This is a genomic window from Verrucosispora sp. CNZ293 (assembly GCF_002754655.1).
This window is the reverse complement of sequence record NZ_PEFR01000001.1, coordinates 346,030-461,372: the sequence shown is the minus strand read 5'-3', so window position 1 is coordinate 461,372 and position 115,343 is coordinate 346,030. Positions and strand designations below refer to the sequence as shown.

The 115,343-nt window shown below is 70.5% G+C and carries 101 protein-coding genes, 1 tRNA gene and 5 pseudogenes (2 of these 107 only partly in view); 59 read left to right on the top strand and 48 right to left on the bottom strand.

What is annotated here, in order from left to right; translation table 11 throughout:
• A protein-coding gene (locus CLT74_RS02075; protein WP_099845026.1) for a hypothetical protein crosses the window boundary here: on the bottom strand, positions 1-147 show its start. Its footprint begins 321 nt before the window's first position; only the first 147 of its 468 coding nucleotides appear in the window; its start codon is at positions 145-147; its stop codon lies off the left edge, out of view.
• 143 nt (positions 148-290) lie between these two features.
• On the opposite strand from CLT74_RS02075, the gene CLT74_RS02070 reads away from it, so the two are divergent.
• The 3 genes from CLT74_RS02070 (at position 291) to CLT74_RS02060 (ending at position 3,163) form a co-directional block, all read left to right on the top strand.
• Entirely contained in the window at positions 291-566 is a 276-nt protein-coding gene (locus tag CLT74_RS02070) for a hypothetical protein (RefSeq protein ID WP_199172053.1), read from the top strand.
• 142 nt (positions 567-708) lie between these two features.
• Positions 709-1,701: a hypothetical protein gene (locus CLT74_RS02065; RefSeq protein ID WP_143697016.1), complete on the top strand. Its 993-nt coding sequence runs from the start codon at positions 709-711 to the stop codon at positions 1,699-1,701.
• Between the two features lie 286 nt (positions 1,702-1,987).
• Positions 1,988-3,163 carry an IS110 family RNA-guided transposase gene (locus CLT74_RS02060; protein WP_486581908.1) on the top strand — a complete coding sequence of 392 codons (1,176 nt, stop codon included), beginning with the start codon at positions 1,988-1,990 and terminating at the stop codon, positions 3,161-3,163.
• A 225-nt stretch (positions 3,164-3,388) separates the two neighbouring features.
• Here CLT74_RS02060 and CLT74_RS02055 read toward each other — a convergent pair whose 3' ends face one another.
• From CLT74_RS02055 to CLT74_RS02045, 3 genes are all read right to left on the bottom strand, one after another.
• Positions 3,389-3,694: a DUF4259 domain-containing protein gene (locus tag CLT74_RS02055; protein WP_158240171.1), complete on the bottom strand. Its 306-nt coding sequence runs from the start codon at positions 3,692-3,694 to the stop codon at positions 3,389-3,391.
• Between the two features lie 753 nt (positions 3,695-4,447).
• The gene (locus CLT74_RS02050) at positions 4,448-5,113 is read right to left on the bottom strand and encodes a hypothetical protein (protein ID WP_099845023.1); all 666 of its coding nucleotides are present in this window, start codon (positions 5,111-5,113) and stop codon (positions 4,448-4,450) included.
• A 279-nt stretch (positions 5,114-5,392) separates the two neighbouring features.
• Positions 5,393-5,764, bottom strand: a complete 372-nt coding sequence (locus CLT74_RS02045) for a metalloregulator ArsR/SmtB family transcription factor (protein ID WP_099845022.1) — start codon at positions 5,762-5,764, stop codon at positions 5,393-5,395.
• Between the two features lie 122 nt (positions 5,765-5,886).
• Between CLT74_RS02045 and CLT74_RS30615 the strand changes: the two genes are divergently transcribed.
• Positions 5,887-6,027 carry an FAD-dependent oxidoreductase gene (locus CLT74_RS30615; protein WP_199172051.1) on the top strand — a complete coding sequence of 47 codons (141 nt, stop codon included), beginning with the start codon at positions 5,887-5,889 and terminating at the stop codon, positions 6,025-6,027.
• 444 nt (positions 6,028-6,471) lie between these two features.
• Here CLT74_RS30615 and CLT74_RS30085 read toward each other — a convergent pair whose 3' ends face one another.
• The 4 genes from CLT74_RS30085 to CLT74_RS02020 form a co-directional block, all read right to left on the bottom strand.
• Positions 6,472-7,512, bottom strand: coding sequence for a DUF6907 domain-containing protein (locus CLT74_RS30085; RefSeq protein WP_486582686.1), 1,041 nt, complete (start codon positions 7,510-7,512; stop codon positions 6,472-6,474).
• 558 nt (positions 7,513-8,070) lie between these two features.
• Positions 8,071-10,479: an RNaseH domain-containing protein gene (locus CLT74_RS02030; protein ID WP_143697014.1), complete on the bottom strand. Its 2,409-nt coding sequence runs from the start codon at positions 10,477-10,479 to the stop codon at positions 8,071-8,073.
• The gene (locus CLT74_RS02025) at positions 10,479-13,802 is read right to left on the bottom strand and encodes a hypothetical protein (protein ID WP_099845019.1); all 3,324 of its coding nucleotides are present in this window, start codon (positions 13,800-13,802) and stop codon (positions 10,479-10,481) included. The genes CLT74_RS02030 and CLT74_RS02025 overlap by 1 nt, the downstream gene beginning before the upstream one ends.
• Positions 13,799-14,974 carry a restriction endonuclease-related protein gene (locus CLT74_RS02020; protein ID WP_099845018.1) on the bottom strand — a complete coding sequence of 392 codons (1,176 nt, stop codon included), beginning with the start codon at positions 14,972-14,974 and terminating at the stop codon, positions 13,799-13,801. Before CLT74_RS02020 ends, CLT74_RS02025 begins: the two co-directional genes overlap by 4 nt.
• A 219-nt stretch (positions 14,975-15,193) precedes the next feature.
• Between CLT74_RS02020 and CLT74_RS02015 the strand changes: the two genes are divergently transcribed.
• The 5 genes from CLT74_RS02015 (at position 15,194) to CLT74_RS01985 (ending at position 21,270) form a co-directional block, all read left to right on the top strand.
• Positions 15,194-15,982 (top strand): hypothetical protein, encoded by a 789-nt coding sequence (locus tag CLT74_RS02015; protein ID WP_099845017.1) that lies wholly within the window; start codon positions 15,194-15,196, stop codon positions 15,980-15,982.
• Positions 15,969-17,219 (top strand): XRE family transcriptional regulator, encoded by a 1,251-nt coding sequence (locus CLT74_RS02010; protein ID WP_099845016.1) that lies wholly within the window; start codon positions 15,969-15,971, stop codon positions 17,217-17,219. The genes CLT74_RS02015 and CLT74_RS02010 overlap by 14 nt, the downstream gene beginning before the upstream one ends.
• Before the next feature lie 1,457 nt (positions 17,220-18,676).
• The gene (locus CLT74_RS01995; protein WP_099845014.1) at positions 18,677-19,510 is read left to right on the top strand and encodes an IS5 family transposase; all 834 of its coding nucleotides are present in this window, start codon (positions 18,677-18,679) and stop codon (positions 19,508-19,510) included.
• Between the two features lie 163 nt (positions 19,511-19,673).
• Positions 19,674-20,507, top strand: a complete 834-nt coding sequence (locus CLT74_RS01990; protein ID WP_099845014.1) for an IS5 family transposase — start codon at positions 19,674-19,676, stop codon at positions 20,505-20,507.
• Positions 20,508-20,679: 172 nt separating this feature from the next.
• Complete coding sequence (locus tag CLT74_RS01985) at positions 20,680-21,270, top strand: hypothetical protein (RefSeq protein ID WP_143697013.1); 591 nt, start codon at positions 20,680-20,682, stop codon at positions 21,268-21,270.
• Between the two features lie 89 nt (positions 21,271-21,359).
• Here CLT74_RS01985 and CLT74_RS01980 read toward each other — a convergent pair whose 3' ends face one another.
• A complete protein-coding gene (locus tag CLT74_RS01980) occupies positions 21,360-22,142 on the bottom strand; it encodes a transposase family protein (RefSeq protein WP_099845012.1) in 783 nt (260 codons plus the stop codon).
• Between the two features lie 126 nt (positions 22,143-22,268).
• Here CLT74_RS01980 and CLT74_RS01975 point away from each other — a divergent pair, with 126 nt between their 5' ends.
• The 4 genes from CLT74_RS01975 (at position 22,269) to CLT74_RS01965 (ending at position 26,256) form a co-directional block, all read left to right on the top strand.
• The gene (locus CLT74_RS01975) at positions 22,269-22,646 is read left to right on the top strand and encodes an NUDIX hydrolase (RefSeq protein ID WP_486581907.1); all 378 of its coding nucleotides are present in this window, start codon (positions 22,269-22,271) and stop codon (positions 22,644-22,646) included.
• A gap of 366 nt (positions 22,647-23,012) precedes the next feature.
• Positions 23,013-23,279 carry a zinc finger domain-containing protein gene (locus CLT74_RS31030; protein WP_486582685.1) on the top strand — a complete coding sequence of 89 codons (267 nt, stop codon included), beginning with the start codon at positions 23,013-23,015 and terminating at the stop codon, positions 23,277-23,279.
• A 618-nt stretch (positions 23,280-23,897) separates the two neighbouring features.
• Complete coding sequence (locus tag CLT74_RS01970) at positions 23,898-24,929, top strand: S1C family serine protease (protein ID WP_486581906.1); 1,032 nt, start codon at positions 23,898-23,900, stop codon at positions 24,927-24,929.
• Positions 24,930-25,059: 130 nt separating this feature from the next.
• Positions 25,060-26,256, top strand: coding sequence for a DUF2254 domain-containing protein (locus tag CLT74_RS01965; RefSeq protein ID WP_099845010.1), 1,197 nt, complete (start codon positions 25,060-25,062; stop codon positions 26,254-26,256).
• Between the two features lie 21 nt (positions 26,257-26,277).
• Here the strand turns inward: CLT74_RS01965 and CLT74_RS01960 are convergent.
• A pseudogene (locus CLT74_RS01960) lies at positions 26,278-27,838 on the bottom strand (metallophosphoesterase).
• 28 nt (positions 27,839-27,866) lie between these two features.
• On the opposite strand from CLT74_RS01960, the pseudogene CLT74_RS31025 reads away from it, so the two are divergent.
• A pseudogene (locus CLT74_RS31025) lies at positions 27,867-28,439 on the top strand (low temperature requirement protein A); the annotation flags it as partial.
• Between the two features lie 190 nt (positions 28,440-28,629).
• Here CLT74_RS31025 and CLT74_RS01950 read toward each other — a convergent pair.
• Positions 28,630-29,394 carry a GNAT family N-acetyltransferase gene (locus CLT74_RS01950; protein WP_099845009.1) on the bottom strand — a complete coding sequence of 255 codons (765 nt, stop codon included), beginning with the start codon at positions 29,392-29,394 and terminating at the stop codon, positions 28,630-28,632.
• Positions 29,395-29,626: 232 nt separating this feature from the next.
• Positions 29,627-29,857, bottom strand: a complete 231-nt coding sequence (locus tag CLT74_RS01945) for a hypothetical protein (protein ID WP_099845008.1) — start codon at positions 29,855-29,857, stop codon at positions 29,627-29,629.
• Positions 29,858-30,175: 318 nt separating this feature from the next.
• Between CLT74_RS01945 and CLT74_RS01940 the strand changes: the two genes are divergently transcribed.
• On the top strand, positions 30,176-30,955 hold the full coding sequence (locus CLT74_RS01940; protein ID WP_099845007.1) for a formate/nitrite transporter family protein: 780 nt from the start codon (positions 30,176-30,178) through the stop codon (positions 30,953-30,955).
• Between the two features lie 398 nt (positions 30,956-31,353).
• On the opposite strand, the gene CLT74_RS01935 is transcribed toward CLT74_RS01940, so the two are convergent.
• The gene (locus tag CLT74_RS01935; RefSeq protein WP_143697012.1) at positions 31,354-31,764 is read right to left on the bottom strand and encodes a hypothetical protein; all 411 of its coding nucleotides are present in this window, start codon (positions 31,762-31,764) and stop codon (positions 31,354-31,356) included.
• A gap of 562 nt (positions 31,765-32,326) precedes the next feature.
• On the opposite strand from CLT74_RS01935, the gene CLT74_RS01930 reads away from it, so the two are divergent.
• Together CLT74_RS01930 and CLT74_RS01925 are read left to right on the top strand one after the other, a co-directional pair.
• Positions 32,327-32,770, top strand: a complete 444-nt coding sequence (locus tag CLT74_RS01930; RefSeq protein WP_099845005.1) for a PRC-barrel domain-containing protein — start codon at positions 32,327-32,329, stop codon at positions 32,768-32,770.
• 28 nt (positions 32,771-32,798) lie between these two features.
• Positions 32,799-33,299 carry an SPW repeat domain-containing protein gene (locus tag CLT74_RS01925; RefSeq protein ID WP_143697011.1) on the top strand — a complete coding sequence of 167 codons (501 nt, stop codon included), beginning with the start codon at positions 32,799-32,801 and terminating at the stop codon, positions 33,297-33,299.
• Between the two features lie 31 nt (positions 33,300-33,330).
• On the opposite strand, the gene qcrA is transcribed toward CLT74_RS01925, so the two are convergent.
• Positions 33,331-34,419, bottom strand: a complete 1,089-nt coding sequence (qcrA, locus tag CLT74_RS01920) for a cytochrome bc1 complex Rieske iron-sulfur subunit (protein WP_099845003.1) — start codon at positions 34,417-34,419, stop codon at positions 33,331-33,333.
• Positions 34,416-35,246, bottom strand: a complete 831-nt coding sequence (gene qcrC, locus CLT74_RS01915; RefSeq protein WP_099845002.1) for a cytochrome bc1 complex diheme cytochrome c subunit — start codon at positions 35,244-35,246, stop codon at positions 34,416-34,418. Before qcrC ends, qcrA begins: the two co-directional genes overlap by 4 nt.
• Before the next feature lie 377 nt (positions 35,247-35,623).
• Here qcrC and CLT74_RS01910 point away from each other — a divergent pair, with 377 nt between their 5' ends.
• The gene (locus CLT74_RS01910; RefSeq protein WP_099845001.1) at positions 35,624-36,319 is read left to right on the top strand and encodes a hypothetical protein; all 696 of its coding nucleotides are present in this window, start codon (positions 35,624-35,626) and stop codon (positions 36,317-36,319) included.
• 308 nt (positions 36,320-36,627) lie between these two features.
• Here the strand turns inward: CLT74_RS01910 and CLT74_RS01905 are convergent.
• Positions 36,628-36,852, bottom strand: a pseudogene (locus CLT74_RS01905) (aa3-type cytochrome oxidase subunit I); the annotation flags it as partial.
• 53 nt (positions 36,853-36,905) lie between these two features.
• Positions 36,906-37,271: a hypothetical protein gene (locus CLT74_RS01900; protein WP_099845000.1), complete on the bottom strand. Its 366-nt coding sequence runs from the start codon at positions 37,269-37,271 to the stop codon at positions 36,906-36,908.
• Positions 37,272-37,518: 247 nt separating this feature from the next.
• Here CLT74_RS01900 and CLT74_RS01895 point away from each other — a divergent pair, with 247 nt between their 5' ends.
• Both CLT74_RS01895 and CLT74_RS31020 read left to right on the top strand, forming a co-directional pair.
• Complete coding sequence (locus CLT74_RS01895; RefSeq protein ID WP_099844999.1) at positions 37,519-37,815, top strand: hypothetical protein; 297 nt, start codon at positions 37,519-37,521, stop codon at positions 37,813-37,815.
• Positions 37,816-37,822: 7 nt separating this feature from the next.
• A complete protein-coding gene (locus CLT74_RS31020) occupies positions 37,823-38,350 on the top strand; it encodes a hypothetical protein (protein WP_486581905.1) in 528 nt (175 codons plus the stop codon).
• Positions 38,351-38,455: 105 nt separating this feature from the next.
• Here CLT74_RS31020 and CLT74_RS01885 read toward each other — a convergent pair.
• Positions 38,456-38,539, bottom strand: a tRNA-Leu gene (locus CLT74_RS01885).
• 192 nt (positions 38,540-38,731) lie between these two features.
• Here CLT74_RS01885 and CLT74_RS31015 point away from each other — a divergent pair.
• A pseudogene (locus tag CLT74_RS31015) lies at positions 38,732-38,914 on the top strand (hypothetical protein); the annotation flags it as partial.
• An 818-nt stretch (positions 38,915-39,732) separates the two neighbouring features.
• Here CLT74_RS31015 and CLT74_RS30610 read toward each other — a convergent pair.
• Together CLT74_RS30610 and CLT74_RS30605 are read right to left on the bottom strand one after the other, a co-directional pair.
• Positions 39,733-39,918 carry a hypothetical protein gene (locus tag CLT74_RS30610; protein WP_199172446.1) on the bottom strand — a complete coding sequence of 62 codons (186 nt, stop codon included), beginning with the start codon at positions 39,916-39,918 and terminating at the stop codon, positions 39,733-39,735.
• 36 nt (positions 39,919-39,954) lie between these two features.
• Positions 39,955-40,611 carry a hypothetical protein gene (locus CLT74_RS30605; RefSeq protein WP_199172445.1) on the bottom strand — a complete coding sequence of 219 codons (657 nt, stop codon included), beginning with the start codon at positions 40,609-40,611 and terminating at the stop codon, positions 39,955-39,957.
• Between the two features lie 457 nt (positions 40,612-41,068).
• On the opposite strand from CLT74_RS30605, the pseudogene CLT74_RS01875 reads away from it, so the two are divergent.
• From CLT74_RS01875 to CLT74_RS01855, 5 genes and pseudogenes are all read left to right on the top strand, one after another.
• A pseudogene (locus tag CLT74_RS01875) lies at positions 41,069-41,503 on the top strand (fibronectin type III domain-containing protein); the annotation flags it as partial.
• Positions 41,504-41,704: 201 nt separating this feature from the next.
• Complete coding sequence (locus tag CLT74_RS01870; RefSeq protein WP_486582684.1) at positions 41,705-44,314, top strand: fibronectin type III domain-containing protein; 2,610 nt, start codon at positions 41,705-41,707, stop codon at positions 44,312-44,314.
• Positions 44,315-44,339: 25 nt separating this feature from the next.
• Entirely contained in the window at positions 44,340-45,335 is a 996-nt protein-coding gene (locus tag CLT74_RS01865) for an AAA family ATPase (protein WP_099844998.1), read from the top strand.
• A gap of 13 nt (positions 45,336-45,348) precedes the next feature.
• The gene (locus CLT74_RS01860) at positions 45,349-46,494 is read left to right on the top strand and encodes a DUF58 domain-containing protein (RefSeq protein WP_099844997.1); all 1,146 of its coding nucleotides are present in this window, start codon (positions 45,349-45,351) and stop codon (positions 46,492-46,494) included.
• Positions 46,470-48,734: a transglutaminaseTgpA domain-containing protein gene (locus CLT74_RS01855; RefSeq protein WP_099844996.1), complete on the top strand. Its 2,265-nt coding sequence runs from the start codon at positions 46,470-46,472 to the stop codon at positions 48,732-48,734. Before CLT74_RS01860 ends, CLT74_RS01855 begins: the two co-directional genes overlap by 25 nt.
• 34 nt (positions 48,735-48,768) lie before the next feature.
• On the opposite strand, the gene CLT74_RS01850 is transcribed toward CLT74_RS01855, so the two are convergent.
• Both CLT74_RS01850 and CLT74_RS01845 read right to left on the bottom strand, forming a co-directional pair.
• Complete coding sequence (locus tag CLT74_RS01850) at positions 48,769-49,602, bottom strand: SDR family oxidoreductase (RefSeq protein ID WP_099844995.1); 834 nt, start codon at positions 49,600-49,602, stop codon at positions 48,769-48,771.
• Positions 49,599-50,579 (bottom strand): LLM class F420-dependent oxidoreductase, encoded by a 981-nt coding sequence (locus tag CLT74_RS01845; protein WP_099844994.1) that lies wholly within the window; start codon positions 50,577-50,579, stop codon positions 49,599-49,601. The genes CLT74_RS01850 and CLT74_RS01845 overlap by 4 nt, the downstream gene beginning before the upstream one ends.
• Before the next feature lie 104 nt (positions 50,580-50,683).
• Between CLT74_RS01845 and CLT74_RS01840 the strand changes: the two genes are divergently transcribed.
• The gene (locus CLT74_RS01840; protein ID WP_099844993.1) at positions 50,684-51,547 is read left to right on the top strand and encodes a DUF1028 domain-containing protein; all 864 of its coding nucleotides are present in this window, start codon (positions 50,684-50,686) and stop codon (positions 51,545-51,547) included.
• Positions 51,548-51,625: 78 nt separating this feature from the next.
• Here the strand turns inward: CLT74_RS01840 and CLT74_RS01835 are convergent, their stop codons facing one another.
• Together CLT74_RS01835 and CLT74_RS01830 are read right to left on the bottom strand one after the other, a co-directional pair.
• Positions 51,626-52,306: a maleylpyruvate isomerase N-terminal domain-containing protein gene (locus CLT74_RS01835; protein ID WP_099844992.1), complete on the bottom strand. Its 681-nt coding sequence runs from the start codon at positions 52,304-52,306 to the stop codon at positions 51,626-51,628.
• 4 nt (positions 52,307-52,310) lie between these two features.
• The gene (locus tag CLT74_RS01830) at positions 52,311-53,198 is read right to left on the bottom strand and encodes a phosphatase PAP2 family protein (protein ID WP_099844991.1); all 888 of its coding nucleotides are present in this window, start codon (positions 53,196-53,198) and stop codon (positions 52,311-52,313) included.
• Positions 53,199-53,281: 83 nt separating this feature from the next.
• Between CLT74_RS01830 and CLT74_RS01825 the strand changes: the two genes are divergently transcribed.
• Positions 53,282-54,007 (top strand): DUF3159 domain-containing protein, encoded by a 726-nt coding sequence (locus CLT74_RS01825; RefSeq protein ID WP_099844990.1) that lies wholly within the window; start codon positions 53,282-53,284, stop codon positions 54,005-54,007.
• Between the two features lie 278 nt (positions 54,008-54,285).
• Here CLT74_RS01825 and CLT74_RS01820 read toward each other — a convergent pair whose 3' ends face one another.
• The gene (locus CLT74_RS01820; protein WP_099851112.1) at positions 54,286-57,186 is read right to left on the bottom strand and encodes a glycoside hydrolase family 48 protein; all 2,901 of its coding nucleotides are present in this window, start codon (positions 57,184-57,186) and stop codon (positions 54,286-54,288) included.
• A gap of 964 nt (positions 57,187-58,150) precedes the next feature.
• On the opposite strand from CLT74_RS01820, the gene CLT74_RS01815 reads away from it, so the two are divergent.
• Together CLT74_RS01815 and CLT74_RS01810 are read left to right on the top strand one after the other, a co-directional pair.
• A complete protein-coding gene (locus tag CLT74_RS01815) occupies positions 58,151-59,644 on the top strand; it encodes a GH1 family beta-glucosidase (RefSeq protein WP_486581904.1) in 1,494 nt (497 codons plus the stop codon).
• A 58-nt stretch (positions 59,645-59,702) separates the two neighbouring features.
• Positions 59,703-60,938 carry an MFS transporter gene (locus CLT74_RS01810; RefSeq protein WP_099844989.1) on the top strand — a complete coding sequence of 412 codons (1,236 nt, stop codon included), beginning with the start codon at positions 59,703-59,705 and terminating at the stop codon, positions 60,936-60,938.
• Here the strand turns inward: CLT74_RS01810 and CLT74_RS01805 are convergent.
• On the bottom strand, positions 60,935-61,357 hold the full coding sequence (locus CLT74_RS01805) for a MerR family transcriptional regulator (RefSeq protein ID WP_099844988.1): 423 nt from the start codon (positions 61,355-61,357) through the stop codon (positions 60,935-60,937). The genes CLT74_RS01810 and CLT74_RS01805 overlap by 4 nt on opposite strands.
• Before the next feature lie 96 nt (positions 61,358-61,453).
• On the opposite strand from CLT74_RS01805, the gene CLT74_RS01800 reads away from it, so the two are divergent.
• The gene (locus CLT74_RS01800) at positions 61,454-62,077 is read left to right on the top strand and encodes a class I SAM-dependent methyltransferase (RefSeq protein ID WP_199172047.1); all 624 of its coding nucleotides are present in this window, start codon (positions 61,454-61,456) and stop codon (positions 62,075-62,077) included.
• Between the two features lie 36 nt (positions 62,078-62,113).
• Here CLT74_RS01800 and CLT74_RS01795 read toward each other — a convergent pair whose 3' ends face one another.
• The 3 genes from CLT74_RS01795 to CLT74_RS01785 form a co-directional block, all read right to left on the bottom strand.
• Complete coding sequence (locus CLT74_RS01795) at positions 62,114-62,536, bottom strand: roadblock/LC7 domain-containing protein (protein WP_093408063.1); 423 nt, start codon at positions 62,534-62,536, stop codon at positions 62,114-62,116.
• A complete protein-coding gene (locus CLT74_RS01790) occupies positions 62,533-65,046 on the bottom strand; it encodes a nitrate- and nitrite sensing domain-containing protein (RefSeq protein WP_199172046.1) in 2,514 nt (837 codons plus the stop codon). Before CLT74_RS01790 ends, CLT74_RS01795 begins: the two co-directional genes overlap by 4 nt.
• A 124-nt stretch (positions 65,047-65,170) precedes the next feature.
• Positions 65,171-66,553 carry an FGGY family carbohydrate kinase gene (locus CLT74_RS01785; RefSeq protein ID WP_099844987.1) on the bottom strand — a complete coding sequence of 461 codons (1,383 nt, stop codon included), beginning with the start codon at positions 66,551-66,553 and terminating at the stop codon, positions 65,171-65,173.
• A 257-nt stretch (positions 66,554-66,810) separates the two neighbouring features.
• Here CLT74_RS01785 and CLT74_RS01780 point away from each other — a divergent pair, with 257 nt between their 5' ends.
• Positions 66,811-68,721: an anthranilate synthase family protein gene (locus CLT74_RS01780; protein ID WP_099844986.1), complete on the top strand. Its 1,911-nt coding sequence runs from the start codon at positions 66,811-66,813 to the stop codon at positions 68,719-68,721.
• Between the two features lie 94 nt (positions 68,722-68,815).
• Here the strand turns inward: CLT74_RS01780 and wrbA are convergent, their stop codons facing one another.
• Entirely contained in the window at positions 68,816-69,433 is a 618-nt protein-coding gene (gene wrbA / locus CLT74_RS01775) for an NAD(P)H:quinone oxidoreductase (protein WP_099844985.1), read from the bottom strand.
• A gap of 145 nt (positions 69,434-69,578) precedes the next feature.
• Between wrbA and CLT74_RS01770 the strand changes: the two genes are divergently transcribed.
• The 8 genes from CLT74_RS01770 (at position 69,579) to CLT74_RS01735 (ending at position 76,865) form a co-directional block, all read left to right on the top strand.
• Positions 69,579-70,418, top strand: a complete 840-nt coding sequence (locus CLT74_RS01770; protein ID WP_099844984.1) for an ABC transporter ATP-binding protein — start codon at positions 69,579-69,581, stop codon at positions 70,416-70,418.
• Positions 70,415-71,248 carry an ABC transporter permease gene (locus tag CLT74_RS01765; RefSeq protein ID WP_099844983.1) on the top strand — a complete coding sequence of 278 codons (834 nt, stop codon included), beginning with the start codon at positions 70,415-70,417 and terminating at the stop codon, positions 71,246-71,248. Before CLT74_RS01770 ends, CLT74_RS01765 begins: the two co-directional genes overlap by 4 nt.
• On the top strand, positions 71,206-72,429 hold the full coding sequence (locus CLT74_RS01760) for a sensor histidine kinase (protein ID WP_486581901.1): 1,224 nt from the start codon (positions 71,206-71,208) through the stop codon (positions 72,427-72,429). The genes CLT74_RS01765 and CLT74_RS01760 overlap by 43 nt, the downstream gene beginning before the upstream one ends.
• Positions 72,426-73,043 (top strand): response regulator transcription factor, encoded by a 618-nt coding sequence (locus CLT74_RS01755; RefSeq protein WP_099844982.1) that lies wholly within the window; start codon positions 72,426-72,428, stop codon positions 73,041-73,043. Before CLT74_RS01760 ends, CLT74_RS01755 begins: the two co-directional genes overlap by 4 nt.
• 84 nt (positions 73,044-73,127) lie before the next feature.
• Positions 73,128-73,616: a GNAT family N-acetyltransferase gene (locus CLT74_RS01750; protein WP_099844981.1), complete on the top strand. Its 489-nt coding sequence runs from the start codon at positions 73,128-73,130 to the stop codon at positions 73,614-73,616.
• Between the two features lie 43 nt (positions 73,617-73,659).
• Positions 73,660-74,250 (top strand): HAD-IA family hydrolase, encoded by a 591-nt coding sequence (locus CLT74_RS01745; protein ID WP_099844980.1) that lies wholly within the window; start codon positions 73,660-73,662, stop codon positions 74,248-74,250.
• 323 nt (positions 74,251-74,573) lie between these two features.
• Positions 74,574-75,644 carry a winged helix DNA-binding domain-containing protein gene (locus CLT74_RS01740; protein WP_099844979.1) on the top strand — a complete coding sequence of 357 codons (1,071 nt, stop codon included), beginning with the start codon at positions 74,574-74,576 and terminating at the stop codon, positions 75,642-75,644.
• A 168-nt stretch (positions 75,645-75,812) separates the two neighbouring features.
• A complete protein-coding gene (locus tag CLT74_RS01735) occupies positions 75,813-76,865 on the top strand; it encodes a DMT family transporter (protein WP_099844978.1) in 1,053 nt (350 codons plus the stop codon).
• Positions 76,866-77,285: 420 nt separating this feature from the next.
• On the opposite strand, the gene CLT74_RS01730 is transcribed toward CLT74_RS01735, so the two are convergent.
• Positions 77,286-78,521, bottom strand: a complete 1,236-nt coding sequence (locus CLT74_RS01730) for a S1 family serine peptidase (RefSeq protein WP_143697010.1) — start codon at positions 78,519-78,521, stop codon at positions 77,286-77,288.
• Positions 78,522-78,606: 85 nt separating this feature from the next.
• Positions 78,607-78,912 (bottom strand): hypothetical protein, encoded by a 306-nt coding sequence (locus CLT74_RS30345; RefSeq protein WP_158240168.1) that lies wholly within the window; start codon positions 78,910-78,912, stop codon positions 78,607-78,609.
• Positions 78,913-79,060: 148 nt separating this feature from the next.
• Between CLT74_RS30345 and CLT74_RS01720 the strand changes: the two genes are divergently transcribed.
• Complete coding sequence (locus CLT74_RS01720) at positions 79,061-80,053, top strand: oxidoreductase (protein ID WP_099844976.1); 993 nt, start codon at positions 79,061-79,063, stop codon at positions 80,051-80,053.
• On the opposite strand, the gene CLT74_RS01715 is transcribed toward CLT74_RS01720, so the two are convergent.
• A complete protein-coding gene (locus CLT74_RS01715) occupies positions 80,050-81,255 on the bottom strand; it encodes an alpha/beta hydrolase (protein WP_199172044.1) in 1,206 nt (401 codons plus the stop codon). The two genes, CLT74_RS01720 and CLT74_RS01715, sit on opposite strands and share 4 nt — an antisense overlap.
• Before the next feature lie 63 nt (positions 81,256-81,318).
• Here CLT74_RS01715 and CLT74_RS01710 point away from each other — a divergent pair, with 63 nt between their 5' ends.
• Both CLT74_RS01710 and CLT74_RS01705 read left to right on the top strand, forming a co-directional pair.
• Positions 81,319-81,861: a TetR/AcrR family transcriptional regulator gene (locus CLT74_RS01710; protein ID WP_099844975.1), complete on the top strand. Its 543-nt coding sequence runs from the start codon at positions 81,319-81,321 to the stop codon at positions 81,859-81,861.
• Positions 81,862-81,932: 71 nt separating this feature from the next.
• Positions 81,933-82,526, top strand: coding sequence for a dihydrofolate reductase family protein (locus CLT74_RS01705; RefSeq protein WP_099844974.1), 594 nt, complete (start codon positions 81,933-81,935; stop codon positions 82,524-82,526).
• 57 nt (positions 82,527-82,583) lie between these two features.
• Here the strand turns inward: CLT74_RS01705 and CLT74_RS30340 are convergent, their stop codons facing one another.
• The 4 genes from CLT74_RS30340 to CLT74_RS01690 form a co-directional block, all read right to left on the bottom strand.
• A complete protein-coding gene (locus CLT74_RS30340) occupies positions 82,584-82,739 on the bottom strand; it encodes a hypothetical protein (RefSeq protein ID WP_158240167.1) in 156 nt (51 codons plus the stop codon).
• 112 nt (positions 82,740-82,851) lie between these two features.
• The gene (locus CLT74_RS01700) at positions 82,852-83,325 is read right to left on the bottom strand and encodes a GNAT family N-acetyltransferase (protein ID WP_099844973.1); all 474 of its coding nucleotides are present in this window, start codon (positions 83,323-83,325) and stop codon (positions 82,852-82,854) included.
• Between the two features lie 124 nt (positions 83,326-83,449).
• The gene (locus CLT74_RS01695; RefSeq protein ID WP_099844972.1) at positions 83,450-83,641 is read right to left on the bottom strand and encodes a DUF397 domain-containing protein; all 192 of its coding nucleotides are present in this window, start codon (positions 83,639-83,641) and stop codon (positions 83,450-83,452) included.
• A complete protein-coding gene (locus tag CLT74_RS01690; protein ID WP_099844971.1) occupies positions 83,632-84,432 on the bottom strand; it encodes a Scr1 family TA system antitoxin-like transcriptional regulator in 801 nt (266 codons plus the stop codon). The genes CLT74_RS01695 and CLT74_RS01690 overlap by 10 nt, the downstream gene beginning before the upstream one ends.
• Positions 84,433-84,745: 313 nt before the next feature.
• Here CLT74_RS01690 and CLT74_RS01685 point away from each other — a divergent pair, with 313 nt between their 5' ends.
• The 3 genes from CLT74_RS01685 (at position 84,746) to CLT74_RS01675 (ending at position 86,467) form a co-directional block, all read left to right on the top strand.
• Entirely contained in the window at positions 84,746-85,045 is a 300-nt protein-coding gene (locus CLT74_RS01685) for a hypothetical protein (RefSeq protein ID WP_099844970.1), read from the top strand.
• A complete protein-coding gene (locus CLT74_RS01680) occupies positions 85,042-85,296 on the top strand; it encodes a flavin reductase (protein WP_099844969.1) in 255 nt (84 codons plus the stop codon). The genes CLT74_RS01685 and CLT74_RS01680 overlap by 4 nt, the downstream gene beginning before the upstream one ends.
• 112 nt (positions 85,297-85,408) lie before the next feature.
• Positions 85,409-86,467, top strand: a complete 1,059-nt coding sequence (locus CLT74_RS01675) for a hypothetical protein (RefSeq protein WP_143697009.1) — start codon at positions 85,409-85,411, stop codon at positions 86,465-86,467.
• 20 nt (positions 86,468-86,487) lie between these two features.
• Here CLT74_RS01675 and CLT74_RS01670 read toward each other — a convergent pair whose 3' ends face one another.
• Positions 86,488-87,246: an IclR family transcriptional regulator gene (locus tag CLT74_RS01670; RefSeq protein ID WP_099844967.1), complete on the bottom strand. Its 759-nt coding sequence runs from the start codon at positions 87,244-87,246 to the stop codon at positions 86,488-86,490.
• A gap of 161 nt (positions 87,247-87,407) precedes the next feature.
• On the opposite strand from CLT74_RS01670, the gene CLT74_RS01665 reads away from it, so the two are divergent.
• The 6 genes from CLT74_RS01665 to CLT74_RS01640 all read left to right on the top strand — a co-directional run bounded on the left by CLT74_RS01665 (position 87,408) and on the right by CLT74_RS01640 (position 95,220).
• Positions 87,408-88,592 carry a fumarylacetoacetate hydrolase family protein gene (locus tag CLT74_RS01665; protein WP_099844966.1) on the top strand — a complete coding sequence of 395 codons (1,185 nt, stop codon included), beginning with the start codon at positions 87,408-87,410 and terminating at the stop codon, positions 88,590-88,592.
• A complete protein-coding gene (locus tag CLT74_RS01660) occupies positions 88,589-90,112 on the top strand; it encodes an aldehyde dehydrogenase (NADP(+)) (protein ID WP_099844965.1) in 1,524 nt (507 codons plus the stop codon). The genes CLT74_RS01665 and CLT74_RS01660 overlap by 4 nt, the downstream gene beginning before the upstream one ends.
• A 50-nt stretch (positions 90,113-90,162) precedes the next feature.
• A complete protein-coding gene (locus CLT74_RS01655) occupies positions 90,163-91,503 on the top strand; it encodes an extracellular solute-binding protein (protein ID WP_099844964.1) in 1,341 nt (446 codons plus the stop codon).
• A gap of 78 nt (positions 91,504-91,581) precedes the next feature.
• Positions 91,582-92,523: a carbohydrate ABC transporter permease gene (locus CLT74_RS01650; RefSeq protein WP_099844963.1), complete on the top strand. Its 942-nt coding sequence runs from the start codon at positions 91,582-91,584 to the stop codon at positions 92,521-92,523.
• Entirely contained in the window at positions 92,523-93,407 is an 885-nt protein-coding gene (locus tag CLT74_RS01645) for a carbohydrate ABC transporter permease (protein WP_099844962.1), read from the top strand. Before CLT74_RS01650 ends, CLT74_RS01645 begins: the two co-directional genes overlap by 1 nt.
• Positions 93,408-93,492: 85 nt before the next feature.
• Positions 93,493-95,220 (top strand): IlvD/Edd family dehydratase, encoded by a 1,728-nt coding sequence (locus tag CLT74_RS01640; protein ID WP_199172042.1) that lies wholly within the window; start codon positions 93,493-93,495, stop codon positions 95,218-95,220.
• Positions 95,221-95,283: 63 nt separating this feature from the next.
• Here the strand turns inward: CLT74_RS01640 and CLT74_RS01635 are convergent, their stop codons facing one another.
• The 4 genes from CLT74_RS01635 to CLT74_RS01620 are packed head-to-tail and all read right to left on the bottom strand — an operon-like array spanning position 95,284 to position 99,622.
• Entirely contained in the window at positions 95,284-96,492 is a 1,209-nt protein-coding gene (locus tag CLT74_RS01635) for a sn-glycerol-3-phosphate ABC transporter ATP-binding protein UgpC (RefSeq protein ID WP_099844961.1), read from the bottom strand.
• Between the two features lie 10 nt (positions 96,493-96,502).
• Positions 96,503-97,336, bottom strand: coding sequence for a carbohydrate ABC transporter permease (locus CLT74_RS01630; protein WP_099844960.1), 834 nt, complete (start codon positions 97,334-97,336; stop codon positions 96,503-96,505).
• Position 97,337: 1 nt separating this feature from the next.
• Positions 97,338-98,336, bottom strand: a complete 999-nt coding sequence (locus CLT74_RS01625) for a carbohydrate ABC transporter permease (RefSeq protein ID WP_099844959.1) — start codon at positions 98,334-98,336, stop codon at positions 97,338-97,340.
• Positions 98,333-99,622: an ABC transporter substrate-binding protein gene (locus CLT74_RS01620; RefSeq protein WP_099851103.1), complete on the bottom strand. Its 1,290-nt coding sequence runs from the start codon at positions 99,620-99,622 to the stop codon at positions 98,333-98,335. Before CLT74_RS01620 ends, CLT74_RS01625 begins: the two co-directional genes overlap by 4 nt.
• Positions 99,623-100,053: 431 nt before the next feature.
• Between CLT74_RS01620 and CLT74_RS01615 the strand changes: the two genes are divergently transcribed.
• The 3 genes from CLT74_RS01615 to CLT74_RS01605 all read left to right on the top strand — a co-directional run bounded on the left by CLT74_RS01615 (position 100,054) and on the right by CLT74_RS01605 (position 101,689).
• The gene (locus CLT74_RS01615; RefSeq protein WP_099844958.1) at positions 100,054-100,749 is read left to right on the top strand and encodes a VOC family protein; all 696 of its coding nucleotides are present in this window, start codon (positions 100,054-100,056) and stop codon (positions 100,747-100,749) included.
• A gap of 191 nt (positions 100,750-100,940) precedes the next feature.
• Entirely contained in the window at positions 100,941-101,372 is a 432-nt protein-coding gene (locus CLT74_RS01610; protein ID WP_099851101.1) for a RusA family crossover junction endodeoxyribonuclease, read from the top strand.
• Positions 101,373-101,419: 47 nt separating this feature from the next.
• A complete protein-coding gene (locus CLT74_RS01605; RefSeq protein ID WP_099844957.1) occupies positions 101,420-101,689 on the top strand; it encodes a hypothetical protein in 270 nt (89 codons plus the stop codon).
• 126 nt (positions 101,690-101,815) lie between these two features.
• Here CLT74_RS01605 and CLT74_RS01600 read toward each other — a convergent pair whose 3' ends face one another.
• From CLT74_RS01600 to CLT74_RS01575, 6 genes are all read right to left on the bottom strand, one after another.
• Complete coding sequence (locus tag CLT74_RS01600; protein ID WP_158240166.1) at positions 101,816-103,483, bottom strand: IPT/TIG domain-containing protein; 1,668 nt, start codon at positions 103,481-103,483, stop codon at positions 101,816-101,818.
• 286 nt (positions 103,484-103,769) lie between these two features.
• Entirely contained in the window at positions 103,770-104,444 is a 675-nt protein-coding gene (locus tag CLT74_RS01595) for an HAD family hydrolase (protein WP_099851099.1), read from the bottom strand.
• A gap of 101 nt (positions 104,445-104,545) precedes the next feature.
• Positions 104,546-105,523 (bottom strand): acetyltransferase, encoded by a 978-nt coding sequence (locus CLT74_RS01590; protein ID WP_099844955.1) that lies wholly within the window; start codon positions 105,521-105,523, stop codon positions 104,546-104,548.
• A gap of 224 nt (positions 105,524-105,747) precedes the next feature.
• Positions 105,748-106,332: a TetR/AcrR family transcriptional regulator gene (locus tag CLT74_RS01585; protein ID WP_099844954.1), complete on the bottom strand. Its 585-nt coding sequence runs from the start codon at positions 106,330-106,332 to the stop codon at positions 105,748-105,750.
• A 67-nt stretch (positions 106,333-106,399) separates the two neighbouring features.
• A complete protein-coding gene (locus CLT74_RS01580; RefSeq protein ID WP_158240165.1) occupies positions 106,400-106,750 on the bottom strand; it encodes a cupin domain-containing protein in 351 nt (116 codons plus the stop codon).
• A gap of 69 nt (positions 106,751-106,819) precedes the next feature.
• Positions 106,820-109,522: an MGH1-like glycoside hydrolase domain-containing protein gene (locus CLT74_RS01575; protein ID WP_099844952.1), complete on the bottom strand. Its 2,703-nt coding sequence runs from the start codon at positions 109,520-109,522 to the stop codon at positions 106,820-106,822.
• A gap of 41 nt (positions 109,523-109,563) precedes the next feature.
• On the opposite strand from CLT74_RS01575, the gene CLT74_RS01570 reads away from it, so the two are divergent.
• The 4 genes from CLT74_RS01570 to CLT74_RS01555 form a co-directional block, all read left to right on the top strand.
• Positions 109,564-111,498, top strand: a complete 1,935-nt coding sequence (locus tag CLT74_RS01570) for a glycogen debranching enzyme family protein (protein ID WP_099844951.1) — start codon at positions 109,564-109,566, stop codon at positions 111,496-111,498.
• Positions 111,499-111,638: 140 nt separating this feature from the next.
• On the top strand, positions 111,639-112,970 hold the full coding sequence (locus tag CLT74_RS01565; protein ID WP_099844950.1) for a glycosyltransferase family 4 protein: 1,332 nt from the start codon (positions 111,639-111,641) through the stop codon (positions 112,968-112,970).
• Positions 112,971-113,041: 71 nt separating this feature from the next.
• A complete protein-coding gene (locus CLT74_RS01560) occupies positions 113,042-114,907 on the top strand; it encodes a serine/threonine-protein kinase (RefSeq protein ID WP_486581894.1) in 1,866 nt (621 codons plus the stop codon).
• 68 nt (positions 114,908-114,975) lie between these two features.
• Positions 114,976-115,343: the 5' portion of a DUF1707 and DUF2154 domain-containing protein gene (locus CLT74_RS01555; RefSeq protein ID WP_158240164.1), read on the top strand. 211 nt of this gene lie beyond the right edge of the window; 368 of the gene's 579 nt are visible here — the first part of the coding sequence; its start codon is at positions 114,976-114,978; the stop codon falls past the right edge of the window.

The window sequence follows — 115,343 nt, the reverse complement described above, 5'->3', positions numbered from 1 at the left end:
GGCCCACGAGTGCGCCTGCTCATGGACGACGGTCCGCAGCGAGTCGATGGCGTGGTGGCCGTCGACCAGGATCTCGAGCGGGTCGAGCAGCCGAATGTCGATCAACCTGATGAGCTGCCCGACAAGTTCCTCATTACCCGGTCGCACGCCGCCCCCTTCACTTGACACCTATCGTCAAGTACTTGACTAAAGATGTCAAGTAGTGAGTCGTCCTCGTCCTGAGTAGCGGCTGGCCTCGACGGGGTGCACGACGGCTACCTGACGACCGATATCGCAGGGCGTCGCAGGGAGTGTCCGCACCCCGGTTGGAATATTCGAGCTGTGGGCGGCGGGCCGGCGACAATGCGCTCCGGGCTGCTGTCAGCGGTGTCGCTGCGAATCTCGCCGACCAGGACGCCGACGTCAACAACATCGCGGACGCTGCGGTGCGCAACGACGGGCCTGCCTACGCGTTGAACCTCACCGCTCTCCCCGCGACAGCGATCGCCGCTCTGGCTGCCAGAACCAGCCGCACGCCGATGGAGGTGCTGCGGCCGATGCCCGATGGCCGGGACGTGCGCCGTTAACGCGCAGGACCGCGCTCCATCGGCGGCAAATCCGGTTAGCGGGTCGGGTCTCGGCCAGTTTGCAGGTCGCCGTCCTTGCATCGAAGCCTGCCTCCGGACATGATCACAGCATGGTTGAAAGAATGGACATCGCTACCGCCTGATGAGCGGGCAAGCTGCACGGCTGCGCGTCTGGCGCGCCCTACCTGAGCGCTATGCGGACAGGAATGTGGCGGCCTCCACGGTCGATGCCGCCGGACGTGTCATCGCGCTACTGGTCGCTCCAGATGCGACCTGTACCGAGCGGGGAGCAGCGCTCCAGCCGTATGCCGCGACTGCGGTCGTCATCGACGGCAGCGACGTCACCGAGGTGACCATCCCAGAACTCGACCTGCGGTTCCCCAAGATCGACGTCCTCGGTGACGGCTTCGTTCTAGCGGCGGCACGATGCCGGATGCCTACCGGGCCGGCGGCCACGACCGTCGCCGAGCTCGAGGCGCAGATCCCCCACAATGCGCGCATCGTCAACGCCGACGGCTCGATCCGGACCACCTTTCACGCCGGCGACGGCATCGAGCAACTGATGGTCGACCGGGCGGGCAATATCTGGATCAGCTACTTTGACGAGGCTTCCATCTGCGCGCCGCATCCGGTCAGGCAGAACCGCACGCGACCGCCCCACCGCACCAGCATGTCCATGCCCGGCCTCATCCGCTGGACCGCGGCTGGCGACGCAGCCTGGTATGCGACCCAAGATCGGAACGGCCCAGCGAGCTGGGTCGACTGCTACGCGCTCAACGTCGGCATCCACCGCACCTGGGCGTATCCCTACACAGGCTTCCCACTTGTAGAAATCGACCAGGACGGGGTGCGCTGCGTACGTCGAACGCCCGTCCGCTCCGCGAGTGGCATCATCGTTGCCGGCCAGCGTGTGGCGTTCGTAGCCGGCCAGGGACACGGCCCGCAAGCCGCCGGCCGCTACCTGGTCACGTTCTCCCGCATCACCGATGGCCCGGTCGAAGCCACCACGACAGCGCCACTTCTCCTGCCCACCGGCCACCGCCCAACCACCTGGGCACGGCGAACAGTGTGCCGAGACAACCGAATGTGGATGCAGTTCGGCAACGAACGAACCTGGTATGTCCTCGCCATGTGAGCGAGTCGCCATCGACTCGGATGGCTGTACCGGAACCCGAGGCACGCACCCTTCTCGGCTACTTGTTTCATTGACCTGCGACCGTGGCCCGGCCAGGCTTCGGTCGTGGCGTCCGGGTTGTCGCTCTCATTTCGGCTGCCCACGCTGGTCGTGTGGCTCTCTCGTGGCCTGCGCGGCTCGGGCGTCGCTCCAGGGCGGGGAGAGGCTCAAGAGGGGTTTGCTCGGCTCGAAGTAGCGTTGCCCTCCCGGCTCGACAACCCAGGTGGATCGAGCAACGGGAGGACACTTGACTGTCACATCGGGTCGTGTGGTCATCGGGATGGACCCGCACAAGCGCTCGGCGACGATTGAGGTGATGGCCGGCGACGAGACGGTCGTCGGCGGCGGCCGGTTCGACACCGACCGGGACGGCTACACGGCGATGAGGAAGTACGCCGGCCGGTGGCCGCACCGGGTCTGGGCGATCGAGGGCTGCCAGGGCATCGGTCGGCACATCGCCACACGGCTGCTGGCCGATGGCGAGCAGGTCGTCGACGTCCCGCCGAAGTTGTCCGCCCGGGCGCGGGTGTTCGCCACCGGGCAGGGCCGCAAGACCGACGCCACCGACGCCCATTCCATCGCGCTGGTCGGCACCCGCATGGCCGGGCTGCGGCCGGTGGTCAACGATGAGCAGCTGGCCCTGCTGCGGATTCTGGTCGACCGGCGTCGCTCCCTCGGCGCCGACCACACCCGGATGGTCTCCCAGCTGCACCAACTGCTGCTCGAACTCATCCCGGGTGGGGCGAAGAAGAGCCTGTCCGCCGCCCAAGCCAAAGCACTGCTGGCCACGGTCCGGCCCCGCGACGCGGTCGGCAAGGCCCGACGGCGGGTCGCCGCGGAGCTGATCGCCGACCTCGAACGCATCTACCGGCGCGCCAAGGAAGCCGACAAGGAACTGAAGGACCTGGTGGCTTCCACCGGCACCACGTTGATGGACCTGCACGGCATCGGACCCTCCGGCGCCGCCCGGCTGCTGGTCGAGGTCGGCGACATCACCCGGTTCCCGAACCGGGCCCACTTCGCCTCCTGGAACGGCACCGCCCCCATCGACGCCTCCTCCGGCGAGCAGGTACGACACCGGCTCTCCCGCGCCGGCAACCGGCAGATCAACCGAGTGCTGCACATCATGGCCACCGTCCAGCTACGCAACCCCACCGAAGGACGCGCCTACTTCGACCGCAAGAAGACCTCCGGCAAGACATCCATGGAAGCGATGCGCGCGCTGAAACGACGCCTGTCCGACATCATCTACCGCAGCATGACCAACGACGCGGTGGCCACAGCGGCAGGCCCGGGAGGACAACGGGGAACGACAACTGGCTCCAACGTGACCGGCTCTCATCCCCCAGCCGGCTCTTCGGAGAAGTCACTTCCCGGACCCGCCACCACCCAGGATAGAACTCTCCTCCCGGCGGTGTCTTGACACAGAGGGGAGCCACGACCGGGACGGCTTCGGTGCTGCGGTCGGTTACTCAGCGCGCCGCCGGTCGGTGGCAGAAGCGCCGGTCTCGTCGTTCATATCTCGAAGAGCGTCTCTTGCTGCGGCGGGTCGAGGAGATTCCGTAGCGCGATGATGTTCCGGCGCCATTGCTCTCCTTTCGAGACGTCGTTCCATTCGATGGCACGCCAGGAAGACGCTGCGAGGACGTTATCGAGGGCGTCGATGGCCAGCCCCTTCAGCCGAGTTCGGCAACTGCGGCATCGGCGTGGACGGGCCGTAGATGGGACAGGTCGCTTCGCCTCCCGGGCATTGCGCAGCGATGAGGACAGCTGCGGCTACGGCCTTCGGGATATGCCACACGTCGACGTCATCGTCGGCCGTGACCACACGGTCGAGCACCCTGCCGACCATCTCGATGCGTGCGTCCTCCGTCACGGCGTCCAGGTCGCCGGCGAAGTCCGCGGCGTCGTCGTTGTCGAAGGGGCCGACATCCCAGAAGCCCAAAGCCGTCACCCCCAACTGACACTTTCGCGATCTTCGGCCAGCTCGATGCTGGTCGTCAACCCGCACGCTTCTCGGCTACGAGCCATGAGCGTGCGCCGGTGATTGCAAATCAGATGCCCACACCACACCACCGCCACCACTGGCCACTACCCCCACCCCATGGTGCAGCCCCCGACCCGCCAAGCCGTGAACCCAGGTCAACGCCCACCGACCACACCCGCAGCGACAGCAGCCAAGAAGATCCACACCAATGGCCACAGTGGACGGAAACCGACGCCCTGCCGACGCACACCTCCACCTCGATCCAGACCAGGCGACACGCAAACGCACTGGTCGGCACGCACGAGCACAAACCGCCACTCAGACGGCACGCGAACTTTGGAGCACCAACGGAGCACCGAGCTCCCACATGCTGGAAGATCGCGGCACATAGCGGGAAAGAGTCAAGGCCGCAACCAACGTTTCTGCTGGTCACGGCCTTGATCGCGTGGCGCGCCCGAAGGGACTCGAACCCCTAACCTTCTGATCCGTAGCGAACATCCGAGCACCATCGGAGCACCATGCGGGCCGCGATATCCCTCGGATCTGAGCGCCGAGGGTTCTGGCGATGTCGACAATTAGGTAGCACGCACGCTCCCCAATGACCGCCTTCATCTCCCGCTTCACTCGGACCGAGGCGGGACCGCTGGCGCCACCCACAGACCTTGGCGCGGTGATCCGCGCTTCGATGACAGCGGGAGCGGGCGGCCGAGTGCGGCGATGTTAGTCGTCTTCGGGGTCGGCGAACCGTAGTTCGGCCGCCGCCTCCGCCATGGCGGAGTCGTCGAAGTCCGGTAGCGCCCGTTCCGGCAGGTGCAGGTCGGCGTCCGGGTCGATGCCCTCTGAGCTGCCGATCAGGTCCAGTAGGAATTCCTCGGCACCGCGCAGCAGTACGGGGTCCTCCGTCCAGAAGCCGAACTCGAGGCTGCGTCGTGACGACGCCGTGAAGTTCGCTGACCCGATCCAGAGTCGCTTCGGGGTGAAGGCGGTGACGTCGGCCGGCCCGAAGTCGTCTTCGTCGTGTTCCCAGAGGCGGCCGAGTAGCGCCAGCTTGGCGTGGAGGATCGGTGGCATGGACCCGTTGGCGCCCACGCCCTTGCGGAAGCCGATCGTCCGCACGGTCGGGATCATCTCGTCGCCGGGCGGCAGCGACCACCCGGGTCCGATCATCGGGGGCTCACCGTCGACCAGTGAGGTCAGTTGCTCCAGCGGGGGGAAATAGCACACCGGGAGACCGGGCGCGCGGGTGTTGAGGTCGGCCAGGCGGCGAAGCTTGTAGGGCAGATCCGGCGGCTGCACCTTCTTGTCCCGGGCCTGCTTGCTGACCACCACGCAGGCAGCCTGCAGCCTGGCGAGTTCGTCGAGCAGTTCCGGGTCGTCCATCCACATCGCGCAGCCCAGCAACGTCGCCCCAGGCCCATGGTGTTGGTCCCACCGCTGCTGCCGGTGCTCTCGGAAGTCCCGGATCCCTGTACCAGGCCAGCCAGCACGTCCCGACCGAAGAAGGCCTGATTTCCGGCCGGGCCGACGTCGAGCGCACGGTCGTACCACTGCCTGAATTCCGGCTGCGCTTCCTCGTCCCCCATGAAAGCAGGTTAGAACCTTCGCGCCTGCGGCCCGACCGCCGCCGGGTCAGGAGGCGTTGGCGGCGGTCTTCCGTGGCGTCGGTCAGCGGGTCTTCTTCGTCGCTCGCTTGCGAGGCGGGGTCAGCAGGTCGGCGATCGCGGCGATGGCGGACGGCACGAGCCGGTAGTAGGCCCAGACGCCGCGCTTGTCACGCTCGAGCAGGCCGGCCTCGGTGAGGATCCGCAGGTGGTGGCTAACGGTCGGCTGGGAGAGTCCGAGGGGCGCGGTGAGGTCACTGACCGACGCCTCTCCCTGCGGGGCCGACTGGATCAGGCTGAGCAGTCGCAGCCGGGCCGGGTCGGCGAACGCCTTCAGCACTCCCGCGAGCCGTTCGGCAACGGCGCGGTCGATCGGCTCGCCGGCGAGGGGCGAGATGGCGGGCGTCGCACTCTTCACAGTTCCCACGTCGTGCATCGTTGCAGCTGACACCGTCGATCGGCTGGTGAACGAGGGCAGGATCACCGTGAGTTCGTGTAGGCACCCACCGCTTCTGCCGTCTCGGCATGATGATCTATGGATCGAGGGAGGTGTCGTGCGTGCCCGGGTCGGGTGATGTGGTGGTCGTCGGGGGTGGGCAGGCGGGCCTGGCTGCCGGTTACTACCTGCGCAGCGCCGATCTGGATTACGTCATCCTCGACGCCCAGCCGCAGCCGGGTGGCGCGTGGCGGCATGGCTGAGAGTCGTTGCGGTTGTTCTCCCCTGCGGAGTACAGCCCGCTGCCGGGGTGGGGCATGCCGCGGCAGGAGGGTGAGGAGTTCCCGACCGCCGGGCACGTCGTGGACTATCTGCGGGGCCTACGAGCAGCGCTACGACCTTCCGGTGCTCCGGCCGGTCCGGGCTCAGAAGGTGCGGCGAGCCAGGGAGCGCCTGGCGGTGCAGACCGGCGCCGGGGAGTGGCTAGCCCGGTACGTCATTTCGGCCACCGGGACGTGGGAGTGCCCTACGTGCCCGACATCCCGGGGCCGTGCGGAGTTCGCCGGCCGGCAGCTGCACACGGTGCACCACACCTCGGGATCAGGGGCCACTGGTTCTACGTCATCTGCACGGGTTGAGCCGTCCCCTGGATGAGTGGCCCGGACCTCGTTGCGCAGGGTCCGGACCGCTCCACATCCTCGCTGTGGTCAGGCTTTGACTGCGGTGTTGTTGTGGGCAGCGCGGGATGCGGCGATCAGTGACGCGCCGAGGTTCGCCGCTTTCTGAGGGGTGAGCCGGATCGTCGTGCGGTCCCAGAAGCCCGACAGCAGCGATGCGGCCAGGTTCCGGACCGCGTTGTGGTTCATCCCGTCGAGCTTGGTCATGTCGGTGGGGCGCTGTTCCGGGTTGTCGATGGCCAGCGTCACTGATGGCGGCTCGTCGTACCCGTCGGGAGAGTTGAACGCCTGAAGGTCGACCGTCGCCACCTTGATGTCGTTGGCACATTCGTGGTGCTGGCCGTACACGGCGGCCACGTGCCGGTCGTGCAGGCGGACGCCGTCTTCGGTAAGGCACTCCCCACCGCACCACACCGGGCACTGCGGCTCGGCCGGCTTGGCGGGTGGAAGCAGGTAGCCGGCGTGCGACCACATCGCGAAGTCCACCATCGCGTCCAGCACCTGCTCCTCGGTGCAGTTCAACCGCACAGCCTGCTCAGCGACGCTCAGACCCTGCTGGGTAAGTCGCTCGGCGACCACGCCGCGGAACACGCTGATCTTCTGCTCGGCCGTCAGGCCCTCGTCGTGGACCACCAGATCGGCCACGGTCTGGTCGAGGCTCGGCCGGTATGGCCTCGGCGCTGGACCGGCCAATCCGGCCTCGACCAGCTGGTTGTCCGTATCGCGCGCCATGGCCACAACTCGTCCGACCGCCGTCCGCACCTGCTCAGCCTCGTCCAGCGTGAGCCGCAACGCCGCCGTCGCGCCCTCGATCACGAACTTCACCACCGGCTCGACCGCGTCGGCGTGCTGCTCCAAGTCGACCTCCAGCCCCGGCGGCCGGTACGTCCCATCGCTGCACGACTCGCCGGCAGTACTCACTGAGCTGTGTAGCGACAACAGCACAGGCGGCGAGTCGTCTGGCCAGTGGATGCGATCCTCGAGATGGTCGCCGTCCTGGTGCGTCGCGACACACCAGGAAGGACACGCCCGCCTCAGCCAGTACGGCCGGTGCGATCGGCGGGCTTCCATGACCGCCTTCCTAATGGAGGTGGCGAGGTAGCCGGCGTCGGCCAGACTGAGCGGATCCGGAGCGGACACGACCAACTCCGCTGGGGTGTTCTCCTCGGGCTGGTCAAGGTGCTCCAGTGAGAAGATCTCCACCGCCATCCCGCCGACCTCACCCTTATGGGTCTGCATCACCATCCGGGAGTGCCCCCGGGCCCGGTCGCCCGGACTACCCAACTCCTCCTCGGCATGGACCTTGACACACCATGGCGGGCAACCGCCGAGGTGGGCCGTGATGTTCGAGCTCACGATCTGGTTCAACAGAACGACCATATCGATAGGTTCACACGTGGCTATTGTGGGAGGACGGACACCGTGTCCACCAAGCTGGCAGCGCGGTAACCGGAACCGGTGCTCAACGGGGCGTTGTGGTTTGAGAATCGGGCATTGCGATGCGCGGGGTGGGTGGTAAGCCTCCCCGTCCTCCCGATCGGCGGTCGCGCTGTGCCGCGTGTGCCAGAGTCTCGGTCCAGTATGCGTGTAATGACCGGCCGTGTGCGGGCCCCCTCGGCCGTTCACACCTCAGCGTGCAGCCGTCTTGCGCCCGGGATGGTCCTCCAGGATCTGTCGAGCGAGGTGTACGGGCGCGGGTCGGGCTGTCCGCCCGTCCCAGGCCAGCGAATGCCCACACAGCCGCGCGCTGAGCGCCGCGAGGTGTTGGCGTTCGAAGGCGCCGTGTTCGAGGAGAAGGAATTCGGTGCAGGTCATCGCGTGCCAGGGTGTGCGTAGTTCTCTTACTTCCGCGAGGTCAAATCGTGTCTGACGGTGGCCAGCTCTGACGCTGGATTGGAACGCTTTGTCGCTACGCGAGCGGTTGATGAGGTAGTAGGTGTCCTGGTGCGCGCCGGGAAGGTGGTAGAGCCGTTCGGTGGCTGGGACTGCACCGTCGTCGACGTTTACCCGCTTTCCGGTTGCCCTGACAGGTTGTGGCAGCTTGCCGTCTGATGCCGTGTTGACCCTGACCAGTGAGATGTCGGCTGGGTTGATCATTCCGAGGTGGGGCAGCGCATCGAGCTGTCCGTTACCCAGGTTTTTGTTGGTGGTGCCGGACCACAGTGGGTACCGGTTGGAGCCGTCGATGTAGATGATCATCGGGATGTCGTCGTAGCGGGTGCGGAGCTGGTGCAGGGCCCGTTCTGTGTAGGCCCGCGCCAGTGCTGTGCGGGTGGTGGGGTTCGGGTCGTTGAACTGGCTCAGGTCGGTGGCGTGATGTGCGGCGATGGCGGTGGGGAGGTCGTTCCAGCCGTGGGCGTCGGGGTGGTAGCCGAGCATGTGCCAGGGTGTGTCGGTTCCGTCGCTAATGAGGGCGGAGAGGCTGATCATGCGGGTGGCGGGTTGGTTCTGTTCGCGGGTGTAGAGACCGACGACGACGCATGGCTGCGGCTGCAGGGGGCGCGAGAACACCCGGGTGGGTGTGGTGGCGGTGAGTCCCGCTGCCCGGAGGAGGTCTCGTACGGCGGCATTGGCGGGGTGGTCGACGGCGTCAGGCTTGGGCGTTGACGCTGGATCGATGAACTGGCTGACGGTGCCGTGGGCGGCCAGGGCGCGGCGAAGCTGTGGCTTGGGGTCTTCGGCGGGCTTGGCTGCGGCGAGTTCTTTGTTGCTCTCGGCGAGTACGAGGTGCAGGGCGTCCGGGGTCCTGGTGGAGATGATCTGCTCGGCGAGGGTGTTCCGGAGGTGCGTGGGTCCGGGAGCGACCAGCATGTCGGTCTTGGCGCTGTCGAAGGTGATGGTGAGCGCGCCGTCGAGGAAGGTGCTCCCTGCGGTTGTGAGGCTGTTCTCGGGGAGGTTGAGTACTTCGGTGAGCGCCTGGGCGGACCGGTGGCGCTGTAGGTCGTCCTGGTAGACGACGCTGATGTGGATCGGCCGTGCTGCCGCGTTGACGGCCGAGGCGAGTTTCGCGTGCCGGTCGGGGTCGCCGGGGGCGTCGATGTTGCGTATGGGTGTGGTTTCCAGGACGAGCGACTCCGTGTTGAGCCTGGCGGTGGCGTGCTCGAGCACGCAGTCGAGGAATCGGCGGCCCGGTCCGGAGCCGATGGGGTGCCTGTCGGGTCTGGTGGCGTGCCGGGCGCGGATGCGGGGGTGGGTCGCGAGGAGGTCATCTGCGGTGAAGTCGGCGGGCACACCGCGGATGCTGAAGGAGTCGACGAGTTGGGGAAGGAGCCCGGTGATCACGTTTCGGTTGGTGGGCCGGTCGTAGCGGTGTCTGGCGGTGAGCAGCATGCCGGTGTCGTCGGTGGCGATCCAGAGGCTCTTGGCGTTGCCGGGGAAGCCGGTGGTGGCGCTGATGTGGGCGTCGAGGTTGAGCAGGATACCGGGGTAGCCGGGGACGGTGATGGGTTCGAGACTGATGTAATGGATGCCTTGTTCGGCCCTGGGGTGCGTCTCGGGAAGCGGGCGGTTGAAGGCGACGAGGTTGCCGTCGATGTCGGGACGGAGAAGCAGGTCCGTACCGTCGGGCAGCTTGAGCGCACCTCGGAGGAGCTCGATAGTGCGCCAGGTGGCGACGTCGAAGACCCAGTTCGGGATGTCGGCGTGTGTCACCGTGCCCGCCTGGAGGTACTTGGCGATGTGAATCGTGCGTGGCTTGGTACGGCGTAGCAGTGGGCCGAGGAGGTCTTCGAATGGTGCGCCGTGCCTGGCCACGAGGTCTCGTTCGAAGGCGGCGAAGAGCCGGCTGATGATGGCGGTGTCGATCTTCTTGCGCATCAGGAGCAGCGTGCCGGGGCCGTCGGGATCCTTGCAGATGGTGGCGTAGTCGCTGGACACGTAGCGCAAGCCGAGGCTCAGATCCCTGTACGGCAGGTTCTTCGGGTGGCGGGTGTATCGGCGGTTCAGGTCCTGCCAGGTGTCGTTGACCTCGCTGCCGAGGGTGTAGCCGTGGATCTTCTCCGCCATCGCTTCGGTGTAGGGAAAGGCCAGGGTGCGCATCAGGGGTTCCTGTCGTTGATGCCGGCAAACGTGAAGAACGCGTCGATGGTGGTGCCGTAGATGGAGCGGACCTGGTCCAGTTGGTTGTCGTCGCGCCATCGCTGGTGGAGGTTGCGGATGAGGGAGGCGAAGTCGCTGCCCGGTGCGGCGCCTCCTCGGTGGAAGGCGTTGTCGACCAGGTGAAGAGTTGTGTTGGTGCCGCCACGCCTTGCGCGCCCGGCGAGTTGGATCAGGTCGGCCAGGACGTCGGCGAAGATCGCGGTTCGCACGTCGGGGGGCAGGCGCCCGAAGGCGGGGTTGGACCTGTTGATGAGCTCCAGATGTTTAGCGGCGATGCGGTGGCGTTCGTCGAGTTCCTTGCGCGGGTCCTCGCCGGGGTGCCGGTTGCGGCGGGCGTGGGCACCGGTGTGGGCAACCAGTGCGGATGGTTCGTCGATGAGCTTGATGGGCCGGACGCATACCCAGATGGAGTCGAGCGCGGACCGGTGGCCGACGACGATGTTGAGCCCGCGGGCAACCCGTGCGAAAGGTGAGATCAGCACGTCCCTGCCCGTGCCCGGGAAGGTCCGCAGCCGGCTGGCGGGGATGGCGAGTACGTCGTCGGGGATTTGCAGGCCGCGGCGGTCACCGGCGGGGACGGCGACGGCGATGCGGGTGCGGTGGGCTCCCCCGGCGATCAGGCCGCGGCAGAGGGCGAGCATCTGGTCGTAGGAGTTCGTGACGAGCAGGACCCGGGCACGGGCTTGGCGTTCGGCGTCCCGGTGGTCGTGCAGGTCCCGCAGTCTCTGTTCGAGGATTTGGTCCCAGAGGCCGGATCCGATGCCTTCGAGTAGTTGGGCCTTGCGGTTGCGGGCTGCTCCGGAGATGACGATCCCGCGGTTGGTCGTGTGGTCGTTGACGGACGCGTTGCTGACGGTCAGCCTGCCAGTGCCAATGCCGGCGTTGTCGGGGTAGTAGCAGGCGACGTCGGCATGGACGTGGTTGGTGGGGGAACCGGGTAGGTAGGCGGTCGCGGAGAGTCCGACGATGACTCTGGGCGCGCCCGTGAGCGCGGGAGCCGTGGTGATTCCGAGGTCTGCGGTGTAGGCGTGCGGGTCGCCGGAGAGGATCTCTGCGGTGAACTGCCGGTCGGAGCGGCTCTCCGGGTCGCCGGTGACGGCGAATCCGAAGACCGTTCGGCCGATCGGTCCTTCGGGTGTTGCCTGCCAGGAGGGAGCTCGGTCCAGCGCGGCTTCGACGTCGTCGGCGAGCCGCATGCCGCTGTCGCGCATCAGCGGCAGTAGGGCTTCCAGTTCGGCGAGCCCTTGCTGGAGTTCGCCGAGGAACGCCCTACGTAGGAGAAGGTGGGCGGTCTGGATCTGCCACGCCGAAGCGGTGGGGTCTGCCGGATCGTCGTCCTTCCCGGTCTGACGGCCGCAGTCCGTTTCGTCCAGGTCGGCGTCGGCGTCCGGTTCGCCCTCGTCGGTGGTGGGCGTGGTGATCGTTTGGATCGCGCTGACGATGCCTTGGCTTCTTTTGTGGATCAGGTCGGATTCCGGTTCGTCGGCGACGACGAGGCGCAGTTCCTTGCGTAGGTCCGCCCAGCCGGCGGGTAGTGCGTCAGGGTCGGGTTCGTTCTGGGTGAACAGGGATTTGAACCTGTCGAGTTGGTCGTCGCTGGGGCGGTCTTCGAGTTCGTTGAGGCCGAAGAGGCGGCAGGCGAGGAGGTTGTCCCATCGGCGTGGCAGGTGCAGCCTGGCCTGTTTGGGGCCGAGTGGGTCCTGCGGGTCGATGAACCCGTTGACGACGGCGGCCAGGTAGCGCTCGGAGAGGAACTCGACCCGGTGGATGGCCCGCTGGAAGGCGAGTTCGAGTTCGCCCGGCACGTTGTCGGATTCGACCTGTTCCTTGCGCTGGTCGTCGAGCTTCTCCAGGAGCAGCTTCTGTGTGTCACGACGGGCCAGGACGAGGGTGCGGCCGGACTGAGTGACCGCATGTCCCTGGAAGGCGTCGACCTCGTCGACAAGGACGATGTCGGCGCGCCGCAGCAGCAGCTCCTGCGCGCTCATCCGTCCGTGGAGTGTGCCGTTCGTGATGACGGGAAACGGCACCGAGCCCTGCTGGAAGTAGGCGTGGTTGGTGACAATGATTTTGGCTGGGCCGGCGGCTTGCCGCCATGGCGCCCACTTCTCGCAGGCTCCGATCAGAGGGCATCGGTGGCGGCCTTCGACGCCGGGTTCGTGCAGATCCGTGCAGGGTTCCTGGCCGGGCTGCCATGCGGCGCCTTCTTCGTCGCTCAGCATGCAGGAGTAGCCGAGCTCCTGCCAGGTCCACCTGGCACCGGCCGGATCCTCCGGTGCGTCGTTGGTGCGCTGGACGGCCACCTCGATGAGCCGTCTGTGGGACATGAGTGCGACGACGGGGATGTCGAGGTTCAGCGCCGCGAGGTCACTGCGGATGGCCGCGACAAGATCCAGCGTGCTCTCGACGTCAGGGGTGAGCAGGACAACGGTGCGGCGGCCTCCTCTGTGGCTGGCGAGGTGGGTGGCGGCGACGCGCATCCAGACGCTCTTGCCGGAACCAGTGGGAGCGATCATGAGCTGGAGGGGCCCTGCCGCGAGCTTCAGCCGGTCGAGGGGTTGGCCCTGTGGCGTCCGCAGCTTTCGTGAGAATCCGTCCAGGACCTCCGCCAGGCGGAAGGGATCGTCACCGCGCTTCTTGTCGATCAGTTCGGCGGTGGCGTGCATGTCCGCGAGGTCGGCCACCACCTCGGCTGGCGCGGTGGCGTCCAGAACCGGGACGGGCGGGTAGGGCATCGGCGCCCGCGGGATGAGGTAGGTGTTGCGCCGGAACTCGTCGCGGCTGGGGCCGGCGAGGAAGACCGAGGAGCTGTAGCGCCTGTCGGCCAGCGCCTCTGGGGGGACGCGCAGCGGGGATGAGGCATCCTCCAGCTCCTGCAGCGCGGCTGTGATCAGATCATCGACCGGCACACCGTCGATCACCTGCAGGAAGTCTCCGGCCTCCAGGTAGCGGGGCGACCGGTTGTTGCGCAGGTGCTCGTCGAGGCTGACGCGCAGGCCACCTTCTGTGGCCAGGCGGCGAGGGCGCAGATGGATGAGGCGGTCGATCGCATGTCGTTGCGTGGCGGTGAGGCCGTCGCGCCAGAGGCTCCACACCCCGAGCTGGCCGGAGAGGAGGAACCGCGCGTCGCGGGGGTCGACCGCGGGCGCGCCTTCCCAGGTCTCGGTGGGGAAGAGCTGTTCGGCCAGGCCGAGCGCCAGACGCAGCGACGGTCCGATGAGGAACCGGTTGACGGTTCTGTGGAAACGCGAACGGTTGCTCATCCGGCTGCAGCCCTCTTCACCTCGGTGAGGAATCGGTGAGACGTCGTGGCGAACCGGCGCCGTGATCCGGTGGCAAGGCGCAGCCGTTCGTTGAGGACCGCCACATGGCCCGCCCGGTAGTCGGGGACGACGATCAACAGGTCGGATTCGCCGATGCTGCCCCGCCTCAGCAGCTCGTTGGCCAGCCGCGCGGGGTCGGTGTAGTCCTTGACATCGACCCGCCAGGGCCGCCGTCGTCCTGGTGCCCTCACTTCCAGGTCGTACCGGTCGACGTGCGGCCACAGTCTCGCGGTGACGCCCGGCATCATCTCGAGTTCGCGGTGCAGGCGGACCTCCTCACAACCGGGGATGGTCGAGTACCGCCAAGCCGGCCGGACGAGGCACACCTGGCCCTTGACCGGAACCGCTGTGGTGACCTGTGGTCCGCCTAACTGCGCGGCACGCTCGACGTTCCACGCGCCGGCCGCCGGTTTACGGCCCTTCGCCGCCTTCACGGTGATCGAACCGCCGAGAGCCTTCGTGTGCGGCGGGTAGGCACAGGCAAGCCGACCGAGTTGGTACCGCATCGGGTACCGGCACACGGGGCACCCGAACCAGTAGTGCTCCCCCTCGTGCGCCACCCACGCCCACGCGGGGATCTCCTCGACCAGGCCCTCGCGGGGCAGCCCTGCGGCCTTGATCGCGTCGATCACCTCCGACATCTCCCCCGCCGCGTGGTCGATGACGGTCCGTCGTGCCCGCCGGTATCCCTCCTCCGTGCCCGTCGCCAGCATCTGTCCGTAGAGCCAGCCCTGTACCTTCTCCGCGCTCAGGCGCGGCACCGACCAGCCGACGACATCGGAGGCCGTCATCGACGGCGCGAGGTTCTCCATCAGCAGGTCAGCGGCAGCAGCACTCAGCTGTCCGTCCTCCACCAACAAGACCTCGTCGCACGCTTCACTCAGTGGGGCCGGCAGAAGCCCGGACAGCGGGCCGGTCAACAGGTCGGTGAAGGCCACCAGGGGCAGCAGAGGTTCACCGTGCGCCAGGTGCGCCAAGGCGACCCGCCCGTGCAGTTCAGCCACCTGCCGCCAGCGCTCGCCGGGCGGTCCCGGCGACGTCCAGATACTGGCGGCCTGCGTCACCGTGGTCACGACTGTGTCCCGGCCGAACCTGGTCAGATCCGCCGTCATGCGTCCCCTTCCTCCCCGGCCGCTCATCCTGGGCGACCCGCAGCGCAGCAACTGGACACCGTGTGCGGCCTGATCGACGTCCGCACAACAGATCACGTCACACAGAAGGCGGCGTGATCTGCGGGAACACACTCAGCGTCACCAAAGTGGCGTCATCGCGCTCAAAACTAAAGCACAGATGCTATCCTTCTGCACGCAGGTAAAGCAGGAGGAAAAATCGTGTCGAAGAAGATCCGGCCGGCAGCATGGGCGGCGTCCCTGTTCGGCCGCGACGTGGCAGCCACGCTGACGGAGGCCATCCCGTCGGCCATCCAGGCCGCCGTCGGACGGCAGATGGACGGCCACCACGCGGTCCGCCTGACGTCGCGCCACGCCTTCGGCGGAGGCTGGCCGGCGCGGTACGAGGAACTGGTCAACCACCTCGGTGAGGTCCCCGGCGCCCAGACGGTGCGCCCGCTGGGCAAGAGCTACCGCATCGTCGTCATCAACAACGTCGCCGTGCTGCCGGTGGAGTACGCGAAGGACCTCGCGACCGCCTACGACAGCCCTCGCGCCCTGAAGAAGATCAACAAGACGACGCTGGAGCTGGCGCGGCTCTTCGGCCCCAAACCCGATCATGAACAGCCGGCCTTCGAAGGAATGGAGTCCGAGTCGGACGCCCACGTCACCGACCTCCTGCGCGGGCTAGAACCAGACGGTATCGTGATCATCTACTACGCCGCGCACGAGCGGCACGGGCTGCTCAACATCGGATGGGGCCAGATCAGCGTGAGCCAGACCGGCACAGCGAGCTGGGTATCCGCACAACCCCTGCTCGTCCCGTCCGCAGACCCGATCCCCGGACTTCGCCTGGTAACCCAGCCGTCGGTCTCGACCGCGTCGCCGCGATTCGACCAGGCCGAGCTGGCCAGCCCGACGCTGCGCGCCCGTACCGCCGCCGAGCAGGCCACCGTGAGCCCCGTAGCCGAACATAGCGACCACCAACAGCGAAGCGATGCCCAGAACTGACGAGCCCGATGACCTGTTCTCTGCGGGCGGGCTCCCCGTGGAGTCGCCCTCGGGGTCAGCCAGTGCCGTCGCCAGGCAGTTCGACTCGGCACGCCTGACACAAGCCCGTCAGCTCGCCGGGCTTACCAAGAAGGAACTCTCAGACCGGGTCGGGGTCAGCGCCGCGGCCATCGGCCAGTACGAATCAGGGGCGCGGCCACGACCCGAGGTTCTGATCGCCCTCGCCGAACACCTCGGCTACCCCATCGGCTTCTTCCAGGTCGGGCGCCCCTACGCCCGCCTAGACTCCTCAGCAGCACACTTCCGCCACCTCCGTGAGACACGCTCATACCAACGCGCCAAGGCCGTCTCCTTCACCGAGCAGGTCTGGGAACTCATCTACGCCCTCGAACGGCGCGTCTTCCTGCCCCACGTAGACCTTCCCGGCTTCGCCGGCGGCGAGATCCATCCCGGCGCAAGCCTTCCCACCGAGCCAGTCCAAGCCGCCCGAGCTCTTCGTCAGTACTGGAATCTCGGCACCGCGCCCGTTCCCCACCTCGTGCGCACCCTTGAGGTCCACGGCATCGTCCTCGTCCATGCGCCAGCCGACGGCGACTTCCGTACCGTGGACGCCTTCTCGACCTCCCGGCTACCGCGACCGTTCATTGTCATCAGTCGCGACCGATCGCAGGATGTATACCGGCAGCGCTTCACCGTCGCGCACGAACTCGCCCATCTCGTGCTCCACGCCGACGCCCTTCCCGGTGACTCCAGACATGAACGGGACGCCGACGCCTTCGCTGCAGAATTCCTCACTCCGCACGACAGCATTACCCCACTTCTACCCGCGAGAGTGAACTTCGCGGCGTTCGCTGAACTCCAGCGCACATGGGGCACGTCAATCCAAAGCCTCATCTACCGTTGCCGCGAAGTAGGTCTCTACACCGACGCCACTGCGACTCGCGCCTACCAACGCCTCAATCAGTCCAAGCCGGCCCTCGAACCCATCGACGGCTTCCCCGGCGAACAGCCGACCCTCCTCAGAAAGGCCTTCGAGCTAGCCACCGATCATGGGCTGACCATCACCGCGCTAGCACAGGAACTGCGCTGGCCGATGGAACGCATCCGGCAGTTACTCGGTGCCGTCACTGACCGCCCAACGCTCAACCTTCTAGCCGGCGGCAAGGCGACGGAACCCATGAGACCGATGACCGATCGAGTCCGTCACCTGAAGGCCGTCATTACGGACACAATCTAGCGACCTCAACTGGACGACTTCCCTATGCAGGGCCAGCACCTGCGGAAGACGCTGCCGTGAGAAGAGATCCGGGTGCCGTGGTTACGCCACCAGACGTCGAGAAGGTGACCGGCGTGGCTCCGCCCCCGCACCTGTGATCTCTTGGGGAACCCAAGATCGATCCATAGACCCGACACCGAGAGCAGGAACCTGCTCAGCTCGCTGTCCAACAAGATGGTGGTAGTCATCTGTGTCGCCACACCGCAACTGCTGTGGCCCTGGCGGTCGTCGCTCCCACGGCGGCGCGGCAGATCCCACAGGCCCCACGCAGAGACTGACCTGGAACACGGTCGTGGTTCGCCAGCCGGCCGCGTTACACGCCGAGAAGTGGACAGCCGCAGATATCGCAGCCAGTGAAACTATTCCAGGCAGTCCACCATGCGTTGGCTCAGCTACGGACCTAATCTCCTCGCCGCAAGCCTGATCGGCGGCAACCACCATGACATCAGTCGGCAAATACCCCTGGTAAACAAGATCCCCTGGATTAACGGGCATCCGAGGAACGCCGCGGCAACGCCCCAACCGGATTCACGCCGACCGGCTACGACTACGAAGGCTTCCGCCGCGAGCTCCGCGCCAAGGGCACCGCCCCCGGGCTGGCACCACGCGGCACCGGGCAAGGTCAGGACGGGGAAATACGCGGTTCTTGCAATGACTGCCGGATACTCGTCAGCCGTCCGAGAACCGCTGGAGGTGACGTGCTGGGCCGGTTGGCGCGGGTAGCCTGCCGAGGTGAGTACACCATCCGGCGACTACACGGCAACGCTTCCACGCAAGCGCACGGGCGCGGCAGTTCTGTTCACCGACGCTGCCGGGAGGGCGTTGTTGGTCGAGCCCGTGAGCCTTTTCCAACCTGATCTTGCAGGTCAGCACCCCCGCCGGCTGATGGGAGCTAGGTGGCCGCCGGTGCCCGGTCCGCGCGACGGCACCATGCCGGCGGGGGTCGTGTTGCCGACTAGACCGGATCGGCGGTCCTCACGGACGGCCGCGGCGTTACCGGTGTGGGGATCGGATGGGGTTGCGGTGCGATCGACGGCGATCAGGTCGCCGTCCGGGTGTTGGTAGAGACGGAGCATCGTGTCCTCCTTGGACATGACAAAACGGCGGTCACCCGAGTGGGTGACCGCCTACGCGGATCGGGGTTGACGCCCGCGCCCGCCGATACGGCGGCTGCGGGACAGGTGATGAGTGCTGGCTCTGAGGCGTGTCAACGGCGCCGACAGGAGGGTGGGCGCGATGCCGTCGCGGGACGGGTCAGATCAGCCAGGCAAGAGAGAAGTGAACCGCCCCGGATCTTGTAGAGACTCCACAGAACCCGGGGCGGTTCAAAGGAAGAGCCCTCAGAGCGTGTTTGAGAAGGTCTGTTGTGGACGGTGTGGCGGCGTGACATCTGTTGCCGGGGCGGGCAGGGTGGCGCGGTGTCTGCGCGCCGTGGCTACCCCTCCGACCTGACGGACGCCCAGTGGGCGCTGATCGAGCCACTGTTGCCGGAGCCGAACACGGACGGCCGCAGGGAGAAGCACCCGCGGCGGGAGATCGTCAACGCGATCCTGTACGTGGTGCGTTCGGGGTGCCCGTGGCGGTACCTGCCGGCGGATCTTCCGCCGTGGCAGACGGTGTACTGGTACTTCACCCGGTGGGAAGAAGCCGGCGTCACGGACAAGCTCCTGGCCACGCTGCGGATCAAGGCGCGGGTGCAGCAGGGCCGTCAGTCGCAGCCGTCGGCGGGGATCATCGACTCCCAGAGCGTGAAGGGAGCCGACACCGTCGGCCGGGACACCCGAGGCTACGACGCGGGCAAGAAGATCAACGGCCGTAAGCGATTCATCATCACCGACACCCTCGGCCTGCTGGTCACCGTCACCGTGCTCGCCGCGAGCTGGCAGGACCGCGACGGCGCCAAGACCGCCCTGCTCCACGCCTGCATGCTCACCCCGATCCGGCACGTCTACGCCGACCAGGGCTTCACCGGACGGCTGGTCGACTGGACCCGCGACACCCTACGCACGACGCTGGAGATCGTCCGCAAACCCGCCGACCAACGCGGCTTCGCCGTCCACCCCCGCCGCTGGGTCGCCGAACGCACCCTGGCATGGCTCACCGCCTGCCGTCGACTGGCCCGCGACTACGAACGCCACCCGACTGTCTCCGAAGCCCTCATCCGCTGGGCCGCCATCGCCGGCATGACCCGCCGCATCACCCGCGGCCAACCCGCCCGCCGGCAACCCCGCCGCACCTTCAACCGGACCTGATCAACCCATCTCAAACACGCACTCAGGCTACCGGCGGCAGCAGTGCCAGGGCCCGGCTGTCAGTTCCGACCGTCTGGCAGAACCCTTAGAGCGTGTTTGAGAAGGTCTGTTGTGGACGGTGTGGCGGCGTGACATCTGTTGCCGGGGCGGGCAGGGTGGCGCGGTGTCTGCGCGCCGTGGCTACCCCTCCGACCTGACGGACGCCCAGTGGGCGCTGATCGAGCCACTGTTGCCGGAGCCGAACACGGACGGCCGCAGGGAGAAGCACCCGCGGCGGGAGATCGTCAACGCGATCCTGTACGTGGTGCGTTCGGGGTGCCCGTGGCGGTACCTGCCGGCGGATCTTCCGCCGTGGCAGACGGTGTACTGGTACTTCACCCGGTGGGAAGAAGCCGGCGTCACGGACAAGCTCCTGGCCACGCTGCGGATCAAGGCGCGGGTGCAGCAGGGCCGTCAGTCGCAGCCGTCGGCGGGGATCATCGACTCCCAGAGCGTGAAGGGAGCCGACACCGTCGGCCGGGACACCCGAGGCTACGACGCGGGCAAGAAGATCAACGGCCGTAAGCGATTCATCATCACCGACACCCTCGGCCTGCTGGTCACCGTCACCGTGCTCGCCGCGAGCTGGCAGGACCGCGACGGCGCCAAGACCGCCCTGCTCCACGCCTGCATGCTCACCCCGATCCGGCACGTCTACGCCGACCAGGGCTTCACCGGACGGCTGGTCGACTGGACCCGCGACACCCTACGCACGACGCTGGAGATCGTCCGCAAACCCGCCGACCAACGCGGCTTCGCCGTCCACCCCCGCCGCTGGGTCGCCGAACGCACCCTGGCATGGCTCACCGCCTGCCGTCGACTGGCCCGCGACTACGAACGCCACCCGACTGTCTCCGAAGCCCTCATCCGCTGGGCCGCCATCGCCGGCATGACCCGCCGCATCACCCGCGGCCAACCCGCCCGCCGGCAACCCCGCCGCACCTTCAACCGGACCTGATCAACCCATCTCAAACACGCACTTACAGCCCTACTGATGCTGACAGTCTTCACACAAGGGCGATTCGGCGAAGGCGTCGATGGCAGCCGTGACGGCAGGGACTTCAGCGACAGGACTATTCGACAGCACGGACCTGACCCAGATCTGCGGCATCAATCTCTAGGCTTTCGCCATGCCTGAGCAAAGCACGATCGATCTCGACGAGTGCGATGATGCGCAGCCTGGCGGCACCGCCACCCGAGGTGGCTCTCCTGCCCAACCCCAGACTGTTTCCCGTCTCGTCGCTGTCCTCGCAGTTGGGGTCGTGCTGGGTGGTGTCGGCGTCAACGGGCTACGAGACGCTCGCGAACGGCAGCAGCGGGACTCGATCGTGCAGCTCGTAGTCATGCCCGCGACGAATGACGGTGCGCACATGGAATCGGAGGGTCTCGCCCAGATGAACGGGAAGCTTGCGGTGATCAACACTGGCCCTGCGCCGATCACCGTGTTGTCAGCCCAAGCGCAGAGACAAGATGTCGTGGTCCGCAGCAGCGGCGAGTCCTGGCTAGTTCGCTCGGGAGGTACAGTGTCCGTCGATGTGGAGGCGCTCTTCGGCTGTTCGTTGTCCGCGTTCGGGCCTCAGCCGCTGTCGATGCAGTTAACAGTCGAGACAGTTGGTGGGAAGGTCAGGAAGGCCAGCTATCCGATCGTCTTGACCGGAAGCGTCTGGCATCGGGACATCTCTATGCTGTGCTCCGCCGCGAGCGAGTACAGCCCTCCCTGATGCACATACCGCTGGCCGACCCTGCCGTGGGGTGCACGACCAACACGCAGGGCCGGGTTGGCATCATCGTGCTCCCACACTGAGCCCTTTCATCCTGCGTAGCGGTCGACTTCGACGTGGTGCAGGACGAGGATGGCCTGCACGATCGCGGTGGCTCGGCGCGGGCAGCAGCGCACCTTGGCCAGGATCTTCCAGGTCTTGAGCGTGGCGATCGCGCGTTCACCGCGGGCGCGGATCTTCGCTTGCGCCCGGTTGATCGCCTTCTGCCGGCGTGACAGTTCCGGCCGGAAGCGGCGCCGCTTGAACGGGGTACGCACGCTGCCGTGGGCGCCTTGATAGCCCTTATCGGCGAAAGTCATGACGTCGGCGCTGGTCAGCGCGTCGATGATCCTGTGGGTGCGGGCGGCGGTCAGATCATGCGTCGAGCCGGGCAGCGCGGCCGAGGCCCAGACGAGACGCCCGGCCGCGTCCGCGATGACCTGGACGTTCACGCCGTGACGTTTGTGCTTTCCGGAGTAGTACGACTTCTGGTCGGCGACCCGGTCGATCGGGATCAGCGTGCCGTCCAGGATCGCGTAGGCCAGTTGCCGGATGCGCCGCATGGCGGTGTCCAGGTCCTCGGCGGCTGCGCTGAGCAAGGCGATCGCTTCTTGAACATAGCGCCAGGCGGTCGCGACGCCGATCTCGAAGCCGGCGGCGAGGCAGGTGTAGGTGTCGCCGTTGCGCAGGTGGGCCAGGGCCAGTAGTGCTTGGCGGCCCGGGGTCAGTCGCCTCCACCGGGATTTGCGCCGCTGGCGGTGGCCGCGGATGCGGTCGGCGAGGTGGTTGAGGGTCCGGCTGGACAACGGGATGGTGGCAGGGTAGGACAGCATGGCGAGGCTCCCGGTCGGGGCATCGGGTTTTGGTCGATTTGCTGTCCTACCTGGAGCCTCGCCCTCATCGATCAGCACCCCCTGCCGACCCGGGCTGACCTGCCAGATCAGGTTGGAAAAGGCTCCGTGTACAAGGACTACTGGGAGATCGTCGGCGGGTGTGTTGACGCGGACGAGTCCCCTCGGCAGGCGGCGGTCCGCGAGGTGAAGGAGGAACTGGGCAAGTCGGTCGTGCCCGGCCGGCTGCTGGTGACCGACTGGGTGCCGCCGCGGCCGGGCCGCACCGAGGGCGTGATGTTCGTCTACGACGGTGGCGCCCTCGATGAGGTGGGCACGGCCGCCATTCACCTGCCGCCGGACGAGTTGAGCAGTTGGGCCTGGTGCACGGAGGTGCAGATCCGGGAGCGGATGTCGGAACTGCTGACACGCCGGGTCATCGCTGCGCTACGGGCCAAGGCTGAAGGCACGATGTTCGATCTGGAGAACGGCTTCCACACGCACTGACGTGCGTCGGCGGCGCTGCCCTGGTGAAAAGGAGGCGCGCCGCCTGGCTGTTCAGGCCGCCTTGTCGTAGCCGCCGCGTGCTGGCACACGATCACCCCGGCGCCCGAACACCACCACGCCCAGAGCCCACCGACCCTGGCCGGACGCCGGTCGGGCACCCCTCAACCCCCGGGCTGCGACCGTGTTCCGCAGCGCTCCGGCGGACCCAGACCGGCCCAATCCTCGACGTCCGCATCGACGCCAACTGATCGAGACGGCCAGATCAGGACCCGGTAGGGCGTTTGTTTCCGGCGAGGACGGGGAGACGGGCGCGCGAAATATCGGGAGCTCGACACGGAGCAGGCCGCCTGTCTCTTCTGGGACGGCCTGCGGAGCGTAGCCGACGCGGCCGCACTGGCTCGAGACGAGGATCTGTACCGCGCTATTCGCAAGGTGGGCACAGCCGCCCTGTCCCAGAACATCCCGCTACCCGGAACGGGAGAGTTCGTACGCTGCCCCGTCTGCCGAGCCAACCCCGGTCAGCAATGCATCAACATGCCGCGCCACCCGCTGACTGACCACATGCATCCGGAACGGCACGACCGAGGCCAGCGGTTGCGCGAGGAGATCGGGCAACGCCAGCAGCTCGCATGATCTTGTCACCGCGGTCCTGCGGCCTCTGTTCGCCACCCGCCTGCATGACCCGCAGCAGGTAACGGTTGCTTCAACCACTGGCCAAGGCGCCAAGCAGCCGGTTGCCTGAACGCTGCCTAGTATCACTGGGCCCGTGCCGTGGGACGGCATGAGATGAGGCACCACCAGCGGCAACACCGACCCGAGGACCAGATCTGCCGCCAACGACGACAGCGCACACGCTCCAGCCCACCTATCCGGCACGGCACCTCGCCATGGTGCCTCCCGACGAGACCCCTGATCTCGTCGACCTCAATGACGCCTTCTTCGTCGCCACCATCGACTATCAGGAGCCGACCGACCCCGACTGCGGAGAACCATCCCGAACACCAACAGCGGTGGCAGATCCTCGGGGAAGGACCGCCGGTACGTCCCGACTCGCTCCCCACGTCTTGCCCACTGCCCTACCGGCAGACGCGACGGACAACGTGACGAACGGATGGCGGTTGCTACCCATGGCTGTGACGGTCCGGCGCGCAACGGTGATCCGAGGTTTGCCGCAGGGGGGTTCGGGTAGCGGGCCAGCCAGAGCTCAGGACCGCGGCGCCGCCGCACCACCACCCGGGAAGGGACATGACCGTGACGGTCCGATCGCGCTGGACGGCGTTGCTGGGCAGCGCGGCGATGCTGATCGCCACCGCCGGCTGCACCGCCGACGACGGCGGCGCGGCGACGGCGGGACCGACCGCCGTGTCGACAGCCGCGCCGGCACCGACCACCGCCGACCTGCCGCAGATCGTCGCCCACCTGCAACCGTCAGTCGTCACCGTTCGGGTCGGGCAGGGCCTCGGCTCCGGGGTCGTGTTCCGGGACGGCGGGCTGATCCTCACCAACGAGCACGTCGTAGGTGACCAGGAGAACGTGGAGATCGCCCTCGCCGACGGCACGCGCGTGCCGGCCCGGGTGGTCGCCGCCGACGCCGTAACCGACCTCGCCGTGCTCCGCGCCGAGCGCGCCGACCTACCGCCCGCGCCGTTCCACACCGAACTCCCCGCTCCAGGCGAGCCCGTCCTCGCTCTCGGCAGCCCGCTGGGCTTCCTCAACAGCGTCACCGCCGGCATCGTCTCCGGCGTCGGTCGGGAGATCCCCGGTTCGGCGGGCCAGGGCAACGCCCTGGTCGACCTGATCCAGACCGATGCGGCGATCTCGCCGGGCAACTCGGGCGGCGCGCTCGCCGACTACTCGGGCCGGGTGATCGGCATCAACGATGCCTACCTGCCGCCGCAGACCGGCGCGGTGTCCATCGGCTTTGCGATCCCCGCCGCCACCGCCCTGGACATCGCCAACGATCTCCTCGACGACGGCCGGGTCACCCAGCCCTATCTCGGAGTGGCGGTGGCGCGCCTGACCCCACAGATCGCCCAGTCGCTGAACGCCGGCACCGACCGGGGAGTCCTGGTTCGCGACGTCGACAGCAACGGTCCGGCGGCCACGGCCGGTCTGCGCCCGGGCGACATCGTCACGCAGGTGGCCGGTGAGCGCACCGACACGCTGGAGGCGTTCATCGGCGCGTTGCGGTCGGTCGAGCCCGGCCAGCCCGTGTCAGTGACCTACCTGCGCGGCGGCGACACCCGGCAGATCAGGGTCGTACCGACCGCCGCCACCCGCTGAAGCCCGCCGTGCCCCTGCGTCGATCGTCGAACCGGTGCTCACCGGCTACTCGGTGGTCGTGGGCCGCGCTCGCCGCTGCCCTCCGTGCCCTGTCCCTCACATCAGCGCGAGGACACCGGGAGGCGGCGTCATGAGCCGAGGGCGCCCGTTGTCCAACCGGCTCGCGGAGGTGCGGGAGAGCTTCTGGTTGATTCCGTCGGTTTACGCGGTCGGCGCGGTGGTGGCGGCCACCGGCCTGTCGGTGGTGGAGCTGCGGCTGGATCTCCCGATCGAGGGCGTCCTGCCCGGCGGCCCCGCCGGTGCCCGGTCGCTGCTGTCGTCGATCATCACGGCGATGATCTCGTTCACGGCGCTGGTCTTCTCCATCACGGTCGTGGCGCTGCAACTGGCCAGCAGCCAGTACTCCCCACGGGTACTGCGCACGTTCCTCCAGGACCGGGTCATCCAGTCGGCGCTCGGCACATTCGTGGCGACGTTCCTGTTCGCGATGGTGGTGCTCGCCGCGCTGCCGGCCCGCGGCGGTGACCGGCTGCCAGAGCTCTCGCTGGCTGTGGCGGTGTCGCTCGTTCTGGCCAGCACCGGAATGTTCATCTACTACCTGCACCACATCACCACGGTCATGCGGGTGTCCCACATCATCTCCTCCATCGGTGCGCAGACCCGCCGGACCATCGACCGGAACGTGCCGGCGGAGGGCGATGGGACGCAGCCCGTCGTCCTCGGCGAGGTCGTGCAGATCGTGCCGGCTCCGGATCCGGGGATGGTCACCGAGATCGACCTCGGGCCACTCGCCCGGCTGGCCCGCGAACACAACTGCGCCGCCGTGGTCGTGCCGACGCCGGGCGACTTCGTGGTCGCCGGCGCGCCGCTGCTGCACATGCACCGGGTACCCGGCGACACGCCCCGCCCCGTGCCCGCCGGCCACGCCGCCCGCTACGTCACAACCGGTGTGGAACGCACGCCGGGCCAGGACGTCGGCTTCGGCTTCCGACAGCTGACCGACATCGCCCAGCGGGCGCTCTCCCCCGCCCTCAACGACGTCACCACCGCCGTCCGCGCTCTCCAGGAGGCGCACGACCTACTTCGTCATCTCGCGACACGGCCCGCAGCCCCGCAGGTCGTCCGCGACGAAGACGGCATCGTCCGAGCCCGGGTGGACCGGCTGCCCTACGACGCCTACCTGGCAATGATCGTCGACGACGTGCGCGCCACCGCCGGTTCCCAGCCGCGAATCACCCGACTGCTGGACGCCATCGTCGCCGACCTGGACACCGCCGCGCTACCGACTCACCGGCCCGCGATCCGACGACGCCTGCCGGACCGCTGACACGCCGCGACCATTCGTCCGTCACCGGTCTACCGGAGGATCCTCGCCGCCAACGGCGGCCGGCACCAAATCCGTCAAGGGCATCACATGCCTGTCAAGGCTCACCTGCGCCATGCCGGCGCCACCGACGCGGACGTCGTCGTACGCCTCCAGACGCTGTTGGTCGTTCAGATACAGCACGGACATCGTCAGCGGGGTCGGCTCGGGCCCCTCCAGCCCACGCAGGCCGGCACCACCGGTCGAGCCCTGCACCATGAGCTGGGTGACGGGCGCACCAGCCGCCGTCGGCAGCTTGTCGACCCGCCGCTGATGGGTGTGCCCGGACAGGACGAGGGGCACCTGACCGCCCAACGCAGACGCGAACGCCGGATCGTGCACGAGAGCGATGTCCACCACCGGGCCGGCCGCGCGGATGCTCGCCGCCAACTGACCGCCCGGGTCCGCGACGACCGTCTCCTCCCCCCTCGACGTCGGGGCGCTGCTTGTCCGGCGTGAACCGGGGGTCCCCGATGCCCGCGACCGTCACGCCGACGACCGTGACGATCCGGTTGTCCAGCACGACCGTATTCGGTTGACCGGCCACCGCCGCCGCCGTGGCCGGCGAGTCATGGTTGCCGCGGATGTAGACATACGGCACATCCAGCTCGCCGATCATGGACACGTACGAATCCTCCGGCTCGCTGCCCAGTCGGTCAGGTCACCCGTGTCGACGACCAGGTCGATGTCGAACTGCCGCACGACGGTCTGGATGATGGGCCAAGCAGCCGGATTCAGGTGCAGGTCCGACACGTGAAGCACCCGGGTCGTGTCCGGCTGGGCCTCGTAGATCGGCAGCGTCGACACAGTCGTGTAGAGCCGGCCGACATTGCCGACGAGACGCTGCAACTGGCCGGCGTAACGGTCGTAGTCGTCAGCGATGCGCCGCACGTCACCGACGAGCGCGGGAGCGTTGACCAGCAACCCTTCGTACCGGGGTTCATCAAGCGCCTGCGGGCGGACGGTGGACGCCGCGGCGCAGAAGAGTGCCGGCGGTCACGGCCAGCGCCAGCGCACCGGACCAGGCCACCCGGCGGGGGTCCCGGAAGACGAGCACGGACAGCAGCATCGCGCCGAGGGTGGCGGCGGCCAGCGTCCGAAACCCCAACCGCTCGACCGCGTCGCGTACGTCCTGCGGTGCCGACCGGCCAGTCGCCGCGAGATCCTGCGGATGCGCGATCAACGCCTGCGTACGCCGCTCGTCGAGGCCCTCGAGGCGGACGGTGAGGCGGGTCGGTCCGGCGTGACTGTCCCGGAATAGCGACCCCAGCGGCGGTACGGCGACCTGCGTGCCGCCGTCGGCCGCCGGCACGAGCCGGAACTCGACCCGGAAGGGACCGACGTCGGCGTTGCCGCGCGCGCCGACGAGCACGCCCGCGTACGCGCCGGTCAGCGCGACCGCCAGCACCAGGGCGGCCCTGATGACGCGACGTGCGGCCCGACGCCAAAGCCACCCTCGGCCACCTAGCCAGCCTTGAGGCCGGCGCGCCGGGAGGCGGGCGATCCAGCCGAGGGGTGACGTCACGTGTCGATCCGATCGGGTCAGGCCCCGGGAGGGCCGGCTACCTGCAGGAATGCAACCCGTCTACGCCGGGCAGGCTACCCGCCGGTCCCGGGCAGCGACCAGCGCCGAGCAGCGCCGCTCAGAGGCTCTGACCACGAGTGCACACGCCAGCGCCCGGAGAGGTGCCCGCCAGAACCCGCCAGAAGACGACGTTCTTGGCGGAAACCGGTCGGTGAGTGTCCCTCCGCCTGTGCCTCGATCGCGGTGGCTCATGCCGGTAGCGCCGGGCAGCCGGGCACGGCTGGAGCTATTTTATGATCTGGTCTTCGTCTTCGCATTCCTCAACGTGACCGGTCTGGTATCCCGGAACCCGACCGCCACGTCGGTGCTGTTCGGTGCTGTGGTGTTGGCCTTGCTGTGGTGGTGCTGGACGGGATTTGCGGCGCTCGGCAACCTCGTCCACGCCGATCACGGAGTGCTTCCGCTGGTCGGGTTCGGCATCGCGGCGGCGGCGATCGTCTTGGCGATCGCTATCCCCCAGGCGTTCATCGATCAGCCGGACGACCTGCCCGGGCCGGTCGTGTTCGCGGTCTCCTACCTGACCGTCCGGGCGGTCACGCTGTCCGCCTTGGTCTTCGTGTTCAGCGCCACGACCGCAACAGGCGCCGAACTTCAGGGCGGGCCGGGCAGCCCCCCGGCGTCCCACCGCCACCACCGAACAGGGTGCTCGTGGAACGCCCGCTGCCCAGCGGCCCCGACGGCCCCGTCCCCGTGGCCGACATCGAGGCGGCACCGGTGGCGCACCACGTGGTGGACCTGCTCGGTCGGTAAGGTCAGGGCCCCGAGGTGCGGCCCGTGTCAGCAAGGGCCAGGCGGTAGGTGCGCGCACTGTCACCGTCCGGTGTGGACCGCTCGTGCCCGGCTTGCCAACCCAACCGCTCGTAGAATCCGGTCGCGCCCAAGGGACCGGTGGACGTCTGGGCCTCAGCGCACGTCGCGCCGGCGTGGCGCGCCAGCTCGACGAAACGGGCGACCAGCAGCACCCCGATGCCGCTCTTGCGCCAGGCCGGCCGCACTGCCAGCGCAGTCATGACCGCCACGGGTGCCGTCGCCACCGGCCCGGCTCGTTCCGGGACCCGGACGGCCGCCCAGCTGCGCAGCGCCCGACGGGCCCATGGCTGGACCCGCGTTCCCAGGACACGCAGGGCGACCCGAGGCCGCACCACCAGCGCGACGAGCCCGGCGAGGGCGAGCGACGCCATCGTGGGCCGGTCTTTCGCAAGCTCCCTGGTGTAGGCGGCATGGTCAGCGGTGCCCAGTACAAACCCGATGACCTCGTCCTGGGCGGCAGCGGTGTCAACGACGACCATCCCCACGCCGTACGGCGACTTCAGGATGGTGCGATGCCAGCGGCGCACGAAGCGGGCACCTAGCGACGGAAACAGTCCCATCGGAAGCAACTCGACGTGGGCGCGGGACATCGCCGGGAGGTCTTCAAGCCTCGCTGTCCGCAGCGCGAGCCGGCCTGCGGCCTGATCTGCGGCCGCGGGGTCGGGGGTCGGCGGCGCGACGATGCTCCAACGGAGGTCATCGATCATTCCTCGTGGAATGCGCATGACATCAGCCCCAGGTGTCAGGGGCAGGAACTCCTGCCCGGAGGGGACCTAGCCCCTTGACGGATGGCCCCAGCAGACGTTTCATCGCGTCGCTCGGCAGCCTGAGTAGCGAGCTCTAGCTCTGCCGGGTCACCCACGCTCGGTCGTGGCACGTGGTGACCGCTGATGGCAGCCACCACGTGCCGGGGAGGACTGGCTGTCAATGGCCGGGCGGTCAGCTCTGATGACCGGGAGCGTTCTTCCACTGCTCAGGGTCGGTGCCCTTCGGCTGCGGCGCGTCGCCACGACCACCACCATGGGCGGGCCTCTTCGACTGCGGCCGGCCCCGGCCCATCTCCTGGATCATTTCGTCCTTGTTCATCTGGTCGATGTTCTCCACGCCCGCCTTGCGGGCACGCTCGGCCACCTCACCAGTCTTTATCTGAGTCAGGTTCTGCTGACTCATCCTGTCGTCTCGGCCAGCCCTCGGCAGCGTCTACCCGCCGGGTGCGGCCGAACACCGGGAGATCAGCGACAGCCAGCGCCGGACTGGCCTAAGCCGACCAAACCGGCCTCGTCGACGGCATGTCTGGCGGTAGAGGTAGACCGGGAGGGTTACACCGCCAAGCCCACCTCGCGATGTCACGCGAGGGCTCCGTCCGTCGCCCACGTCACCCGGCCGGAAGTCGTTCATCGACCCTCTCCTTCGGTCCTCGCGTCCTCATCGTGCCGGTCATGTCGGCGGGGGCGGATTCGACCACGCCGGTAGGGGTACCCGACTGAAATGCCACGCGCCCCGTCTCCTGAGGAGATCTACGACAGCGCCCGCGCCGAGGGCGAGCGCCGGCTGTCGATGAGTGCGCTGGAGCAGGCGTCCACCGGGTTCATCGCCGGGGTCACCATCGTGTTCGGCATCGTGGCGCTGGGCGTGGCCCGGGAACTGGCCGCACCCGACTTCGCTTCCGGTGTGGGGCAACTGGTCGGCGCGCTGGCCTTCGGCATCGGCCTGGTCTTCGTGGTGGTCGGACGCACCGAGTTGTTCACCGAGAACTTCTTCGACCCGGTCGCCGCCGCGGTAGCCCGTCGACGGCCCGCCGCTCTGTGGCCGCTGGCCCGGCTGTGGCTGCTGGTGCTCGTCCTGAACTTCGTCGGCGGTGCGGTGATGGCCGCCGTGTTCACCGTCCCCGGCACGCTGCCGGGCCGCGCCCACCACACCCTGGCCCTCGTCGCCGAGGAGATCGCCGCCAAGGACGGGCTGGCGACCTTCACCCGGGGCATCGCCGCCGGCACCCTGTTGACCCTGCTGTCCTACCTGCTGCACGCCGTCGGATCGGTGGGCAGTCGGATGCTCCTGGCCTACGTGGTGGGATTCTTCCTCGCCCTAGGCCCGTTCGATCATGTCGTGGTCTCCGGACTGCACCTGCTGTTCGGCATCTGGCTCGGCGCCCCTGTCTCCTACAACGACCTCGGACTCAACATCGTCCTCTCCGGCGCCGGAAACCTCCTCGGCGGCCTACTGCTGATGACCCTGACCCACGCCGTTCAGGTCAAGAGCAACTCCTGAGCCACCGATCCTGACCGCCTTCTGTTCGACCCCGAGCGAGTCAACCGCCGGGAGCCGACGACAAGGGGAGGCAGACGTGGAGTACCAGCAGTCGGACATCGAGGGGGTTACCGCCGTGGCGACTGGCCCAGCTGATCGGACGTTGAGCGCTGGCCGGAACGCGGCTTGAACCGTGACCAACAGGCCGACAACGAACTCAGCGAGGCCGATCCTGGCAGCTGCTCAACGATGTCCGCCAGCTCGCCCGCGCGGCGACCTGCCAGCCGACCCGGCCGGGGCCAGTCGCGCGCCGTGGGCGGTTCATTCCAGCCGTACCGTGCCAGTATCGGCAGTGGTTGATCGCCCGGCTTGTTCCCGGGCGATCAACCATCCAGGTACCGCTATTGGATCGATCAAGGTCAGTGTCGAGACGCCCGATCGGCGTTCCTGGGCCATATCTTGGCGCCGATGGCGCCCCCGGCGGCAGCCGCCACAACTGTCAGGCCCAGAACGAGCAGCGCGACCAGTGCGGCGTCCTGCGCCGTCTCGGTGATGGAGGCCGGCAGTTCCTGTCCGGCCGCGACCCGTCCGGTGCCGAACAGTTGACCGAACGCGCCGAAGCCGATACCGGCGCCCACCGCGGACAACACCAGCAACGCCACCATCGTCAGTGCCCACACCGTCACCCCCAGCAGCAACCCGTCGCGCGGGCCTCGCCAACGTGATGCGGCACCGGCCGTGAGTCCCCCGACGAACAAGGCGACAACGGCGGCCAGCAGGGACCACCACCAGGCGCTCTGATCAGGGGCGGGATCGGGTCCGGCGCTCACCCCGGTCAAGGTCAGGGCGACCAGCAGCACCTCGAGCGTGATCCAACTGGCGAGCGCGACGACGAACCACCCCAGACCGGGCCGCCGGTTATCCGGTCTCCCACGCCATGGCGCATCGGATGTGCGTCGATCTCGACGGCAGCCGGCGGCGCCGCGCCCGGATAACGTCCCGTCTCGGCCATCGGCGACCGTTCCTCTGTTGCCATGTCAGCTTCCGTCCCTTTCCGTGAGGGTGCGGTGTGAGACAACCGCGACCCGTCGACCAGCGAAGCCATCGGGTTCCCCGCACCCGACCAGAGTCACCTGGACCGCCGAACGGGGCTGCGCGCGTCCTTCGTGCCGCTGACAGCGAGCGGAGGTGGCTCAGGGGTCACCAGCTCCGTGAGCGGGAGTCCGGCACGCCGTCGTCGTCCTACCGACGCAACCCGACGGCCTCCAGCCCCGGATCGACGTCGCCGGGTACACCCAACCCTGATCCCGGCAACCCGTCGACACACGGCGGGCTGCTCGTTCAGGTTGCAGTGCAGCGGGTACCTGACAGGTGCAGCGAAGGAGGAGCGGCGTGGTTTCGAGGGACAGGCACCGGCTGCTGGGCCGGCTCGGCGACACCGACGACACGGTCGTGGCCGTGGATCAGGATCTGCGCGGCCGACTGGTTGTCGACAACGACGGCAACGAACTCGGCAGGGTTGACGATCTGGTGGTCGACCCGCGCGACCACACGGTGCGGTTGTTGCGGGTCAAGCACGATGGATTGTGGGGATTCGGCTCGAGCGCCATGTTCGTCCCGGTCGAGGCCATCAGTCGCGCTGACCGGAATCGGATATGGGTGAACCTCGTGGAGCACGATGAGCACACCTCGGTCGACACCGTCGAATCGGACCACGGTTCCGACCGGTTCGGTGAGGGGGGCAACCCGCCGTTCCCGCTGCCCGGCGGTCTCGGACCCGCATATCCCCCGACACCCGAACCGGTTGCCGAACCCGGTGAGGACCCCGACCGGTAGGGCTACCGCGGTACGGCAGGAGCAGCCGATGGACGGTCACCGACGCACGGAGCCGGACGAGGCGCGTCAACTCGAGCCGCCGGTGGGCGCGATCGCCCCGCCGCCGAGCCCCGAGAGCCGACGACCTCTCGTCGGACCGTTGACCCTCAGCGCCGTCCTCAGCGGCTGCGCTGTGCTCGCCGGTACCTGGCTGGTGTTCGCCCCCCATGTGCTTGGGTACGTCTCAGTCAAGCCGGGTGCCGCCTGGAACCAGACGATAACGGGAGGCGTTATCGCCGGTACGTCACTTGTCCGCTACTTCAGACCCCGACGTCGGCCCGCTCTCAGCGTGATCGCGGCCATCGCTGGCTTGTGGCTACTCGCGTCTCCCGTCATCCTTGATCACCTTGAGCGCCCCGTGTCCCCGCCAGCCGTGTACACCGACGTCGTCACGGGACTGTTGGTGGTGCTCGCCTCCGTTGCCAGCGCGATACGAACCCTGCGGGCGGGCAGGCACAGGCCGTCCGCGTCGGCACCAGCAGGGCACTGACCTGCACGGCCAAGGCGGGCATCCGATTTCGTCAGGGGCGTTCCCAGAAGTCGGGGCCGATGGGGTCTTTATAGTCGGCGGAGGCAACGAAGTAGCCCTCGTCGTCGACCTCGATCGGTAGTTGGGGCAGAGGCCGGCTGGCGGGACCGAAAATGGGTTTGGCGTTCTCGGTGATCAGGAATTGTGACTGGTGGCAGGGGCACAACAGCCGGTTGGTCTGCTGCTCGTAGAGGCTGGCCGGACAGCCGGCGTGGGTGCAGATCTTGGAGTAGGCGATGTAGTTGCCCCACATCCAGTCGGTCTTGCCGGCCTCCTCGTTGTTCTCCCGAGCCTTGAGCGCGTCTTCGGCTCGAAGATGGATGAGCAGGGTGACCGAGTCGGCGTACTCATTGCTGACGCCGTGCAGGATCCCGGGGAAGACGGTGACCTGACCGCCGGGCAGCAGATCCGCCGGTCGCACGGCGCGCCCGTCTTCCCGCACGAGACGGATGCGGGTGATCGCGCCCTGCTCGTCGGCGGGGGCGAAGCCGGTCCGGTAGAGCTCCCGGTCGGTGTGTGGGTTGCGGATGAGGCCGCCGATCAGGGGTGCGGCGGCGACCACACCGACCGGGACGAGCCCGGCGAGCAGGGACACGCCGAGCAACGGCCGCCGTTTGACGCCGAGTTCGTCGGCCATGTACTGGATGGTCTGCCCAGTGACCCGCTGCGCGTCGGGGGAGACAGCGCCCTCATGCCGGTCCTGGATCGACACCTCCTTGGGCAGCAGTTTCTTGCCCCACACCAGGACGCCGAACCCGATGGCCAGCAGCGCTACTCCCATGGTTACACCGAGCAGTGGGGTGTAGTACTCCTCGACGTCGGCGACCAGCCGATAGCGCCACGGCCACCAGATGAACACGGCAAGGAACGCCAGCGAGGACAACCCCGCGACGGCGAACAGCGCCGCGACGAGACGCGTCAACCGTCGCTCAGCCTTCGAGCCGGGCACCACCTGCGGTTCGTAGTGGACGATCTCGATATCGTCACGGCGAGCACCTTCACGGACGATGTCGAAGCGCGACAAGGAGGGGTCTTTGACGTCGACCGGTTCCCGGCCCTGCCGGGCGGCGTGCTCGCTCATGACTTGCCCGCGATCCACAGGCTGGCGAAGACCAGCACCACGATGCCGACCAGGAACACCGCCAGGCCCTCGGTGGAGGGGCCGTAGCGGCCCAGGTTGAACCCGCCCGGGTCGGTATCCGACTGAATCACCCGCTGGATGTAGGCGATGACGTCCGCCTTCTCCTGCGGGGTCAGCGTGTTGTCACTGAACACCGGCATGTTCTGCGGGCCGCTGAGCATCGCCGCGTAGATGATCCGGTCGCTGGCCGGGTACAGGCTCGGCGCGTACTTACCCGACGACAGCGCCCCACCACCACCACCGAACGCGTGGCACTGCGAGCAGTTGATCCGGAACAGTTCCCCGCCACGGGCCAGGTCCACGTCCTCGACCAGGCCGTCCACGTCGTCGGGCACCACCGGCCCCACGCCCAACGAGTCGATGTACGCCGCCAGTTGGCGGACCTCCTCGTCGGAGTACTGCGGCGGTTTACGCTGCGCCTGCGCGTCCTGCCGGGCCAGCGGCATCCGACCGGTGCCCACCTGGAACTCCACCGACGCCCCGCCCACGTTGATCAGACTCGGACCTCGCCCCTCCACACCACCGGCGCTGCGTCCGTGACAGGTGATACAGCCGACCTCGAACAACGCCTCACCCTCGGCGGCGGCAGCGCTCATCCCCGGCTCCTCCTGTGCCCGGGCTGCAGGCGCGAAGGACGCGTACACACCGCCGGCCAGCAGCAGCGCCACCACCAGCCGGACGCCTGCCATAAACCGCCGGCGGGCCGGTCCCGGTGGCCACGGGCGGCTCCAGGTCCGGCGAAGACCCGAGCGAGAGGTTTTCCCCATACCGTTTCTGCCTCACAGTGCGAATCCGGGTGAAGTTCCTGGTTGTTCGAGTTTAGGCATCTCTGGGCGTATGCGCTGAGGAACCAACATGGACCCGTGTCCGGCGGACCGATCCCCGCAGTGCCCTCAAGCCCACTACTCGCCGCTGGCCGGGGCCCGGCAGGAGGTTGTCCTCCCGGAGAGAGATCCACTCCGACCGGGCCGGGGATGAAGGGTGCTCGCCGCAACGGGGCAGGGTCTGCAAGCCCCGGGTAGGTGGCATCCCCGGTTCGGCGTCCGGGCGGATCAGACACCACTAGCCTTCGAAGGTGTCGTGGGCGGGTATCGCAACTGTTTCCGGAGTGAGCACGGGGGCGACTGGAACGAGGAGGAGCGACGTGACGCGCTCGATCAGAGACTTCCGGCGGGCCTCGGCCCTGCCAGCCGCCGGTGTGGCGGCGGTGACCGGACTGCTGCTGTCCGGATGTGGCGCGGGCCAGATCGCCGAGACCGCCAACAAGGTGCCGTCGGTCCAAGGCGTCAACGCCGAGACCGCCAACGGCGAGTACGCCATCCGCGGCCTGCTGGTCGCCTTCCCTGGCCTGGACGGCTACGAGGCCGGCGACAACGCGGTGCTGAACGTGGTCGTCTACAACGACTCGGAGAGCCCCGTCACGGTGACCGTCACCAGCCAGGATGCCCGCGACGTGGTCATCACCGACGCCGACCCGGCCGCCGGAATCGCCGTGGCGCCGACCGCGATTCCCTCGGCCATCCCATCGCCTCAGGGCAGCGCGTTGCCGGCCCCGTCCGCGCGCCCTGCTCAGGTGCAGATCCCGCCGCTCGGCCACGTCCAACTCAACACGGAGGCTGAACAGGTGCTGCAGCTCGTCGGGCTGAACGAGTCGCTGCGCCCTGGGCAGAACGCCTTCGTCACCTTCGACTTCGGCAACGGCTACACGATCACGGCTCCAGCGCCAGTCGCCGTGCCGCTGAGCCCGGCCGCTCCCGCCACGCAGATCATCGAACGCGAAGGTGGCTACCAAGGCCAGGTAGACAACGGGCATGGCGGCGAGGGCGGCGCGGCGCACTGAAGGTCCGGACCGGCACAGGTACACGCTCGGCCGGTACGACGGCTCACGGGCACCCCCGGCGCCGGGGAACACCAGGTGCCGCCGGTGCATCGTCGGAACCCGACCAGCGTGGCGGATGCTGGCGGACAGCCGATTCCGCCACCTGTGCCGCGCCGCGCCGGGCGTCGAGGGCGTGCCGCGGTGACTGATGCAGGCGCGATGGGCAGTCCTCATCGGTCCTGAGCGACCTGTGGTTTTCCGCCCCTATGCCGGTTGCACGTCAACGCCGCTGATGCCGGCACCGCCCGCCGGCCGACGCCTGCGGCCAGTCAGTACTCCGGTGTGTCCCCGTGTCCGCGCGGGTGGCGCCAGTCGTCGCGCTCCTGCGGCTGGCGCTGCGCGCCGAGGTGCGTCTCCTCCGGCTCGTCGGTTTCGTCGAAGCTCGGCCTGCGTACCTGCTCCGGCTCCGGCACGTCGACCGGCCGGGCACCGGACTGCGGCGCGGGCTGGTACGCCTCCGCCTCGCGTGCGCCGTGCGCGCCCTCGGAGGGCGGCGGGAGTGTGTCGAAATTCGACACACTCCCTCGGATGATTGACCGAAGGCGACCTACCCCGTGTCCTCCGTCGAGAGCACCTCAAGGCCGAGTTCCTGGTCGAGGCGGGCCATTCGACGACCCCAGGCAGCTGGCATCGGACCGCTCTGCCCGATCGGAAACCACAGAGGTCGTAGCTCCTTGAGCCAGCCGTTGTCGCCCCAGCTCGCCGGCAGGCTCATGGCAGGTTCGTATCCGTTGAGCAGGTTTGCCCGCACGGGGATCGTTTCCTGGAGGATCACCCGTACGTCGTCGTTGCTGAACCGGCCGCCGTGCCTGGAGCCACCCTGGGGCAGCGGGATGCGCCGGTCCGGATCGAGCCACTGCTGGCCGTCCCCGTCGAGATAGCAGCAGAGCAGCCGGTCGGAGTCGGCGCCCAAGCGCGTAGAGGCTTTCCACTCGGGGGTGTCGTTGTGACTGAGCACCGCCAAGTCAACGTGGTGTGCCGCAGCCAGTGCGTACTGATCTGCTGCACATACACCTACGGCACCTGGCGAGCAGGCGAATCGCGCGGGCAGCCCTGCCCGGTCGGCAGGCTCGGCGTCGGCCTCCGCAGCTGATTGAGCGAGCTGACGTACTTACATCAGGGACGGCAAGGTGATCGATCGGTGCCATAGGGTTACCGGCATGGGCACCGACGAGACGCTGGACCACCAGGGCATGGCGATCGAGCTCACCGACGCCTTCGCCGAGCACGACGCCGCCGGCCTGACCGCTCTCACCAAGGCCGGGCGAGCCGAGCAGCTGCGGGCCCGGCAGGCGCTGTACGACTACATCGACAAGATCTGGGAGCAGGCAAAGGCCCGTGGCCTGAACCCGGCGATCCGGCCAGAATGGAACGTCGTCGCCGGGCTGCGTGATCTGGCCAACGCGCTGGTCGAACAGGCGATCCAGGCCCAAGCCGAAGCCGGCGACGAGGACTGACACGGCAATGAGCCCCGGCCACGAACACGACGAGGCGATCCGGAGACTGATCGCCAGCACCGGGCAGGTCGGGCGGGTCTCCGGCAGCGAACCGTGGCGCGCGTTTCTGCTCCGGCTGACAGGCAACCGGTGGCCGCAGCGACGCGGTTGGCCGGTTGTGCCCCGGCTGGCTACGCCGTGGCAGGACACCATCTCGGCGGAGCGACCCGGCTGGCGGATGCGAGCGGCGAACCTACGCGGCCGCACCGACGACGGCCTCGAGCGCGACGAATTCGCCTTCGCCGTCGACTACCAGCTCTGCCGCCGATGCCGGATCGGCTGGGTGGAGCAGCCCTACACCCAGCCCGCTTACCAGCGGCGTGGCCTTGCCGCCGCAGGTATGGCAGCGCTACGCGAGGAGAATCCCGGCTTCACCTGGCACACCCTGGGCGGGCACATCGACGGCTCCCCGGCCTTCTGGGACACCATCGGCACCGGCATCCCCGGGAGCTATCGGCCGCGCACTGTATGCGAGCACGTCACAGCAGGCGGCTAACGGCCCTGTCCACCCCACTGGCGACCCGACGCCAAACTGCCCGTACCAACAGGCTGTAGTATCAGCGCATGCGCACTCAAGATGCGCACCGATGCGGAAAATCTGTGTCCGAGGGGGGACTTGAACCCCCACGCCCTATACGGGCACTAGCACCTCAAGCTAGCGCGTCTGCCATTCCGCCACCCGGACCTACTTGCTCAGCCTACCGTGTCAGCCTCGGTGACTTCATCACCGGTAGGCCGCCCGGTGGGCTGCACGGGGAGTTACTGTACACGCCGCAGATGGATCATGCACATCGGCATCGGGCTCGTCCGGCTGTCGTTGTGAGGGGGCCGCGGCAGGCCGTCGCCGGGTAGCGTCGAGGTGCCCGTACCCGGCAGCATGGGCCTCGTGCCCCATGCCTCCCCCCTGGCCGTCGCTCAACAACGGGCCCTCGCGCTGCGTGGTGCCGGTAACCTCGCCGCTGCCCGTGACCTGCTGATCGATGCGGTCGAGTCCACTCGGCCGCCGTTCAGCAAGGATCATCCGGACGTGCTCAGCACCGCTCACCTGCTGGCCAGGCTGCATCGGGAGGCGGACGATCCGAGCGCGGCCCGGCGGGTGTTGGAGGAGGCGTTCGCCGCCGGGGAGCGTCGTTGGCCACATGCCGATCCGCTGATGCTGGCGTTGGCCTTCGAGCTGGGGTCCGTCGCGGACGAGTTGGGCAATCGCCACGAGGCGCGCCGGAACTACACCCGTGTGGCCGCCGCCGGCCCTGCCGTGCTCGGCGCCGACCATCCGGCGGTACGCGCGGCACGGGAGTACCTCGGCGACGCCGCTCCCGCTCCCCAGCCCGTGGTCCTGGCCGCCCCTCATTCTGGTCCGGCCAGCCAGACTGGCCACGGAGCGCTTGACGAGCCTACGGTGTCCCTCGCTGCGCTCTCCACCCTGTGGAAGCCGCACGACGCGTCGACGGCAGCACCGGCACGTTCCACCTCTTCGTCGGCAGCCGCGCCGGCCGTCGATCATCGCGTTGCCGGCGACCCCGCAGCGGCGCCGGCCCCTCCCCAACTCGGCTCACCACACGGGTCCGTCGTACCGTCGCCACCGGTCGTTCCGCTGGTGCCGTCGACCTCGGTCGAGCCGGGACCCCCCGCCCCACCACAGGTCGCGCCGCCGCCCACCGTGCCGCCGGCGGTGCCGCCGCAGATCCCGCCACCGCCGGTCGTACCACCTTCTTCCGTGGTGCCGCAGATCCCGCGTCAGGTCTCCTCCGCACCCGCACCGCCGCCTGGGCCTCGGCTACCGCCGCCATCGGCCATGGTGCCGCCCGCCGCACCACGGGTTCCGCCGCCGCCCACGGTGCCTCCGCCGCCGGTGGTGCCACAGACGCGGACGGCTACTCATGACTGGTCGGCCCGCCCGGTCGTGCCTCCTGTCGACCAGGCCCGCTCGGCTGCGGTGCCACCCGCGCCGGTGGTGCCGCCGGTTTCGGGTGCCGCCGTGTCCAGGTCGACCGGCGAGGTGCCGGCTCCGTCGTCGTCAGTTCCGTCGTACACGGCTCCGTCGCCCACCGCAGCGTCGCTCACGACACCGGGCCCGCCGTCGACCGGAGCGGCTCCCCGTCAGCGGGTCGAGGACGACGAACGGACAGGCGTGCTGGGGGCCTTGCCGACCGCCGACGGGGCGACGTCGGCGGGCAGCGAGGCTGCCTCCATCGGGCATCCCGAGTGGGCCCGGCCCACGATCCGGGTCCAGCAGATCGGGCCGCTGCTGGAGGAGGAAGCGGCCCGGGCCGGCGGGACGCCCCAACCGCCGGAACCGGCAGATGGCGTGCCCTCGCCGGTGAGCGCGTCACCGGCCTGGTCATCGGCGGTCAGCGGACCGCCGGCCGACGGGCCGCCGGTGAGCGCCCCACCCGCCTCGGCCTGGTCGGTCAGCGCGCCACCGGCGCTGGGGCAGCCCGCCGAGGCACCCTGGAGTCGGGCCCAACCGGTAAGCGCACCACCCGTCAGCGCACCACCGGTCAGCGGACCACCGGTCAGCGGACCGCCCGGCTGGGCGCCGCCGATCAGCGCACCGCCGGTCAGCGCTCCACCCGTCAGCGCTCCACCCGTCAGCGGACCGCCGGGCTGGGTGCCGCCGGTCAGCGCACCGCCGGGTTCCTCCGTGCCGCCGCACAGCACCTCGCCGGTCAGCCCGACGGCCGGCCCGCACGAGTCGACCGCACCACTGCCCCAGCCCGGCCCGACCAGCGGACCAGCGGGCCAGGCAGCGACCACCGCAGTGGCCGGCCACCCACAGCCGACCAGCGGATCATCCGGGTTTGCGCCACCGACCAGCGGAGCACCCGCCAGTGGGCCGACCGACTATCCACCGACCAGCGGAGCACCCGTCGGCTACCCGCCGACCGGCGGAGCGGCCCATCCTGCGCCGTACGGGCCGGTCAGCGGTGCCTCGCACGGCCAGGGCGGCGGACCCAACCCGTACGGGCCGGTGAGCGGGGCCGGAGCCTACGGGCCGGGGGGCGGCGGGCAGCAGGGTGATCCCCGGTTGCCGGGACATGGTGGCCAGCCGCACGGCTCTCCGACCTATCCGCAGCCCGCCGGCCACGGCGCGCCGCCGCCCTATCCGGGGCCTGCCGCGCCGCCGGCCTGGAATCAGTCCGGTACTCAGTTTCCGGGGATCGCCGCGTCGTACCAGGGGCCGCTGGCGATGCCGACCGCGGAGCCGGCGCCGGGTCGGAACCGGGTGGCGATCGTGGTGGCGGTGGTGGCGGTGCTGGTGGCCCTGGCCGCGGTGATCGGGGTGGGGCTGCTGGTCCTGGACCGGCAGTCGGCATCTCCGTCGGAGCCTTCGTCGGCGCCGACGTCGTCGCCGGGTTCGGTCGGCCCGCCGCCGGGGAACCTGACGATGCGCGATGACACCACGACGATCACGTTGACCTGGACGGACCCGTCGGACGGGCTGGTGCCGTTCATGGTGGCCGGTGGGCGGAACGGGCAGTCGCTGGGCATGATGGCCACGGTGGACCCGGGTCGGACCAGCTACACCGTCAACGGGTTGAGCACCCGGGTGAACTACTGCTTCGCGGTGCTGGCCGTCTACGACACCGACCAGTTCGCCACCTCCGACCAGGTGTGCACGTCGCGGCAGGTCGACACGACCGACTGATCGGCGGTGTGACAGGTCCCGGTCGGACGGTCGTGGCGGGACACGCCGACGACACGCCACGCTGGGTGTCCACAGGCGGACGGTGCGGGTTCCCGGGGTCCGCAGCGTGACCATATGATGGCTCCCGGCTCAGGGGAGGGGTCGCCGCGACGGGGGCGCCACCTGCCGAGACGACACGGGAGGCTGCCGGCTGTGGCGAGCATCGACGAGGCCGTTGCGACCCGAACCCTACGATCCCGGTCCCGGGTACGCGGTGGTCTCGTCACCGTGGGTACGGTGCTGGCGCTGCTGGCGGCGATGGGACTGACCGTGCTCGGCCTGGGTTCGGCGGACAACGCGGTGGCCAACTACGACGCGAGTTCGTGGTTGTGGAGCGCGGCGCGCAGTGAGTTGGCGCGGGTCAACGGGGTCACCGCGCGGGTTGACACGCGCATGGAGGTACCGGCGGCGCGGCAGCATCCGATGCAGGTGACGCAGACCGATCGGCTGCTGGTGCTGCGGGATCTGAACACGGGTCAGATCAGCGCGCTGGATCTGGCGACGTTGCAGATCACCGCGACCACGCCCACCACTCCCGGGCTCGGGGTGAGTGTGGCGTTGCACGAGGACGCGGCGTTCGTGGTGGACGCGGTACAGGGTGTGGTGCGGCAGTTGGACCCGCGGTCGCTGGCCCCGGTGGGCGAGCCGGTGCGCTATCCGCCGGGGATCACCGGTGGCGCGTTCGACGGCGAGGGCCGGCTGTGGGTCGCGGTGCCGGCGGAGGGCACCGTCTCGGCGATCACCCCGGTGGTGCTGCCGTCGGAGGCGGCGGAGACGGCTGTGGGTTCGCCTCGGGTGGAGTCGTACGACGTGGCGGAGGCGAGCCACGAGTTGGTGGTCTCCACGTTGGACGACGGGGTGGCGGTGCTGGACCGCACGGCCGGGGCGTTGGTGACAGTCGTGGGCGGTACGACCCGACGCACGGCGTTGGCGTCGACGTTGACCGGGCCGGGCATCCTGCCGGTGCGTACCAGCGGGCCGGTGGTGCCGGTGACGGTGCCCGGGCAGCGGCAGGTGCACGCGATCGGTGACGGCGGCGAGGTGCGCTCGTTCACGGTGCCGGGCGACGGTGACCGGCTCGGTCCGGCGGTGGCCTGGGCGGGCCGGTTCTACTGCGCGGACGAGGCGGTGGGCGCGGTGTACGCGTTCGACGCGACGGGCCAGCTGACCGACACGATCCGGGGCCGGTGGGGTGGCCCGCTGGAGCTGGAGGTGCGGGAGAACTACCTGTTCATCAACGCGCCGGACGCGGCGACCGCGCGGGTGGTCGACGATTCGCACCAGGTGCGGGAGGTCGACAAGTACGCGAACGACGTGCTCGGTGGTGATCCGCCGCCGGAGCCTCCGCCGCCGCCTCCGCCGCCGAAGAAGCCTCAGGTGAGCAAGCCGGGCGCGCCGCGCAACGTGACGGCGGCGGCTGGTGACGCGCAGGCCCGGGTGAGTTGGCGGCCGGCGGCGGCCAACGGTGCCGAGATCGTCAGGTACGTGGTGGAGGGTGCCGGGCAGCGCCTGGAGGTCGGCGCGAACCAGCGGTCGGTGGAGGTCACCGAGCTGACGAACGGTGAGACGTACCGGTTCTCGGTGCACGCGGTGAACGCGAAGGGTGCCGGTCCGACCCGGACCAGCAACCCGGTGACGCCTACCGCTGACGTGCCGGACGCGCCTACCGAGGTGACCGCCGAGGCGCGGGCGGACGGCACGGTGGTGGTGACGTGGCCGGAGGCGAACGGTCAGGGCAACACGATCGCCAGGTACGCGGTGTCGGCGACGTCGGCCGGGACGAACGCCCCGGTGGGTGAGGCGACCGGCACCGAGTTGGTGGTGAAGGCCGGTGAGCTGGAGTACGGCACGCAGTACGCGTTCACCGTGGTCTCGGTCAACGACAAGGGCGCGGCGTCGGAGGCGTCGCCGGTGAGCAACACGGTGGTGCCGTTCACGGTTCCCGGTGAGCCGCTGGAGTTGCGGGCGAGCACGGTGGCCGACCAGCCGGGGACGGTGGCGGTGCAGTGGTCGCCGGCGGTGGCCAACGGCCGGCCGGTGACCGGGTACGTGGTGCAGGTGGGTGACAAGCGCAGCGAGGTCACCGACACCCGGGCGACGGTGGGCGGGCTCGGCGACGGGCAGAACGTGACGGTGCGGGTCCGGGCGGTGAACGAGGCCGGCGAGGGTGCGGAGGCGACGACGACGGCGCGTACGGTGGCCGCACCCCGGGTGACTGTGACCGGGTCGTCGGCGACCGCGACGGCGGCGACCGTGACGTTCACCGTGGACGCCGGTGGCGGTCAGGCCAGTTGTACGCTGTCCCGGTCGGGTCAGCCGGCGAAGAGTGGCCCGTGTTCGAGCATCACGATGAGCGGGTTGGCGCCGGGCACCAGTTACACGTTCACGGTGACGGCGACGAACGCCGCCGGCAGCGGCACCGCCACCAGGGCTCAGCAGACCGACGCCCTGTTCGGCATCGCCACCTGCGAGAACGGTCCCGACGGCGACCAGCGCACCTACTGCGACCGGGACCGCGACGGCCGCAACGGCAACGAGATCTTCTCGGTGCCCCGGCAGGACAACGACCGCCAGGTCGGCTGGGCGAAGCCCGGCACCCGGTTGAAGGCGTATTGCAAGGTGCGGGGCACGGACATCGACTCCTGGATCTACAACGACAACAAGCAGAGCACCTGGTGGGTGCAGGTCGAATACAGCGGACGTAACTACATCCCCTGGGCCTGGCTCAACCTGGAGGGCGGCGACGACATCAACGTCCTGCCCACCTGCTGATCCACCCCAGCCGAGGAGCACCACCGTGAACAGCCAGGAACCGCTCACCCAGCAGGAGGTGCAGGGCTTCGCCGCCCTGGCCGCGCGGCTGGCCGAGAACGTCAACACGGTGGTGCTCGGCAAACCGCAGGTGGTGCGGCTGGCGTTGACCGCGTTGTTCGCCCAGGGGCACGTGCTGCTGGAGGACGTGCCGGGGGTGGGTAAGACGACGCTGGCTCGGGCGATCGCGGCGACGGTGAAGGGGCAGTGGCGGCGGATCCAGTTCACGCCGGACCTGCTGCCCTCCGACGTGTCCGGGGTGACCATCTTCAACCAGGCCACCCGGGGCTTCGAATTCCACCCCGGCCCGGTCTTCGCCAACATCGTCATCGCCGACGAGATCAACCGGGCGTCACCGAAGACGCAGTCGGCGCTGCTGGAGGTGATGGAGGAGCGCACGGTCACCGTGGACGGGGTGCGTCATCCGGTGCCGCAGCCGTTCCTGGTGGTGGCCACCCAGAATCCGGTGGAGATGGACGGCACGTACCGGCTGCCCGAGGCGCAGCTGGACCGGTTCCTGGTGAAGCTGTCGGTGGGGTATCCGGACGAGTCGGTGGAGGTGGAGGTGCTGCGCGGGGCGACGGTCCGCTCCCCCGAGGCGCTCGCGGCGGTGACCGACACCGCCACCGTCGGCGAGATGGTCCGGATGGCCCGGCGGGTGCACATCGCCGAGCCGCTGTACGCGTACGCGGTGCGGCTGGCAGCGGCCACGCGTACCCATCCGCAGGTCCGCGTCGGGGTCAGTCCTCGTGGGGTGATCGCGTTGACCCGGGCGGCGTGCGCGTACGCGTTGATTGACGGCCGGGGCTGGATCATGCCGGAGGATCTGAAGGTTCTCACCGAGCCGGTCTTCGCGCACCGGTTGCTGCTCACGCCGGACGCCCAGGTGCGCGGGGTGACTGCCGCGGACGTGCTGCGGCAGGCGGTCGCCTCGGTGCCGGTGCCGCTGCCGTCGGGCCAGCCGGCCCCGGCGCACCACTGACCGGCGGTCCGGCGTGGGGATCACCGCCCGGGGCATCGGTCTGCTCGTCGCGGCCGTGCTGCTGCTGGCGGCGGGTTTCCGGTTCGGGTACCCGGAACTGACGTTGCTCGGCGCGGCGGCCGGCACCGCCCTGGCGGTGGCCCTGGTCGCCGCGGCCCGGCGTCCCCGGCTGCTGGTGTCCCGGCAGGCCGACCCGGACCGGGTGGCCCGGGGCGAGCCGGCGGCCATGACGTTGACCGTCCGCAACGCGGGCCGGGTGCGGGCGGCGAGCATGCTGGCGACCGACCGCTGCGGTGACCGGGTGGTGCCGGTGCCGGTGCTGCGGCTGCGGGCCGGCGCGGACACCACTGTCAGCTACGCGGTGCCGACGAGCCGGCGCGGGGTGGTGCCGGTCGGGCCGCTGCGGGTGACCCGCCGTGATCCGCTCGGCCTGGTGGTGCTGGCCCGGGCCTACGGCGAGGTCGTGCCGGTGTGGGTGTACCCGCGCGTTCATCCGCTGCGGGCGGTGCCCACCGGCGCGGGGCGCAGCCTCGACGGGCGGGTCGACGCGGTGCCGCACGGTTCGATCACGTTCGACTCGCTGCGGGAGTACGTGGTCGGTGACGAGTTGCGTCGCGTGCACTGGCGCACCAGCGCCCGGGTGGGTGAGCTGATGGTGCGGGAGAACGTGGACACCAGCCTGCCCCGGATCGTGGTGCTGCTGGACAACCGGTCGGTCGCGCATCCTGACCCGGAGTCGTTCGAGTCGGCCTGCGAGGCGGCGGCGTCGGTGGTCACCGCGGCGGTCCGTGAGGACCTGCCGGTGGTGCTGCTCTTCGTCGCCGCCGACGACACGTCCGTGGGGTCGATCGGTACCGGTCCGAGTGGACCGCTGGACCGGTTGGCGGCGGTGACGCTCACCGGCGAGGGCACGCTGGAGGCTGCGGCGGCGCGGCTGCGGCGCGACCGGCTCGGCGACACCCTTGTCGTCCTCACCGGACCGGGGGCGGCCGAGGACCTGGGGCACGTCGGCGCGCTGCGCGGCGCGTACCCGTCGGTGGTGGTCGGGATCTTCGGGGCGGCGGAGCCGACGCCGCCGGGCGCGGCCGGCCTGGTCGTCGTCGACGCGGCCGACGGTGCGGCCTTCGCCGCCGAATGGGACGGGGTACGCCGGTGGTGAGGCTGCTGCGGGCGGCGGCGGTGCCGGTGACGCTCGTCGTGCTGGTCACGCTGGCCGGTGTGGTGCTCGGCCGGGTGTACGCGGGGTCGCTGCTGACCATGCTGGTGGCCGGCGCGGCTGTCGGGTCGGTGCTGGTCAGCGTGGTGACCCGGCGGTTGCCGTCCTGGCTGGTCGCGCCGGTGTCGGTGCTGGCCATGCTCGGGTGGACGGCGGTCTGCCTGCGGCTGGCCGCCGCCGACGCGCAGCTGCCGGGCGGGTTCGTCGAGGTGGCCGGCGACGCCGCCCGCAACGCGATTCCCCGGCTGCTGACCGCGATGATCCCGGTGGAGGCGACGCCGGACACGATCCTGCTGCCGGTGGTGGCCGCCTGGCTGGCCGGGCTGGCCGGCGCGGAGGTGGCGCTGCGGGCCGGGCGGGTGCTGCTGGGCTACCTGCCGCCGGTGCTGCTGCATGTCGGCGCGGTGTACGTTGTCGGACCGAACGCGGAGCCGGCGATCGGCGCGACTGTGGCGTTGGTGGTGGCGGCGGCGCTCGGGTTGGCGGTGTCGTCCCGGACGCCCGACGAGGTTCCGGTCGACGGCCTCGCCCCGACGGCGCGGTCCGGGGTACGGGTCCGGCTGGCGGTGGCCTCGGCCGCCGGTACGGCGGTGGTGGTGGCGCTGGCGGCGCTGCTCGGCCCGGCGGTGGCCGCCCTGGTGGACAGCCGTCCGGTGGATCCACGGCGCTACGTGGAGCCGCCGCAGGTGGAGACGCTTGACGAGAACCCGCTGATCAGGATCTCCGGTTGGGCGTTGAACCCGGAGCAGGAACTGTTCCAGGTGGCGACCGACGGACCCGGCCCGACCGACCCGACGGAGGGTGCGGCGACGGGCAGTGCCGGGGTGCGGATCCGGCTGGCCGTGCTCAGCGACTACGACGGGGTCACCTGGCGGGTGGGGGCGACCTACCGCAACGCCGGCCGCATCCTGCCCCCCACGGAGCCGGCCCCGTACGCCACGGTCGACACCGTGCGGCAGGAGATCACCGTGGGTGACCTCAGTGGACGGCTGCTGCCTGCGGTAGCCACCCCGCGCGAGGTGAGTGGTGCCCGGGTCGCCTACGATCCGGGCACCGGCACGCTGATCCGTCCCGACGGTCTCGCCCCCGGCCTGCGCTACACGGTGACCTCGGCCCGGGAACGCCCCGATGCCAACCTGCTGGCCACCGCGAACACCCCGGCCGGCGACGCGGTGGCCCGGGTGCTGCACGTCCCCGACGGGGCACCCGAGCAGTTGCGACGGCTCGCCACCCAGTTGGCCGAGGAGAACGGCGCACCGTACGCGCGGGCGGCGGCGATCGAGCAGTGGCTGGCCGAGCACTACCGGCTGGTCGCCGACGCACCGAGCGGCCACGCCTACCCGAATCTGGCGTTCTTCCTGTTCGGGCCGCGCAACGGTGGCGGGCAGCGTGGCACGTCCGAGCAGTTCGCGGCGTCGTTCGCGGTGCTGGGCCGGCTCGCCGGGCTGCCGACCCGGGTGGTGGTGGGGTTCGCCGCGCCCGGGTCCGGTCCGGTGCGGGCGGCCGACGCGTACGCCTGGCCGGAGGTGCTCTTCGACGGTCTCGGCTGGGTGGCGTTCGACCCGCTGCCCCGGCCGGACGAGGAACCCCGGCCGGTGGAGGAGGACTTCCGCCCCCAGCCGGAGGACCCGCCACCGTCGGAGCAGCCGGAACCCACCCTGGAGCCGACCGCCTCGCCACCGGCGCCTGCCGCCCCCGGTGGCCCCACGGACAGCGGCGGTCTATCGACGCCGGTGCTTGTCGGTGGCACCGGCGGTGGTCTGCTGCTCGTCGTCGTGGCGCTGCTGATCACCGTCGCCGGGCTGCGCCGGGCGCAGACCCGAGCCCGGTTGCACCGGGGCGACCCCGGGCACCGCATCGCCGGCGCCTGGCGGGAGCTGACCGACGCGCTGCGGCTGGCCGGCCGGCCGGTCGCCGCCGACCTGTCCGCCACCGAGGTCGCCGCTCAGGCCCGACAGGCCCTGGCCGACGTCCGGCCACCGGCAGTGGCGTACGGGGCCGCCGAGGAGCTGGCCCGGCTGGTCAATCAGGTCAGCTTCGCTCCCGGCACGGCCGACGAGGAGCAGGCCGGTGCCGCCGCCGCGGCGGCCACCGTCTACACCGAGGCGGTACGAGCGGCGCGTCCCCGCTGGCGGCGACTGCTCTGGTCGGTGCACCCGGGCCCGCTGCGCTGGCGCCGCTGAGGCTTGCCCGGGCCGCCATCGCCGCGAACGCCACCTACGGTGATGCTGCCGGCTTCGGCGGCGGTGCGTCCTGATCGACGGCACGCAACCGGCGGACGAGTTTGCGCAGGCCGGACTGCCAGCCGTCGGGGTCCTCGGCGCGGCGGCGGGCGTAGTCGGCCACCTCGGGGTGCGGCAGGATCAGGAACCGTTCCTCCGCCATCCCGGCCACCGCCGCCGCGGCCACGTCGTCCGGGCTGAGCACCGCGCCGGAGGCCGCGATGACCCGGGCACCCAGGTGACCGGCGGCCAGTCCGTCGGCAAGCATCGCCGTGTCGACGCCCTGCGGGCACAGCGCGCTGACCCGGATCCCCTGGTCGCGGTAGGTCACCGACAGCCACTCGGCGAACCCCACGGCAGCGTGCTTGGTGGTGGTGTACGCGGCGTCACCGACGGCGGTCAGCACCCCCGCCGCCGAGCAGGTGTGCAGCAGGTAGCCGCTGCCCCGGGCGAGCATCGCCGGCAGCACCGCCCGGGCCGCGTACACGTGGGCGAGCACGTTCACCCGCCAGGACCGTTCCCAGCCGGCGTCGTCGACCTCCACTCCCCCGCCGGTGCTCACCCCGGCGTTGGCGCAGAACACGTCGATCCGGCCGTAGCGGCCTTCGGTGTCGGCGACCAGGGCGCGTACCTGTTCCTCGTCGGTGACGTCGACCGCGACGCCCCGGGCCAGCGGGCCCACGGCGTCGGCGACCGCCTCGACGGCGGCGCCGTCCAGGTCGGCCAGGACCAGCGCGGCGGCTCCCTCTGCGGCGAACCGCCGGGCCAGCGCCGCCCCGATTCCACCGGCCCCGCCGGTGATCACCGCTACCCGGTCGGTGAGGTTCACGCCGACTCCTTCGCGTCGAGCCCGAGCCGGGCGACAAGGGTGGCCAGGGCCGCCGGGTCGGTGGCGGTGACCTCCGGGGTGGGCAGCAATGCCAGCACCGGTACGTCCACCCCGGCGGACACGTAGCGGTTCACCTGTGCCCGGCACTGCTCGGGTGAGCCGTGCAGGATCAGCGCGTCGACCACCTCGTCCGGGATCGCGGCCAGGGCGCCGCGCCGGTCGCCGGCCGCCCACGCCGCCCACATGTCGGCAAGTGCCTCCTGCCGGCCGAGCCACCTGTGGAACTCCGCGTACGCGGGCACGGTCAGGTAGCTGGTGATCATCCGCCGGCCGAGGGTGCGGGCGTACCCGGCGTCCTCGGTGGGGCAGACGAAGATCCGGGCGGCCACCTCGAACTGCGGACGCCGCTGCCCCAGCTCGGCCACCGCCCGGGGCACGTCGGTGGCGGCGAGCCAGTTGAGGATCACTCCGTCGGCCTCGGCGGCGGCCAGCCGCAGCATGCCGGGACGCAACGCCGCCAGCAGCAGCGGCGGCGGCACCATCGGCGCTCGGTCCAGGGTGAACCGGCGGACGGCGAAGGTGTCGAACGCGCCGTCGACGGTCTCCCCGCGCAGTGCCGCCCGCAGGAAGCGCAGCACGTCACGGGTACGCCGGAACGGTTCGGTGAACTCCACGGCGTTCCAGTCGGAGACCACCACCGGCGACGAGGCGCCGATGCCGAGGGCGAACCGGCCGGGCGCGGCGTCGGCGAGCGCGGCGGCGCTCATCGCCAGCAGGCCGGGGCCACGGGTGAACGCCGGTGTGATCGCGGTGCCCAGCCGCAGTCCGGGCTGCCAGGCGGCGGCCAGCGCCAGTGGGGTGAACGCGTCGGCCCCGTTGACCTCCGAGGACCACACGTCGGTGTAGCCGGCTTCGGCCAGGGCCGCGTACACCGCGGCGTGGTCGGCGAGCGGGATCCCGCCCAACGGCACCGTCATTGCCCATCGCGTCGTCATCGGTCGATGGTGCCCGTCCCGGCGTCGTCGGGCAAGGTCGTCGCGGCGGCGGCCGAAGCACCGCCACCAGCGCTAACCTTCCCAACGTGACGTTCTCCCTCGTGGCCCGCTCGGACGACGGTCGGCTGCACGGCATCGTCGTGGCCAGCCGTTTCCTGGCTGCCGGGGCTCTCGTGCCGGGCGCCGCGGCCGAGGTCGGCGCGATCGCCACCCAGGCGCACGTGAACCTGGCCTACCGGCCGCAAGGGCTGGCGCTGCTGCGTACCGGCGTCTCCGCCGCCGGTGTGGTCGCCGGCCTGGTTGCCGCCGATCCGGAACGCGACCACCGGCAGGTCGGTGTGGTGGCGGCCACGGGGCCGGGCGCCACCTGGACCGGTGAGCACTGCCGGGGTTGGGCCGGTGGGCAGGCCGGCGACGGCTGGGCGGCGCAGGGGAACATCCTCACCGGCCCGCAGGTCGTCGACGCGCTGCGCGACACCTGGCTGGCCGGTGCCGACCTGCCGTTCGCGCAGCGGCTGCTCGCGGCGCTGCGGGCCGGCGAGGCCGCCGGCGGCGACCGGCGCGGTCGGCAGAGCGCGGGGCTGCTGGTGGTGCGCCGTGGTGGCGGGTACGGCGGCACCGGCGACGTCATGATCGACCTGCGGGTCGACGACCACCCCGACCCGGTCACCGAACTCGACAGGCTGCTCGGGGTGCACACGTTGCTGTTCAGCCGGCCCGATCCGGCCACCCTGCTGGACCTGACAGGTGCGCTGGCCGCCGAGGTCGCCGGTCTGCTGACCGCGCTCGGGTATCCGGCCGACCCGGCGGAGCCCGAGGACGCGCTTGTCGACTGGGCCGGGTTGGAGAACCTGGAGGAGCGGTTGGCGCCCGGTCGGATCGACCCGGTGGTCCTGGCCCACCTGCGCGCCGCCGTCCCGCACGTGCCGGCACCCCGGACCGCCGCCTGACCACCATCCACCGGCCGCGTTCCGGCTACCGGGCCGGTGGCGGCTCGCGCGGGCGGGTGCGCGGCGGTCGGGCGCCGGTCAGCCGCCGAAGGTGAGCAGCCGGATGCCGGCGGCGTCGAGGGCGTCCTGCTCGGCCCGGCTGCGCGGGCTGCGGCCGGTGGCCTTGCGGATCAGGGTCAGCCGGTCCCAGCCGAGGTGCGCCGGCAGGGCCCGCCCGCCGGTGAGCAGGTCGGCGATCACCCGGGCGGCGGTCGGGGTCAGCCACGGCGGCCGGTCCAGCGCCTCGGCCAGGTCGAGGCCGTGCACGCCGACCTCCACCACCCGGGTACGCAGGAACTCGGTCACGGTCATCAGGTCGCCGTGCCGGGTGCGTACCACCCGGTCGCCGGGGTGGGCGTCGACGGCGGCGAGGGTGGCCCGCCAGGCCCTGTCGAAGTCGGTGCCGGGCTCAGCCGCCAGTTCCTGGCTGCTGTGTCGGGTCGCTTCGGACCGCGCGGACTCGATGCGGTCGGCGTCCACCTCCGGGAGGAACTTCGCCGCACCGAAGTAGCCGGCGGCACCGACCCGGGCCGGGCCGGGCACCGTGGTGGCCAGCATGTCGGCCAGCCGGCCGGCCCCGGTGCGGACGTGGGCCAGCAGGTCGGCCACCGTCCACGGCGCGCAGCGGGTCGGGCGGTCGAGGTCCGACCGGTCGAGGGTACGCAGTACCGCGCCGAGCCGGTCGCACTCGTCGTGGAACGCCGACCGGACCGCGCTCACCCGGTCAGCCCTTGTAGCGGGGAACGAGACGGTGCACGGCGGTGAGCACCAGCGCCATCACCACTGCCATCGAGCCGGCGATGCCGGCGGCGCCGCCCGCGTAGCCGACGAACAGCGGACGACGAGCCAGCTCCACCGCGGGGGTGGACCGCAGATCCGCAAGCCACCACAGAGCCAGCACGCACCCGGTGATCGCGAGCACCCCGGCCGCGCCCAGCAGCAGGGCGGTCAGCCGGTGCGCGTCACCGGGGGCGACCTCCGCCCGTTCCCGCTGGGTGATCAGCAGCAGCAGCCCGGCCAGCGCCGCCCAGACCCCGACCACCAGGAACGCGGCGACCGCGTCGCTGGGCCGGTGCCAGCCCGCCGACAGGGTCGCCACCCCGGCGGTCGCGGCGTAGCCGGCAGCGAGCACGGCGCCGACGGCCCGCACCTTCGACGGCAGCACGAGCACCAGGGCCACCGCCACCGAGCCGGCGACCGTGGTGTGCCCGCTGGGCAGGCTGTTGCCGACGTACGCCCGTTCCAGGTCGATGCCGTAGTCGGGGCGGCTCAGTCCGTACTTGAGCAGTTGGGTGGTGACGTTGGCCCCGGCGATCAGCAGCGTCGCCGCGACGGCCAGGGCTACCCGACCTCGGATGAGCGCGATGAACCCGATCGTCACGGTGACCGCCAGCAGCGACACCACGGACATCGCGTTGAGGATCCGGTCGACAGGTTCCTCGATGTGGTCGCGGCCGATCCGGTTACCGGTGAGGGCCACCGTGTCGATCCACTGGCCGATCTCCGTGTGGAGGGCGAATCGCCAGACGGCGATGAAGGCTGCCGCCTGGATCAGGGCCAGCACGACCAGCCATACCGCAGTACCACCCCTGGGCGTCACGCGCACCCGCACAACTTAGCGGCACGCTACCGGCGTCCGGCCGGTGGCCCGCCCGTGACGTGGAGATAGGTTGGGCCGCAGGTGAAGGAGGGCACGTGACCGGTACGTCAGAGCGGGACGCCACCACGGTCGGGCGACCCGAGTCACTTGCCGATCTGCTCGGCGGGCGTCGGGGGGCCGTGGACGCCACCGTGCCGCCTGTGGCGTTCACGGTGGGCTGGCTGGCCGGTGACCGTTCGGTGCTGGTCGGGGTGGTGGCGGCCCTGGTCGCCGGGGCGGTGGTGGCCGGCTGGCGGCTGCGTCGCGGTGACCGGCCCCGCTCGGTGCTCGTCGGGTTGCTCGCGGTCTGCGTGGCCGCGCTGGTGGTGGTGCGCACCGGGCGGGCCGAGGACTTCTTCCTCGTGCAGGTGCTGGCCAACGCCGCCAGCGCGCTGGCGTGGGCGGCCAGCATCGTGGTGCGCTGGCCGCTGCTCGGGGTGGTCGTCGGCACGGCGCTGGGACAGCGCGGGCGCTGGCGACGTGATCCGGCGCTGCTGCGGGCGTACGGCCGGGCCAGCTGGGTGTGGACGGGGACCTACCTGCTGCGGCTGGCGGTGTTCCTGCCGCTGTACCTCGGTGGTCACGTCCTCGCGCTGACCGCGGCCCGGGTGGCGCTGACCTGGCCGCTGGTCGCGACGGCGCTGGCGCTCAGTTGGGCGGTGCTGCGGCGGTCGTTGCCGGCCGCTCATCCGGGGCTGCGGCACCCGGTCACACCGGAGCCGGAACCGGCCGGGCGGGTGCCGGAGGACAGCGGGCCGCAGGCGCCCGGGCCGACACAATAAGGGAGAGGCCGCCACGGGGGGAGCGGCCTCTCCGGTGATGTACGTTACTCCGTCCCGGGCCGGGTTGTGATCCCGGGGCGGTCACTTTTTTTCGCGATGTGCGCGCCGTGGCCGGCGGGTCGGGGTGGTGGGGTGGGCCGACCGCTCCGCTGCGTCGGCCAGAGGGCCGACCCACCCCGGCCTGACCGTGGGTGTCAGGCCGTCAACCGGACCTGCCTCTACCCCCGAGGCCCGGCCGGTGCCTCCGGGTGGGTCACCGCCCACCCGGAGGAGTCCGTTCAGCCGTTGGGGAACAACTTCCCGTAGTCGGCGTAGGCCATGGCGACGTCCGCCTGGGCCCAGAAGCGGTGGTAACGGAACTCGGGCTCCGGCCCACCGTCGAGGTACGCCTGCACCTTCGGCCACGCCGGGTCGTTCTTGTAGAACGACCGGATGTCGAGGAAGCTCTTCCCCGGCGCGATGGCGTCACCGTTGGGCATCTCGCCGCTCCAGCCCGGCGGGATGTACAGGCCCTGCCCGGTGGAGGCGTCGTAGACGTCGTCGAAGCGCCGGTAGTCGCCACGCTTCTCCACGGTCGAGACACCCTGGGCGTCGCTGTGGGTGTGCAGCGCGTCCAGCAGACCCTTGGCGGTGGTCTTCGCCGCCTCGTTGCCCGACTTCGCCGCGTACGCGATGAGCGTGCGGGCGTAGGCGGCGGCGACGCCGACGTCCTGGCCCTTGACCGTCACCTCGACGTGCAGGTTGGTGTTGGGCTGCGGGTTGGTCGGGTTCCAGTTGGCGGGCTGGCCGGTCCACTTCATGTCCGACGGGATGGACCAGTTCTCACCAAGCGTGGTGTTGGCGATGGCCCACGGCACCCACTTGTCGAGCAGTGCCTTGGCCCGGGCGTTGCCGGAGACCAGGTACAGCTCGGCGATGCGCTGCATCGACCAGGCCTGCATGCCGAACCACTGGTTCGACGGCGGGTCGTTGTAGACCGGGTCCTCGTCGTAGAACATGCCGTAGAAGGTGGCCGTGCCGGCCGGCGGCGTGCCGTAGTGCCCGCCCCAGCTGTTTGTCGCGCCACCGGCGATGCCGCCCTCGGCCGACTGGAGCCAGGTGTAGAGCTCCAGCTGCCGGTTGAGGCTGTTGGTCCAGTCCGCCGCCGCGGTCGGCGAGCGCGGCTTGAGCTCGTCGACGTTTGTCAGCGCCCAGGCCGCGAACGGGTTCTGGTAGCCGAAGTGGCTGTGGCTGGAACCGATCCGCCAGGACCAGTTCTGGCTGGTGTCGGTCGCGCCGCCCCAGGCGTAGTACCAGGACAGCAGGTAGTGGGCGGCCTCGCGGTTGTTGCCCGCCGGGCAGGCGGTGGCCCCGACGCAGTTGCCGACCCGCTTGAAGTACTTGTCGAACAGGGCGTACCGCAGGTAGTCACCCATCTTGGCGGCCTTGGCCACGGTGGCCGACACGTCGGCCGCCTTGTTCTGCTCCTTGGCCCAGGTCAGCGCCCAGTACGCGGCCTGCACGGCGCGGGCGTCGGCGTCCGGAGCGTTCGTGTACTTCCACTGCTTGGCGGGAGCCTGCGACTCCTTGATGAACAGGTCCAGGAAGCCGTACTGGCCGCCGTGGGCGAAGGTGTCGCAGGACGGGTGCGGCACGGTCTCCCATACCGACTCCTGGGTGCCCCGCTGGAAGGTGTTGATGTAGGCGGGGCGGGTGGTGCCGTCGCCGCAGCGGCCGTAGCCGTAGACGTTGTCGACGTCCAGCAGCCAGTGCATGCCGTAGATGGAGCCGGTGTTGTAGGTCGACTGCAGCTCCGAGCGCAGCGGGTCCCGGCCGACCGGCACGTTCGAGTCCAACTGGGACGGGTAACCGCTGGGCAGGTCGTGCTCGGCGGCGTAGGTGGCGTCACCTGCGGCGCCGGCGGTCGGCTGGTCGGCGTTGGACGGGATGATGTACTTCTCCATCACCGTCCACGCGTTGTTGAACGGCGCCCAGTTCTGGGTCACCCGACCGTAGTAGGCCTCCAGCCACAGCCAGAAGCTGAACGCCTCGGAGGTGGTCTCGTGGCCGTGGTCCGGCGCCTCGACGATGAGCGTCTCGATGGAGTGGTACGGCACGCCCTCGGGGCTGAAGTAGCCCGAGTTCTTGATCTTGTTGTACTGGGTGAGGAAGCGCTGCACATACTCGCCGTCGCCGCCCGGCACATCGTTGTCGATCTCGGTGACGGTGACCGTCGCCGGGGTGTGGCCGGTGGCCGAGGCGGTGATGGTGGCGGTGCCGCTCGTGGTGTCTGCGTCCTCCGCCGCCCGGACGGTGACGTCGACGCCGGTGTTCCAGTTCGACGTGGTGAGCGTCGCCGAGGTCGGAGTGACGGTGACGTCGGTGTCGCCGGTGCGCGCCAGGCTCACCGCGACGTTCGCGGTGGGCGCCCGGTTCAACTTGAGGTTGAACGTCGAACTGCCGCCCTCGGGGACGGTCAACGCGGTGGGCGCGGCGACAAGTGCCGGCGAGGTGGTGCCGCCGACGGTGAACGAGCGCTCGGCGATCGCGGACAGACCGCTGTTGTCGTACGCCCTGGCCTGCACCGTGTAGTCACCGGCCGGCAGGCTCTCCAGGGTGTACGCGTACGGCGCGGTGGTGTCGGTGTTGACCAGCAGGCCGTTGCGGTAGAACTCGACCCGGGCGATGGTGCCGTCCGGGTCGCTGGCGGTGGCGGTCAGCGGCACCGTCGCCGGGGCCGTGAACGGACCGGCGGGCACCGACAGGCTGACCGTCGGGGGCTGCTGCGCCGTACCACCGCAGGTGACCCCGTTGACCGAGAACGAGGTCGGCTTCGCGTTGGTGCCGGAGTATGAGCCGTTGAAGCCGATGCTGGTGCTGCCGCCGGCCGCGATGTTGCCGTTCCAGGATTCGTTGACGGCGGTGACCTCGTTGCCGCTCTGGCTCCACCGGGCCGACCAGCCCTGGGTGACCCGCTGGTTGCCGGGGAAGGCGAACCGCAGGGTCCAGCCGTTGATCGCGTCGCCGGTGTTCCTGATGGTGACGTTGGCGGTGAAGCCGTTGCTCCAGTCGTTCGTCGTATAGACCACGTCGCAGGCCGGTGCGGCCTGTGCGGCGGCGGCGGGGACTGTCGCCCCACCGATCGCCAGCGCCGCGGCGGCGAGCCACGCCAGGCGCCGACGTCTAGCCAGGTTTCTCATCTGCGCGGTGTCTCCTCGGACCAGGCCGGTGGCGGTGGCGCCCCGGCGGTGACGCCTCGGGACGACGGGTCCATCGAGGTGCCAGTGGATGGTGGTCGCTGCGGCCCGGGTGGGGCCGGCGCGGCGGGGCGCCATATGGGACGGCAGCTGCTCCCGCTGCTGGCAGGACGCCGTACCGGACGAGCCGGAAGCCCTCGGCGACCCACGCTCACGCGTACCTTGGCTCCGCGCGGTCGATCGACAGTGTGCCATGGAAGCGCTCCCAACGCCAGCAAGGAAACTTCCGGAAACACTGAGTTGTTTCGATCTCGTTTTGGGGCTTTCACAAAGCCGTGACGGGCGTTACAGTCGCAGCAACGTCGATGGGAGCGCTTCCATCGACAGAGTTCCACCCGGAATATCGCCCGGTGTCGTGCCCACGGCTCCGGGGAACAGGCCACAGGCCGACGGCGGGCCAGCCCGGACACCGCCGTCAGCCATCACCCCACCACAGTGGAGGGAGGTGGATCCTCAGCCACTCGCGTGGCCCGGCTCCCGCGCGACACGCACAACTGGGACGCCAATCCGAACGTGCGTGTACCGCAACACGGTGGGGACGGGGGTTGCCCTCCCCCGTCCCCACACTAAACCCCCGTTCACGATGGGAAAAGAGGCCGACGGGTCAGACGCGCACCACCCGCGCGCCCCGCACGGCAGCCGACCCGCCCGCCGACCGCCATCCGCGACGCCCCGCCGACCGCCCGGGCGCGCACCGCCGGTCCGCCCGCGGTACTCGGCGCACCCGGTCCCGCCGCACCGCTGCCCGACCGGCACAGCGCCCTTCCCCACCCCACGTCACCCCGCCACCGAGGTCCGTCCGCCCCACCCCTCGCGACGACTCGGCCCTGCGGGACCGCCTACCCTCTAGCCTTTGTTGGGAGCGCTCCCGGGCTCAGGCGGTCATCCCCATCCACGAGGAGAACCCATGTCGATACTCACCAGGCGGCACCTGCTGCGCCGCGCGGCGCTCTCGGCCACCGCCGCCACCCCGGTCAGCGCCGTCCTCGGCACCGCTGCTGTGGCCACCACGGCCACCGGCCTGGCCGGCTGCCGGCCCGGCGACCCGGTCGAGAACACGGCCACCGCGTCGAACCCGGCCGCCCGACGGTCCTTCCCCCCCGACTTCGGGTGGGGCGCCGCGACCTCCGCCTACCAGATCGAGGGCGCCGCCAAGGAGGACGGCCGCGGCGAATCGATCTGGGACACGTTCAGCCGCACACCGGGGCGTACCCGCAACGGCGACACCGGTGACGTCGCGGCCGACCACTACCACCGTTATGCCGAAGACCTCGATCTGATGCGTGACCTGGGGCTGCGCAGCTACCGGTTCTCCATCTCCTGGCCGCGCATCCAGCCCGACGGAACCGGCGCCGCCAACCAACGCGGCCTCGACTTCTACCGCCGCCTCGTCGACGGCCTGCACGAACGCGGGATCGCCCCGATGGCCACGCTGTTCCACTGGGACCTGCCCCAGGCCCTGCAGGATGCCGGCGGCTGGGAGTCCCGCGACGTCGCCCACCGCTTCGCCGACTACGCCGCCATCGTCTTCGAGGCGCTCGGTGACCGGGTGCCGGTCTGGCTGACCATCAACGAGCCGAAGACCGTCGTGCAGAACGGCTACCTGTTCGGCCACCACGCCCCCGGCCGGCAGGACCCCGACGCGGCGTACCTGGTCGCCCACCATCTCCAGCTCGCCCACGGCCTCGCCGTACGCGCCCTGCGCGCCCGAGGCGGCGCCAGTCGCATCGGTCCCGCCTTCAACCTGCACCCCTGCTACCCGGCCGACGACTCCACCGCCGCCGCCGAGGCCACCCGCCTCTACGACGGCTACGAGAACCGCCTCTACCTCGACTCCGCGTTGACCGGCAGCTATCCCGACGACGTCCTGGCCGACCTCGGCCCCGACAGCCGGATGGTCCGTGGCATCCGCGACGGCGACCTGAAGATCATCTCCAGCCCGGTCGACCTGCTCGCCGTGCAGTACTACACCCCGATCTACGTCACCGCCTCCGGCGGCATGGAACGCCGCTGGCCCACCTCGGAGGCGGAGTGGCAGCAGATCTACCCCGACGGGATGTACGACATCCTCACCCGGGTCACCCGCGACTACGGGCCGATCCCGATCACCGTCACCGAGAACGGCCTGCCCACTCCCGACGAGCTCAGCCCCGACGGCACCGTCGAGGACGACGGCCGCGTCACGTTCCTGCGCGACCACCTGGCCGCCGCCCAGCGAGCCATCGCCGATGGCGTGCCGCTGGAGAGCTTCCACGTCTGGTCCCTGCTCGACAACTTCGAGTGGGCCGAGGGCTACGAGCAGCGCTGGGGGCTGATCTACGTCGACTACCCGACGCAGCGCCGGGTGTTCAAGCGCAGCGCCCACTGGTACCGCCAGGTCATCGCGGACAACGCGGTCTGACCCGCAGCTCGGCGGCGGCCCGGGTCCGGGTCGCCGCCGAGGCACGTACGATCCCCGCATGCGTGATCGCAACCGCCTGGGCCGGCCGTTCTGGACCTTCTGGAGCGCCGCCGCGCTGGCCAACCTCGGTGACGGCATCCGGGTGGCCGCCTTCCCCCTGCTGGCCGCCGCACTCACCGACGACCCGTTGGCGGTCGGTGCCGTCGCCGCCGCCCAGTTCCTGCCGTGGCTCGTCTCCGGGCTGCTCGCCGGCGCCCTGGCCGACCGCCGAGGTGCCCGTACGCTGCTCGCCGCCGCCGACACCGGCCGCGTCGTGGTGCTGGCCGCGCTGGCCACCACTGTCGCCCTGGGCTGGGCCACCATCGCGCTCGTCGTGGCCGCCGCGTTCCTGCTCGGCGTCGGCGAGACCATCCGGGACACCGCCGCCCAGACCGCCGTGCCCCGGCTCGTCCCCGACGCCCAGTTGGAGAAGGCGAACGGACGCCTGGTCGCCGGTGAGATCGTCGGCAACGAGTTCGTCGGCCCACCTGTCGGTGCCCTGCTGTTCGTGATGGGTGCCGCCATCCCGTTCGCCGTCAACGGGGCCACCCTGGCGCTGGCGGTGATGCTCGTTCTCTCCCTGCCACTGACCCTGGCCCACCGGGCCGTCCCGGACACCAGCGACGCACCGCCGTCCGCCGAAGGCGATGGTGCGCTGGCCGGCCTGCGCTGGCTCATCCGCCAGCCGATGCTGCGCACCCTGGTGCTCGTCACCGCCGCGGTGGCCGCTGCCGACACCGCCTGGTTCGCGATCTTCGTGCTCTACGCCCGCGACGCCCTCGGGCTCGGCGCGTTCGGTTTCGGCCTGCTGCTGGCCACCGGCGCGGCCGGTGGACTGGTCGGCTCGTTCGCCGCCGACCGGCTCGTCGCCCGCTTCCATCACCGGACCGTGCTGACCTGGTCGATGGCCGTCACCGCCGGCGTACCGGCCCTGCTGGCCGTCGTCGGGCACCGCGCCGTCGCGGTGATCGTCGTGGTCACCACAAGTGCGGCGTTCGCCGTGCTCAACGTCGCCGCGCTGTCGATCCGCCAACGGCTCGTGCCGGGCGGGCTGCTCGGCCGGGTCGTCGCCGCCGCCCGCCTGGTCACCTACAGCTGCACCGCGCTGGGCGCGCTGGCCGGCGGCGCCCTGGCCGCCCGAGCCGGCATCGAGGCACCGTTCGTGTTCAGCGGCATCGTCGCGGTGGCCGCCACCGTCGCCTGGTGGATCGCCTCCCGTCCGACCAACCCCGGCACCGCCCTCGGCCTTCGCTAGGCCGACGCCGGCCAGGCACCTCCGTCGGGCCGTAACCCGGCCGGCAGGCGGGCCGTCACCTTCTCCCGCAGCCGGGGACAGACGGTGATGTCCTCGGCGTCGCACGCCGCCGCGTGCTCGATGATGGCCAACGACTCCTGAGCCGCTGCGATCCGGGCGCGCAGCAGGTCACCGTGCCGCTCGTACAGAGCCGCCCGGGCCTGCTTGTCGGCCGCCTCGGTGAGCAGGTAGCGAGTCTGCTCCAGGGTCAGCCCCGCCTCCTTGGCCAGCAGGATGAGCGCGATCCGGGTCGCGTCGACCGCGCCGTACACCCGCCGTCCGCCGGGGGCCCTGGCCGGGGTCAGCAACCCCATCTGCTCCCAGTGCCGCAACACGTGCGGAGCCAACCCGTACAGCGCCGCCAGCTCACCGATGGCCATCTGCCGCCTTGACTTCATGTGGACATGAAGATGCACCGTCACCGGTGATGTCAAGCATCCGGAACCCGGCCGGATCGAATATGCGTAGGAGAAGCCATGTCGCTCGCCAAACGGCTGCACGCCGTCGTACACCCCGCCCACGACACCGGCTTCGACGGGCGTCGCAGCGCCTCCTACGACCGGATGTCCCGCTGGGCGCTGCGCGGCCTCTACCGGCGGGTCGCCGCAGAGGTCGCGGCGGTCGCACCGGAATCGGCGACGATCCTGGACGTCGGCACCGGCCCGGGCCGGCTGCTGCACGAACTCGCCGACCGCCGCCCCGACGTCACGCTCACCGGTGTCGACCCGTCCCCGCACATGATCCAGGTCGCCGAACAGGCCGCGACGAGCCGCTCGCTGGGCCACCGCGTTCGGTTCGAGATCGCCGACGTGGCGAACCTGCCCCATCCCGACGGCAGCGTCGATGTGGTCGTCTCGACGCTGAGCCTGCACCACTGGCCGGACCTTCCGGCGGCAGCCACGCAACTGGCCCGGGTCCTCCGGCCCGGCGGCCAGCTCATGATCTACGACTTCCGGTTCGCGCCCCTCGGCGCGGCGCTCGTCGCCCTGCGGTCCCAGGACGTCTTCGCCGCCACGGAGGTCACCAGGACGCCGGTACGCGCCGGCTGGTACCCGGTGACGCCGTTCGCCAGAGTGAGCGCGTCGAGCGCACAGGCGTGACAGGCACCGGCGACCGGCAGTCGCCGCCCCGCCTGTTCAGCGGGGCAGCGCCTGCTGGAGTTCGGCGCGCAGGGCGGGGGTGAGCATCTCGCCCGCCTGCTTGGCCAGCCGGGCCATCTCGTAGCCCACCACGCCGATGTCGGCGTCCGCCGCCGCCAGGGTGGCCAGGATCGAGCCGTCGCGTACCTGCATCACCAGGAAGTAGCCGCGTCCCATCTCGACCACCGTCTGCTTGACCACGTCACCGTCGAACATCTGGGCGGCGCCGGCGGTGATGCTCATCAGCCCCGAGGTCACCGCCGCGAGCTTGTCGGCGTGGTCCCGGGGCAGGTGGTCGGATATCGCCACCAGCAGCCCGTCGGAGGAGACCACCACCGCGTGCGCCACCCCGGGCACCCGCTCCGCGAACGCGCTGACCAGCCAGCTCAGGTCGCGAGCCTCCTGCGACAACGTCGTCACCTACGTCCTCCTTCGCTCCACGCCCCGAGCGGCGGCACGGGTATCTCGGTGGTCTCCTCAGCCTCGGCCCGCCGCACACCGCTGTACAACCTGGACAACATCCCGCCGACGGCGTCCGGGTCCGGATCGTTGCGACTCGCCGGCTGATCCGGGCGGGCCGGCTGGGTCACCGCACTGAGCTGTGCCATCGGCACCCGCACCGGGAGGCCACGCTCGTTCGTCCCGGCGGTCACCGGCACGGCCGGCGGTGCCGGTGCGCCGGCACCGACAGTGGGTACGGCCGTCGAGGGTCCCTCCCGCGACCACCAGCCGCTGCCCCCGGTCGCCGGTGCCGCCGCCGGGGCGAGCACGTCCTCGGCGCGTACCGGCACCGGGTGGGCCTGGCGGGGCACCGTGGTCGGGCGCCGCCCGGCCACCGGCAGATCCGCTGGTCCCGGGTTGGCCGGCGCGACCGGCCGGGGCGTCGCGGCGGGCAGCCCGCGCGGCGACGGCACCGGGTCCAGGCTCGGCGGCGGCGCCGGGGCGAGCAGCGGATGCGGCAGCCGTACCCGGGCCACCAGTCCTCCGGCACCGCCGTGCAACCGCACCTCGATGCCGTGCCGGGCGGCGAGGTGACTGACCACGAACAGACCCATCCGCTCGACCGTCGCCACGTCGGCGGCCGGCGGCGCGGCCAGCACCGCGTTCGCCTCGGCAAGCGCCGTCGGGCTCATTCCGAGACCCTGGTCGGCGATCTCGATCACCGCCCCGGGCCCCTCGACCCGGGCCATCACCTGCACGATGGTGTCCGGTCGGGAGAAGGCTGTCGCATTTTCCAGCAGCTCGGCCAGCAGGTGCACCAGCTCACCCACCGCGTGCCCGACCACGTGCAGGTCCGCCACCGCCTCGTGCCGGATCCGCTGGTACTGCTCGATCTCGGCGCTGGCCGCCAGCAGCACCGCGCTCAACCCGATCGGTCGGTTCCACCGGCGGGTCGACTCGGTACCGGCCAGCACCAGCAGGCTCTCGTCGTTACGGCGCATGCGGGCGGCGAGGTGATCCAGCTTGAACAGGTTCTCCAGCTGCTCGGGGTCGCCCTCCTCGCGCTCCAGGTCGTCGAGCAGCTCCAACTGCCGCTCCACAAGCACCTGGCTCCGCCGGGCGAGATTGACGAACATCGCGTTGACGTTGCGGCGCATGTTCGCCTGCTCGACCGCCACCCCGACGGCGCTGCGGTGCACCGCGACGAACGCCTCGGCCAGTTCACCGATCTCGTCGAGCGAACGCACGACCGCCGGCGAGACCTCGATCGGTGGGACGCCACCGGAGACCGACCGCAGCCGGGCCAGCGCCTCGGGCAGCTCGATCTGCGCGATCCGCAGCGCCTGCGAGCGCAGCAGCCGGATCGACCGGGCCAACGACCGACCGATCAGTACCGAGATCAGCACCGCCACCAGCAGAACCGTGATGATCACGCCGACGACCAGCAGCGTCTCCCGCAGCTGGGTCTCGCTCGCGTCGTCGGCCTGACCCGAGGAGTCCGCCAGCACGTCCGCCTCGAACCCCCGCAACAGCTCGTGCCGGGCCTCGCTGGCGGTCCACCACTGCTCCCCGTCCAGCACCGTCGACCCGGACGTGCCCTGCGACAGCGCCTGCTCCTCCATCCGGGAGGCGGCGACGAAGGCCGGATCAAGGCTCATCTCGTCGTACCGGGCCACCTGTGCGTTCGTCGCGGCGATCCGGAACGCGCCGAGCGCGGTCAGCTGCCGGGCCCGCAGGTCGGGCAGCTGGGCCGCGTCCTCGGAGTCGTAGCTGCCGGCGCGGGCCGCAGAGTACAGCTCCGCCCGGACCCGCGAGGAGAGTTCCTTCGCCCGGGCGAACTGCACGTAGCGCAGGACCGCGTCGGCCAGCTCCGGCCGGTCGGCGCCCGGCGTCGGCTGGGCGAGCAGATTCAGCAACGCGTCGATCGCGCGGTGGTAGTTGCCGATGATGGTGTCGTCGCTGAGCACCACGGTGGTCAGCGTGTTACGGATGTAGCCGACCTGCTGGTACGCCTGGGAGGCCACCACGTAGACGTCCCGCCACGAGGCGTCCGCCTCGGCCAGCGGTTCGGCCGCCGCGCGCAGCTGCGCCGCCGCCTGGTCGGCGGCGTCGCGGTAGGGCTGCAACACGGCCAGCCGCTCCTCGCTGGCCTCCTCGTCGACGGCGCTGCGCAGGGCCGGCAGCTCGCCGGCCGTCCGGTCGCGCTCCAGCTGCAACCGGTGGGTCAACGCGGTGATCTCGCGCCCGATGCCGACCTGGGCGGCGAAGTCACCGAGGGTGTTCGCCCTGGTGACCAGGCTCTGGGTCTGCACCCCCGCCAGGACCAGGAAGGCGACCGACGGGATGACCAGCACCGTGGCCAGCTTCGTCCGCATCCGCCAGTCCTGCAGCCGCAGGGGGGAGCGACGCCTGTGGGGTACGACCCGGACGTCGAACCGACGCCGGCGGTGCTGCGACACCCCGTGCGCCTGCTCCGGTCCTACACCCACCCGCTCCTCCTCCCCCACGCGTCCGCCGCGGTCCGGGGAGCGCCGTCCATCCAACCAGGCCCGAGAGCAGTGTCAACGCCCTGCCCTTATGAATGGTTAAGGAAGGGTACTGCTGGTCGCCAGCCTATGCCGAGGTCGCCGACGCTTGATCATCCGTCCGGCCGATGTCGGCCACCGCCACGGCATCGGCGATCCGGCCGGTGGCCACCAGCGCCGCGCCGGTGGCCCCGATCTCCGGGTGCCGCCCGAAGCCGACCGTCCGGGGCGCCAGCACCGCCGCGAACGCCTGCCGCCACCAGGTCGAGGCGGCTATCGCACCGCCACCGAGGACCACCTCCACCGGCCGACCCACGGTGGACTCCAGCTCCACCAGGTCGTCGACGACCTGCTCGCAGACCCCGTACATCAGCCCGGCCAGCATCTCCACGGCGGTGGTGCTGAAGCCCAGCCCGCGCAGCTCACCCAGCCCGGCCGGTCGCCGGCCCGGTGGACGGTCCCCGCCGAAGCGGACGTTCGCCGGCCGGCCCCCGCCGGGTGGCAGCAGCGCCAGCGCCTCCTCCAACGCCTGGCCGCTGGGCAGCCGCAGCACCCGGTCGGCCCAGGCGAACAGGTTCCCGCCGGAGGAGTACGCCGCCCCGGTCACCACGTGGTCGTGGTCGACCCGGTAGCGCCACAGCCGGTGCGGCAGAACTGTCGTCTCGGCCGGCGTCGACATCCGCTGCAACAACCGCACCGCCGACGACGTGCCCACCGTCACCGCCGCCCGGGTGGGGTCCACGCAGCCGGAGCCGACGTTGGACGCGGCACCGTCGCCCAGCGGCGGCGCCCACCGCGCCCCGGCCAGGGCCGGCCACCGCCGGCCGTACTCGGCGCGCAGCCCACCGCGCCAGTCCCGGGCGACCAGGTCAGGCAGGTCCGAACCGTCGCTGCCGGCCAGTGCGCAGGCCTCCGGATCCCAGGCCAGGGTGTGCAGGTCCAGCAGGCCGGTGCCGGAAGCCTGCGACATCGACATCGGCGCCTCGCGGAGCAACCGACCGAGCACGTACTCCACCAGGCCGGTGAAACGGGCCACCCGGCCACCGGTGTGGGCCCGCAGCCAGGGCAGCCGCACCGACCAGTAGCAACGGTGCCACCAGGTGCCGGTGCGTTGGTGGAAGGCGTCCGGGTCGGCCGGACCGACAGCCGTGGCCGGCGACTCGGGGCGGGTGTCCAACCAGGTCAGGACCGGGCCGAGCGGCTCACCGTCGGCACCCAGCGGCAGCACCGAGTGCCACTGGCCACTGATCGCCACCAGCTCCACCCCGTCCAACCAGCCCTGCCCGTGCAGCTCGTCGAGGCACTCGATCAGGCAGGCCAGGTAGTGGCGGGGGTCGAGGGTGCCGGCACCCTCGTCGTCGACGGCGAGCACCACGCGGCGACGGGCCAACGCCCCCGGCAGCGGTTGGGCGTCGTCCAGCACGAGCCCACGCACCGACGAGGTGCCCAGGTCCAGCGCGAGAATCTTCATCGCGGGTCAACGTACCCGGTGATCGCGACGCCACCACGTTTCCGCGCGCCGGGTCCGCCGATCGGCTTCCGCACCGACCACCCCGACGCGTAGAGTGTTCGCATGCTCGCGCGATTGACCTGCTGGTGGCCCGCCGACCCGGCGGCCCTCCCCCGCGCGTAGCTTCACCCACGCGGCCGCCCGACGAGGCGGCCGCCGGTCATTTCTCCGGCCCCGGGCCGCCCCCCGACGGCGGTCGCCCGGCCCGAGGAGACCCGATGCACCAGCTCACCGACCTGCTCACCACGCTCGCCGCCGGCCTCGACCCCGGCCCGTTCGCCCTGTTACGCCGCGACGACGCCGACCATCTCGACCTGTTCACCGGCACCGTGACGACAGTCGACCGGCTCGCCGACGTCCCGCTGCCCGCCGCGCCGGCCGACCCGGCGACGCTGGCCCTGGTGCCGTACCGCCAGGTCGTCGAACGAGGCTTCGAGTGTGTCGACGACGGCGTGCCCCTGGAATGCCTGCGCATCGACAGCCGCCACCGGCTGCCGCTGGGCGGCGTGCTCGACGCGCTGCCCACCGCCGCGGTCCGCACCACCGGCGCCGCCTTCGACATCAGCGACGACGAGTACGCCGCCATCGTGGCCCGGGTGCTGGCCGACGAGATCGGCCACGGTGAGGGCGCCAACTTCGTCATCCACCGCACCCTGCGCGCCCAGGTACAGGGTGCCCCGCTGGCCGCCGCGCTGGCCGCGCTGCGCTCGCTGCTGACCCGGGAACGCGGCGCGTACTGGACGTTCGTGGTGCACACCGGTACCCGCACCCTGGTCGGCGCCAGCCCGGAGCGGCACGTCAGCGTCGACGACGGTCTGGTGATGATGAACCCGATCAGCGGCACGTTCAGGCACACCGGTGTCGCCGCCGACCGGGCCGCGCTGCTGCGCTTCCTCGCCGACACCAAGGAGACCGAGGAGCTGTACATGGTCCTCGACGAGGAGTTGAAGATGATGGCCACCGTCGCCGAGCACGGTGGGCAGGTGGTCGGGCCGTACCTGAAGGAGATGTCGCACCTGGCGCACACGGAGTACCTGCTGGCCGGGCGGGGCTCGAAGGACGTCCGCGAGGTGCTGCGGGAGACGATGTTCGCGCCGACGGTGACCGGCAGCCCGATGGAGAACGCCTGCCGGGTCATCGCCCGCCACGAACGCACCGGACGCCGCTACTACTCCGGGGTGCTGGCACTGCTCGGGCACGACGAGACGGGCCGGCAGACCCTCGACGCCCCCATCCTGATCCGTACCGCCGAGATCTCCCCCACCGGTGAGCTGCGGGTACCTGTCGGCGCGACCCTGGTCCGCCACTCCACCCCCGCCGCCGAGGTCGCGGAGACCCACGCCAAGGCCGCCGGCGTGCTGGCCGCCCTCGGCCTCGGCCCGCAGGCACCGGCCGGGCCGCACCCGGCCCAGCGGCTGGCCGACGATCCGCAGGTGCGTGCCGCCCTCGCCGCCCGCAACGCCCCGCTGGCCCGGTTCTGGCTCGACCAGCGGCCGCCGGGCACCCTGGCCCTGCCCGCCCTGGCCGGACGACGGGCCCTCATCGTCGACGGGGAGGACACCTTCACCGGGATGCTGGCCCATCAGCTCGGCGCGCTCGGGCTGTCGGTGACCGTCCGGCCGTGGCAGGACGAGCAGCCGGTCCGGGCGTACGACCTGGTGGTGGTCGGCCCCGGCCCGGGTGACCCGACCGGTGACACGGAGAAGATGACGAAGCTGCGGGCCCTGCTCACCGAACTGCTGGACGCCGGGCGCCCGACGCTCGCCGTCTGTCTGGGCCACCAGCTTCTCGCCGGCCTGCTCGGGCTGCCGGTGCACCGGCGGGACGCGCCCTACCAGGGGTTGCAGCGCACCGTCACCCTCTTCGGCACGCCCCGCCGGGTCGGCTTCTACGCCACCTTCACCGCCCGCGCCACCGTCGACCGCCACGACGGCCCGTACGGCCCGGTGGAACTGGCCCGCGACGAGGCCGACGGCTCGGTGCACGCCCTGCGCGGACGCGGCTTCGCCGGGGTGCAGTTCCATCCGGAGTCGGTGCTCAGCCCGGACGGGGTGGCGGTCCTGGCCGAGCTGCTGCCCGACCTGCTGCCCACGCCGGCCGGCGAGTTGTCCCCGGCGGCGCAGGCATAGCCGGGCCGATCCGGGGTAGCGCTGTGAACGGCCGGCGGTCCGGACGGGACTGAGAGCCCCCGCCCGGACCGCCGGTCCTACAGTGGTGGACCGCTCAGCCGGCCAGGCCCTGCTTGAGCGCGGCACCGATGCGCACCGCCCGCTTGGCGGTGAGCGCGGTCGCCCCCAACGCGACATGGTCGGGCGGCACTTCACCGTTGTTGCTGGTGTGCGACGCGCCGTACGGGTTGCCGGCGGTGAACTGGCTCGGATCGGTGTACCCGGGAGCCACCACGACCCCGCCCCAGTGGTAGAAGACGTTGAACAGCGACAGCAGGGTCGACTCCTGCCCACCGTGCTCGGTGGCGGTGGAGGTGAAGGCGGAGTAGACCTTGTCGGCCAGCGCCCCCTGGGCCCACAGCGGGCCGGTGGTGTCGATGAACTGCTTGAGCTGGGCGGCGATCATGCCGTAGCGGGTCGGCGCACCGAAGATCACCACGTCCGCCCAGCTGAGATCGTCCGGCTGCGCCTCGTCCACGTCCTGGGTCTCCAACCGGTGCGCCTGCCATCCCGAGTTGGAGCGGATCGCCTCGTCCGGTGCCAGCTCGCGGACCTTGCGCAGCCGGACCTCCGCACCCGCCTCGCCGGCTGCCTCCGCTGCCGCCAGCGCCATCTGGTAGGTGATGCCGGTCGCGCTGTAGTAGATCACCGCCACCTTGACCTGTGCCGCCATCGCTCGTCCTTCCTCCTCGGGATCAGCTTTCGCGACTACCCGATGGTTGCGCCGACAAACACCGGGGTGTCCACCTGTCGACGGACACCGCAGTTCCGTCCACCGGTCGTCCCGTACCGCGCCTCGGCCGGCAGACCATCAAGACATGACCGAAACCCCCGCCATCCGCGTACGCGGCCTACGCAGGACCTACGGCGACACAGCCGCCGTCGCCGGCCTGGACCTTGACGTCGGTGCCGGTGAGGTGGTGGCCCTGCTCGGCCCCAACGGAGCGGGCAAGACCACCACCATCGAGATCCTGGAGGGTCACCGTCACCGCGACGCCGGTGCGGTGAGCGTGCTGGGCCACGACCCGGCCCACGCCGACCTGGACTGGCGCGCCCGCATCGGCATCGTCACCCAGGACAGCGGCGACCTCGGCGAGCTGACCGTTTGCGAGTCGGTCAGCCACTTCGCCCACTACTACCCCCGCCCCCATGACCCGGAGCAGGTCATCGAACTGGTCGGCCTCACCGCGAAGGCCACCGCCCGGGTACGGACCCTCTCCGGCGGCCAGCGCCGTCGTCTCGATGTCGCCCTCGGCATCGTCGGCCGTCCCCGGCTGCTCTTTCTCGACGAGCCGACCACCGGCTTCGACCCGCAGGCCCGCCGCCGGTTCTGGGACCTGATCCGGCAGTTGGCCGGTGCCGGGGGCTGCACCATCCTGCTGAGCACCCACTACCTGCAGGAAGCCGAGGCGCTGGCCGACCGGGTGGCCGTCATCGCCGGCGGCCGGATCGTCGCCGACGCCACCCCGGCCGCCCTCGTCGGGCGGGCCACCGCACGCACCGTAGTGCGCTGGGCAGACGGCCGGCAGGAGACCGACGACCCGGCCGCGCTCATCGCGACGCTCACCGCCCGGTACGGCGGCGCCGTGCCGGAACTGACAGTCAGTCGCCCGAGCCTGGAAGACGTCTACCTCGACCTGATCGGAGACGGCTCATGACCAGCACCGTCCGCCCCGGCACGCCGCAGCGCCCCTCGGCGGTCCGGCTCGGCCTGCACCGCGCGACGATCGAACTGAAAGGCTTTTTCCGGGAACGTGACGCGGTGACGTTCACCTTCGCCATGCCGGCGGTGATCCTCGCCCTGCTCGGCTCGATCTTCGACGGCGTCTACCCCGGCAGCGACGTGACCTCCGCGCAGTACCTGGCACCGAGCATGATCGCTGCCGGGGTTGCCTCGACGACCTTCATCAACCTCGGCACCGGCATCGCCGCCGACCGTGACGACGGCACCCTGCGCCGGCTGCGTGGCGCGCCGATGCCGCCGTCGGCGTACTTCATCGGCAAGATCCTGATGGCCCTGGTGGTCACCGTCGGCGAGACGGTTCTGCTGCTCGGCATCGCCGTGCTCGCCTTCGACCTGTCCCTGCCCACCGACCCGGTCCGCTGGCTCACCTTCGGCTGGGTCTTCCTGCTCGGGGCAACCGCCTGCGCCCTGACCGGCATCGCCGCGAGCAGCCTCGCCGGCTCGGCCCGCAGCGCCGGCGCCGTGATGAACCTGCCCTACCTGGTGCTCGCCTTCATCTCGGGGGTCTTCTACACACCCGTCGGTCAACTGCCAGAGCCGCTGCTCACGGTCGGCTCACTGTTCCCACTCAAGTGGATGGCGCAGGGCTTCCGATCGGTGTTCCTGCCCGACAGCATCCTCCCCCAGGAGGTCGTACCCTCCTGGGAACACGGCCGGATCGCGCTGGTACTGGCCGCCTGGTGCATCGGAGGAACGGTGCTGTGTCTGACCACCTTCCGCTGGCAGGGTCGACGCTTCCGGTGACCTCGTCGGTGGCCGCCACAGACTCGTGGAGCGGACGCTTCCGGCTCTGGGACAGCTATTTCGCGCTGGCGGGTGCCGGGGTCGCTCTGGTCGTGGCCGCCGACACGTGGTGGTCGCCGGTCGCCCGCGCCGGTTGCCTCGCGCTGTTCCTCGCCCTGGCCGGCTGGTACCTCGGCTTCGGCCGCAGGCTGATGCGCGAGTCCATCGAGGACTGGCGGGGCTACCTCTACCTCGCCGGTGTGGCCCTGCTCTACGTGCCGGCGGTGCTGCTCAACGGCAACGCCTCGTTCCTGTTGTTCCTGCTCTGTCCGCAGATGTTCATGGTGCTGCCGGCCGTGCCGGCGGTGCTCGCGGTGGTGCTGTTCAACTCAGTGCACATCGTCGTCCTGGCCATCCGCCTACCGGACCTGGGCGACCTCGTCGCGCCGCTGCTGGTCGCGGTGATGATCGTGTTCGTCGTCTGCGTCCTGGGGGTCTGGTCGCAACGCACCGTCGACGAGAGCGCCCGACGAGCCGACCTGATCGCCCAACTGGAACGGACCAGGGCCGAGCTGGCCGAACTGTCCCACCAGGCAGGCATCGCCGCCGAACGCCAACGGCTCGCCGCCGACATCCACGACACCGTCGCCCAGGGCCTGTCCAGCGTGGTGATGCTCGTTCAGGCCGCCGAGGCCGACCTGGACGGCGCCCCGGACCGGGCCCGTCAGCACCTGGTGCTGGCCCGGCAGACGGCCCGGGAGAACCTGGTCGACGTGCGGACACTCGTGGCTGCGTTGACGCCCGCGCAGCTCACCGGCGCCCCATTGGAGCAGGCACTGCATCGGCTGGCGGAACGGTTCAGCCAGCAGACCGGCGTACCGGCGACCTGCGTCGTCTCCGGCACCGGCCCGCCGCCGCGCACGGACCTGGAGGTGGTGCTGCTCCGCGCGGCGCAGGAGGCGCTGACAAACGTTCGCCGGCACGCCGACGCCCGGGCGGTGGCCGTCCTGCTCCGCCGCGACGACAGGCGGCTCGCGCTGGAGATCGCCGACGACGGGGCCGGGTTCGACGTCGCTGCCGCCAATGACGGCTACGGCCTGGCCGGGCTGCGAACCCGCGTCGAGCAGGCCGACGGCTCGCTCGTCGTACGCTCCGCACCCGGCGCCGGGACCACGATCCGGGTGGAGGTGCCCTACCGATGATCACTGTGCTGCTGGTGGACGACCATCCCGTGGTCCGGGCCGGTGTGGCCGGCATGCTCGCCGGCGCCGACGACATCACGATCGTCGGTGAAGCCGGCGACGCGGCCGGGGCCGTGACCCAGGTCCGCCACCGGCGACCCGACGTGGTGCTGATGGATCTGCGGCTGCCCGGCGGTGACGGAGTCGAAGCCACCACTCGGATCCTCACCGAGTCACCGCAGACCCGGGTGGTGGTGCTCACCACCTACGAAACCGACGGCGACATCCTGCGCGCCGTCGAGGCCGGTGCGGCCGGCTATCTGCTCAAGGACGTCGCCCGGGCCGACCTGATCACCGCCGTCCGCACCGCGGCGCGCGGCGGCACCGTGCTGGCTCCGTCGGTGGCCACCCGGCTGCTGCGCCAGGTCCGCCGGCCGGCCCGCGGCACGCTGTCCGCCCGCGAGGTGGAGGTGCTGCGCCTGGTGGGCCAGGGCTTGTCGAACGCCGAGATCGGTCGCGAACTGCACATCAGCGAGGCGACCGTGAAGACCCACCTGCTGCGTACCTTCAACAAACTCGACGTCTCCGACCGCACCGCCGCAGTCACCACCGCGATGGCCGCCGGTCTGCTGTAAGCCGCGCCTGGTTGGTGTAAGCCGCGCCTGGCGGGCGGTTTTCCGGTGGCCGGCGGCAGCGGCGAGGTGGCACGCTGACCGGTGATGGAGATCAGGATCGCGACCGCCGACGACTGGCCCGGCATCTGGGCCTTCCTCCGGGAGATCGTCGCCGCGGGTGAGACGTACACCTGGCCCCGGGACGTCGACGAGGCGCGGGCCCGGCGGATGTGGCTGGTGCCTGCGCCCGGCCGGACCGTGGTCGCCGTCGACCGGGACGGCACGATCCTCGGTTCGGCGAAGCTGACAGCCAACCAGCTCGGTCCCGGGGCGCACGTCGCCAATGCCAGTTTCATGGTCGCGCCGGCGGCGGCCGGGCGCGGCATCGGGCGGGCCCTCGGCGAACACGTGCTGGAGCTGGCCCGCGCCGACGGCTACCGGGCGATGCAGTTCAACGCGGTGGTGGCCGTGAACACCCGGGCGGTGGCGCTGTGGCGCAACCTCGGCTTCGAGGTGGTGGGTCGGATCCCGGACGGCTTCCGACACCCCACGGACGGCTACGTCGACCTGCTGGTGATGTATCGGCGGCTCTGAGCCGGCGGGCCGGCCGTCGCGGGCCGCCGGATAGCCTGGGCCGGTGATACTGCCCCTGCCGACCGGCGAATTCCAGGCGTACCTGTTCGACTGCGACGGCACGATCGTCGACTCGATGCCCCAGCACTACACCGCCTGGCGGGACACCCTCGACCTGTGGGGCTGCGCCTTCCCCGAGGACCTCTTCTACGCCTGGGCCGGGCGACCGACCGCGGACATCGTCGTCGCCCTCAACGAACAGCACGGCCTGGACATGCCGGTGGAGACCGTCGTCGCCCACCGGGAGTCCCGCTTCCAGCAGCTCCTGCCCACCGCCTCCGGCATCCCGGGGGTGCTGCGGCACATCGACGACGCGCACGGACGCATCCCGTTCGCCGTGGTCTCCGGCAGCACCCGGGAGGCCGTCACCGCCTCGCTTACCGCGCTGGGCATCCTCGACCGTTTCGACGTGCTGGTCTGCGCGGGTGACTATGCCCGCCCCAAGCCCGACCCGGAGCCGTTCCTGCGCGCCGCCGAACTGCTCGGCGTACCGCCGACGTCCTGCCTGGTCTTCGAGGACGCGGACCTGGGCATCGAGGCCGCGACCGCCGCGGGTATGGCCGCTGTCCGGGTGCCGCCGCCCCGCCGGGGCTGAGCGCGAGCACCGCCAGGCTTGCTCAAGATATCCGCAAGTTGCGTGGTTCACAGTTCTCGACCAGGTAGGAAAACGTCATCCTGATGACACCGGTGCCGGCGACCGCGTCGCCGCCCCGCACCGGTCGCCTGAACGGGGGATCGCGCTCCGCCACCAACGGCGCTGGCGTAGCGCGGTCAGGGGCGCACCGCACCGGTTCCGGCCCGGTCAGTTTGTCGGTGTCCGCACCTATGCTGCCGTCGACCCCCTGAAGGAAGGCGGCCGACGTCGTGGCACCTGCCGGAACGACCTCGCTGAGCGGCTCCGAAGCCCTCGCGTTGCGGATGACGAGCCTCCTGCTGCGTCCCCACCCCACCACCGCCGCGCCGACGAGCGTGGCCGACGTGGTCGAGTGGTTCGGTGCCATGCAGGCACAGGATCTGGCCAGCGGCATGTGGTCGCTCGGCGTCCGGCTGCCCGGGGCCACCCACGCCGACGTGCACGCCGCGTTGGAGCGCCGCGAGGCGCTGCGGACCTGGCCGATGCGCGGCACCATCCACCTGGTTCCGGCCCGCGACGCCCGCTGGCAGCTGGAGCTGACCGGCGTACGCGCGCTCGCCGGTGCGGCACGGCGGCGGGAGTTCCTCGGCCTGTCGGAGGCGGAGGCGGACCGCGCGGCCGAGGTGCTCGGTGAGACCCTCGCCGGCGGCCGACGGCTGACCCGCACCGACTGCGTGGCCGCGCTCGTCGCGGCCGGCATCGACGGCGCCGGCCAGCGCGGCTACCACCTGCTGTGGTATGCGGCCCAGCGCGGTGTCACCTGCATCGCCCCCAACGTCGGCACCGAGCAGACCTTCGCGTTGCTCGACGAGTGGGCACCAGACCAGCGACAACTGGAGCGTGACGAGGCGCTGGCCACCCTGGCGCTGCGCTACTTCCGCAGCCACGGCCCCACCACCCGGCAGGACTTCGCCGGTTGGACGGGCCTGACCGCCGCCGACGCCAAACGCGGCATCGCCGCCGCTGGCGCCGACCTGACCACAGTGCTTGTCGACGGCGCCGAGGCGGTCCTGCACACGCCGCTGCTGGACGCACCCCGCACCTCGGTGGCGGACGTGCTGACCCTGCCCGGCTTCGACGAGTACCTGCTCGGCTACAAGGACCGCACGCTGATGCTCGACCCGGAGCACAAGCAGGCAATCATCCCCGGTGGCAACGGTGTCTTCCAGGCCACGGTCGTGGTCGGCGGTCGGGTGGTCGGCACCTGGAAACGCAGCCTGGCCAAGACCCGCGTCACCCTGACCGTGCACCCGCTCGCCGACCTCGACCCGACCCGACGCGAGCAGGTCGAGCAGGCGCTGCACCGGTACGCCGACTTCCTCGCCCTGCCGCCCCGGGTCACCTGGAGCGACTGAACATACCCGTTGCCCGCCCCGTTCGCCGACAGTACGGTCACCTGGTGACCTTCGTTGTCTCGTCGCCACCGGCCAGCCGGTAACCGCACCTGAGCCCGGCCCGGCTCGCACCTTCCTGAGCCCGGGCGCTGCTGTGCTGCCCGGGCGGCGACGACAACGGAGAACTGTGTGAACACGAACACGCCCACGACAGGGCGGGGAATCTTCTATATCTGTGTCGCGGCGATCGCCTGGGGATCCGGCGGCGCAGCGGCGGCGGTCCTCTTCACCGTCAGCGGTCTCGGGCCGCTCGCGGTCTCCTTCTGGCGGTTCGCCGGCGGGGTGCTGCTCCTGCTCGCCGTCCATCTGGTCGTCCGCCGCCGCACCCCGGGCCTGCCCCGGTCCACATGGCGGCAGGTCATCGTGACCGGGGTGGGACTGGCCGTCTACCAGACCGCCTATTTCGCGGCGGTCGGCTACGCCGGCCTAGCCGTCGCCACGGTGGTGACCCTGGGCTGCGGACCGATTCTCATAGCCATCGGATCTCACCTGCTGGTCAGGGAACCGCTCGGTCGCCGCGGCGCGGTGACCGTGGCAATGGCGCTGGCCGGCCTGCTCCTGCTGGTCGGCGGCGGCGGGGTCGAGACCGGGTCGGCACCAACGCTGGGTCTGCTCTGCGCGCTGCTGTCGGCGACCGGATACGCAGGTGTCACGTTGCTGGGCCGCAAGCGGGGCCGCGACGGCGGCAACTCACCGGCGATGACACTCGGTGGGTTCGCCGTCGGGCTGCTCTGCCTGTTTCCGCTGGCGGTAGTCGAGGGGCCGCTGCCCACCTCGGGCGACATCGGGCAGGTCCTCGGGCTGCTCGCCTATCTCGGGATCGTCCCGACCGCGCTGGCGTACCGCCTGTTCTTCGCCGGGCTGGCCACGGTCCGGGCCACCACAGCGTCGGTCGTCGCACTGGTAGAGCCGGTGACCGCCGCCGTGATCGCGGTGGTCCTACTGCACGAGCAACTCACGGTGGCCACCGTCGTCGGTTCGGTGATCATGCTCGGCGCGGTGGTGGCGCTGACCGTCGGCGAGCGGCGGGACACCGGCGGCCGGGTCTACGGTGGAGCCGGTCCGAGAGCCGGCCTTCGCAGGTACCGCGAGCCGGCGACGGCGGCCAGGCTGGCGAGCCCCGCCAGCACCCCGACCGGTCCGCCAGGTCCGAACGACGGACGGACCGCGGGGACGACCTGACCGAGGAACACGTCGGCGTAGTTGGTCATGACAACGACGGCGGTCACGATCGTGACGACACCGAGCCCACCGGCCACCAGCGGGAGCCACCCTCGCCGGCCCGAATCGGCGATCGTCCAACCGGTGACCACGTTGAGCAGGACGGCCGCGCCGACATACCAGGCCCACCCCGGGAACTCGGTCAGGCGTACGGCCCGGTCGCCGTACCAGGCCCAGGGCAGGCCGAAGACCGCGACGAGGGTTCCTGCCGCGCCAGCGACGGCGGCGGCCCAAATGACGACCTTCGACATCACGTCTTCCCACGGGGGCGTGCGGACCATGACGCGTGCGCGGCACCGACCGGGGCGAACCCTCGGTCGGCGCCGTGCTCGGCCAACCTGGCGGTGCCGGTGGCAGGACCTGACTGCACCGCCCGGTCAGCTATGACGTTTGTAGTGACAGGTTGAGCACCGTCAGCACGGACGGGGTCTCTGTCCACAGAATATATTCGCCGGATCGGCCGGGATCCACGTCGGTGTGGAATCCGCTGACGATTCCTCGACTCGTCAACACGCCATCGGAGCGAGTCGCCCAGACCGGCCCGCCGCTGTCACCCTTCGCGACCGCCGCGCAGCCGGAGCACTGCCAGCCTTCGACTCCCAGCCGCACACCCTTGCCGTCACCGAAGTTCCACTGGACTGCTTCGTGCGTCACCCGGATATTGCAACGGTTGGGGTAACTGGTGTAGCCGCTCTGACAGACGTACTCACCGTCCCATGAGTACTGGGCGGCACCGAAGTTGAATACATAGTCATCATTCACCCAGACCTGAGATGACGCGTTCGCGTTGATGATGGCCGCATCGTGCGGGTTGTTCTCCTGCTGAACCCTGCCAATTCCCGCACCGCCCTGCGCCTCGATGCCGTTTCCGACGTTGAAGCAGTGCTCGGCGGTGACAAGGTATTCGGCGTTGTAGGTCCGGTCGCGAACACCAAAGGCCGACGTGCATTGGTAGCCGGAGATGTTGACGTCGTGTCGGATGGGGATTCCCCCCTGCCAGGGAGCAGCTGGGCTGTGCCGGTCGGCCGGACGGACCGGGGCGCCCTTGACATACCGGATGTCCGCCGCCTGCAGAGCGCTTACCGCCAACGACCTCGACGCGATGGAGGCGGCCCGAGCCGGATCACTGGTGCGGACCTCCAGACCACTGCCGTCACTGAGCAGCACTATGGAGTAGACCTGCGCACCCGCGTCCTTCCACTGCTCTGCCGCGTCCCAGATGCCTTTGCTGGCGACCTCCATCTGGTGACGCGAGTACTTACTCTCCCGCACCTCGACGGAGGTGGCGCCCCGCTTGGCCGATGAGAGCGAGCCAACACCACGATCCAGCAGTAACCGGGCCCGCTCAAGGTCCGTCGCATAGACAGTCACCCGATCGTTGGCCGGATCGACACGCATCCCCGAGAAGATGTTGCGGTAATCGCCATGACCCAGCTCGCCGATCGCCTGGGCAACCTCCGAGTGACGCATGAGCGAAGGTTCGCCGACCTGCGCCGCAAAATCGCGATCAGGCTCTTTGGGATCGGCAGCGGATCGACCAGGAAGAGTGACCGTGGCGGCCAAAACGACGAAAACAGAAATTGATGAGAGCATGCGTCGCCGCAGTAGATGCGCCATTTTTCCCCCGTAAGAAAAGGCGACAAATATTTGCAGACGACGATACCTGTCGTGCCGACCACCCGCAAGGCACCAGCGACAGCGCTCAGGACCTCGGGTCGGTGGTCAGGAAGGCGCGCACGGTGTCGGTGATCGTCGGCCAGTCGGCGGCGAACTCGTAGAAGTGATGATCAGCCGCCCCAACGCTGCCGGCTGCTGCCGCCATCCGCACCTGGGCGCGGCGCGATGAGCTGGTCGCCGAGCGGCTGCGCACGGTGGACAACCGGCGGATGGCGCTGCTGCGCCAGACGCCTTCTGTTCGGACCCGGAGGAGATCGAGGCCCGCGCCCTGCTCGCTTTCTGCATGGCGATCGGCGTGTTGTCGCATCAAGCCGCTGCGAGGCAGCAACATCCCCGTAGTTGCGGGCGGCCCGGTGAGCGACGAACGCGCGCCACGCGGACGGGGCGAAGGTCGACGCCGGGCCGCGCCGTCGGCCCCGTGTTCTGCCTACGGCAGAGTCCGTTGGCTGCGTCGCGCCACCGCTGCTTGGCTGGACGCCATGCGGACACTGGTGCTGGGCGGGACGGCGTGGCTGGGGCGGGAGGTGGCCCGGCAGGCCGTCGACCGGGGGCATGCCGTCACCTGCCTGGCCCGTGGGGAGAGCGGAGCGGTGCCGGACGGCGCGGTTCACGTCCGGGCGGACCGCAGCGACCCCACGGCGTACGAGGCGCTGCGTGACCGTGACTGGGATGCCGTCATCGAGGTGTCGTGGCAGCCCGGCTTCGTCCGGCAGGCCCTGCGCACGCTTGGCGACCGGGCCCGGCACTGGAGCTACGTCTCGTCGGTGAACGCCTACGCCAGCCACGACACACCGGGCGCCGACGAGACGGCGGCCACCCTGCCGGCGACGGTTCGGGACACGGTCGACCGCGAGGAGTACGGCGAGGCGAAGGTGGCCTGCGAGCAGTTCTCCGCGACCGAGGTGGGCGATCGGTTGTTGGTGGCCCGCGCCGGGCTGATCGGCGGCCCCGGCGACCACACCGACCGTTCCGGCTACTGGGTGGCCCGAGCTGCCCGCGCCCCCGGGACACCGATGCTGGTGCCCTGCACCCCCGATGCGCCGACGCAGGTGGTCGACGTCCGCGACCTGGCGGCCTGGCTGCTGGACAGCGCCGCGACCGGCACGGTCGGCACGTTCAACGCGGTCGGGCCGGTGGTGCCCTTCGGTGAGTGGGTCGCCCTGTGCCGGGCGGTCGGCGGGCACACCGGTCCGGTGGTCGACGCCGATGCCGACTGGCTGGTGGCCCAGGGTGTGGCGCAGTACATGGGCCCGGAGTCGCTGCCGATGTGGCTTGTCGAGCCGGGCTGGTCCGGCTGGTCGGCGCGCAGCGGCGCGGCGGCCGTCGCCGCCGGGCTGCGTCATCGGCCGCGCCCGGACCTGCTGGCGGACACCCTCACCTGGGAGCGGGAGGCCGGGCTGCACCGCGACCGGCGCGCCGGCCTGAGCGCCGGCCGAGAGGCCGAGCTGCTCGACGCCCTGAGCCGGGGCTAGCCGGGGCGAGGTCCAGGCCCCGCGACCATGGCGAATGGTGGGCCGACCGCTACCTCGTCGGATGGCGGTCGGGATGGTCGACCCGCTCCGGCTGTCGGGATGTTTCCGGCTCGCACGTCGATGCCGGCCAGGAGGACGTCCAGGGCATCGATGACAGCGGTCAGCCGCCAGGAGCGGACGAGGTCGAACGCGTGCTGGCCGCCGGGCAACTCGACGTGGACCACCGGTTGCGACGACTCGGCCCGCAGCTTGTCCGCCAGCGCACGCGCCGTTACGGCGGAGGTGTAGTTGTCGAGGGTTCCGTGCGCGATCAGGAAGGCCGGCGCGTCCGATGCCGGCAGCGCGAACGGGGTCGACGCGACAGTCTCCTCGGCGCTGCGACCGTAGTAGCGGCCGTAGTAGCCATAGAGGCAGACCGCCGCGACAGGGCGCTCGTCCGGGGTCGCGCGCAGCGCGCACAGCGAGGTCAGATGGGCGCCCGCGGAGCTGCCCGCAATCACGACCGTCGACGCGTCCGCGCCGTGCTCCGCTGCGTGCGTCCTCGCCCAGGCCATCGCGGCGGCCGCATCGGCAAGGTGTTCCTCGAAGCCTGCCCCGGGACGGAGCCGGTACGTCGCGCTCACGCACACCCAGCCACGCTCGGCGAGATGGTGCAGAAGGCCGCGCGCCTCCCAGTTCTTGCTGCCCGAGAAGTAGCCGCCGCCATGGAAGTAGACAAGCACCGGGCCACCCGTGGGTCGGTCACGGCGCCGCAGCACGTCGAGGCGCTGACGCCGATGGTCGCCGTAGCGCAGGTTACGCAGCCGCTGCACGGAGCGTGGTCGAAACGGCAGCGGAGTGAGGGCGGTGCGCCACAAGCTTCGCCGCGCCGGTGCGCGATCGATGCCCGCCGCTCGCAGCGCGGCACCAGCGACGGATCGGGAAAGGGTGGCTCGGCGGATCAACGCGACAAGCATCACCGCAGTCGCGACCGCGCCTGCCAGCAGGACGCCCGACAACACGTCGCGGCGCAGGTCCCCGCTCCAGAGCGCCGCGGCAGTCGACACCGCGAGCAGCGTCAGGATCAGGTGAGGCACCTCGTTCACCACCATCCCGGCCAGGAAGGCGGCCCGCGCCAGCGGCCGTGGCCGCGCGGGTGGGGTCAACGCGGCGGTGGTGGCCAGGCCGAGCACGAGGACGTGCACCAGGTAGTCGTTCGGCACGGGCTCCTCCTCTACAGGTGTCGAGGGATGTTACTCTACACCTGCAGAGGGAGGGAGGTGTCCATGGCGACCGACCGTCGGACCGTCATCGCGGATGCGGCGATCACGACGCTGGCCAGGGCCGGCGGACGTGGACTCACCCACCGGGCCGTCGACAAGGAGGCGGGGCTACCGATCGGCTCGACCTCCTATTACCTTCGCACCCGAGCCGACCTGCTCCGGGCGGCCGTCGACCGGCTGGCCGACCTGGACGAGGCGGCCCTCACCCCCGCTACCGACGGGACGCTCGCCGCAGACCTCGCGAGCGCCATCGATCACCTGCTCACCACCGACCGCGAGCGGCTTCTCGCCCGCTACGAGCTCGCACTCGAATCCGTACGACGTCCCGAGCTGCGCGTTTTCCTGGCGGCCGGCACGCACCGGGTGCGTGGTGTGATCGAGCAGCGGCTGGCCGAGCAGGGTGTGGCGGCACCACGCGAGGTGGCCGAAGCCACGCTCGCCCTCGTCGACGGCCTGCTCTTCGCCGAACTCACCGCGATCGAAGGGCAACAACGAGGCCGTCCCGAGCTGGAAGCCGGCCTGGCGAGGCTCGTGGGCACACAGTGACCCGGATGCCGGGCCGCGCCGGCCAACACCACCGACCGGGACAGTTGAGCACCCTGTTTAATGGAGGAACCATGCGCCGACTCACTTACTACGTCGCGACCACCCTCGACGGCTTCATCGCCGGTCCGGACGGTGGTGACCCGAGCGGCCAGAGCTATTTCCCGGTCTCACCCGACCTGGTCGACTACATGGTGACGAACTTTCCGGAGACGCTGCCCGCACCCGCCCGCGCCGCACTGGGCATCGAGGGGCCGGGAAAGGTCTTCGACACCGTGCTGGAGGGTCGGGCGTCCTATCAGGTCGGCCTGGACGCCGGGCTGGACGACGCCTACCCGCACCTGCGTCACCTGGTGTTCTCAACCACCATGGGGCAGGTTCCGGGCGACACCGTCGAACTGGTGAGCACCGACGCCCTTGAGCGAGTCCGCAGGCTCAAGCAGGACGGCAGCGAGCTGGACATCTGGCTGGTGGGCGGCGGTACGTTGGCCCACAGCCTGCTATCCGAGATCGATCGGCTCATCATCAAACAGCACCCGTCCGTGATCGGGTCGGGGATCCCGATGTTCGCCGGTCCGTTCCAGCCCACGCTGTTCACCCACGTTGACACCTCGGTCCTGGACTCCGGGGTACGCGTACTGACGCTGGACCGGCGCCAGAGTTCGTGAATGGCGACCACGGCGTCGCCGCCTTCGACGTTCGACGCACGAGCGGAAAGCCAGGAATCAGGCCAGCCTGCGCAGGCCCTCTGTGATGGCTGTGCGGAGTTGCTCACCGTACGCACCTGCCGGCAACACGTCGACATGCTCGGCCGCCTGCTCAAAGGCGGTGCGTGCGGCGACCGCGTCGCCCAGCCGCTCGTCGGCAATGGCAACACCCACGTGCAGCGAAGGATAGAAGGCGGCGGCCCTGTCATCGCCGACGCCGTCGGCATATGCCCAGGAACGACAACCTGTCCCCACCGACGAGTCACGGTGGCAACGTCCGCCGGCTTCACTCGCTCTCGGCGGGGCCACCTTGTCGAGGCAGCGGCTTACGGAGGATGTAGTTGAGACCGAACTCGGTACCACTGGTGCGGACGTCGACGTAGCCCAGCCGACGGTAGAAGCCGTGCCCGGTGATGCTGGCGCCGGTTTCCATGTGGTCGAACCCGTCCGCCGCCGCGAGTTCCTCGACATGCCCGATCAACCGCCGGCCGACACCGCGACCGATCGCCCCCGGATGCACGAACATCGTGAAAACCTTGTTGCCGTCACGGGACACCGTGCCGACGACCTCGTCCCACTCCGCGACGAAGACCTGGCGTTCCATGGCCAGTTGCGCCAGCCGCTCGGCGGTGAAGTGGGCGCACATCCGCTCGATCAACTCGCCAGGGTAGTCACGGCTGTTGACCTCACGCAGGCACCGCTCGATGAGTTCCGCCACCGCCGGGGCGTCGTCCCGTTGGAACAGCCGCACGCGCGTCACGCGGCCATTCTGCCTCGGTAGCGCCGCGTCAAGAGCATCTCTGTCAATGCAGTCGATCTATCCGCTCGGCCCATGGCCTGCATCGCCCGGTCACCGCAACACACTCTGCTCCCGCGCGTGTGGGTCAAGCCCGATCGGTGACCTGTACGACGAACGCGCGCCACGCGGACGGGGCGAAGGTCAGCGCCGGGCCGGTCGGGTCCTTCGAGTCGCGGACACCGACGACGCCGGGAAGATTGTCTGCGACCTCGACGCAGTTACCGCCGCTGGTGCCGCTACGGGTGGCCTTGCGCCACCGCGCGCCGTTCAGGTCCATTGATTCGCCGCTTCCTTGATCAGGTCGAGGGACTGTCGCCGGGGAAGGGCCTCGGTACGGACGCTCTCCCACCGCTCGAAGAGCGTATCGAGATCGGCTGGCCGGTCCACGACATCGCCGCCTAGTTGACTTTCGAGGTGTCCGATCCAACTGCCATCTGGCATGTGTGCCAGGGACAGCGGGCCGGACAGCCCGGCGTGAAGGCCAACGTCGGCCGGAACGACGTGGACGCTGATGTTGGGTCGCTCTGCGCAAGCTAAAAGGTGCGAAAGCTGCTCGGCCATCATTTTCTCGCCCCCGTCGCCAGCACGGCGGATCGCTCCCTCATCGACGACAACGACAAGTTGGGGCGGAGACTCCCGCATGAGGATGGCCTGCCGTTCGAGCCGACCGGCGACCCGACGCTCCACTTCGTCATCGGACAGGCGGGGGTCGAGCCGTAGGACGGCACGAGCGTACGCCTCGCTTTGCAGCAGGCCCGGGATCAGGTTGGGCTCGAAGTAGCGGAGCTGCGTCGCACCGCGTTCGGCGTCGAGCCACGGCAGGAACCAGGACGGCGTGCCGAGCTTCATCGCCAGCCGCTCGAACAGGCCACCGTTGCTCAGCGCCCGGTCGGCGCCTCGGGCGAAGTCCAACGTGACTGCCCGAGTGCCGCCTTCAACGGCGCTGACGTGGGAGGCACTGAAGCCGGCGCCCCGACCGAATGCCTCCTGCGTCATGCCGGCCGCGCCCCGCGCCCGGCGGATCTCGCCCACGATGAAGGACGCCACGGGGTTCGGCATGTCAGGCATTCAGGGCTCCCCACGTTGAAGATCGACTACTCACGTCGCCACCGAATCGGCGGCCGTTTCGCCAGCTCAGCCCGGACGCCGGAAGCACCTTCCGAGAGTAACGGCCGGTACATCAGAGTGTCACCAGCGGAACCGCGGGCGTGGCACGGCCCGCCGGCGGGACCAGCACGGGGCCGCCCGACGGGCGAGCACTCTCGGGCGGCCCTCTCTCAACTCCGTGTCGACTGAGGAGGCGCGCCGTGCCTGTTCCGAAGCCCACCACCGCCGTACCCGCGCCCGGCCGGCCGGCCCGGCTCGATCGTCGTCATGTGGAGTGACGCGGGCGGACGGCACGCCTCGGGTCTCTCCCGGCGTGTACCTGCTGGACCGGGAAGCATCTCCGCAGTTCGCCAGCCCGATCCTGGTGCGGGTGATCCGCGAGCTGCTCGACCGACACCCGCCGTACGGCTGGACCTGGGTCGACTGTTATCAGCTCGACCGGCACGGCGACGCGACGGAGAAACGGCAGTTGTTCGTGATGCCGCAGGGCATGCGCCCGGTGCACGTGACACCGGTCCCGTACGCCGCGCGTCGGTGCCCACCCCGCTACCGGGCCGCCCGGGCGGGCGGGTGAACGCCGGGCCGGAGGAGCACGTCGCGTCCCGTCCCACCTGGCGTTGCCGGGCCTGCGGGATCGCCTGGCCCTGTTCCGCGGCGAAGCTGCGTCTACTCGCCGAGTACCGGGACAACATGCCGGGGCTGATGGTCTATCTCGTCACGTTGTGGGAGGAGGCCGCCGAGCATTTCGCCGGATCGGGTGGTGGTGAGCCACCTGCCGACCTGCACCGACGGTTCACCGACTGGGTGCCGGCCCGGTCCAGATAGCCGCCCGCCCCGCTCCGCGCACTCCCCCGACGCGGACGCGGGGCGGGCTCTGCCCGTCCACCTGCGACGTCGGCGATCGCCCGATGGTGACCTCGCCTCGTACGCTTCGGGCATGGCACGGCGATCGTCGATGGAACGGCTGGTGCGGTCGACCTGGGTGCGCCTGGCCCACGGCGTGCGGACGCGAACGCTTCCGGTCCTGCTGGTCTTTGCCGGGCTGTCGGGAGTGATGCTCCTGCTGGCTCGCGGTGCCGCCGAGTACGGCCGCACGCTGGCGATGGAGTTGGGCGCCGAGTTTGTGGGGGCGCTGGTGGTGATCTTCGCGCTGACACCGATCGTCAGACGGTCCCAGCAGGGCCGCGTCCGCGAACACCGCCACCTCGACTTCACCTGGTACACCGACCGGGTGATGACCGCGACCGCGTCGGTGCGGATCCTGCACACGTTCTCGCGGCTGTTCTCCCCGCCGTACAGCCAGCGGTTCCTCACCGCGGCGGCGGGTCTGATCCGTCGGGGCGGCCGGGTCGAGGTCCTGCTGATGCACCCGGACTCGGTGGCTGCGGTGCTGCGCACGACCGAGTTGGCCGGGCGTCGCGACGTGAGTCAGGAATCGCGCCGCAACCTGCAGACGCTCGAAGCCTTCCGGCAGGGCCTTGACGAGAACTCCCGCGCACGCTTCGAGGTCCGGCTCTACACCGCCTCCGCCTCCGTGCAGATGTACCAGTGGGACGACAGGTTGCTGGCGTCCTTCCTGCCACTGGGCAAGCTCTCCGGCGACCATTCGCAACTGGAGGTTTCGACGGTGTCGCCGCTCGGGAGCTTCGTCACGGAACGCGCCGACGAGCTGTGGGACGGCGGCACGGCGCTCAGCGAGTACTGGCTGACCGGTGTCACCCTCACCGACGACGAGGGCCGGCGGCGGTACTCGTGCCGGTTTCTCGACATCGGCGACCGGCACTACCTGGCCGACGCCCGGGTGATCGCCCAGCTTGCCCGCGCTCAGAACGGCTCGGTCAGGGTCGAGCTCCGACAGTGCCCGGGGACGGTGCACGGGGTGGACGTGATCACCGAAGGTGACCCGGACCTGGCGTCCGTACGGCAGCGTTTCCTTGAGAAGTACGGCCAGTCCGAGACCGTCTTCATCCGCCTCAACCCGTTCCCGCCGGCCTGACGGGCGCGGCGGGACTCTGGTCAACCGAGGTCGGCGGTGTGGCCGAGTTCGCCGGAGATCTGGTTCGCGGTGTCGAGCAGCAGCGGCAGGCTGTCCTTGAGCTGATCGAGGCTGGCGATCACCTCGATGGCGGTCATCGAGGCGGCGGCGATGACCCGCCCGCGTGAGTCCCTGATCGGCGCGGCAACGCACATGACGTACGTGTCGTGCTCGCCGTTGTCGACGGCCCAGCCCTGTTCGCGGATGCGGACGAGTTCGGCGTCGAGCGACTCGCGGTCGGCGTACGTGGTGGGGGTGAACCGTTCGAAGACGACGTGGGACAGGAGGCGGTCGCGTTCCTCCGTCGGCAGGTACGCCAGGATGGTCTTGCCGACGGCGCTCGCGTAGATCGAGACCGCGCGCCCGATCCGGGACGGCAGCTTGACCGCGTCGAAGGCCGGGCTGTCGACCTTGTCGATGTAGATGATCTCGTCGCCGGTGAGCTGCGCCAGGTGCACGGTGTGGCCGGTCTCGCGCTGGAGCGCGCGCAGCGGCGCGGCAGCGAACTGCCGCAGGTCCATCGAGCCGAGTGCGAGTTCCGACAGTTCGATGATGCCGCTGCCGAGCACGTAGGTCCCGGCGCCGGTCCGCCGGACGAAGCGCGCCGATTCGAGCGTCTGGAGAATCCGCAGGGCCGTGGACTTGTGGACACCCAGGACCGCCGCCGCCTCGGTGAGCGACAGCGGATGCTCCGCGGCGCGGTGGATCAGGTCGACCGCGCGACGAATCGATTGCGACAAGGTGGTGTCTCCCTCCGGAGGCGGCCCCGACGGTCGCCAGTTGCATCATATGCAATGTAGTCCGCCCTAGCTGCAACCGACTATTGACACCGTTGCATATGGCGCTACGATCGTTGCAGATTCCAGCTCGGCGACACCCGACCTGTGCCAGGGGAGTGACGATGAGCAAGGAGCCCTGGTTCGGCACTGCCGCTGAGGCGTTACCGGTCGACGCCGAGGACAGCGTCCTCATCGGCCGGATCTGGGACCCGTCCGTCGACGGCCCCTCACCCGTGGCCGTCCGCGACGGCGAGGTCATCGACGTCAGCCACCAGTTCCCGACCGTCCGGGACATCTGCGAGCTGCCTGACCCCGCCAAGGTGGTGACCGGATTGGACGGGCCGCGGGTCGGCGGCCTCGGCGACCTGCTCGCCAACACCGCCTCGGCGGACCGGGACCGGACCCGGCCCTGGCTGCTCGCCCCGGTCGACCTGCAAGCGCTCAAGGCCGCCGGCGTGACCTTTCCCGTCTCGATGATCGAACGGGTCATCGAGGAGCGGGCCCGGGGAGACCTGACCCTCGCGGCGGACATCCGTCGCCGGATGCTCGCCGACATCGACGCCGACCTGCACAACCTGGTCCCCGGTTCGGCGGAGGCGGAACGGCTCAAGGCCACGCTTATCGCAGAAGGCGTCTGGAGCCAGTACCTGGAGGTGGGGATCGGCCCGGACGCCGAGATCTTCACAAAGGGTCAGATCCTCTCCGCCGTCGGCACCGCCGTCCCGGTCGGCGTGCTCGGCGCGTCCACCTGGAACAACCCGGAACCCGAGGTGGCGCTGATCGCCCAGTCCAGCGGCCGGATCGTCGGCGCCACCCTGGGCAACGACGTCAACCTGCGCGATGTCGAGGGTCGGTCGGCGCTGCTGCTCCCCCTGGCGAAGGACAACAACGCCTCGTGCGCCCTCGGTCCGTTCATCCGGCTGTTCGACGAGCGGTTTCCGCTCAGTCGGGTACGCGAACTCACCGTGGATCTCCAGGTCCGTGGGGTGGACGGCTTCCACCTGGCGGCGACCTCGGAAATGGCCCGGATGTCGCGCGAACCGGCGGCCCTGATGCGGCAGTTGATCGGCCCGCACCACCAGTACCCCGACGGCGCCGTGCTGATGCTCGGCACCATGTTCGCCCCCACCCAGGACCGCGACCGACCCGGTGAGGGCTTCACCCACAAGGTCGACGACGTGGTGCGGATCAGCTGCCCGGCGCTCGGCACCCTGGTCAACCAGGTCCGGCACGCGGAGCAGTGCGAGCCCTGGCGGTTCGGCGTCCGCGACCTCATGGGCAATCTGGCTAAGAGAGGACTGCTGTGAACGTCACCACCACCGACCCGCGCGACGGCCGGCACCGCACCACGGACCTCACCGAGACGGACGAGTCCGGCGTGGCGGTGATCGCCGAGCAGGCGTCCCGGGCGGCACAGTGGCTGTTCGACAGCGGAAGAGTCGGCCGGGCGCGGCTGCTGGACGCGATCGCCACCTCCCTGGAGTCCCGTCGCGCAGACCTGATCGGCACCGCTGAGGCGGAGACCGGACTGGCACCGGCGCGACTCGACTCGGAACTCACCCGGGCGGCGGTCCAGTTCCGGATGTTCGCGGCGGTGCTGCGCGACGGCGGGTACCTGGAAGCGGCCATCGACCACGCCGCCGACACACCCATCGGGCCCGGCCCGGACCTACGGCGGATGCTCGTACCCCTCGGACCGGTGGCCGTCTTCGGGGCCAGCAACTTCCCGTTCGCCTTCTCCGTGGCCGGCGGCGACACCGCCTCGGCGCTGGCCGCCGGTTGTCCCGCTGTGCTGAAGGCCCACCCGTCCCATCCGCTGACGTCGCACGCCTCCGCCGACGCGATCGAGTCGGCGATCCACGACCTGGGCGGGCCCGCCGGGGTGATCACGACCGTGTACGGGGAGCAGGCCGGCCGTTGGCTGGTGCGCCATCCGGCGATCCGGGCGGCGGCCCTGACCGGTTCCGTCGGCGCCGCCCGCGCCATCCAGGCGGCCATCGACGAACGCGCTGACCCCATTCCGCTCTACGCCGAACTGAGCAGCGTGAACCCGATAGTCATCCTGCCCGGCGCCGCCGCCGGTCGAGCAGAGCAGATCGCCGAAGGACTGTTCACCTCCTTCACCGGCTCCGGCGGCCAGCTGTGCACCAAGCCCGGCCTGGCGTTCGTCCCGGCGGGCCCGGGCGGCGACCGTCTGGTCGACACGATCCGGGGGACCGTCGACAGCGCCGGCGGGATGGTCCTGCTGAACCAGCGCATCCGTGACGCGTACGAAAGTGGGGCCGTCGCCTTGGAGAAGGCCGGCGCCCACCTCGCCGCGCGGCCCCGGATCGAGGCGGGTGCGGGCTTCACTGTGGCGCCGACGCTCCTGGAGGTCGACCTGCCGGGCCTGACCGCCGAGATCGCCGAGGAGTGCTTCGGCCCGCTCATGGTCGTGGTCCGCTACCGGGACGTCGCCGAACTCGACACCGCGCTCGCGACGGTGCCGCCGTCGCTGACCGGCTCCGTCCACAGCGGACCGGAAGACGACACCGAGACCGTACGCAAGCTTGTCGACGTGCTCGCCGCCCGCTGCGGTCGGATCGTCTTCGACGGCTACCCCACGGGGGTACGGGTGTCGTGGGCGCAGCACCACGGCGGGCCCTGGCCGTCGACGAACGCCGTGCACACCTCGGTGGGCGCCACCTCGATCCGACGGTTCCTTCGCCCGTTGGCGTGGCAGAACGCCCCGGAATGGATCCTGCCGGAGGAGCTGCGAGACGAGTACACCGCCATTCCCCGACGCGTCGACGGGAGGTTGCTGCCTGGGATCGATCACCAGTCGTGATGTCGACGCATGGAACCTCGTGCACCGCGAGCCCGAAGGGAACCACGTCAATGAAGACGAGACGAACACTCGCCACGGTGGCGATGCTCGCCGCCGCGAGCGGCCTGGTCGCCTGCTCCTCCGACGAAGGCGGCAGCGACGCGAGCAACTGTACGAACACCATCACCAAGCAGGATCTGCCGGTTGTCACGATGTGGGCCTGGTACCCCAACATGCAACTGGTCGTGGACAACTTCAACAAGGCCAACGATGAGGTCCAGGTCTGCTGGACGAACGTCGGACAGGGCGGCGACCAGTACGACAAGTTCCAGACGGCCATCTCCGCGGGCACCGGAGCGCCCGACGTGATCATGGTCGAGATGGACCGGATCCCGACCTTCCAGATCCAGAACGCGCTCGTCGACATCAGCGGGTACGGCCTCGACGCGGTGCGGGCCAATTACGGCGACGGGGCGTGGAAGGACGTCTCGGTCGGCGACGCCGTCTACGGCGTCCCGGTCGACGGCGGCCCGCTGGCGATGATCTACCGCAAGGACATCTTCGACAAGTACGACATCACCCCGCCCACCACCTGGGCCGAGTACGAGCAGGCCGCGCAGAAGGTGAAGGACGCCGGCGGACCGCTCTTCGGCGACCTCGGCGCGAACGTCCCGGCGCTGATGATGGCGCTCCAGATCCAGAAGGGCGCGGCCCCGTTCACCTACGACCCCGCCCAGCCGGAATCGATCGGGGTGCGGCTCAACGACCAGGCGTCGAAGGACGTCCTGGACTACTGGGCCGGACTGGTCCGCAAGGGCCTGGTCGGCACGCAGGACCAGTTCACCCCGGAGTACATCTCCGGGGTCATCAACGGCAACTACGCGACCTACATCTCGGCCGCCTGGGCGCCCGGCTACCTGACCGGTGCCGGCGTCGGTCAGGGCCAGGACACCGGCACCTTCGCGGTGGCGCCCCTGCCGCAGTGGGATCCGAACAATCCGGTCCAGGTGAACTGGGGCGGGTCGGCCTTCTCGGTCACCAGCCAGTCCAAGAAGCCGGAGCTCGCGGCCAAGGCCGCCTACGGCCTCTACGCCGACCAGGAGTCGCTCACCGACGGCTGGACCAACCAGATCATCTTCCCGCTCAATCTGACCGCGCTCAACAACCCCGAGTTCGTCGATCTCAAGGTGGCCTTCTTCGACGGCCAGCAGGCGAACAAGGAGGTGTACGTCCCGGCCGCCAACGCCTACCAGGGCGTGGTCTACAGCCCCTTCGGCCAGTACTACTTCGATGCCATGACCAAGCAGATAAGCGAGATGAGCGCCGGCTCCGTCACCGGTTCGCAGGCTGCCGACCGGCTCCAGGAGGACGTCACGAAGCACGCCACCGAGCAGGGCTTCACCGTCCGATGACCGACCGGGTGGGCCGCGCCGTCCTCCCCCGGCCGGCCCACCCTCCACCCCCAGCGGCCCACCGTCCCGGAGCCCAAGATGACATCGATTACCGAGAAGCGCGCTCCGCGCACCCACCATGAGAAGCGCAAGACCCGAGGCACGATCCAGCGCCGGGAGCACCTGACGGGGTGGCTCTTCGTCGGGCCGTTCGGGGTGGTCTTCCTGGCGTTTCTCATCGCCCCGCTGGCGTACGCGCTCTATCTCAGCCTGTTCCAGAAGAAACTCATAGGCGGCACCAGCTTCGTGCTGTTCGACAACTACGTGAAGGCGTTCACCGACCCGAGTTTCCTGTCCGGAGCGTGGTTCGTCATTCGCTTCGCGCTCGTCGCCATTCCGGTCCAGATCGCCATCGCGCTCGCCATGGCCCTCATCCTGGACGCGGTGACCTCCCTGTTCGCCCGCTTCTCCCGCCTCATGATCTTCCTGCCCTATGCGATCCCCACGGTCATCGGGGCCGTCATGTGGGGGTTCCTGTACAGCCGGAGCTTCGGCCCGCTGACCGACGTCTTCGGCTTCTTCGGTGCCAGCGCACCGGACTTTCTGAGCAAGAGCCTGATCTTCTACGGCCTGCTCAACATCGTCACCTGGCAGTGGGCCGGCTACTACATGATCATCCTGTACGCGGCCCTCCAGGGCATCGATCCGACCCTCTACGAGGCCGCTCGGATGGACGGCGCCGGACGATGGCAGATCGCGCGCCGCATCAAGATCCCGCTGATCGCGCCGGCGCTGATCCTGATCCTGGTCTTCTCGCTCATCGGCACCCTGCAGTTCTTCAACGAACCGCAGATCCTGCGCTACCTCGCCGCGGGCACGATCGGGTCGGACTTCACCCCCAACATGTACGCGTACCAGCAGGCGTTCGGACTCGCCAACTTCAACTACGGGTCGGCGATCTCCTTCGCCCTCGGCGGACTCGTCTTCATCTGCGTCTACGCGTTCCTGTTCTTCACCCGCAAGCGGAGGAGCTTCCTCTGATGGCCGACCACACAAGCGTCAGCGCAGGCCACCGCCGAGCACAGCGCTACCTTCCGCTGCAGATCCTCCTCGGCTTCCTGGTGATCTACTTTCTGGTGCCGTTCTGGTGGGTCATCGTCAACAGCTCGAAGGACGCGCCGGGCCTGTTCGGCGGCGGCAACACCCTCTGGTTCGCCGACCAGATCGACTACCTCGGCAACCTCAGGCAGTTGTTCACCTACGACGGGGGCATCTACCTGCGGTGGATCCTGAACTCCACGCTGTACGCGCTCGCCGGTGGGATCGGTGCCACGGTCCTGGCGGTGATGGCCGGCTACGGGTTCGCCAAGTACCGTTTCGCCGCCCGGCGGTTCAGCTTCGCCGTCGTGCTCGGCGCGTTGATGGTGCCCGCCACCGCCCTGGTCATCCCGACGTTCATCATGTTCGCCCAGCTCGGCCTGACGAACACGGTCTGGGCCGTGATCCTGCCCTCGCTGCTCAACCCGTTCGGCGTCTATCTGATGCACGTGTACGCCCGCGACGCGGTCCCGGACGAGATCCTCGACGCGGCGCGGGCCGACGGCGCGGGAGAGCTGCGCACCTTTGTCCAGATCGCCCTTCCGCTGATGCGCCCCGCGGTGGTCACCGTCCTGTTGCTGTCCGCCGTCGCCTCCTGGAACAACTACTTCCTGCCGCTGGCCATGCTCTCCGACAACCGGCTCTTTCCGGTCACCGTCGGCCTCGGCCTCTGGCAGGGCGTCGCGTCCGCGAACAACGCGGGCGGGACCTCCCTGTGGAGCCTGATCATCCTGGGCTCGCTCGTGTCCGTGATTCCACTGATCATCGCGTTCTTCAGCCTCCAACGACACTGGCGCGGCGGCCTGTCCGTCGGGGGTCTCAGGTAGCTCACCGCTGCCGTCGACGGATCGACGGCGTGCTCATCGTTCGCCGCGCTCGCCGCGGCCCGACAGTCGACAGGAAGGTGTGCCGATGTCGATGACGAATCGACAGCTGCGCAGCGCACAGTGGTTCGGTGCGGACGGCCGCAACGGGTTCATTCATCGATCCTGGATGCGTAACCAGGGGTTCGCCGACGATGTCTTCGACGGCCGACCGGTGATCGGTATCGCCACCACCTGGTCGGAGTTGACGCCGTGCAACGCCCACCTCAGGGAGCTGGCCGAATCCGTGAAGCGGGGGGTGTGGGAGAGCGGCGGGCTGCCGCTGGAGTTCCCCGCGATGAGCCTGGGCGAGCCGCTCATGCGGCCCACCACCATGCTCTACCGCAACCTGCTGGCGATGGAGGCGGAGGAGTTGATCCGGGCCAACCCACTCGACGGGGTGGTCCTGCTCTCCGGCTGCGACAAGACCACCCCCGGCCTGCTGATGGGTGCGGCAAGCGTCGACCTGCCGACCCTGCTGATCACCGGCGGCCCGATGCTCAACGGCAAGTTCCGTGGCCAGGACATCGGCTCGGGCACCGCCGTCTGGCGCTTCACCGAGGAACTGCGGGCCGGCCGGATGACCGTGGCCGACTGCGCGGAGGCGGAAGTCTGCATGTCCCGCAGCCGGGGACACTGCATGACCATGGGCACCGCCTCCACCATGGCCTGCGTGACCGAGGCGTTGGGCGTGCAACTGCCCGGGGCCGCCGCGGTCCCGGCTGTCGACTCGCGCCGGTTCGCCCTCGCGCACGCCGCCGGACGCCGGATCGTCGCCATGGTCGAGCAGGACCAGCGGGTGTCCACGGTGCTCACCCGCCACGCGTTCGAGAACGCCATCCGGGTCAACGCCGCGATCGGTGGCTCCACGAACGCCGTCGTGCACCTGCTCGCGATCGCCGGACGCGTCGGCGTCCCCCTGACGCTCGAAGATTTCGACACCCTCACCGCCGACGTGCCCATGCTGGTCAACCTGATGCCGTCCGGGACGTACCTGATGGAGGACTTCGCCTACGCGGGCGGCGTGCCGGCGGTGATGACGGAAATCGCCCCGCTGCTGCACCTGGATCAGATCACGGTCAGCGGAAAGAGCGTGGCCGACAACATCAGCGGGGTCCAGTGCTGGAACCGGCAGGTCATCGGCACCCTGGCCGAGCCCTTCCAACCCGCCGGATCGGGCACCGTCGTGCTGCGTGGCTCACTCGCGCCGTCCGGGGCGGTGCTCAAGGTCTCCGCCGCCTCGGCGCACCTGCTCACCCACACCGGGCCGGCGCTGGTGTTCGACCGGATCGAGGAGTACGTAGTCGCGGCCGACGACCCGGATCTCGACGTCACCCCCGACACGGTGATCGTGGTGCGCAACGCCGGACCACGCGGTTACCCCGGCTTCCCCGAGGTGGGCAACGTGCCCATGCCACGACGGCTGCTCGCCGCCGGCATCACGGACATGGTGCGGGTCTCCGACGCCCGGATGAGCGGCACCGGGTACGGCACCTGTGTCCTGCACGCGGCGCCGGAGGCGTCGGTTGGCGGCCCCCTCGCGCTGGTCCGCACCGGCGATCTGGTCAGCCTCGACGTCCCGGGGCGCCGCCTGGACCTGCTTGTCGACGAGGCGGAACTGGCCACCCGCCGCGCCGCCTGGCAGCCGCCGCCCCCGGCGACCGATCGAGGCTGGGTACGGCTCTACAGCGAGCACGTACAGCAGGCCGACACGGGCGCGGACCTGGACTTCCTCGTCGGTGGCAGCGGCAGCGAGGTGCCTCGGCACTCGCACTGACGCCGGCCGTCTGCCGGGTGCATCCGTTGCTGCCATGCCGCCAGATGCACCCGGCAGGCCCGGTCAGTCGGCGAGGGCCCCGGCGGCGCGGCCCTCGTGCAGGGTCAGGTTGCGGCCGTCCGACGGGTCGAACAGGTGGATCTTCTCCAGGTTGAACCAGACCCGCTGGTCCTCCCCCTCGGCGACCGTCGACTCCGCCGACAGCCGGGTGACCAGGTTCGACCCGGCACCGCTGAAGTCGGCAGCTCCCGCGTCGGCGGCCAGTTCCTCAAGCTCGGCGGAGGTGGCCCGCTCACCCTCGACGCTGAGGTAGACGTACTTGTCCGAGCCCATCGACTCGACGATGTCCACGGGGGCGGTGAACTCCATGCCCCGGCGCCGGGTCTCCTCGTCGACAAGCTCGGCGTCCTCGAAGTGTTCCGGACGGATGCCGAGGATCAGCTCCCGAGGGGCGTCGGCGCCCTCCAGCTCACGGCGGATCCGGTCGCCGATCGGCACGTCACCCAGGGCGGTACGCAGCGTGCCGTCCTCGACGGTGGCGGTCAGGAAGTTCATCGACGGTGAGCCGATGAACCCGGCCACGAAGAGGTTGTTCGGGTGGTCGTACAGCTCCTGCGGCGGGCCGACCTGCTGCACCGCGCCACCCCGCATGATCACCACCCGGTCGCCGAGGGTCATCGCCTCGGTCTGGTCGTGGGTGACGTAGACGGTGGTGGTGCCGAGCTGCTTCTGCAACCGGGACACCACGGTACGCATCTGCACCCGCAGCTTGGCGTCCAGGTTGGACAGCGGCTCGTCCATCAGGAACGCCTTGGGCTGCCGGACGATCGCCCGACCCATCGCCACCCGCTGCCGCTGCCCGCCGGAGAGGTTCGCCGGCTTACGGTCCAGCAGCGGCGTCAGCTCCAGGACCTTCGCCGCCTCCTCCACCTTCTGCGTGATCGTCTCCTTGTCCAGCTTCGCCAGCCGCAGCGGAAACGCCATGTTCTCCCGGACCGTCATGTTCGGGTAGAGCGCGTACGACTGGAACACCATCGCGATGTCCCGGTCGCGGGGGGCCTTGTCGTTGACCCGCTGCCCGCCGATGCGCAGCTCACCGGAGCTGATGTCCTCCAGCCCGGCGATCATGTTGAGGGTGGTGGACTTGCCGCAGCCGGAGGGGCCGACCAGGATGACGAACTCGCCGTCGGCGATCTCCAGGTCGACGTCCCGCACCGCGGTGGTGCCGTCCGGGAACTTCTTGCTCACCTTGTCGAGCACGATGTCAGCCACGAGTTATCACCTATCCCTTGACGGCGCCGGAGGTCAGGCCGGAGACGATGCGGCGCTGGAAGAAGAGAACGAACAGGATGATCGGTACCGTGATCACCACGGCGGCGGCGCAGATCGCGCCGGTCGGATCCTCGAACTGCGAGGCGCCGGTGAAGAACGACAGCGCCACCGGCACCGTGCGCGAGCGCTCGGTGGAGGTCAGCGAGATGGCGAACAGGAAGTCGTTCCAGCAGAAGATGAAGACCAGGATGGCCGTGGTGAACAGCCCCGGTGCGGCAAGCGGTGCGATGACCCGCCGGAACGCCTGCCCCTGGGTGGCGCCGTCCATCTTCGCGGCCTTCTCCAGATCCCACGGGATCTGCTTGAAGAACGCCGACAGCGTGTAGATCGCCAACGGCAGCGCGAAGGTGATGTACGGCAGGATCAGACCCGGCCAGGTGTCGAAGATGCCCAGTTGTCGTTCGATCTCGAACAATGGCGAGACCAGCGACACCTGCGGGAACATCGCGATCAGCAGGGAGACGCCGATCAGCACCCGCTTGCCGGGGAAGTCCAACCGCGAGATCGCGTACGCGGCCATCGCGCCGAGCACCACGGCGATGGCGGTGGCGATCAACGCGATGCCGATGGAGTTGATCAGCGCGCGGACGAACTGGTCGGTGGCGAAGATCGTCCGGTAGTTCTCAAGCGTCCACTCTCGGGGGATGAACTTCCCGTCGGTGAGCGTCGCCGGCGTCTTGAACGACAGCGACATGATCCACAGCACCGGGGTCAGCGCGAAGACGACCACGGCGACGTCCAGCAGGCCCCAGCGCACCTTGGCCCGGGTGGTGGTGTCAGCCATGTCAGCGCCTCTCCCCGTCGTCGCTGCCGGGGGCAGCGGTACCGAACAGCTTCACGAAGATGAACGCGATGATCGCCACGGTGATGAAGATCAGCACCGACATCGTCGAGCCGATGCCGAGGTTCAGACCCCGGATCAGGTTGTTGTAGGCGATCATCGACACCGACGAGGTCTCGTTGGCCCCCGACGTGAGCACGTAGATGTTGTCGAAGACCCGGAACGCGTCAAGGGTGCGAAACAGCAGCGCCACCAGGATCGCCGGCTTCATCACCGGCAGCATGACCTTGGTGAACCGCTGCCAGCCGGTCGCGCCGTCGGTGGAGGCGGCCTTGAGCAGATCCTCCGGCACCAGCGCCAGACCCGCCATCAGCAGCAGCGCCATGAACGGCGTGGTCTTCCAGATCTCCGCCAGCATGATGATCGCCAGCGAGCTGGCCCGCTCGGTGAGCGGCGCCCCGTCGGAGAACAGGTTGGCCAGGTAGCCGGTGCCGGGCGTCCACGCGTACCGCCAGGAGAAGGCGGCCACCACCGTGACGATGCCGTACGGGATCAGCGCCGAGGTCCGGACGATCCCCCGCCCGACGAGCGTGCGGTGCATGATCAGGGCGAGGCCCATACCGAGCACCAGCTCCACGGCCACGGTGACCACCGTGATCAGCATGGTCACCCCGAACGCCGTCCACCAGAACTCGTTTGTCAGCACGGTGACGTAGTTCTGCAGCCCGATGAACTCCCGTTCGGCGGGGAAGCGCAGGTCGTATCGCTGCAACGACAGCCACACCGAGTACAGGATCGGGTAGGCGGTCACCGCCAGCATGACGAATGCCGCCGGGGCGCAGAGCAGCCAACCCAGCCGCCGCTCGGCCCGCTTGTTCTCACTCAGCGGCACCTTGCCGCGCCGGTTGTCCCGCTGGGCGGGCACCGCCGCGCGCCGGCCACCGCCGGTGTCCGTGCCGTCGGCGGCCACGTCCGCGCCGGCCGGGGTGGAATTGACGCTCACGGGAGGACTCCCCTCGACTCCAGCGCGGCGGCGACGGCGTCGCGCAGTTCGTCGGCGGTCGCCTGCGGGTCGATCGCCGCCGGCGGCGACAGGATCGCCGAGGTCACTGTGGAGATGCTCTGGTACGCCGGGGTCAGCGGTCGCACCGCCGGGTCCCTCAGCTGTTCGAGGATGGTCTCCTTCATCGGGTACGCCTCATCCATCTCCGGGTCGTCGTACACGCTCTCGATGGTCGGCGGCACCCCGTCGTTGATCGCGGAGAACTTCTGGTTCTCCGCGTTGCGCAGGCACCTGGCCGCCTCGAAGGACTCCTCCGGGTGCTCCGAGTACCGGCTGACGGCGAGGTTGATCCCGCCGATGGTGACCCGGCCCGGGGTGTCCCCGTCGACGCCGGGCACCCGGGCCCAGGCGACCCGCTCGGCCAGCTCCGGGTTGGCCTCCTGCATCGCCGGATAGACGAACGGCCAGTTCACCTGGAACGCGCCGGTGCCGCTCTGGAACTCCAGCCGCACCGGGTCCTCGGTGGCGTTGCTGAACGACGGGGAGGTCACCCCGGAGGTGGCGAAGGTACGCAGCACCTCCAGCGCCCGCACCGCGCCCTCGTCCACCACGGCCTCGGTGCCGTCGTCGTTGAGAATGTTGCCGCCGGCGCTGGCCACGAGGGTGTTGTAGAGCACCACGAGCCCCTCGTACTGGGCACCCATGGTGAGCACCTGGTGCGGTTGGCCCTGCTCCCGCAGCCGCTGCGCCATCGAGATCATCTCGTCCCAGGTGGTCGGCGGTTCGGGCACCAGGTCCTTGCGGTACCACAGCAGCTGGACGTTCGTGTTCTTCGGCGCCGCGTAGAGCTTGTCCTCGTACCGGGCGGTCTCCAACGGGCCTTCGAGGGTGCCATCCTCCACCTCGGCGCGGTCCTGCCCGGTCCATTCCAGGATCCAGTTCGCGCTGGCGAACTCCTGGGTCCAGGTCACGTCGAGACCGAGCACGTCCATGCCGTTGTCCTCGGCCGCGAGCCGGCGCACCATCTGCACCCGCTGCTCGTCGGCTTCCCGTGGCAGCACCCGGTTGACGATGCGGTACCGCCCACCGGCCTCGGTGTTGCACCTGTCGACGACCTGCTGGAGGTTCTGCTCCGGCGGGTAGTACAGGTTGATCGTGGGCACCCCGCCGTCTCCGCCCGAGGCACACGCCGCCATCGGTGCCACCAACGTCAGCGCCGCTGCCGTCGCCGCCATCCGTACGCGGGGCCGGCGTCGACCGCCGACCGGATCACTCCGCTCGCTCATGACCCTCCCCTCGTTCTCGGCCAACACCCGGGGAGGTATCCGTGCCCCGGCGCACGGCGAGACGGTCAGGGCGTTTGACCTGCGGCTTCGCACCCTGCGTTTCGTGGCTGGAACACTGCCCGACGTGGGGAGCCGCGAAACCTGCCCGGGCCGAGACGCCCTAAACACCGAACCCTGTGGCTCACGTCACTCCGGTCCAGGCTCGGGGCGCGCCGGTACCTGCGGGTATGCGGTCCTGTCGAGCTGAGAGCGCGAACGGATCACGGCCACCGGACCACCCGCGAGGTCCTTCGGCGATGGCGCAGACCGCTCAGCTCGACACTGTCCACCCTCCGCCGCCAAGCCACGCGGTGCCGACGCCCGAACCACGCGGGCGCTCAGCCGACGGGTTTCCGGAGGCGGATGTCGGTGCCGGCCGGCATGATCGGCGGATGATCGCACGCTTCAAGGACCTCTGTCTCGACGCCGCCGACGCGCACGCCCTCGGCCGGTTCTGGGCACGAATTCTGGACGGGGAACTGGTCGACGTCGGTGACGGCGACACCCGGGTCGACCCGTCCGGCGGTGCCAGCGCGGACTCGATCTGGGTCAACCAGGTTCCCGAACGGCGTACCGTCAAGACTCGCGTACACCTGGACCTGCGGTTGGCCGAGGCGAGCCCGGCGGCGCTGCTCGAGGCCGGCGCGCGGCTGGTCCGCGAGCCGGACTCGGAGATCAGCTGGTGGGTACTGGCCGACCCCGACGGCAACCTGTTCTGCGCTTTCGCCCCCGGTGAGAATTCCCGGCCGGGGCCGTTCGAGCTGGTGGTGGACTCCGTTGACCCGACCGCACAGGCCGGCTGGTGGGCCGGTGTCGTCGGCGGCGAGGTCGAGGTCAGCGAGGAGGGCCACGCCTCGGTCACCGGCGCGGCCGGGTTCCCCTGGGACCACTGGGTCTTCGACCCCGTGCCGGAGCGGAAGAGCGTGAAGAACCGGATGCACTGGGACGTCGACCTGGCCGATCCGGCACCGACCGCGCTGATCAGGACCGGCGCCACCCTGCTGCGGGAGCCGGACGATGCGGTGTCCTGGTGGGTGCTGGCCGACCCGGAGGGCAACGAGTTCTGCGCCTTCCCGCCCCGGGACTGACCGGCCGGTGCTACCGGGTGGCCGTCGGGTGGACTAGCGTTTAACACGCTCCGCCGCCAGCGCGTACGCCGTCGCCGTCGATACGCCACCGGCCGACCCCGACCCGCCCGATCGGTTGGTTCTCGCGGGAACAGCCCCTCACCGGCTTACCGGTTGGGCAGGATCGTCCCCAACGAGGAGGTGCCGCCGTGGTGCAGGACACCCGCGCTCTCACCCTGACGTTCGAGGTGAGCGGCCTGCCACCGGTCAAGACCGAAGCGCTGTCCATCTTCGCCGCCGGGCATCGGCAGGCGACGAGGGTACGCGCCCTGTTGCAGGCCGCCTGTGCGGCCGCGCAACAAACCGGCTGGACGCCACTGTCCGGCCCGATCGAGATCGACCTGACCCTGCGCTGCCCGCCCGGCCACCGCACCTCCGACGCCAGCACCCTGCTGGGCGGCGTGTGTGCGGTGCTCCAGGACAAGAAGCGGGTGTCCAGCATCGGCCTGGCCCACCTCGGCGTGCTTGTCGACGTCGCCCTCTACGACGACGACAAGCAGATCCGCCGGCTGTCCTACCTGGAACAGCCGGCCGAGGACTTCTCGTACCAGGTGCGCGTCGCCGCCGTACCGGACGGGGTTTGACCGACGGCAGCGGTGGGGTACCGCAGCCGCCGACGAAGGGAGCGCCGATGTCGGAGCCACATGTCACGCTGGACCCCCGCGACCCGGTGCAGGAGAAGCTGCGCGGGCCGCTGGAGGAGCAGCTGACCTCTGCCCTTCAGGCGGCTGCGGACCGGGTGCGCGACAGCTATGCCGGCGAGCCGGTGGAGCAGGTCTGTCAGCGGCTGCTCGACGAGACCCGCGCCGGGCTGCACCACGACATCGCGGCCGGATTCCAGCCCGACATGGACGAGTTCTGCCGGGTGGCGGTAGCCATCGTGCGGGGCGAGACGTCCTGAGGCGTCGACGTCCCGTCCGGCCGGCAGGGTGGCCGGCGGACATCGAGCTTGAGCCGTATACCTGTGCGGTCCACGACCGCACAGGTATACGGCTCATCGGGCCGAAGCTCGGCCCAACCGACCGGGTCAGTCGGTGCGCTGGCGGCGCCAGGTCAGCAACACCAGGAAGCTGCCCGCGACGACCAGCAACGCGCCGGCGGTCAACGACGTGGCAACGGCGTCACCGGTCACCGGCAGTTTCCGCGACACGTAACGGAAGGTGAGCCCGCCGGAGTCACCACCGGCGGTGCTCACGACGACTGTGGTGCTGCCAGCCGCGCAGGCCGGCGTACGGAAGGTCAACGAACGACCGTCCGACGTCACGGTGACCTCACTGGCCTGGATGGTCCGGCCGCAGATGGTGACCACGGTGCCGCCCGGAACAAACCCGGAACCGCTGACCGTGACTGTCGTACCGCCACGGGTCGCGCCCTGATCCGGGGACAGCGCATCAATGACCGGCGGGGCGGTCTGGTAACTGAACGCTGGCGCGGCGGCGGTGCCGGCGGGAAACACCAGTCGCACCTCGGCCACCCCGACGGTGTTCGGCGGCGTCACCACGGTGATCGCGGTGCCGGCCGGGTTCACGGTGAATCCGGTGCCAGGTAGCCCGCCGAAGGTCACCCCGGTCGCACCGGCGAAACCGGTGCCGGTGATGGTGACCCGGGTACCGCCCGAATCCGGCCCGGTCGTCGGCGTCAGTCCGGTCACCACGGCGGCACCGCCATCGGCCAGGTACGCGTAGTCAAGCGGCGCGGACGAGCCACCGTTGACGGCCACCACCACGACGGCCGGGCCGACCGCACCGGGCGGAGTGACAGCCGTCAACGACGTGCCCGCCGGGCTGACCGTGACGTCGGTGGCCGGTACGCCGTCGAAGGTGACGGTCGTGCCACCCGGAACAAAGCCCGTACCGGTGATCGTCACCGCCTGGCCACCCGACTGTGGTCCGTCGTCCGGCGTGATCGCCGTGACGGTGGGAGCAGCCGCGACGTACGTGAATCCTCCCGGTGCCTCAGCGTTCGCGCCTGGCAGGAGCACCAGCACGTCGACCTGGCCGACCGGAGCCGGCGGCGTCACCACGGTCAGCGAGGTGCCGCCCGGATCGACGACGACATCGGTGCCCGGTACGTCATTGAAGGTCACCCCGGTCGTACCGGCGAAGCCGGTCCCGGTGATCGTCACCGTCGTACCCCCAGCGGTCGGGCCCGTGTTCGGCACGATGGAGGTGATCGTCGGCGCGACGTACGTGAAGTCCGGCGCGGTCACCCTGCCGGCCGGGAAGATCAGCTCGACCAGGGCCGGGCCGGCCGGGTTCGGCGGGGACACCACCGTGATCGTGGTGCCGGCCGGGTCGACAGTGAAGTCGGTGCTGGGCAGGCCGTTGAAGTCCACGGCCAACGCCCCGGTGAAACCGGTCCCGGTGATCGTCACTGTCGTACCACCGACGGTGGGCCCAGCAGGCGGTGCGAGGCCGGTCACCACAGCGGCACTGCCGTCGGCGAGATACGTGTAGCCCAGTGGCGGTGCGGTGCCATCCACGTTACCGACCACGACCGCTGCCGGGCCGACCGCACCGGGCGGAGTGACAGCCGTCAACGACGTGCCCGTCGGATCGACGGTGACGTCGGTCGCCGGTACGCCCTCGAAAGTGACAGTCGTGCCACCCACGATGAAACCCGTACCGGTGATGGTCACCACCTGACCACCCGACTGCGGCCCCTCCTCCGGCGTGAGCGTCTCGGTGGTGGGCACCGCTGCCACCGACGGACCGCCGACGCCTCGTGTGCTCCCGTCACCCGGCGCGGCCCGCGCAGGCGTCCCGAGTCCCACGGTCGTCATGCTGGCGACCAGCATCACCGTGGATGCGAGCGCGATTCCTCGCGGTCCAGATTTCATCGAGTTCCCCCGTCCAGTTCGACTGGCGGGCGTGCTCGACGTGTCGAGGCCCGCCACCGACTGAACGAGCACAAAAGTTACTAGTTATGGCATAACGGTATAAATACTCCAAAGCGCCCACCGGCACCCGCGACGGTAGTGATCAGAAGTGCCGCAGCAGGTCCGGGAAGGCGGCCAGGTGCAGCACCCCGCCGTCCGCCGGATCCAGCTCGTCATGCTCCAGTACCCAGGTGTTGGCGTTCGGGATGAACACCGCGTTCCAGCCGGCGGCCCGGGCGGGCAGGATGTCCGAGCGCGGTGAGTTGCCGATCATCCACGCCCGAGCGGGGTCCAGCCCGTGCCGCCCGGCCAGCCACAGGTACGTCTCGACGTTCTTCTCCGGCACGATGTGCGCGGCGGAGAAGTGGTGCGCCAACCCGCAGGCATCCAGCTTGCGCTGTTGTTCCTCGCGCTCGCCCTTGGTCAGCAGCAGCAGCTCGTGCCGGCCGGCCAACTCGTCCAGGGCGTCGGCCACCCCCGGCATCAGCTCGACCTGGTGGGTCACCAGCGCCACCGCCAGCTCGTCGATCTCACGACGCTCCGCCTCGGTCGCCGGACGCTGACGCAGCCGTTCCAGACAGTCCCGCAGACTGCGCAGGAAGACCTGGCTGCCGTACCCGTGGGTGACAGTGTTGGCCCGCTCGATGTCGTCGAGCACCGCTCGCAGTTGCGCCCGGTCGAGGGTGGGATGGTCCAACCATTTCAGGAAGTCGTCGATCACCCGCTCGAAGACGACATTGTTCTCCCAGAGGGTGTCGTCGGCGTCGAAGACCAGCACCCGGCCCGGCTCGATGGCTGCCTCACGCGTCACCTCGCGGACTGTAGGCGAACAGACGCACGGCGGACCACCGGATAACCGGGCACCCGTCCCTGATCGGCTCAGGCCGGGGTGAAGACCACCCGGGAGCGAACCCGGCGGAAGCCGGTCCGCTCCAGCTCCGCCACCACAGCCACCCGGTGCGCGTCCACGTCGGCGACCACCTCGTACGCCCCGCCGCCGGCCAACGCCGCGACCGAGTCGGCCACCAGCTCACCCAATACCGACTCGTCCAGCAGGCCGAGGTAGGCGATCATCGGGAAACACGCGTCGGCCGTCGACCCAGCCAGGCCCACCGGTTCGTCACCGTCGAGGGCGACGCGCCAGTTGCCGGGCGGCGTATCGGTCAACCAGGCCAGCGGGTCGCGGGCCAGGTCCACCCCGGCGACCGCGCGGGCGGTCTCGGCGCCGGTAAGCACGACCGGCTCGACGATCCGGGCCACCAGCGCGGCTATCTCCGCAGCGTCGGCGGCGGGACGGAACGAGAACCGGCCCGACGGCGTCGGCAGTGGCCCGCCCGTCCAACTGAGCCTGATCCGCTCCCCCCGCTCGACAAGTCCCGCGAGTCGGGCCGCGGCCATCGACGCCTCGGCGACGGCCCGCACCTCGGGTTGCCGACGCCAGTACGCCGGCAGGGCCGCGTGGTACACCTTCGGGCCACCGAGCGCGTCGTGCGCGGTACGTAGCAACGCGGCACCGATCTCCGCCGCGATACTGACCTGCCTCGCGGTGCCGGCCGACGCTGCGGTGCCGGCCGACCGCGTTGGGTCGGTCGACTGTGCGGCATCGGCGGACGGCCTGAGGTCCAGGTCGAACCGTTCCAGCCACGGTTCGCCGACGGAGCCGGGTAGCAGCAGCCACGCGGCGCGGCCCACCACCCGGTCGCCGCGCAGCGCGATGAAGGTGCGCTCCGGCCGGTAGCCGCCGCCGGCGATCCCGTCGGCGTAGCTGATCTGTCGCAGTTGCGGCAACGGGTCGGGCATCGAGTCGAACAGTTTCTCCTCGCCCGCGACGAGCGGGCGGACGACCAGATCGGTCATGGCAGATCCTCCGGGACAGCGACGCCCCGGGTCAGATCCGCGTGGACGCCGGGGCGCGGACGGGGCGCAGAACATCGGACATTGTTCTGACCTCCTCCCCACTCGACGGCGTGCCAGCGAACCTACGCCCCCACCCCACCCCGCGCAACCACCCACCCCACCCATCCAGTTGATCAAGAAGTTTGCGTCGTCCCGGCCCGCGAAAGCTGACGCAAACTTCTTGATCACCGGGACGAGGGGCGGGGGTGGAAGAGGTTCTGGCTGAGGAGGTGTTCGCGGTGGTCCTGGGTGTCGGGGCGTAGCCGGCCGCCGCGGGTGAGCATCACCATGCCGTGCAGCAGGCTCCAACCCAACTCGGCGAGGATGTCGGCGTCGCGGCCGGCGGCCAGCGGCGTCAACGCGGTGCGCAGCTCGGCGAAGGTGGCCGCGACGGTCTCGGGCACCTGCTCCGCGCCGAGGGTCAGCTCCGGCGTGTGGGCGAACATCGCGTCGTAGACCTCGGGATTGGCGTACGCGAAATCCAGGTACGCCGCCATCACCGCCGGCCAGACCTCCGCCGGCCGGTCGACCACCGTACGCGCGTCGGTAAGCGCGGCGGCCAGGTCGGCGAAGCCTCGCACCGCGACGGCGGCGACCACCGCATCCCGGTCGGCGAAACGCTGGTAGAGAGCACCGAGGTCGACGTCGGCGCGTTCGGCGAGCCGGCGGGTGGTCACCGCAGCCAGACCCTCCGCCTCGGCCAGTTGCCAGGCGGTGGTGACGATGGCGTCGCCGTCCTGCCCGGTGCCGGGTTCGTCTGCTCCGAACACGCCGTCGATGCTAGCCCCGCGTCACGCAGGGTCATCCCGTCGCGACGGATTGGCGACTGAAGGCCGGTCAGTGCTCGGGTGGGCCGACCACCGTCGAGTGGTACCGCCCCCAGACGGCAGCCCGCTCCTCGTCGCTGGACGCGGTGTGCAGGGCCGTGACCAGCTCATCCACCTCGGGCGACATGATCGCGATGAGGTCGGCGCCCTCCGGGTCGACGGTGGCGAAGGTGTGGGTGGTGCCGGCCGGGATCACCACGTGTTCGCCCGGTCCGAGGATCCGTCGTTCGACGCCGACCAGGACCTCCAGCCGACCCCGCAGGACGACGAAGCCCTCGGTGGACCGGTGGTGCTGATGCGGTGGCGCCTGATCACCCGGGTAGTGGTCCAGCTGCCAGCGCCGCAGCACGAAGTCACCCATGGCCGCGACCATACCCACCGAGGACGACACTGTGGACCGCATCGACCCCGCCGCGGCCGGGCAGCCCGGTCAGCGGCGCAGGGTGAGGATGAGGTCGGCGACCAGGGCGGTCCAGCCCGTCTGGTGCCAGGCGCCCAGGCCGGCACCGTTGTCGCCGTGGAAGTACTCGGGGAAGGCGATCAGGTCACGCCAGTCCGGGTGGGTCTGGAACAACTGCGCCGCGCCGTAGATCGGCCGGCGGCCCCAGCCGTCGCGGGTGAACAGCGCGATCAACCGCGCCGACAGGTCGTCGGCGATCTCGTCGAGGGTCTTCTTCACCCCGGACCGGGTCGGATACTCCACCTGAAGGTCGTCGCCGAAGAACGCGGCATAGTCCCGCAACGCACTGATCAGCAGGAAGTTCGTCGGCATCCAGATCGGCCCGCGCCAGTTGGAGTTGCCGCCGAACAGGCCGCTCGTCGACTCGGCCGGCTCGTAGCCGACGCAGAACTCCTGCCCGCCCAGGGTCACCGCGAACGGCTTGTCCAGGTGGGCGCGGGACAGCGTCCGCAGCCCGTACTCGGAGAGGAACTCGTCGGTGTCCAGCATCCGGGCGAGCAGCCGCACCACCTGCTCCGGCCCGCACATGGACAACAACCGCTGCTGCCGCCCGTCCGGGCCGAGCCGCCGCGCGCCCACCACCGAGGCGTACTCGGGCCGGTTGGTCAGGAACCAGCGCAGCCGGGCCCCCAGCTCGGGCAGCCGGTGCAGGGTCCGCGCGGTCAGCCGGGTCACCGCGGCCAACGGCAGCAGACCCACCACCGAGCGCACCTTCAACGGCACCTTCGTGCCGTCGGCCAGCCGCAGCACGTCGTAGAAGAAGGCGTCCTCGTCGTCCCAGAGCCCCTGGTCGTACGCGGCTGCCGCGATGTAGGCGAAGTGTTCGAAGAACTTCGTCGCGGTGTCCACCCAGGTCCGGTCGTGCTCGGCCAGCACGATGGCGATGTCCAGCAGGTTGAGCGCGTACATCGCCATCCAGCCGGTGCCGTCGGACTGCTCCAGCACCCCGGCCACCGGCAGCGCCGCCGACCTGTCGAACGGGCCGACGTTGTCCAGCCCGAGGAACCCGCCCTCGAAGACGTTGTTGCCGCCGGTGTCCTTGCGGTTGACCCACCAGGTGAAGTTCATCAGCAGCTTGTGCATCATCCGGGCCAGGAAGTCGTGGTCCCGGCTGCCGTCGATCTCGAACACCTTCAACGCCGCCCAGGCGTGCACCGGCGGGTTGACGTCGCCGAAGGCCCACTCGTACGCGGGGATCTGTCCGTTGGGGTGCAGGTACCACTCGCGCAGCAGGAGCAGCAGCTGCTCCTTGGCGAAGCCGGGGTCGACCCGGGCGATGCTCACGCAGTGGAAGGCCAGGTCCCAGGCGGCGTACCACGGGTACTCCCACGGATCCGGCATGGAGATCACGTCGAAGCTGGTCATGTGCCACCAGTGGCTGTTGCGCCCGTGCCGGCGACCGGCCGGCGGGGTCGAGCCGGGGTCGCCGTCCAGCCACCGTTTGACGTCGAAGTGGTAGAACTGTTTGCCCCACATCAGCCCGGCGATGGCCTGCCGGGCGATCAACGCCTCGTCGGCGCTGGCCTTGGCCGGGATGACCGCGTCGAAGAACCGGTTCGCCTCGGCCCGACGGGCCCACACCACCGCGTCGAAACCGTCGCCGAGGTCGGCCGGCGGCGGCTCGCCCTCGCCGGGCGGCGGGGCGGTACGGGTCAGCCGCAGCCGGATCCGCCGTTGCTCACCGGCCGGCACGTCCAGCACGTAGTGCAGCGCCCCCTTGGTGCCCTCCAGGCCCGGGTTGACCGTCTCCGCACCGTCGACCACATGGTCGTTGATGCCGTCCTTCGGGTACGGGGTACGACTCGACAGCCCCCACAGCCGCTCGGCGTTCGTGTCGTTGTCGCAGAGCAGCGGCGTCGGGTCGCCGTCGCCTTCGAGCACGATCTGGCCGAGCACCCAGTGCTCGCCGACGAGCCGCCGCCCGGACCCGACGATCCGGGGCACCCGGTCACCGCCGGGCAGCCCCCACGCCCAGGTGTTGCGGAACCACAGGTGCGGCAGCACGTGCAGCCGGTCGGCCTCCTCGCCGCGGTTGACCACAGTCACCACGATGCACATGTCGCTCGGGCCGGCCTTGGCGTAGTCGACGGTCACCGCCCAGTACCTGTCGTCGTCGAAGATGCCGGTGTCGACGAGCTCGTACTCGGTGTCGTCCCGGCCCCGCAGGCCGTTGACCGCGACCAGCTCGTCGTACGGGAAGGCGGCCTGCGGGTAGTGGTAGCGCCACCGCATCCAGGAGTGGGTGGGGGTGGAGTCCTCGTACCACCAGTACTCCTTGACGTCCTCGCCGTGGTTGCCGCCGTCGCCACCGAGGCCGAACATCCGCTCCTTGATGATCGGATCGCGCCCGTTCCACAACGCGAGCGCGAAACAGAACGTCTGCCGGTCGTCACAGACGCCCGCCATGCCGTCCTCGGACCACCGGTAGGCTCGGGACCGCGCATGGTCGTGGGGAAAGTAGTCCCAGGCCGTGCCGTGCTCGCTGTAATCCTCCCGTACCGTCCCCCACGCCCGCTCGGACAGATAGGGACCCCATGCGCGCCAGTCCTGCTCCCCGGCATCGGCCTGGGCGAGCCGGATCCGCTCGACGTCGGGGGCCGGAGCAGAGGGCGAACCGTCATTGATCACCTGAACATCTTCGACGCCGCCGGGGTACTTGACCACAGCGGCCATTGTCGTCGTGTCGTGTTACACCTCGCCGCGGTGGAGGAAAGTTGATCGAGATTCGCTACGGTTCGCAGGTCTGTGGCGAGCTGACCAGTGCCGCCGGCCGCGAGTGGCTGGTGCCCGACGGCCTTGGCGGGTACGCCATGGGCACCGTCGCCGGTCTGCGCACCCGCCGCTACCACGGGCTGCTGGTGATCCCGGGAGAAACCCCGGCCTCCCGCAAGGTGGGACTCGTCAGCCTCGATCCGGCGGTGCTGCTGCCCTCCGGCGCCCGGGTGCGCCTGGGCGCGCACGAGTGGGCCTCCGGTGACGTGGACCCGCGCGGCTTCGAGCTGCTGGAGCGCTTCGACCTGACCGACGGGCTGCCGCGCTGGCGGTGGCGGATCGGCGACGTGGTGATCGAACGGGAGCTGGCCATGCTCCCCGGACGCTCCTGCGTGGCCGTGGTACACCGGCTGGTCAGCGGTGGTCCGGTCGAGCTGGAACTGGCCGCCGCCTGCACCTGGCGGGACGCGCACGGCGAGCGGCGCGGCGACGGACCGCCGCTGCGGATGGACCCGGTCGACGGCGGCGCGGTGATCGAGGGGGCGTACCGGCTGTCCGGGCCCGGCTGGTCGCCACAGGGCCACTGGTGGCGGGGCGTGTACCACCGCGAGGAGGCGGCGCGGGGTCTGCACCCGGAGGAGGACCTGTGGTACGCGGGCCAGTTCCGCGACACCCTGCACCGCCCCGGCGACACCCTGGCGGTGCTGGCCTGGGCCCACGATCCGGCACCGGCACCGCCGCCGGCCGTCGAGGTGGTCGCCGCGGCCCGGCGACGCAACCGGGAGGTGGTGGCGGCGGCCCGGCCCGCCGACGACGTCGAGGCGACCCTGGCGCTGGCCGCCGACGCGTTCGTCGTACGCACCAACGACAGCGCCGTGGACGTGGTGGCCGGCTATCCGTGGTTCGGTGCCTGGTCGCGGGACACGATGATCTCCTACGAGGGGCTCTTCCTGCGTACCGGGCGGGCAGACCTCGGCCGTGAGCTGCTGCGTTCGTACGCGGCGACGCTGTCGGAGGGGATGCTCGCCAACACCGCCGACACCGGTCGGGTCGAGTACAACACCGTCGACGGCACGTTGTGGTTCCTGCACGCGGTCAGCCGACACGTCACCGTCACCGGTGACACCGACCTCGGCGACGAGCTGCTGCCGGCACTGCGCGCGGTGATCGACGCCCATCTGGCCGGCACCCGGTACGGCATCGCCGTCGACCCGGCCGACGGTCTGCTCACCTGCGGTGCCCCCGGTGCCGCCCTGACCTGGATGGACGCCCGGGTGTACGGCGTACCGGTCACCCCCCGCCACGGCAAGCCGGTCGAGGTCAACGCCCTGTGGGTCAACGGGGTGGCCGGCATCGCCGAACTGGCCGAACTGGCCGGGCAGGACGCCGACGGGCTGCACCGGCTGCACGAGCGGGCGGTCAAGGCGTTCCGGGACCGGTTCCCCACCCCGGCCGGCTGGCTGCACGACGTGGTCGACGCGCCGGCACCGGCGTACCCGCTCGGTGGGGCCGCCTTCCACGACGACGACCTGCTGCGCCCCAACCAGCTGCTGGCCTGGTCGTTGCCGTTCGCGCCGCTGGAGCCCGATGGTCAGACGGTGGGCCACGTCGGCGCCGGGCTGCTCACCCCGCTCGGCCCGCGCAGCCTCTCCCCCGACTGTCCCGGCTTCCTGGGCCGGCACCGGGGCGGTCCAGCCGAGCGGGACACCGCATACCACCAGGGCACCGTCTGGCCGTGGCTGATCGGCCCGTACGCCGACGCCAGCCGTCGGGCCGGGCTGCCGGTCGACGACCTGTTCACCGGTCTGGAGGCGCACCTGGGCGAGTACGGCCTCGGTTCGGTGAGCGAGACCGCCGACGGTACGGCCCCGCACACCGCCACCGGATGCCCGTTCCAGGCGTGGTCGGTCGCGGAGCTGCTGCGCGTCCGCCGGTAGCGCTTTACACCCCCGCAACGGTTACGTCTCCGCTGGTTATCCAGCTACGACCAGGATTGGTCCCGATCCGGCCGCAACGCGAACGCTCCCATCCCGGGGGCTTCCGACGGGTGTGCGGAGACAACTCAAAGGGGGCGCGTATGTCACCGAACGCCGACGTGATCGACATCAACCCCGCACGCTCGCAGCGGGTGCTGATGCTGTCCTGGGAGTACCCACCCGTCCTCGTCGGCGGTCTCGGCCGGCACGTGCACGCGCTGTCGGTGGCCCTGACCGCCGCCGGTCACCAGGTCACAGTCGTCACCCGCCACACCGACGGCGCACCCCTTGAGGAATACGTCGACGGAGTCCGCATCATCCGCGCCGCCGAGGACCCGGTCGCCTTCCCACTGGCCACCAACTCGCTGCTCGCCTGGACGATGGCCTTCAACCACACCCTCACCCGTGCCGCCCTGCACGCCACCACCACCGGCACTTACGACGTCATCCACGCCCACGACTGGCTCGTCGCCCACACCGCCATCACCCTGCGCGACCACCTCCACCTACCCCTGGTCACCACCATCCACGCCACCGAAGCGGGCCGACACCAGGGCTGGCTACCCGAGGAGATGAACCGCACCATCCACGGCGTCGAACACTGGCTCAGCAACGCCTCGACCCGGGTCATCGCCTGCTCCGGCTACATGCGCGATCAGGTCACCACGCTGTTCGACACGCCCGAGCACCGGGTGGACGTGGTACCCAACGGCGTCGACGACCGGGCCTGGCGGGCCCGGCCCCGCGCGGTCGCGTCGGCCCGGGCCCGCTTCGCCGGGGACGGGCCGCTTGTCGGGTACGCCGGCCGGCTGGTCTACGAGAAGGGCGTGCAGCACCTGGTCGACGCGGTGCCGAAGCTACGCGCACGGCACCCCGGGCTGCGGGTGCTGATCGCCGGGGACGGCCCCTTCCGGGGCGAGTTGGAGGACCGCACCCGTCAGCTCGGCCTCGCCGGCACCGTACGATTCACCGGCTTCCTCGACAACACCCAGCTCCCGGCGGTGCTCGGCGCCACCGACGCGACTGTCGTGCCGAGCCTCTACGAGCCCTTCGGCATGGTGGCGTTGGAGGCCGCCGCGGCCGGGGCGCCACTCGCCGTGGCCCGCACCGGTGGGCTGGCCGAGATCGTCGAGCCGGGCGTCACCGGCGTCACCTTCCCGCACAGCGACCCGTCGGCGCTGGCCGGTGCCGTGGGCCAGCTCCTCGGCGACGAGGTCTTCGCCCGCCGGGTCGCCCGGCAGGCGCGCAGCATGGTCGGACGACGGTACGGCTGGGCCACCATCGCCGCCCGCACCGCCGACACGTACACCGCGGCCCGTCGCGAGCACGTTGCGCCGTCCGCCCGGCGCGCCGCCGCCGAGATGCCCGCGCGCCGGCAGACGATAGCCATCCCGGACGGCAACCTCCTCGCCGTGGGAGGGGCGGCCTCCTGAGTGGACTCGTCGGATAGGTGATCCCCGATCCACACTAGGGTGTACGCCGGACGGCGGCGGATGGGGGAAACGTGCGAGCGGTGATCGCCGGCCGGTACCGGCTGCTCGATCTGGTCGGGCGCGGCGGGATGGGCACGGTCTGGCGGGCCGAGGACGAGCTGCTGCACCGCCAGGTGGCCATCAAGCAGGTGGTGCTGCCGGCCTGGCTCGGCGGCGACGAGCTGGACCAGTTGCGCGCCCGTACGCTGCGGGAGGCACGCACCGCCGCGCGGCTCAGCCACCCCAACGTGGTCCGCGTCTACGACGTGGTCTCCGAGGCGGACGCGCCCTGGATCGTCATGGAGTACGTGCCGTCGCGCACCCTGCAGGATCTGCTCGACGCCGACGGGCCGCTGTCGCCGCAGCGGGCCGCCCGGATCGGTCTGGCGCTGCTGGACGCGCTGCGAGCGGCGCACGACGCCGGGGTGCTGCATCGCGACGTCAAGCCGGCGAACGTCCTCGTCGCCGACGACGGCCGGGTGCTGCTCACCGACTTCGGGCTGGCCGTCTTCGACGGTGGCGACCAGACGATGACCGGGCCCGGCACCATCCTGGGCTCGCCGCAGTACGTCGCGCCGGAGCGTGCCGCCGAGGGGGTGTCGAGCGAACCGGCCGACCTCTGGTCGCTCGGCGCCACGCTGCACGCCGCCGTCGAGGGTCGTGCCCCGTACGCCCGCAGCACCGCCATGGCGACGCTCAGCGCGCTGGCCTCCGCGCCACCGGACCCGGCACCGCACGCGGGGCCACTGTCGGCGGTGCTGGCCGGACTGCTGCGCCGCGACCTCGCGCACCGCGCCGGCCACGCCGAGACGCGCCGTCGGCTGCTGGCCGCCGCCGGTCCCGATCCGGCCGACCAGCCCGACCGGTCAGGCGAGGACACCGCTCCCCTGCCCACCGCCGGATCGTCTCCCGCCGGTACCGCCCCGTCGGTCGGGGCGGCAGACGGGGCGGCGACGACCCCGACCTCGTCGCGGAGCGAGCCGACCCGGCACCCGCCGGGCGACGAGCCGCCCCCGTGGCCCGGCGGAGACGACCCGGCTCGGACCGGCGGCGGCGACCCGGCCCACGCCGGTGAGGGCGACCCGGCCCACGCCGGTGGGCCGCCACCACGCACTCCGCCTGCCGGTACCCGTGACACGACCCCCGAGGCCGAGCAGCGGCGGGGACCGGTGACCCGACCGTGGGCGCTGGCGGCGGGCGCCGTGCTTGTCGCGATGGCGGCCGGGATCGGCACCGCGCTGACGGTGGTGGGCACCGGTGCGGAGACGCCCGGTGCGGAGACGCAGAGCCCTCAGCCGTACGACGTGGGCGCCCCGGGGCCCGGCGGCCAGGTGCCGCGAGACGGGCGACGCCCGCCCGGTCCGCCGCCAGGCGGCCTCGTCCCCCCACCGCTGCCCTGTGTACGCCCGTGGGTCGACGGTGCCTCGCTGCGGAGCGCGCCGCCCCGCCCCCACGACGGGTTCCGGCCGCCCGCCGGCTGGGTGTGGCATGCCGACGCCGGCGGCTTCCGGGTGGCGTTACCGGCTGACTGGCGGTACTCCCGCGACGACGACGTGGCCTGCTTCCAGGATCCGGCGACCGGTCGCGCGTTCACCGTCGCGGACAGCGCCGACGCCGCCACCGAGCCGATCGCCCAGCTCAGAGCGGTAAGGGACCGGAAACTGGCAGACGGCACCCTGCCCGGCTACCAGGAGTTCCACCTCAGCCGGATCGGCGCCGCCACGGAGTGGGAGTTCGGCTGGCTGACCCCGCACGGCGACCGGCTGCGCGCCACCCAGATCGTGCCGGATCGCCCTCCCCGGGGCCGTACCTGGACGTTGGGCTGGATCACGCGCGAACACGACTGGACGGATTCGGCGGAGCAGTTGGCGACCGTCCGGCTCAGCTTCCGACAGTAGGCCGGGTCCTGCTCGCCGCCGCGCGGGACACGGTCGCCGCCGCGCGGGACACGGATAGTCTCGGAGCCGTGGAACCGGACCGGCACGACGACACCGACCAGCTGCGAGTCTCCGACCGGGAGCGGGAGGAGGTCGTGGAACTGCTCGGCAAGGCAACGGCCGAGGGCCGGCTGACCCTCGACGAGTACTCCGAGCGGGCCGGCGTCGCCCACGCCGCGCAGACCCGCGGCGAGTTGGCCAGGGTGACCAGGGACCTGCCCGACGCGGCGGCCCGCCCTACGACCGGCGCGCTCGCCCCCACCCCGGAGAAGCTGCTGGCCATCTTCGGCAACGAGGTGCGTAAGGGCGCGTGGCCGGTGCCGGAGCGCATCGAGGCTCGGGCGGTCTTCGGTGACTGCCGGATCGAGCTGCACGAGGCCCGGCTGCCCGGGCGGGT

Bases quoted from the DNA above. Each gene is read 5' to 3' on its own strand.
- CLT74_RS01580 (WP_158240165.1), bottom strand. From the start codon at position 106,750: ATGGGTGACTTCGTGCTGCGGCGCTGGCAGCTGGACCACTACCCGGGT.
- CLT74_RS01650 (WP_099844963.1), top strand. From the start codon at position 91,582: ATGACATCGATTACCGAGAAGCGCGCTCCGCGCACCCACCATGAGAAG.
- CLT74_RS01800 (WP_199172047.1), top strand. From the start codon at position 61,454: ATGTCGCTCGCCAAACGGCTGCACGCCGTCGTACACCCCGCCCACGAC.
- CLT74_RS01985 (WP_143697013.1), top strand. From the start codon at position 20,680: ATGCCTGAGCAAAGCACGATCGATCTCGACGAGTGCGATGATGCGCAG.
- CLT74_RS01645 (WP_099844962.1), top strand. From the start codon at position 92,523: ATGGCCGACCACACAAGCGTCAGCGCAGGCCACCGCCGAGCACAGCGC.
- CLT74_RS01765 (WP_099844983.1), top strand. From the start codon at position 70,415: ATGACCAGCACCGTCCGCCCCGGCACGCCGCAGCGCCCCTCGGCGGTC.
- CLT74_RS01705 (WP_099844974.1), top strand. From the start codon at position 81,933: ATGCGCCGACTCACTTACTACGTCGCGACCACCCTCGACGGCTTCATC.
- CLT74_RS02025 (WP_099845019.1), bottom strand. From the start codon at position 13,802: ATGAGCAACCGTTCGCGTTTCCACAGAACCGTCAACCGGTTCCTCATC.
- CLT74_RS01750 (WP_099844981.1), top strand. From the start codon at position 73,128: ATGGAGATCAGGATCGCGACCGCCGACGACTGGCCCGGCATCTGGGCC.
- CLT74_RS01655 (WP_099844964.1), top strand. From the start codon at position 90,163: ATGAAGACGAGACGAACACTCGCCACGGTGGCGATGCTCGCCGCCGCG.
- CLT74_RS02010 (WP_099845016.1), top strand. From the start codon at position 15,969: ATGCCCAGAACTGACGAGCCCGATGACCTGTTCTCTGCGGGCGGGCTC.
- CLT74_RS01925 (WP_143697011.1), top strand. From the start codon at position 32,799: ATGGACGGTCACCGACGCACGGAGCCGGACGAGGCGCGTCAACTCGAG.
- CLT74_RS01665 (WP_099844966.1), top strand. From the start codon at position 87,408: ATGAGCAAGGAGCCCTGGTTCGGCACTGCCGCTGAGGCGTTACCGGTC.
- CLT74_RS01590 (WP_099844955.1), bottom strand. From the start codon at position 105,523: ATGACCGATCTGGTCGTCCGCCCGCTCGTCGCGGGCGAGGAGAAACTG.
- CLT74_RS01965 (WP_099845010.1), top strand. From the start codon at position 25,060: ATGAGCCGAGGGCGCCCGTTGTCCAACCGGCTCGCGGAGGTGCGGGAG.
- CLT74_RS01950 (WP_099845009.1), bottom strand. From the start codon at position 29,394: ATGATCGATGACCTCCGTTGGAGCATCGTCGCGCCGCCGACCCCCGAC.
- CLT74_RS01940 (WP_099845007.1), top strand. From the start codon at position 30,176: ATGCCACGCGCCCCGTCTCCTGAGGAGATCTACGACAGCGCCCGCGCC.
- CLT74_RS01640 (WP_199172042.1), top strand. From the start codon at position 93,493: ATGTCGATGACGAATCGACAGCTGCGCAGCGCACAGTGGTTCGGTGCG.
- CLT74_RS02020 (WP_099845018.1), bottom strand. From the start codon at position 14,974: ATGACGGCGGATCTGACCAGGTTCGGCCGGGACACAGTCGTGACCACG.
- CLT74_RS01770 (WP_099844984.1), top strand. From the start codon at position 69,579: ATGACCGAAACCCCCGCCATCCGCGTACGCGGCCTACGCAGGACCTAC.
- CLT74_RS01855 (WP_099844996.1), top strand. From the start codon at position 46,470: ATGGGACGGGGTACGCCGGTGGTGAGGCTGCTGCGGGCGGCGGCGGTG.
- CLT74_RS01815 (WP_486581904.1), top strand. From the start codon at position 58,151: ATGTCGATACTCACCAGGCGGCACCTGCTGCGCCGCGCGGCGCTCTCG.
- CLT74_RS30085 (WP_486582686.1), bottom strand. From the start codon at position 7,512: ATGGAAGCCCGCCGATCGCACCGGCCGTACTGGCTGAGGCGGGCGTGT.
- CLT74_RS01820 (WP_099851112.1), bottom strand. From the start codon at position 57,186: ATGAGAAACCTGGCTAGACGTCGGCGCCTGGCGTGGCTCGCCGCCGCG.
- CLT74_RS01695 (WP_099844972.1), bottom strand. From the start codon at position 83,641: ATGGACCTGAACGGCGCGCGGTGGCGCAAGGCCACCCGTAGCGGCACC.
- CLT74_RS01605 (WP_099844957.1), top strand. From the start codon at position 101,420: ATGTCGGAGCCACATGTCACGCTGGACCCCCGCGACCCGGTGCAGGAG.
- CLT74_RS01755 (WP_099844982.1), top strand. From the start codon at position 72,426: ATGATCACTGTGCTGCTGGTGGACGACCATCCCGTGGTCCGGGCCGGT.
- CLT74_RS01565 (WP_099844950.1), top strand. From the start codon at position 111,639: ATGTCACCGAACGCCGACGTGATCGACATCAACCCCGCACGCTCGCAG.
- CLT74_RS01780 (WP_099844986.1), top strand. From the start codon at position 66,811: ATGCACCAGCTCACCGACCTGCTCACCACGCTCGCCGCCGGCCTCGAC.
- wrbA (WP_099844985.1), bottom strand. From the start codon at position 69,433: ATGGCGGCACAGGTCAAGGTGGCGGTGATCTACTACAGCGCGACCGGC.
- CLT74_RS01740 (WP_099844979.1), top strand. From the start codon at position 74,574: ATGACGAGCCTCCTGCTGCGTCCCCACCCCACCACCGCCGCGCCGACG.
- CLT74_RS30345 (WP_158240168.1), bottom strand. From the start codon at position 78,912: ATGTTGCTGCCTCGCAGCGGCTTGATGCGACAACACGCCGATCGCCAT.
- CLT74_RS02065 (WP_143697016.1), top strand. From the start codon at position 709: ATGAGCGGGCAAGCTGCACGGCTGCGCGTCTGGCGCGCCCTACCTGAG.
- CLT74_RS01805 (WP_099844988.1), bottom strand. From the start codon at position 61,357: ATGGCCATCGGTGAGCTGGCGGCGCTGTACGGGTTGGCTCCGCACGTG.
- qcrA (WP_099845003.1), bottom strand. From the start codon at position 34,419: ATGAGCGAGCACGCCGCCCGGCAGGGCCGGGAACCGGTCGACGTCAAA.
- CLT74_RS01690 (WP_099844971.1), bottom strand. From the start codon at position 84,432: ATGCCTGACATGCCGAACCCCGTGGCGTCCTTCATCGTGGGCGAGATC.
- CLT74_RS31020 (WP_486581905.1), top strand. From the start codon at position 37,823: ATGAGCCCCGGCCACGAACACGACGAGGCGATCCGGAGACTGATCGCC.
- CLT74_RS01980 (WP_099845012.1), bottom strand. From the start codon at position 22,142: ATGCTGTCCTACCCTGCCACCATCCCGTTGTCCAGCCGGACCCTCAAC.
- qcrC (WP_099845002.1), bottom strand. From the start codon at position 35,246: ATGGGGAAAACCTCTCGCTCGGGTCTTCGCCGGACCTGGAGCCGCCCG.
- CLT74_RS01845 (WP_099844994.1), bottom strand. From the start codon at position 50,579: ATGACGGTGCCGTTGGGCGGGATCCCGCTCGCCGACCACGCCGCGGTG.
- CLT74_RS02030 (WP_143697014.1), bottom strand. From the start codon at position 10,479: ATGCGCACCCTGGCCTTTCCCTACACCGAAGCGATGGCGGAGAAGATC.
- CLT74_RS01620 (WP_099851103.1), bottom strand. From the start codon at position 99,622: ATGAGCGAGCGGAGTGATCCGGTCGGCGGTCGACGCCGGCCCCGCGTA.
- CLT74_RS01945 (WP_099845008.1), bottom strand. From the start codon at position 29,857: ATGAGTCAGCAGAACCTGACTCAGATAAAGACTGGTGAGGTGGCCGAG.
- CLT74_RS02045 (WP_099845022.1), bottom strand. From the start codon at position 5,764: ATGCACGACGTGGGAACTGTGAAGAGTGCGACGCCCGCCATCTCGCCC.
- CLT74_RS01785 (WP_099844987.1), bottom strand. From the start codon at position 66,553: ATGAAGATTCTCGCGCTGGACCTGGGCACCTCGTCGGTGCGTGGGCTC.
- CLT74_RS01630 (WP_099844960.1), bottom strand. From the start codon at position 97,336: ATGGCTGACACCACCACCCGGGCCAAGGTGCGCTGGGGCCTGCTGGAC.
- CLT74_RS01710 (WP_099844975.1), top strand. From the start codon at position 81,319: ATGGCGACCGACCGTCGGACCGTCATCGCGGATGCGGCGATCACGACG.
- CLT74_RS01895 (WP_099844999.1), top strand. From the start codon at position 37,519: ATGGGCACCGACGAGACGCTGGACCACCAGGGCATGGCGATCGAGCTC.
- CLT74_RS02050 (WP_099845023.1), bottom strand. From the start codon at position 5,113: ATGTGGATGGACGACCCGGAACTGCTCGACGAACTCGCCAGGCTGCAG.
- CLT74_RS01615 (WP_099844958.1), top strand. From the start codon at position 100,054: ATGATCGCACGCTTCAAGGACCTCTGTCTCGACGCCGCCGACGCGCAC.
- CLT74_RS01675 (WP_143697009.1), top strand. From the start codon at position 85,409: ATGGCACGGCGATCGTCGATGGAACGGCTGGTGCGGTCGACCTGGGTG.
- CLT74_RS01810 (WP_099844989.1), top strand. From the start codon at position 59,703: ATGCGTGATCGCAACCGCCTGGGCCGGCCGTTCTGGACCTTCTGGAGC.
- CLT74_RS01730 (WP_143697010.1), bottom strand. From the start codon at position 78,521: ATGGCGCATCTACTGCGGCGACGCATGCTCTCATCAATTTCTGTTTTC.
- CLT74_RS01575 (WP_099844952.1), bottom strand. From the start codon at position 109,522: ATGGCCGCTGTGGTCAAGTACCCCGGCGGCGTCGAAGATGTTCAGGTG.
- CLT74_RS01720 (WP_099844976.1), top strand. From the start codon at position 79,061: ATGCGGACACTGGTGCTGGGCGGGACGGCGTGGCTGGGGCGGGAGGTG.